The 115,343-nt window shown below is 34.3% G+C and carries 94 protein-coding genes (1 of these 94 running past the window's edge); 67 read left to right on the top strand and 27 right to left on the bottom strand.

Annotated elements, in window-relative coordinates:
* Positions 1 to 2,154, top strand: partial view of a translation initiation factor IF-2 gene (gene infB / locus Q1A01_RS14910; protein ID WP_299682501.1) — the 3' portion only. Its footprint begins 633 nt before the window's first position; only the last 2,154 of its 2,787 coding nucleotides appear in the window; the start codon falls outside the window, past its left edge; its stop codon occupies positions 2,152 to 2,154.
* A gap of 102 nt (positions 2,155 to 2,256) precedes the next feature.
* Here infB and Q1A01_RS14905 read toward each other — a convergent pair whose 3' ends face one another.
* Entirely contained in the window at positions 2,257 to 2,649 is a 393-nt protein-coding gene (locus tag Q1A01_RS14905) for an SPOR domain-containing protein (RefSeq protein WP_299682498.1), read from the bottom strand.
* A gap of 225 nt (positions 2,650 to 2,874) precedes the next feature.
* On the opposite strand from Q1A01_RS14905, the gene Q1A01_RS14900 reads away from it, so the two are divergent.
* The 28 genes from Q1A01_RS14900 (at position 2,875) to Q1A01_RS14765 (ending at position 47,147) form a co-directional block, all read left to right on the top strand.
* Complete coding sequence (locus Q1A01_RS14900; protein WP_299682495.1) at positions 2,875 to 4,170, top strand: c-type cytochrome; 1,296 nt, start codon at positions 2,875 to 2,877, stop codon at positions 4,168 to 4,170.
* A gap of 76 nt (positions 4,171 to 4,246) precedes the next feature.
* Entirely contained in the window at positions 4,247 to 7,327 is a 3,081-nt protein-coding gene (locus Q1A01_RS14895) for a TAT-variant-translocated molybdopterin oxidoreductase (protein WP_299682492.1), read from the top strand.
* A gap of 32 nt (positions 7,328 to 7,359) precedes the next feature.
* The gene (gene nrfD, locus Q1A01_RS14890) at positions 7,360 to 9,132 is read left to right on the top strand and encodes an NrfD/PsrC family molybdoenzyme membrane anchor subunit (protein ID WP_299682528.1); all 1,773 of its coding nucleotides are present in this window, start codon (positions 7,360 to 7,362) and stop codon (positions 9,130 to 9,132) included.
* A gap of 1 nt (position 9,133) precedes the next feature.
* On the top strand, positions 9,134 to 9,670 hold the full coding sequence (locus tag Q1A01_RS14885; protein WP_299682490.1) for a DUF3341 domain-containing protein: 537 nt from the start codon (positions 9,134 to 9,136) through the stop codon (positions 9,668 to 9,670).
* 9 nt (positions 9,671 to 9,679) lie between these two features.
* Positions 9,680 to 10,375: a cytochrome c gene (locus Q1A01_RS14880; RefSeq protein ID WP_299682487.1), complete on the top strand. Its 696-nt coding sequence runs from the start codon at positions 9,680 to 9,682 to the stop codon at positions 10,373 to 10,375.
* 33 nt (positions 10,376 to 10,408) lie between these two features.
* Positions 10,409 to 11,785, top strand: coding sequence for a quinol:cytochrome C oxidoreductase (locus Q1A01_RS14875; RefSeq protein WP_299682485.1), 1,377 nt, complete (start codon positions 10,409 to 10,411; stop codon positions 11,783 to 11,785).
* A gap of 27 nt (positions 11,786 to 11,812) precedes the next feature.
* Positions 11,813 to 12,883, top strand: coding sequence for a cytochrome c oxidase subunit II (locus Q1A01_RS14870; RefSeq protein ID WP_299682483.1), 1,071 nt, complete (start codon positions 11,813 to 11,815; stop codon positions 12,881 to 12,883).
* Between the two features lie 38 nt (positions 12,884 to 12,921).
* Positions 12,922 to 14,745 (top strand): cbb3-type cytochrome c oxidase subunit I, encoded by a 1,824-nt coding sequence (locus Q1A01_RS14865; RefSeq protein WP_299682480.1) that lies wholly within the window; start codon positions 12,922 to 12,924, stop codon positions 14,743 to 14,745.
* Positions 14,746 to 14,909: 164 nt separating this feature from the next.
* Positions 14,910 to 17,618, top strand: a complete 2,709-nt coding sequence (locus tag Q1A01_RS14860) for a pitrilysin family protein (protein ID WP_299682478.1) — start codon at positions 14,910 to 14,912, stop codon at positions 17,616 to 17,618.
* Positions 17,619 to 17,748: 130 nt separating this feature from the next.
* Complete coding sequence (gene ruvB, locus Q1A01_RS14855) at positions 17,749 to 18,771, top strand: Holliday junction branch migration DNA helicase RuvB (RefSeq protein ID WP_299682475.1); 1,023 nt, start codon at positions 17,749 to 17,751, stop codon at positions 18,769 to 18,771.
* A gap of 19 nt (positions 18,772 to 18,790) precedes the next feature.
* Positions 18,791 to 20,140, top strand: a complete 1,350-nt coding sequence (locus Q1A01_RS14850) for a cytochrome P450 (protein ID WP_299682472.1) — start codon at positions 18,791 to 18,793, stop codon at positions 20,138 to 20,140.
* Positions 20,141 to 20,150: 10 nt separating this feature from the next.
* A complete protein-coding gene (locus Q1A01_RS14845; protein ID WP_299682469.1) occupies positions 20,151 to 23,060 on the top strand; it encodes a hypothetical protein in 2,910 nt (969 codons plus the stop codon).
* The gene (queG, locus tag Q1A01_RS14840) at positions 23,057 to 23,983 is read left to right on the top strand and encodes a tRNA epoxyqueuosine(34) reductase QueG (protein WP_299682466.1); all 927 of its coding nucleotides are present in this window, start codon (positions 23,057 to 23,059) and stop codon (positions 23,981 to 23,983) included. Before Q1A01_RS14845 ends, queG begins: the two co-directional genes overlap by 4 nt.
* Positions 23,984 to 24,145: 162 nt before the next feature.
* A complete protein-coding gene (locus tag Q1A01_RS14835) occupies positions 24,146 to 25,468 on the top strand; it encodes an MFS transporter (RefSeq protein WP_299682463.1) in 1,323 nt (440 codons plus the stop codon).
* A gap of 12 nt (positions 25,469 to 25,480) precedes the next feature.
* The gene (locus Q1A01_RS14830; RefSeq protein ID WP_299682460.1) at positions 25,481 to 26,710 is read left to right on the top strand and encodes an MFS transporter; all 1,230 of its coding nucleotides are present in this window, start codon (positions 25,481 to 25,483) and stop codon (positions 26,708 to 26,710) included.
* Complete coding sequence (locus tag Q1A01_RS14825; RefSeq protein WP_299682457.1) at positions 26,694 to 28,604, top strand: trehalase family glycosidase; 1,911 nt, start codon at positions 26,694 to 26,696, stop codon at positions 28,602 to 28,604. The genes Q1A01_RS14830 and Q1A01_RS14825 overlap by 17 nt, the downstream gene beginning before the upstream one ends.
* A 2-nt stretch (positions 28,605 to 28,606) precedes the next feature.
* A complete protein-coding gene (locus Q1A01_RS14820; protein ID WP_299682454.1) occupies positions 28,607 to 29,143 on the top strand; it encodes a hypothetical protein in 537 nt (178 codons plus the stop codon).
* Entirely contained in the window at positions 29,140 to 30,309 is a 1,170-nt protein-coding gene (locus tag Q1A01_RS14815; protein WP_299682451.1) for a glycoside hydrolase 100 family protein, read from the top strand. The genes Q1A01_RS14820 and Q1A01_RS14815 overlap by 4 nt, the downstream gene beginning before the upstream one ends.
* A 3-nt stretch (positions 30,310 to 30,312) precedes the next feature.
* Positions 30,313 to 31,260: a carbohydrate kinase gene (locus tag Q1A01_RS14810; protein WP_366520106.1), complete on the top strand. Its 948-nt coding sequence runs from the start codon at positions 30,313 to 30,315 to the stop codon at positions 31,258 to 31,260.
* Positions 31,261 to 31,329: 69 nt separating this feature from the next.
* Positions 31,330 to 33,612, top strand: a complete 2,283-nt coding sequence (locus Q1A01_RS14805; RefSeq protein WP_299682448.1) for an NADP-dependent malic enzyme — start codon at positions 31,330 to 31,332, stop codon at positions 33,610 to 33,612.
* Between the two features lie 115 nt (positions 33,613 to 33,727).
* Positions 33,728 to 34,309: a Holliday junction branch migration protein RuvA gene (gene ruvA / locus Q1A01_RS14800; protein WP_299682445.1), complete on the top strand. Its 582-nt coding sequence runs from the start codon at positions 33,728 to 33,730 to the stop codon at positions 34,307 to 34,309.
* A gap of 88 nt (positions 34,310 to 34,397) precedes the next feature.
* A complete protein-coding gene (sprA, locus tag Q1A01_RS14795) occupies positions 34,398 to 41,816 on the top strand; it encodes a cell surface protein SprA (protein WP_299682522.1) in 7,419 nt (2,472 codons plus the stop codon).
* Positions 41,817 to 41,890: 74 nt separating this feature from the next.
* Positions 41,891 to 42,271 (top strand): glycine cleavage system protein GcvH, encoded by a 381-nt coding sequence (gene gcvH / locus Q1A01_RS14790; RefSeq protein ID WP_299682443.1) that lies wholly within the window; start codon positions 41,891 to 41,893, stop codon positions 42,269 to 42,271.
* Positions 42,249 to 42,668 (top strand): VanZ family protein, encoded by a 420-nt coding sequence (locus tag Q1A01_RS14785; protein WP_299682440.1) that lies wholly within the window; start codon positions 42,249 to 42,251, stop codon positions 42,666 to 42,668. The genes gcvH and Q1A01_RS14785 overlap by 23 nt, the downstream gene beginning before the upstream one ends.
* Before the next feature lie 53 nt (positions 42,669 to 42,721).
* On the top strand, positions 42,722 to 43,447 hold the full coding sequence (locus Q1A01_RS14780) for an energy transducer TonB (RefSeq protein WP_299682437.1): 726 nt from the start codon (positions 42,722 to 42,724) through the stop codon (positions 43,445 to 43,447).
* 115 nt (positions 43,448 to 43,562) lie between these two features.
* Entirely contained in the window at positions 43,563 to 44,357 is a 795-nt protein-coding gene (locus tag Q1A01_RS14775) for an energy transducer TonB (RefSeq protein WP_299682434.1), read from the top strand.
* Between the two features lie 99 nt (positions 44,358 to 44,456).
* Positions 44,457 to 46,586 carry a gliding motility protein RemB gene (locus Q1A01_RS14770; RefSeq protein ID WP_299682431.1) on the top strand — a complete coding sequence of 710 codons (2,130 nt, stop codon included), beginning with the start codon at positions 44,457 to 44,459 and terminating at the stop codon, positions 46,584 to 46,586.
* Positions 46,587 to 46,730: 144 nt separating this feature from the next.
* Positions 46,731 to 47,147, top strand: a complete 417-nt coding sequence (locus Q1A01_RS14765; protein ID WP_299682428.1) for a hypothetical protein — start codon at positions 46,731 to 46,733, stop codon at positions 47,145 to 47,147.
* A 9-nt stretch (positions 47,148 to 47,156) separates the two neighbouring features.
* On the opposite strand, the gene Q1A01_RS14760 is transcribed toward Q1A01_RS14765, so the two are convergent.
* Together Q1A01_RS14760 and Q1A01_RS14755 are read right to left on the bottom strand one after the other, a co-directional pair.
* The gene (locus Q1A01_RS14760; protein ID WP_299682425.1) at positions 47,157 to 47,582 is read right to left on the bottom strand and encodes a thioredoxin family protein; all 426 of its coding nucleotides are present in this window, start codon (positions 47,580 to 47,582) and stop codon (positions 47,157 to 47,159) included.
* A gap of 45 nt (positions 47,583 to 47,627) precedes the next feature.
* Positions 47,628 to 48,518, bottom strand: coding sequence for an MBL fold metallo-hydrolase (locus Q1A01_RS14755; protein WP_299682423.1), 891 nt, complete (start codon positions 48,516 to 48,518; stop codon positions 47,628 to 47,630).
* 158 nt (positions 48,519 to 48,676) lie between these two features.
* Here Q1A01_RS14755 and cyoE point away from each other — a divergent pair, with 158 nt between their 5' ends.
* The 15 genes from cyoE to tsaB all read left to right on the top strand — a co-directional run bounded on the left by cyoE (position 48,677) and on the right by tsaB (position 62,370).
* Positions 48,677 to 49,570 carry a heme o synthase gene (cyoE, locus tag Q1A01_RS14750; protein ID WP_366520104.1) on the top strand — a complete coding sequence of 298 codons (894 nt, stop codon included), beginning with the start codon at positions 48,677 to 48,679 and terminating at the stop codon, positions 49,568 to 49,570.
* Positions 49,570 to 50,154, top strand: coding sequence for a cytochrome c oxidase subunit 3 (locus tag Q1A01_RS14745; RefSeq protein WP_299682421.1), 585 nt, complete (start codon positions 49,570 to 49,572; stop codon positions 50,152 to 50,154). Before cyoE ends, Q1A01_RS14745 begins: the two co-directional genes overlap by 1 nt.
* Positions 50,155 to 50,313: 159 nt before the next feature.
* The gene (locus Q1A01_RS14740) at positions 50,314 to 51,291 is read left to right on the top strand and encodes a cytochrome c oxidase subunit 3 (protein ID WP_299682418.1); all 978 of its coding nucleotides are present in this window, start codon (positions 50,314 to 50,316) and stop codon (positions 51,289 to 51,291) included.
* A gap of 63 nt (positions 51,292 to 51,354) precedes the next feature.
* On the top strand, positions 51,355 to 51,738 hold the full coding sequence (locus Q1A01_RS14735; protein WP_299682416.1) for a cytochrome C oxidase subunit IV family protein: 384 nt from the start codon (positions 51,355 to 51,357) through the stop codon (positions 51,736 to 51,738).
* A 239-nt stretch (positions 51,739 to 51,977) separates the two neighbouring features.
* Complete coding sequence (locus Q1A01_RS14730) at positions 51,978 to 52,664, top strand: hypothetical protein (protein WP_299682413.1); 687 nt, start codon at positions 51,978 to 51,980, stop codon at positions 52,662 to 52,664.
* On the top strand, positions 52,664 to 53,401 hold the full coding sequence (locus tag Q1A01_RS14725; protein ID WP_299682410.1) for an SCO family protein: 738 nt from the start codon (positions 52,664 to 52,666) through the stop codon (positions 53,399 to 53,401). Before Q1A01_RS14730 ends, Q1A01_RS14725 begins: the two co-directional genes overlap by 1 nt.
* Positions 53,401 to 53,949, top strand: a complete 549-nt coding sequence (locus Q1A01_RS14720) for a DUF420 domain-containing protein (RefSeq protein ID WP_299682407.1) — start codon at positions 53,401 to 53,403, stop codon at positions 53,947 to 53,949. Before Q1A01_RS14725 ends, Q1A01_RS14720 begins: the two co-directional genes overlap by 1 nt.
* Before the next feature lie 38 nt (positions 53,950 to 53,987).
* Positions 53,988 to 54,239 (top strand): hypothetical protein, encoded by a 252-nt coding sequence (locus tag Q1A01_RS14715; protein WP_299682516.1) that lies wholly within the window; start codon positions 53,988 to 53,990, stop codon positions 54,237 to 54,239.
* A gap of 168 nt (positions 54,240 to 54,407) precedes the next feature.
* Positions 54,408 to 55,109 carry an ABC transporter ATP-binding protein gene (locus tag Q1A01_RS14710; protein ID WP_299682404.1) on the top strand — a complete coding sequence of 234 codons (702 nt, stop codon included), beginning with the start codon at positions 54,408 to 54,410 and terminating at the stop codon, positions 55,107 to 55,109.
* Entirely contained in the window at positions 55,102 to 56,352 is a 1,251-nt protein-coding gene (locus Q1A01_RS14705; protein ID WP_299682401.1) for an ABC transporter permease, read from the top strand. The genes Q1A01_RS14710 and Q1A01_RS14705 overlap by 8 nt, the downstream gene beginning before the upstream one ends.
* Before the next feature lie 54 nt (positions 56,353 to 56,406).
* Positions 56,407 to 57,666, top strand: coding sequence for an ABC transporter permease (locus Q1A01_RS14700; protein WP_299682398.1), 1,260 nt, complete (start codon positions 56,407 to 56,409; stop codon positions 57,664 to 57,666).
* Positions 57,667 to 57,695: 29 nt separating this feature from the next.
* On the top strand, positions 57,696 to 58,862 hold the full coding sequence (locus tag Q1A01_RS14695) for an efflux RND transporter periplasmic adaptor subunit (RefSeq protein WP_299682395.1): 1,167 nt from the start codon (positions 57,696 to 57,698) through the stop codon (positions 58,860 to 58,862).
* A gap of 111 nt (positions 58,863 to 58,973) precedes the next feature.
* Positions 58,974 to 60,407, top strand: a complete 1,434-nt coding sequence (locus Q1A01_RS14690; RefSeq protein WP_299682392.1) for a TolC family protein — start codon at positions 58,974 to 58,976, stop codon at positions 60,405 to 60,407.
* 5 nt (positions 60,408 to 60,412) lie between these two features.
* Entirely contained in the window at positions 60,413 to 61,690 is a 1,278-nt protein-coding gene (locus tag Q1A01_RS14685; RefSeq protein WP_299682389.1) for an efflux RND transporter periplasmic adaptor subunit, read from the top strand.
* 2 nt (positions 61,691 to 61,692) lie between these two features.
* On the top strand, positions 61,693 to 62,370 hold the full coding sequence (gene tsaB / locus Q1A01_RS14680; protein ID WP_299682513.1) for a tRNA (adenosine(37)-N6)-threonylcarbamoyltransferase complex dimerization subunit type 1 TsaB: 678 nt from the start codon (positions 61,693 to 61,695) through the stop codon (positions 62,368 to 62,370).
* Positions 62,371 to 62,451: 81 nt separating this feature from the next.
* On the opposite strand, the gene Q1A01_RS14675 is transcribed toward tsaB, so the two are convergent.
* The 4 genes from Q1A01_RS14675 to Q1A01_RS14660 all read right to left on the bottom strand — a co-directional run bounded on the left by Q1A01_RS14675 (position 62,452) and on the right by Q1A01_RS14660 (position 66,835).
* A complete protein-coding gene (locus Q1A01_RS14675; RefSeq protein ID WP_299682386.1) occupies positions 62,452 to 63,288 on the bottom strand; it encodes a mechanosensitive ion channel domain-containing protein in 837 nt (278 codons plus the stop codon).
* A gap of 151 nt (positions 63,289 to 63,439) precedes the next feature.
* On the bottom strand, positions 63,440 to 65,479 hold the full coding sequence (locus tag Q1A01_RS14670; RefSeq protein WP_299682383.1) for a thioredoxin domain-containing protein: 2,040 nt from the start codon (positions 65,477 to 65,479) through the stop codon (positions 63,440 to 63,442).
* 148 nt (positions 65,480 to 65,627) lie between these two features.
* On the bottom strand, positions 65,628 to 65,828 hold the full coding sequence (locus tag Q1A01_RS14665; protein WP_299682380.1) for a dodecin family protein: 201 nt from the start codon (positions 65,826 to 65,828) through the stop codon (positions 65,628 to 65,630).
* Positions 65,829 to 65,932: 104 nt separating this feature from the next.
* On the bottom strand, positions 65,933 to 66,835 hold the full coding sequence (locus Q1A01_RS14660; protein WP_299682377.1) for a NifU family protein: 903 nt from the start codon (positions 66,833 to 66,835) through the stop codon (positions 65,933 to 65,935).
* A gap of 491 nt (positions 66,836 to 67,326) precedes the next feature.
* Here Q1A01_RS14660 and Q1A01_RS14655 point away from each other — a divergent pair, with 491 nt between their 5' ends.
* The gene (locus Q1A01_RS14655) at positions 67,327 to 68,328 is read left to right on the top strand and encodes a type IX secretion system membrane protein PorP/SprF (protein ID WP_299682374.1); all 1,002 of its coding nucleotides are present in this window, start codon (positions 67,327 to 67,329) and stop codon (positions 68,326 to 68,328) included.
* A 78-nt stretch (positions 68,329 to 68,406) separates the two neighbouring features.
* Here the strand turns inward: Q1A01_RS14655 and Q1A01_RS14650 are convergent, their stop codons facing one another.
* Together Q1A01_RS14650 and Q1A01_RS14645 are read right to left on the bottom strand one after the other, a co-directional pair.
* On the bottom strand, positions 68,407 to 69,273 hold the full coding sequence (locus Q1A01_RS14650; RefSeq protein ID WP_299682371.1) for a flagellar motor protein MotB: 867 nt from the start codon (positions 69,271 to 69,273) through the stop codon (positions 68,407 to 68,409).
* Positions 69,274 to 69,442: 169 nt separating this feature from the next.
* Complete coding sequence (locus Q1A01_RS14645) at positions 69,443 to 70,609, bottom strand: VWA domain-containing protein (protein WP_299682368.1); 1,167 nt, start codon at positions 70,607 to 70,609, stop codon at positions 69,443 to 69,445.
* 211 nt (positions 70,610 to 70,820) lie between these two features.
* Between Q1A01_RS14645 and Q1A01_RS14640 the strand changes: the two genes are divergently transcribed.
* Together Q1A01_RS14640 and Q1A01_RS14635 are read left to right on the top strand one after the other, a co-directional pair.
* On the top strand, positions 70,821 to 73,031 hold the full coding sequence (locus Q1A01_RS14640) for a histidine kinase (RefSeq protein WP_299682365.1): 2,211 nt from the start codon (positions 70,821 to 70,823) through the stop codon (positions 73,029 to 73,031).
* A gap of 2 nt (positions 73,032 to 73,033) precedes the next feature.
* The gene (locus Q1A01_RS14635; protein ID WP_299682363.1) at positions 73,034 to 73,771 is read left to right on the top strand and encodes a LytTR family DNA-binding domain-containing protein; all 738 of its coding nucleotides are present in this window, start codon (positions 73,034 to 73,036) and stop codon (positions 73,769 to 73,771) included.
* A 27-nt stretch (positions 73,772 to 73,798) separates the two neighbouring features.
* Here Q1A01_RS14635 and murI read toward each other — a convergent pair whose 3' ends face one another.
* From murI to Q1A01_RS14595, 8 genes are all read right to left on the bottom strand, one after another.
* On the bottom strand, positions 73,799 to 74,617 hold the full coding sequence (gene murI / locus Q1A01_RS14630; RefSeq protein ID WP_299682510.1) for a glutamate racemase: 819 nt from the start codon (positions 74,615 to 74,617) through the stop codon (positions 73,799 to 73,801).
* 81 nt (positions 74,618 to 74,698) lie between these two features.
* Positions 74,699 to 75,205 (bottom strand): OmpH family outer membrane protein, encoded by a 507-nt coding sequence (locus Q1A01_RS14625; RefSeq protein ID WP_366520102.1) that lies wholly within the window; start codon positions 75,203 to 75,205, stop codon positions 74,699 to 74,701.
* A gap of 47 nt (positions 75,206 to 75,252) precedes the next feature.
* Positions 75,253 to 76,251, bottom strand: a complete 999-nt coding sequence (locus Q1A01_RS14620; RefSeq protein WP_299682357.1) for an OmpH family outer membrane protein — start codon at positions 76,249 to 76,251, stop codon at positions 75,253 to 75,255.
* 37 nt (positions 76,252 to 76,288) lie between these two features.
* On the bottom strand, positions 76,289 to 78,955 hold the full coding sequence (locus tag Q1A01_RS14615) for a POTRA domain-containing protein (protein WP_299682354.1): 2,667 nt from the start codon (positions 78,953 to 78,955) through the stop codon (positions 76,289 to 76,291).
* Positions 78,888 to 79,628: an isoprenyl transferase gene (locus Q1A01_RS14610; protein ID WP_299682351.1), complete on the bottom strand. Its 741-nt coding sequence runs from the start codon at positions 79,626 to 79,628 to the stop codon at positions 78,888 to 78,890. The genes Q1A01_RS14615 and Q1A01_RS14610 overlap by 68 nt, the downstream gene beginning before the upstream one ends.
* 8 nt (positions 79,629 to 79,636) lie before the next feature.
* Positions 79,637 to 80,320 carry a DUF6089 family protein gene (locus tag Q1A01_RS14605; RefSeq protein ID WP_299682348.1) on the bottom strand — a complete coding sequence of 228 codons (684 nt, stop codon included), beginning with the start codon at positions 80,318 to 80,320 and terminating at the stop codon, positions 79,637 to 79,639.
* A gap of 156 nt (positions 80,321 to 80,476) precedes the next feature.
* Entirely contained in the window at positions 80,477 to 81,361 is an 885-nt protein-coding gene (locus Q1A01_RS14600) for an NAD kinase (protein ID WP_299682345.1), read from the bottom strand.
* Between the two features lie 2 nt (positions 81,362 to 81,363).
* The gene (locus Q1A01_RS14595; RefSeq protein WP_299682343.1) at positions 81,364 to 82,020 is read right to left on the bottom strand and encodes a CBS domain-containing protein; all 657 of its coding nucleotides are present in this window, start codon (positions 82,018 to 82,020) and stop codon (positions 81,364 to 81,366) included.
* Positions 82,021 to 82,099: 79 nt separating this feature from the next.
* On the opposite strand from Q1A01_RS14595, the gene Q1A01_RS14590 reads away from it, so the two are divergent.
* From Q1A01_RS14590 to clpX, 8 genes are all read left to right on the top strand, one after another.
* Positions 82,100 to 82,813 carry a pyridoxine 5'-phosphate synthase gene (locus Q1A01_RS14590; protein WP_299682340.1) on the top strand — a complete coding sequence of 238 codons (714 nt, stop codon included), beginning with the start codon at positions 82,100 to 82,102 and terminating at the stop codon, positions 82,811 to 82,813.
* A complete protein-coding gene (locus Q1A01_RS14585) occupies positions 82,813 to 83,580 on the top strand; it encodes an alpha/beta fold hydrolase (protein ID WP_299682337.1) in 768 nt (255 codons plus the stop codon). The genes Q1A01_RS14590 and Q1A01_RS14585 overlap by 1 nt, the downstream gene beginning before the upstream one ends.
* A gap of 130 nt (positions 83,581 to 83,710) precedes the next feature.
* A complete protein-coding gene (locus Q1A01_RS14580; protein WP_299682335.1) occupies positions 83,711 to 84,994 on the top strand; it encodes an outer membrane protein transport protein in 1,284 nt (427 codons plus the stop codon).
* A gap of 11 nt (positions 84,995 to 85,005) precedes the next feature.
* Positions 85,006 to 86,550: a G-D-S-L family lipolytic protein gene (locus tag Q1A01_RS14575; protein WP_299682332.1), complete on the top strand. Its 1,545-nt coding sequence runs from the start codon at positions 85,006 to 85,008 to the stop codon at positions 86,548 to 86,550.
* A gap of 90 nt (positions 86,551 to 86,640) precedes the next feature.
* Positions 86,641 to 87,009 carry a phage holin family protein gene (locus Q1A01_RS14570; protein WP_299682329.1) on the top strand — a complete coding sequence of 123 codons (369 nt, stop codon included), beginning with the start codon at positions 86,641 to 86,643 and terminating at the stop codon, positions 87,007 to 87,009.
* 56 nt (positions 87,010 to 87,065) lie between these two features.
* Positions 87,066 to 88,388, top strand: coding sequence for a trigger factor (tig, locus tag Q1A01_RS14565; RefSeq protein ID WP_299682326.1), 1,323 nt, complete (start codon positions 87,066 to 87,068; stop codon positions 88,386 to 88,388).
* An 89-nt stretch (positions 88,389 to 88,477) separates the two neighbouring features.
* On the top strand, positions 88,478 to 89,152 hold the full coding sequence (clpP, locus tag Q1A01_RS14560; protein ID WP_299682323.1) for an ATP-dependent Clp endopeptidase proteolytic subunit ClpP: 675 nt from the start codon (positions 88,478 to 88,480) through the stop codon (positions 89,150 to 89,152).
* 55 nt (positions 89,153 to 89,207) lie between these two features.
* Positions 89,208 to 90,440 (top strand): ATP-dependent Clp protease ATP-binding subunit ClpX, encoded by a 1,233-nt coding sequence (gene clpX / locus Q1A01_RS14555; protein ID WP_299682320.1) that lies wholly within the window; start codon positions 89,208 to 89,210, stop codon positions 90,438 to 90,440.
* A gap of 83 nt (positions 90,441 to 90,523) precedes the next feature.
* Here clpX and Q1A01_RS14550 read toward each other — a convergent pair whose 3' ends face one another.
* A complete protein-coding gene (locus tag Q1A01_RS14550) occupies positions 90,524 to 92,134 on the bottom strand; it encodes an OmpA family protein (protein WP_299682317.1) in 1,611 nt (536 codons plus the stop codon).
* Between the two features lie 208 nt (positions 92,135 to 92,342).
* Positions 92,343 to 93,857 (bottom strand): GH3 auxin-responsive promoter family protein, encoded by a 1,515-nt coding sequence (locus Q1A01_RS14545; protein ID WP_299682314.1) that lies wholly within the window; start codon positions 93,855 to 93,857, stop codon positions 92,343 to 92,345.
* A 97-nt stretch (positions 93,858 to 93,954) separates the two neighbouring features.
* Here Q1A01_RS14545 and Q1A01_RS14540 point away from each other — a divergent pair, with 97 nt between their 5' ends.
* Complete coding sequence (locus Q1A01_RS14540) at positions 93,955 to 94,749, top strand: DUF2797 domain-containing protein (RefSeq protein ID WP_299682312.1); 795 nt, start codon at positions 93,955 to 93,957, stop codon at positions 94,747 to 94,749.
* A gap of 29 nt (positions 94,750 to 94,778) precedes the next feature.
* On the opposite strand, the gene Q1A01_RS14535 is transcribed toward Q1A01_RS14540, so the two are convergent.
* From Q1A01_RS14535 to Q1A01_RS14525, 3 genes are all read right to left on the bottom strand, one after another.
* Positions 94,779 to 95,345: a TetR/AcrR family transcriptional regulator gene (locus Q1A01_RS14535; protein ID WP_299682309.1), complete on the bottom strand. Its 567-nt coding sequence runs from the start codon at positions 95,343 to 95,345 to the stop codon at positions 94,779 to 94,781.
* Positions 95,346 to 95,534: 189 nt separating this feature from the next.
* Positions 95,535 to 96,152 (bottom strand): LysE family transporter, encoded by a 618-nt coding sequence (locus tag Q1A01_RS14530; protein ID WP_299682306.1) that lies wholly within the window; start codon positions 96,150 to 96,152, stop codon positions 95,535 to 95,537.
* 106 nt (positions 96,153 to 96,258) lie between these two features.
* Positions 96,259 to 96,462 (bottom strand): hypothetical protein, encoded by a 204-nt coding sequence (locus Q1A01_RS14525; RefSeq protein WP_299682303.1) that lies wholly within the window; start codon positions 96,460 to 96,462, stop codon positions 96,259 to 96,261.
* A gap of 122 nt (positions 96,463 to 96,584) precedes the next feature.
* Here Q1A01_RS14525 and der point away from each other — a divergent pair, with 122 nt between their 5' ends.
* The 6 genes from der (at position 96,585) to Q1A01_RS14495 (ending at position 103,636) form a co-directional block, all read left to right on the top strand.
* Positions 96,585 to 97,889, top strand: a complete 1,305-nt coding sequence (gene der / locus Q1A01_RS14520) for a ribosome biogenesis GTPase Der (protein ID WP_299682300.1) — start codon at positions 96,585 to 96,587, stop codon at positions 97,887 to 97,889.
* A 3-nt stretch (positions 97,890 to 97,892) separates the two neighbouring features.
* Positions 97,893 to 98,519 (top strand): hypothetical protein, encoded by a 627-nt coding sequence (locus tag Q1A01_RS14515; RefSeq protein WP_299682297.1) that lies wholly within the window; start codon positions 97,893 to 97,895, stop codon positions 98,517 to 98,519.
* A 116-nt stretch (positions 98,520 to 98,635) separates the two neighbouring features.
* The gene (locus Q1A01_RS14510; protein ID WP_299682294.1) at positions 98,636 to 101,416 is read left to right on the top strand and encodes an outer membrane beta-barrel protein; all 2,781 of its coding nucleotides are present in this window, start codon (positions 98,636 to 98,638) and stop codon (positions 101,414 to 101,416) included.
* A 111-nt stretch (positions 101,417 to 101,527) separates the two neighbouring features.
* Complete coding sequence (locus Q1A01_RS14505; RefSeq protein ID WP_299682291.1) at positions 101,528 to 102,151, top strand: hypothetical protein; 624 nt, start codon at positions 101,528 to 101,530, stop codon at positions 102,149 to 102,151.
* 42 nt (positions 102,152 to 102,193) lie between these two features.
* Positions 102,194 to 102,646, top strand: coding sequence for a hypothetical protein (locus Q1A01_RS14500; protein ID WP_299682288.1), 453 nt, complete (start codon positions 102,194 to 102,196; stop codon positions 102,644 to 102,646).
* 84 nt (positions 102,647 to 102,730) lie between these two features.
* Positions 102,731 to 103,636 carry a patatin-like phospholipase family protein gene (locus Q1A01_RS14495; RefSeq protein ID WP_299682285.1) on the top strand — a complete coding sequence of 302 codons (906 nt, stop codon included), beginning with the start codon at positions 102,731 to 102,733 and terminating at the stop codon, positions 103,634 to 103,636.
* Positions 103,637 to 103,773: 137 nt separating this feature from the next.
* On the opposite strand, the gene Q1A01_RS14490 is transcribed toward Q1A01_RS14495, so the two are convergent.
* Together Q1A01_RS14490 and Q1A01_RS14485 are read right to left on the bottom strand one after the other, a co-directional pair.
* Positions 103,774 to 106,455 carry an AsmA-like C-terminal region-containing protein gene (locus Q1A01_RS14490; protein ID WP_299682283.1) on the bottom strand — a complete coding sequence of 894 codons (2,682 nt, stop codon included), beginning with the start codon at positions 106,453 to 106,455 and terminating at the stop codon, positions 103,774 to 103,776.
* Positions 106,456 to 106,521: 66 nt separating this feature from the next.
* On the bottom strand, positions 106,522 to 107,235 hold the full coding sequence (locus tag Q1A01_RS14485; RefSeq protein WP_299682280.1) for a queuosine precursor transporter: 714 nt from the start codon (positions 107,233 to 107,235) through the stop codon (positions 106,522 to 106,524).
* An 85-nt stretch (positions 107,236 to 107,320) separates the two neighbouring features.
* Here Q1A01_RS14485 and folK point away from each other — a divergent pair, with 85 nt between their 5' ends.
* The 3 genes from folK to Q1A01_RS14470 all read left to right on the top strand — a co-directional run bounded on the left by folK (position 107,321) and on the right by Q1A01_RS14470 (position 109,768).
* Positions 107,321 to 108,439: a 2-amino-4-hydroxy-6-hydroxymethyldihydropteridine diphosphokinase gene (folK, locus tag Q1A01_RS14480; protein WP_299682278.1), complete on the top strand. Its 1,119-nt coding sequence runs from the start codon at positions 107,321 to 107,323 to the stop codon at positions 108,437 to 108,439.
* 285 nt (positions 108,440 to 108,724) lie between these two features.
* Positions 108,725 to 109,228, top strand: a complete 504-nt coding sequence (locus tag Q1A01_RS14475; protein WP_299682275.1) for a hypothetical protein — start codon at positions 108,725 to 108,727, stop codon at positions 109,226 to 109,228.
* Between the two features lie 60 nt (positions 109,229 to 109,288).
* Positions 109,289 to 109,768 carry a hypothetical protein gene (locus Q1A01_RS14470; RefSeq protein ID WP_299682272.1) on the top strand — a complete coding sequence of 160 codons (480 nt, stop codon included), beginning with the start codon at positions 109,289 to 109,291 and terminating at the stop codon, positions 109,766 to 109,768.
* 4 nt (positions 109,769 to 109,772) lie between these two features.
* On the opposite strand, the gene Q1A01_RS14465 is transcribed toward Q1A01_RS14470, so the two are convergent.
* Complete coding sequence (locus Q1A01_RS14465; protein ID WP_299682269.1) at positions 109,773 to 110,720, bottom strand: peptidase; 948 nt, start codon at positions 110,718 to 110,720, stop codon at positions 109,773 to 109,775.
* Between the two features lie 177 nt (positions 110,721 to 110,897).
* On the bottom strand, positions 110,898 to 112,373 hold the full coding sequence (locus Q1A01_RS14460; RefSeq protein ID WP_299682266.1) for an alpha/beta hydrolase: 1,476 nt from the start codon (positions 112,371 to 112,373) through the stop codon (positions 110,898 to 110,900).
* 205 nt (positions 112,374 to 112,578) lie between these two features.
* Here Q1A01_RS14460 and Q1A01_RS14455 point away from each other — a divergent pair, with 205 nt between their 5' ends.
* Entirely contained in the window at positions 112,579 to 113,649 is a 1,071-nt protein-coding gene (locus tag Q1A01_RS14455; protein ID WP_299682263.1) for a histidine kinase, read from the top strand.
* Positions 113,646 to 114,359 carry a LytTR family DNA-binding domain-containing protein gene (locus tag Q1A01_RS14450; RefSeq protein WP_299682260.1) on the top strand — a complete coding sequence of 238 codons (714 nt, stop codon included), beginning with the start codon at positions 113,646 to 113,648 and terminating at the stop codon, positions 114,357 to 114,359. Before Q1A01_RS14455 ends, Q1A01_RS14450 begins: the two co-directional genes overlap by 4 nt.
* A gap of 108 nt (positions 114,360 to 114,467) precedes the next feature.
* On the opposite strand, the gene Q1A01_RS14445 is transcribed toward Q1A01_RS14450, so the two are convergent.
* Positions 114,468 to 114,956, bottom strand: a complete 489-nt coding sequence (locus Q1A01_RS14445) for a hypothetical protein (protein ID WP_299682257.1) — start codon at positions 114,954 to 114,956, stop codon at positions 114,468 to 114,470.
* Positions 114,957 to 115,343 lie beyond the last annotated feature (387 nt).

The raw sequence follows: 115,343 nt of genomic DNA, 5'->3' as shown, positions 1-115,343 counted from the left end.
GTAATTAAGACAGACTATAAAAAATTAGACGGACCTAACTTTACAGGGCAAAAAATTGATCTTACTCAATTCAAGAAACCTGAAAAGAAGAAAAAAGAAAGTGCTGACGATGCTAAGAAAAAACGTCGTAAGCGAATTACAAAACCAGGAGGTGGTAATAATTCCAACTCTGGAGGAGGTTCTAGAAATGGTGGAAACCGTGGTCGCGGAAATAATAAGCGTAAACCAGCAGTAGCTAAAGTAGAGCCTACTGAAGAAGAAGTGCAAAAGCAAATTAGAGAAACTCTTGAGAAACTTCAAGGGAAATCTAATAAAGGAAAAGGTGCAAAATATCGTAGAGATAAGAGAGATCAACACCGTCAAAAAACAGAAGGAGAACTTGCTGCTCAGGAAATAGAAAGTAAAATCCTTAAAGTAACAGAATTTGTTACGGTAAGTGAAGTTGCGATCATGATGGATGTGCCTGTGACAGGTATTATTTCGGCATGTATGTCTTTGGGAATGATGGTAACGATGAATCAGCGTTTGGATGCAGAGACACTTACTATTGTTGCAGATGAGTTTGGATATACAGTAGAGTTTGTTACTGCAGATCTGGAAGAGGCTATTGTTGAAGTAGAGGATGCTCCTGAAGATTTATTAGAAAGAGCGCCTATTGTAACTGTTATGGGTCACGTAGATCATGGTAAAACATCTTTCCTTGATTATGTGCGTAGTGAAAACGTAATAGCAGGTGAGAGTGGAGGAATTACGCAGCATATTGGTGCGTATGGAGTGACATTAGAAAGCGGTCAAAAAATGGCTTTCTTAGATACACCGGGTCACGAAGCCTTTACGGCGATGCGTGCACGTGGTGCTCAAGTAACAGATATAGCAGTTATTGTTGTCGCTGCAGATGATGATATCATGCCGCAAACAAAGGAGGCAATAGCCCATGCGCAAGCAGCGGGAGTGCCTATCGTGTTTGCTATAAATAAAGTAGACTTGCCTACAGCAAATCCTGAAAAAATTAAAGAAGGATTGGCGGCTATGAACTTATTAGTAGAAGATTGGGGAGGTAAAATTCAATCTCATGATATCTCTGCTAAAACTGGATTAGGGGTTAATGAACTTTTAGAAAAAGTATTGCTTGAAGCAGAATTATTAGAGTTGAAAGCAAACCCTCAGAAAAATGCTGTTGGTACAGTAGTGGAGGCATTCTTGGATAAAGGACGTGGATATGTATCTACTGTTCTTGTACAAGGAGGAACACTTCGTGTTGGAGATTACCTATTGGCTGGAACATGTTCTGGTAAGGTAAAAGCAATGCACGATGAACGTGGTAAGAAAATTAAAGAGGCTGGACCGTCAACTCCAGTGTCTGTACTTGGTCTTGATGGTGCGCCACAAGCGGGAGATAAATTTAATGTAATGGATGATGAGCGTGAAGCGAAAGATATCGCTTCTAAACGTACACAGCTACAACGTGAGCAAAGTGTTCGTACGCAACGTCATATTACACTTGATGAGATTGGAAGACGTATTGCATTAGGAGACTTTAAAGAGCTTAATATTATCCTTAAGGGAGATGTGGATGGTTCTGTAGAGGCACTTACAGATAGTTTCCAAAAACTATCTACCGAAGAGATTGCGGTAAATATCATTCATAAAGGAGTAGGGGCTATTACAGAAAGTGATGTGTTGCTAGCTTCAGCGTCTGATGCGATTATTATTGGATTTAACGTAAGACCAGCAGGTAATGCTAGGCAAGTGGCAGACAAGGAGGAAATCGATATCCGTATGTACTCAATTATATACGATGCGATTAATGATCTTAAAGATGCAATGGAGGGAATGTTGTCTCCAGAAATGCGTGAAGAAATCACAGGAACTGCAGAGATACGTGAAACTTTCAAAATCTCTAAAGTTGGGACGATCGCAGGTTGTATGGTAACTAATGGTAAAATCTTTAGAAACTCTAGTATACGTATTATACGTGATGCTGTAGTTGTTTATACAGGTGAGTTATCAACCCTTAAGCGTTTTAAAGATGATGTAAAAGAGGTGAGTAAAGGATATGATTGTGGTATGCAAATTAAAAACTATAATGATATCAAGATCGATGATGTAATCGAAGCTTTCCAAGAAGTGGCCGTTAAGAAGAAGCTTAAGTAAGATCATAACAGCATAACTATAATAAATGAAAAAGCCTTTCTAGAATTCTAGAAAGGCTTTTTTAATGATGAGATGGTAATCTCTATGTGTTTTTGTCTTTTTTTATCTCTTAGGGTCAGGCTTAAAAATTAAAGCGTTAGGAAACTCTTTTTTGATTTGTATAAGAGCTCTGTCTGCTTCAAGTCTGTTTCTAAAACTGCCTACCCACACTTTGTAATTTGGGGTTTCATATTCTATATCTGATTTCCAAGTGCCTACCTTATTTTTAAAACGTTTTAAGATAGTTCCTGCTTGTGTGGCATTTCCAGAATAAATTTGAATTTTATAGTGATCTCCAAGTTCGTTATCGTTACTTAATTCATTCTTTAATTCAAGTAATTGAGGGATTTTGGCATCTTGTGTAATGTTTACTTGTGCTGTTTGCGCTTTCGCGAAAGCGTAAAAAGAAAGAAAAATAGTGAATGTAAGTGCTTTAATGTTAGGGTGTATTCTCATATTAAAAATATAATTTGCATGGCAAAGGTAAATGAATAAACGAAAAATAGAATAATTTGTTATTTAGAATTATTATAAATTAAAAACTAGCGCTTTTGCATTCTTCAAAAATGAGTTCTAAGTATTATTTTTGCATACGATTTGAAGTGCTCGGTTAACAGTTTATTAACAGCAGTTATATTGTAATAATCGTGCCAAATTTTTGAAGCTAATTCAATACCAATTATGATACAGGTGAATCGCCGTAACTCATTTTCGAGAATTATCACACTATGCGCAGCATTTTTGCTCGCTTTTTCTTCTTCCCTTTTTGCTCAGATAGATGCCACTACTGGTGATGCAGATGCTGGGAAAGCATTATTTAAAACCAATTGTGCTGCTTGTCATAAGCTATATAAGCCTATGACGGGACCTGCGCTTTTTGGAGTAGTCGAAAAATATGAAGAAGATTACGAATGGTTAGGAAAATGGATCAGAAACTCGCAAGGACTTATCAATGCAGGAGATGCTAGGGCTGTAAAAGTGTATGAAGAGAATGGACAGAAAGTAATGAATGCTTTCCCTGCTCTTACCGATGCAGATATTAGTAATATACTTGCGTATACAAATACTCCTGTGCCAGAACCGCCAGTTATTGTTGATGATGAATCAAGTTCTACTAAAGGTGGAGGCGGTGTCTCAAATGAAATTATTCTTTCTATTTTAGGATTAATGCTATTGCTTCTTGTAGGAGTGTTATTTATTGTAAAAAATACACTTAAGAAATTTGCAGAAGCACAAGGTATCGAGGTAGAGAAAGAAGGGGTTCGTAAACCACTTTGGGAATCGTTTGTTGAGAATCAATTCTTAGTATTGGTGTCTGTGATTTTCCTTCTTTTAGGAAGTGCTTATTTTGCATATGGGTGGATGTCTCAAGTAGGTGTTGACCAAGGATACGCTCCTGTACAACCAATTCATTACTCACATAGAATTCACGCTGGAGATAATGCGATAGATTGTAAATATTGTCACTCTTCTGCAAGAGTAAGTAAGCATTCTGGTATCCCTTCATTAAATGTATGTATGAACTGTCATAAGTCTATAGGTGAAGTGGCAGCTGATACGCAAGCTGAAGGTAAGAGTGAATATGGAGTAGATTATAATAAAGAGATTCAGAAGTTATATGCAGCTGTAGGTTGGGATGAGGCTTCACAATCATATACGGGAGAGACAAAACCTGTAGAGTGGGTGCGTATTCATAATCTTCCTGATTTCGCATACTTTAATCACTCACAACACGTAAGTGTGGCAGGTGTAGAGTGTCAGAAATGTCACGGTCCTGTAGAGGAAATGGAGATTATGGAGCAATTTGCACCACTTACAATGGGCTGGTGTATTAATTGTCACCGTGAAACAAACGTAAAAGTAGAAGGAAACGCGTATTACGAAAAAATACATGAGCAACTTTCTAAAAAGTACGGGGTTGATAAACTTACGGCAGCTCAAATGGGAGGTCTTGAGTGTGGTAAATGTCATTATTAATTAAGACACCACTTTAAATAAGTATAATATAAGGTCACTGAGCATAGCGAAGTGCAAATAGTATAAAATCAATTATATGTCATCAAACAAGAAATACTGGAAAAGTGTCGATGAGCTTAACGGAAACCCGTTAGTTGAAACACTAAGACAGAATGAGTTTGTAGAAGAAATTCCGACAGATGAGTTTTTAGGTGATAAAGATACCTTAGAGGCTTCTCAGACAACACGTCGTGACTTCTTAAAGTACGTAGGTTTCACTACAGCAGCAGCATCACTTGCGGCTTGTGAAGGTCCTGTTAAGAAATCCATTCCTTATGTAGTGCAACCAGAACAAATCGTTCCTGGAGTTGCAGATTATTATGCATCTACGATTGCAGATGGATTTGATTTTGCAAGTGTGCTTGTGAAAACTCGTGAAGGAAGGCCTATAAAGATTGAAAATAATAAACTAGCAAAAGCTGGATATGGAGCAAATGCTCGTGTGCATGCTTCTGTGCTATCTATGTATGATCAAAATCGTGCACAAGGACCTACTGCTTCAGGTGAAGCTGTTTCTTGGGGAGATATTGATGCAGGTGTAATGGCGCAGTTAAGTAGTGGGAAGCAAGTGGTGTTATTAACACAAACATTTGCAAGCCCTTCTACTGATAAACTTATTGCTGAGTTTAAAGAAAAATATCCTAATGTTTCTCATATTGCTTACGATGCAGTAGGGGAGCAATTTGCATTAGATGCTTTCGAAGCAAAGTATGGAGTGCGTGCCCTTGCGGATTATGACTTCTCAAAAGCAACAGTAATTGTTTCTGTAGGAGCAGATTTCTTGGGGGATTGGAATGGTGGAGGCTATGATGCTGGATATGCAAAAGGACGTATCCCTACAGATGGGAAGATGTCTAAGCACTTCCAGTTTGAAGCAAATATGTCTCTTTCTGGTGCTAATGCAGATGTGCGTGTGCCAGTAAAGCCATCTGAACAGAAGGCGATTTTAAAAGCATTAGCTGGAGGGTCTATGTCTGGTGTTCCAGAGCATGCGAAGGCAAAAGTGAGTGAAGCATTAAGTGAATTAAGAGCAGCAGGTAGTAAAGGTATTGTTGTGACTGGTTTGCAAGATATGGCTTCACAAGCAGAGGCTTTAAGAATAAATGAAAGTAGTGAGGTGATTGACGTTACTGCACCAAGAATGACACGTTCTGGTGATGTGCGTAAAGTGAATCAGCTTGTTAAAGATATGAATGCTGGTAAGATAGGAATGTTAGTAATGGCGGGTGTAAATCCTTCTTATACACTTCCTAATGCTGCTGAGTTTGACGCAGGTCTTGCTAAAGTAGCGGTTTCTGTAGCGTGTTCTATGCGTGCAGATGAATCAGCTTCAAAAGCAACACATATTGCACCAGTACCTCATTACCTTGAGGCGTGGGGTGATGTTCAAATAAAGCAAGGGGAGGTAAGCATTACGCAACCTACGATACGCCCTTTATTTGATACAAGACAATTTCAAGATAGTTTGTTGAAATGGATGGGATACGATCAGTCGTATTATACATACATAAAAAACACAATGACTGATGCGGGTATCTCTTTTAATAAAGCGGTACACGATGGGGTTGTGATGACTAACGCTTTCGCGAAAGCGGTTACAACAAATACAGATGTTTCAATAACTGAAGATGCAGGTGCTTCAACAAGCTTCCAAGATGGTGGAGGTTTTGAATTAACCTTATATACTAAAACATCAATGGGAGATGGTAGCCAGGCAAATAACCCTTGGTTACAAGAGATGCCAGATCCTATTACAAGAGCTACTTGGGATAACTACTTAACCATGTCTGAAGCTGATGCTAAAAAACTTGGTTTATGGTTTGATCGTAGTACGTTCTTTACAGAAGCCCGTCACGATGCTAATGGAGGTCTTAATGGTCATCTTGCAAATGTGACTATAAATGGAGTGACTCTTGAAAATGTGCCAGTAATGGTGCAGCCAGGTCAAGCAAACGGATCGATAGGTCTTGCTGTTGGGTATGGAAGAACAACGTCTATTCAAGAAGAAATGCAAACGGGTGTAAATGCATATGCATTAATGCTCAATGGTAGTATGACGCAAGGAAATGTTTCTATTTCTAAAGCAAATGGTGTTCATGAGTTTGCAGTAATACAATTACACAATACCTTAATGGGGCGTGGTGATATTGTAAGGGAAACTAGGCTTGAAATTTTTAGTTCTAAAGATTTTACTAAAAAAGATTGGAATCCAATTCCTGAAGTTTCTAAAGATCACCAAGAGTATGCAGTGACTTCACCTGAAGTAGATCTTTGGGATGAGTTTGATCGTTCTGTTGGTCATCATTTTAACCTTGGAATTGATTTAAATGCGTGTACAGGATGTGGGGCTTGTGTGATTGCATGTCACGCAGAAAACAATGTTCCTGTAGTTGGAAAATCAGAAGTACGTCGTAGCCGTGATATGCACTGGTTACGTATAGATAGATATTATTCTTCTCAAGATACTTTTAAAGAAGATAATGAAAAGAAAGATGGCTTTAGCGGTCTTGGAGGTGATAATGGATCTCTAGGAGGATTTGGAGAAATGGAAGATCCAGCTGCAAATCCACAAGTGGCTTTCCAGCCAGTAATGTGTCAGCACTGTAATCATGCTCCTTGTGAGACTGTGTGTCCAGTAGCTGCAACATCACACGGTCGTCAAGGTCAAAACCATATGGCATATAACCGTTGTGTAGGTACACGTTATTGTGCAAACAACTGTCCATATAAAGTGCGTCGTTTCAACTGGTTCTTATATAATGGTAATGATGAGTTTGATTACCATATGAATAATGACCTTGGACGTATGGTGATTAATCCAGATGTAACAGTACGTTCTCGTGGGGTTATGGAAAAATGTTCTATGTGTATGCAAATGACACAAAAAACAATTTTGGATGCCAAGCGTGATGGACGTGTAATTAAGGATGGAGAATTTGCAACAGCATGTTCAAATGCATGTACAAGCGGAGCATTAACGTTTGGAGATGTAAATGATAAGGATAGTGATGTATATCACCAGTCACAAGACGACAGAATGTATCACTTACTGGAAAGTGTAGGAACAAAACCAAATGTATTCTACCAGACGAAAGTGAGAAATACAAAAGAAGCATAAAAATAACTAATCAAAAGAACTAATTATATAGGATTATGGCGCATTACGAAGCACCTATAAGAAGACCACTAGTTACCGGCGATAAAACATATCACGATGTAACTTTAGATGTTGTAGCTCCTGTAGAAGGACGTGCAAATAAGTCTTGGTGGATAGTATTTACTATTGCTTTAGCTGCATTTCTGTGGGGAATAGGCTGTATTATTTATACCATATCTAATGGTATTGGTAGTTGGGGTCTTAATAAAACTGTAGGATGGGCTTGGGATATTACCAACTTTGTATGGTGGGTAGGTATCGGTCACGCAGGGACACTGATTTCTGCTGTACTTTTACTATTCCGTCAAAAATGGCGTATGGCGATTAACCGTTCTGCAGAGGCAATGACCATTTTCTCTGTAGTTCAAGCAGGATTATTCCCGATCATTCACATGGGGCGTCCTTGGTTAGCATACTGGGTATTACCTATTCCAAATCAATTTGGTTCTTTATGGGTAAACTTTAACTCACCACTTCTTTGGGATGTATTTGCGATATCAACATATTTATCGGTTTCTTTAGTATTCTGGTGGACAGGATTACTTCCTGATTTTGCAATGATTCGTGATCGTGCAGTGAAGCCTTTCCAAAAGAAGATTTATAGTTTATTATCTTTTGGATGGTCAGGTCGTGCAAAAGATTGGCAACGTTTTGAAGAGGTGTCATTGGTACTTGCAGGTCTTGCAACACCACTTGTACTTTCTGTACATACAATTGTATCGTTTGACTTCGCAACTTCAGTGATTCCTGGATGGCATACTACTATTTTTCCTCCTTACTTTGTTGCAGGAGCGGTATTCTCAGGTTTTGCAATGGTAAACACATTACTTATTGTAATGCGTAAAGTATCAAACTTAGAAAATTATATTACGTTACAACATATTGAGTTGATGAACATAGTCATTATGATTACTGGTTCTATTGTTGGAGTGGCTTATATTACTGAGTTATTTATGTCTTGGTATTCTGGAGTAGAATATGAGCAGTATGCATTCTTAAATCGTGCAACAGGACCTTATGCTTGGTCTTATTGGGCAATGATGACATGTAATGTATTCTCTCCGCAATTTATGTGGTTCCCTAAGTTAAGAAGAAGTATCATGTTCTCTTTTGTGATATCAATTGTAGTAAATATAGGGATGTGGTTTGAGCGTTTTGTAATTATTGTTACTTCATTACATCGTGATTACCTTCCTTCTTCTTGGACAATGTTCTCTCCTACTTTTGTAGATATAGGAATATTTATTGGAACAATAGGTTTCTTCTTTGTACTCTTCTTATTATATGCACGTACATTTCCAGTGATTGCACAAGCAGAGGTGAAGACAATTATGAAATCATCTGGGGAGCGTTATAAGAAATTAAGAGAGTCAGGACAGTCATTATTAGGTACAGGAGCAGATTCTCGTACTTCTGGAGGTCCAGTGAAAATAAATCTTGGAGATCATACCGTAACAGCAGATACTCAAAAACTTGATGATGGACAGCCATTAGTAGAAGTTCCTTCAGGAAGTGTAGAAGATCTTGTAGGTTCACTTGGGGTATTTGATGCAAATACGCAACAAGCAGATGATCTTAAAAAAATAAATGGTATTGGTCCAAAAATGGAAGAGAAGCTTAATGAGCTTGGTATCTTTACATTTGCTCAAGTGGCAAAAATGACACAAAGAGAGTACGACCTTTTAGATAGTATTACAGGTTCATTCCCAGGAAGAGCAGAGCGCGATGATTGGGCAGGACAGGCAGCAAAACTTAATAACAACTAGTATGAGTACGGGATCACACGTTATACACGCACTTTATACAGATGACGACGTTTTAATGAACGCCGTTAAGGAAGCAAAGAAAAAACACTTGCATATCAATGAGGTGTACACACCGTTTCCTGTGCATGGACTTGATAAAGCAATGGGATTAGCCCCAACAAGATTAGCCATTACTGCATTTATGTATGGTTGTGTTGGACTTACAGTTGCTATTACCATGATGAATTTTATTATGATTGAAGATTGGCCTCAAAATATTGGAGGTAAACCAAGCTTTAGTTATATAGAAAATATGCCTGCATTTGTTCCAATTATGTTTGAACTTACAGTGTTTTTTGCAGCACACTTAATGGTTATTACCTTTTATATGCGTAGTAGACTTTGGCCATTTAAAAAAGCAGAAAATCCTGATGTACGCACAACAGATGATCATTTCTTAATGGAAATAGATGCTTCAGGACACAATGCACAAGAACTTGCAGACTTTTTAGTAGGTACTGGTGCAACAGAAATTAATTTAGTAGCAAACGAAGAATAAGGATACGCAATGAAGAATATATTCAAAATAGCGATCGTACTTATTGCCATTGTAAGTTTAGGTTCTTGTAAAGAAGATAATAAGCCTAACTATCAATACATGCCTAATATGTATGAATCAGCAGGATATGAAACCTATGGTGATTATGAAGTGTTTGAAGCTGTAACTGGAGGGTCATCAGCCATGATACCTGCAGAGGGATCAATAGCACGTGGGTGGATGCCTTATGAGATAGAAAATACAAATGAAGGGAAAGAGTTTGCAAAGGCAAATCTTAAAAACAAACTTCCTTTTACCGAAGAAACTGAAGCTAAAGGAAAAGAGCTTTATGATATATATTGTGGTATTTGCCATGGTAAAAAAGGTGATGGTAAAGGAAAGCTAGTAGAGCGTGAAAAAATATTAGGTGTGCCAGCATATAATGATGCAGGTAGAGCAATAACTGAAGGAAGTGTTTACCATGTTATGTATTATGGTATTAATTCTATGGGATCTTATGCTTCTCAAATGACAGAAGAAGAAATGTGGATGGTAGATCATTATGTAATGTCTCTAAAAGATAAATTAGATAAGAAAGAACCTCGTGCATATGATGTAGTAGAAGCTGTTGAAGAAATTCATGTAGAAAATACTCATGCAGACGAAGGAGGACACGAGACTGAAGAACACCCTACTACCGAAGGAGATCACGGTACAGAGCATTAAACACACTAACTGAAAAAGCGATAACAAAAAGATATGTATACATTATCTAAAAACTTAAGACTTACAGCATTTATATTTATGGCTGTTGGTTTCGTATTGTTTGCAGTAGATTATGTTAATTTACCTAAAACTACAGAAGATGTGATAGCTATGGAAGCAGCACATGGTGATGGTCACGGAGGTGGTCATGCATCAGAAGCAGTTACTCATGATAGTGGTCATGCAGAAGCTAATGCACATCATGGAGAAGAATCTTCTCATAGCGAAGGAGGACACGAAATGACTCAAGAAGAACATAATAAACATGTATTAGCACAATACCAAAATAAGCCTTGGTCTGCTATTTATATTGCTGCATTTTTCTTCTTTATGATAGCTCTTGCTTGTCTTGCATTCTATGCAATTCAATATGTAGCTCAGGCTGGTTGGTCACCATTACTTCTTAAAGTAATGGAAGGTATCACTGGTTATTTGCCAGTGGGAAGTGTGATTATGCTTGTGTTACTAATATTAGGAGTATTTCAATTTAACCATATGTTTCATTGGGCAGATCCTTCATTAGTAGAAGAAGGTAATGCGCATTATGATAAAATTATTGCAGGGAAATCCGGTTGGTTAAATCCATATAGATTTATAATCTTTTCGGTATTATATCTTTTAGGTTGGAATATCTATAGATATTTTGCTTTGAAATTTAGTAAAAATCAAGAAGAGGCTTCTGATAATAAATGGCATAAAAAATCATTTAAGGCTGCAGCAGGGTTTTTAGTATTCTTTATTTATACAGAATCTATGATGTCTTGGGACTGGATTATGTCTTTAGATCCACATTGGTTTAGTACGCTATTTGGATGGTATGTATTTGCAGGAATGATGGTATGCGCAATTACAACAATTGCATTGGTTACAATTTATCTGAAATCAAAAGGATATTTAGAAAAAGTAAATGATAGTCATATTCATGATTTAGCTAAGTTTATGTTCGCCTTTAGTATTTTTTGGACATACCTTTGGTTCTCTCAATTTATGTTGATCTGGTATTCAAATATTCCAGAAGAAGTAACCTACTTTATTACAAGAATAGACGATTATAAGTTGCCATTCTTTGCAATGTTAGGTATGAACTTTATCTTCCCATTGTTGTTACTAATGAATAGCGATTTCAAAAGAGTTAATTGGTTTGTAGTAATGGCAGGTATAGTGATTCTATTAGGACATTATGTAGATATCTTTAATATGGTTATGCCAGCAACTGTAGGAAAGTCTTGGTCGTTTGGTTTTGTTGAAATAGGATCATTATTATTCTTCCTCGGATTATTCATTTTTGTAGTATTTAGATCACTTACAAAACGTCCATTAGAACCTAAGCGTAATCCGCTTATTGAAGAAAGTAAACATTTTCACTATTAGTATATAGATAAAAGAAGTTAGAAAGCAATGACAGGTTTATTAGCACTCATCGTAGTAATTCTATTTGTAGTTACAATTTGGCAAATGTCAAAGATCTTTAAGTTATCACAACTTAAAGGGAATAGTGAAAACGGACAAATAGCAAATGATAAGGACAACCGTGTTAACGGTAAGTTGATGATTATGTTCCTTATCTTCATGTATTTTATAACTATATATTGTTTCTGGAACTATAGTAAGTTTTACTTACCCGAAGCATCTTCAGAACATGGTTCTAGTTATGATACATTAATGTTTATATCTCTTGCTCTCATTATGGTTGTGCAAGTGATAACACAAGCTCTACTTCATTACTTTGCATACAAGTATCAAGGTAAGAAAGGAAATCGTGCATTATTTTATGCAGATAATGATAAGCTCGAGTTTATATGGACTATTATTCCAGTAATCGTTTTAGCAGGTCTTATCATCTATGGGCTATTTACTTGGTCTGACATCATGAATTTTGAAGAAGAAGAAGATGCTATTGTTGTTGAGTTGTATGCAAAACGTTTTGCATGGGAAGCTCGATATGCTGGAGATGATAATATTCTTGGAAATGCAAATGTGCGTTTTATAGAAGGTGCAAATACAGTAGGGGTAGACTTAAGCGATCAAGATGCAATGGATGATGTGATTACTTCAGAATTACACTTGCCAGTAGGGCGTCAAGTGATCTTTAAATTAAGATCTCAAGATGTGTTACATTCAGCATATATGCCTCACTTCCGAGCACAAATGAATGTTGTGCCAGGTATGATTACACAATTTTCTTTTACACCTTCAAAAACAACTGCTGAAATTCGTGAGACGCAGTATATGAAAGATAAAATGCAGGTTATAAAAGAGATAAGAAAAGAAAAAAACAAAAAGTCTATTGCAGCAGGTAATGGTGAAATAGATGAGTATGATGAATTTGATTATTATTTGCTATGTAATAAGATTTGTGGTGCATCTCACTACAATATGCAAATGAAGATTGTTGTTGAAACCCAAGAGGAGTATGATGCTTGGATGGCTAAACAAGAAACATTTGGGAAAAAAATAGCAGGGAAATAAAATAAAAAATTAACTAAAGTTAAAGAAAATATAAGATTATGTCAGCACACGCAGCAGGATTAGATCACGCACACGACGATCACGGGCATCATCATAAAGAAACATTTGTAACGAAGTATATCTTTAGTACAGATCATAAAATGATTTCAAAGCAGTATTTGATTACTGGTTTAATCATGGGTATTATTGGTATTGCAATGTCATTGCTTTTTCGTTTACAACTAGCTTGGCCAGATCATCAATTTACAGTTTATGAAATATTTTTAGGTGATTGGGGTAAAGATGGGGTAATGGATCCTAATGTATATCTAGCTCTTATTACAATACATGGTACTATTATGGTATTCTTTGTATTAACAGCGGGTCTTAGTGGAACGTTTAGTAACTTATTAATTCCGTTACAAATTGGGGCTAGGGATATGGCGTCAGGTTTCTTAAACATGGTGTCTTATTGGTTATTTTTCCTTTCTTCTGTGATTATGGTATTGTCTCTATTTGTAGAGTCTGGGCCAGCAGCAGCAGGATGGACAATTTACCCTCCTTTAAGTGCACTACCTAATAGTATTTCTGCATCTGGTATGGGTATGACATTATGGTTAGTATCTATGGCAATATTTATTGCATCATCACTTTTAGGATCACTTAATTATATTGTAACAGTATTAAACCTTCGTACAAAAGGAATGACTATGACACGTCTTCCGCTTACAATATGGGCATTTTTTGTAACTGCAATTATTGGGGTGGTATCATTCCCAGTATTATTATCTGCAGCATTGATGCTTATTATGGATAGGAGTTTTGGTACCTCTTTCTTTCTTTCTGATATTTATATTGGAGGAGAAGTATTACATAATTCTGGAGGTTCTCCAGTATTATTTGAGCACTTATTTTGGTTCTTAGGTCATCCAGAAGTATATATTGTATTATTACCAGCATTAGGTATAACATCAGAGATTATAGCCACAAACTCCCGAAAACCAATTTTTGGATATAGGGCCATGGTCGCTTCTATTCTTGCAATTGCATTTTTATCTACAATTGTTTGGGGTCACCATATGTTTATTTCGGGAATGAACCCATTCTTAGGATCGGTATTTACATTTACAACATTATTAATTGCAATACCTTCTGCGGTTAAAGCATTTAACTATATAACTACATTGTGGAAGGGTAACTTACAGTTTAATCCAGCGATGCTCTTCTCAATTGGATTAGTATCTACATTTATATCTGGTGGATTAACTGGAATCATCCTTGGTGATAGTACGTTAGATATTAATGTACACGATACATATTTTGTAGTAGCTCACTTCCACTTAGTAATGGGTATCTCAGCATTATATGGTCTATTTGCAGGAGTATATCATTGGTTCCCTAAAATGTTTGAAGGGAAAATGATGAACAAGAATTTAGGGTATGTTCATTTCTGGGTAACAGTAATTGGGGCATATGGTATTTTCTTTCCAATGCATTTTATTGGAATGGCTGGTTTACCAAGACGTTACTATACAAATACAGCATTCCCATACTTTGATGACTTATCTGATGTAAATATTGCAATTACGATATTTGCTTTCATAACAGGAGCAGCTCAATTAGTATTCTTATATAACTTCATACATTCTATGTTTTATGGAAAGAAAGGACCTAAAAACCCTTGGAAATCTAATACGTTAGAATGGACTGCTGAAGTAAAGCATATTCACGGAAACTGGGATGGACCTATTCCAGAAGTACATAGATGGGCATATGATTATAGTAAGTTAAATAAGGATGAATCTGATTATGTAATTCCAGGTCAAGATTTCGTCCCACAACATATTCCATTACAGGATAATGAAGAAGAAATGCATCACTAAGAAGTGATTTTACAAATAAATTAAAAGCCTATTCTAATTAGAATAGGCTTTTTTTATATCCGTTATTCGTTTAATATTGAGAATTTAACAGATTATTAAGTGTTGTAATGTTTTAGAGTATTTATTCTTTATGTAACTTTTTAGCATTAAATACATCCATCATTATGAAATATATTAAATCAATAATCTGTTTGGCTTTAGTTTGCGTATTTACAAGCTCACTAAATGCGCAGTTTAAAAAAGGAGCAACTGTAGAAGGTATTACAGAATACTCCATGGAAAATGGTCTTAAAGTACTTTTGTTTCCAGATAATTCATCTCAAACTATTACGGTTAATATAACGTATCTCGTAGGGTCAAGACATGAAGGATATGGGGAAAAAGGAATGGCACACCTTTTAGAACATATGGTGTTTAAAGGAACGCCTAATCATAAAGATATTCCAAAGGAACTATCTTCACATGGAGCTAGACCGAATGGAACTACATACTATGATAGGACAAATTATTTTGAAACTTTTAATGCAACTACAGAAAATTTAGATTGGGCATTAGATTTAGAAGCAGACCGTATGGTGAACAGCTTTATTTCAAAAGAAGACTTAGAAAGTGAGTTTACAGTTGTTCGAAATGAATTTGAAAGCGGAGAGAATAACCCTACTAGAGTAATGATTCAAAAACTAGCCGATGCAGCTTTTATGTGGCACAATTATGGAAAAAGTACGATAGGTAATCGTAGTGATATAGAACGTGTTCCTATTGAAAATTTGCAAGCTTTTTATAAGAAGTTCTACCGTCCAGATAATGCAGTGCTTATGGTTACGGGTAAGTTTGATGAAAAGGAAACATTAGACTTAATAGGAAAGAAGTTTGGTGCGATAAAACGACCTGCTATACCAGTTCGTGATAGTTACACAGAAGAACCTGCACAAGACGGAGAGCGCTTTGTAAATGTAAGTAGAACAGGAGAATCTCAAATAGTAGCAGCTTTGTATCACACGCCGGCAGGATCACATGAAGATTATGCTGGAATATCACTTATAGAAGATATTATGACAAATGCTCCTTCTGGGAGATTGTATAAAAGTCTTGTAGATAAACAAAAAGCGTCAGATATGTTTGCTTTTTCTCCATTTACAAAGGAGCCAGGGTTTATGTATTTACAAGTAAATATACCATCAGATAAAAACGCTGATGAAGTTCAAGAAATAGTAAGAAACACCTTTGATAATTTTAAACCTATTACACAAGAAGAATTAGATCGTGCTAAAGCAAATACACTTAAAAATATTGATCAGATTAGTCGTAATTCCGGATTCTTAGGTACCTATATGAGTGAATTTATAGGAGCAGGAGATTGGAGGCTAAGTTTTATACAACGAGATCGTATTGAAGCTATGACAGTTGATAAGATTAACGCCATAGCTCAAAAGTATTTCATTCCTACAAACCGAACAGTGGGTCGTTTTATTCCTACCAAAGAACCTAAGCGAGTAACATTAGAACACACAGAAGGGCTTAGCGATCTAGTAAGTGATTACAAAGGCCGTGAAGATATGGGTACAGGAGAGGCATTTGATGTAAGCTTTGATAATATAGAAAAACGCCTTGAGCGAGGAAAACTATTAGATCACATTAACTACGGTTTGATAGACAAAGAAAATAGAGGAGATGTCGTTACTGTAAATTTTGCAATACGAAATGGAAAAGTAGATGACTTTATGAATATGGGAATGATCCCTAGCTTCACGGCATCTATGTTGAATAAAGGAACTGCCTCAAAGACTAGGCAACAAATTCAAGACGAATTAAGTAAGCTTAAAAGCTCTGTCTTTTTTAGTGCACGTGGAGGGAATGTATATGCATATGTAACATCAACCAAAAAAGATTTGATGGCAAGTTTAGCGCTTATGGAAGATATGCTTAAAAACCCGACATTTGATCAGGCAGAACTTGATAAACTAAAAACAGAACGTCTTGCAGGGATCGAACAGAATAAAACAGAACCTGGATTCTTAGCTTCTTTTCGCTTAGGGCAAATAAATAACCATTTCCCTAAAGGACACCCTAACTATGCTATGAGTATAGCAGAACAAGAAGAAGCAATTAAAGCAGTTACGGTTTCGGATATGAAGAACTTTCATAAGAAATACTACGGTTTAGGGTATGCTACACTTGTGGGTATAGGAACTATGGATAAGTCAGCGGTAGTAAAGTATTTTGAAACTGGTTTTAAAGACATGAAAGGGGGTAAATATGAAGAGATTAAAAGCCCATATAGCCCTACAAAAGCTGTTTCTGAAGAGATCATAACACCAGATAAGAAAAATGCAACTACATATGGTACACTTGGAATAAAAGTGAGTCAGTATGATGAAGACTATGCAGCACTTAATATCGCAGGAACTATTTTAGGGGGAGGATTTTTAAATTCCCGTATAGCAAATCGATTACGTCAACAAGATGGGGTGAGTTATGGAGCAGGTGCAAGCGTAAATGTAGATAGCGATAAAATAGATGGAGATTCTTCCTTCTTCGTATATGCTATTTATAATCCTTCAAATCTTGCTAAAATAAAACAAGGCTTTAGCGAAGAAATTGATCGCTTTATAAAAGATGGAATTACACAAGAAGAGCTTGAAAATGCGGTAAACGGATGGGTACAAGCACAAAATGTATCTAGAGCAAAAGATAATGAACTAGCTTCTGTTATTAATAATAATCTGTATTACGATCGCGATATGGATTTTCATAAAAAAATTGAGGCAAATGTAAAATCATTAACAGTTCAAGATGTAAATGCTGCGATTAAAAAGTATTTAAAATCCTTTGATCAGTGGACAGTAGTGCATGCAGGAGATTTTAAAGAATAATAATAGCATTCTCTAAAACTTTAAAAACCTCGTTATCATTAAAATAACGAGGTTTTTTTTGGGTACGCTTTCGCGAAAGCGTACTAAGACAATCCTTATATTTGTGTAACACGTATTATGTAAACAGACTATGAATGAAAACTTAGATCCAACAAGCAATAAGTATACGCATGAAGAGATGGATGTAGAACGTGCTTTACGTCCCTTGTCTTTTGAAGATTTTACAGGACAAGATCAAGTGTTGGAAAACCTTCAAGTCTTTGTGCAAGCAGCAAACTTACGTGGTGAAGCATTAGATCATACCCTCTTTCATGGACCTCCAGGACTTGGGAAAACAACCTTGGCAAATATTCTAGCAAATGAATTAGATGTAAACATAAAAATTACATCAGGTCCTGTGCTAGATAAACCAGGTGATCTTGCAGGCTTACTAACCAATCTAGAAGAAAGAGATGTATTATTTATAGATGAGATCCATCGTTTAAGTCCTATTGTAGAAGAGTACTTATATTCAGCTATGGAAGATTATCGTATCGATATCATGATCGAAACAGGACCAAATGCGCGTACGGTGCAAATTGATTTAAGTCCGTTTACATTAGTAGGCGCAACCACTCGATCAGGATTGCTAACTGCACCGATGAGAGCTCGTTTTGGAATCTCTTCTCGATTACAATATTACAGTACAGAATTACTCACTTCTATTGTACAGAGAAGTGCTCATATTTTAGGAGTGCCTATCTCCATGGAAGCAGCCATAGAAATAGCAGGAAGAAGTAGAGGGACCCCTCGTATTGCAAACTCATTATTACGCCGTGTTCGCGATTTTGCACAAATAAAAGGTGACGGAACTATAGATATTGGTATTGCTAGATTTAGTTTAAAAGCACTGAATGTAGATGCACACGGATTAGACGAAATGGATAATAAGATACTCGCTACGATTATTGATAAATTCAAAGGAGGACCTGTTGGTATTACAACACTTGCAACAGCCGTATCTGAAAGTGCAGAAACCATAGAAGAAGTATATGAACCTTTTTTAATACAACAAGGCTTTATTATGCGTACGCCAAGAGGAAGAGAAGTGACAGAAGAAGCATATCGTCATTTAGGAAGAACTAAAGGACCTGTGCAAGGCGGGTTGTTCTAAAGTTAAAAGGTCTTATTAGATGAAAGAAAAAATAATCCCCACAGTTCCATTTTTTGCATTTTTAAAAAATGCAAATAAGATTGTTAAGAACCCATTGCCCTTTCATCATAAAAACTTTGAGGAAAAAGGAGATACATTCCGGTTGAAATTAGGAGCAGGAAAATCTGTTATATTTTCTAGAAATCCTGAATTTGCAATGTATACATTGCAAAAAAATCAACGTAACTACACCAAATCTAAAATTCAAACAAAAGACCTTTCTAAATATGTTGGGAAAGGCTTACTCACATCAGAAGGAGAACTTTGGAAGAAACAACGACGTCTCATTCAGCCTGCATTTCATAAAAAACAATTAGAACAACTTTTAGATACGGTTGTAGAAGCTATTCAAAAAGAAACAAATCGTATAATTCCAAACACTTCAATAGATATATTTCCTATTTTAAACGATCTCGCCTTTCAAACGGTTGCAAAAGCACTTTTTAAATCTGAGATAGATACTGCTGTTATAGAACGGCTCCAATACATCACCGAAGAAACACAACAAATGCTTGTAAAGGAGTTAAGACAGCCTTTTAAAGCATTATACTTTAAATATGGAGGACCTGTTAAAAAACATATTAATCTTACTGTAGAAGCAAGAGGAATTCTTAAAGCCTTGGTGGATCAACGAAGGGAGAGTGGTGAACGACAAGGTGATTTGCTAGATATGTTGCTAGATGCTCGTTATGAAGACGGCACTGGTATAGAAGAATCACAATTGCTAGATGAAATATTAATTCTTTTTGTAGCTGGTCATGAGACTACATCAAACGCGCTTACATTTACATTACAATTATTAGCAAGACATCAAGATGTACAGGAAAAGGTATATACTGAGTGCGTAGGAAGTAAAGAGGATTCCGCTTTCGCGAAAGCAAATACAGCATCACTACTAGCCTATATCAAACATTGTGAATACACAAAACAGGTCATTGAAGAATCAATGAGGTTATATCCACCAGCATATTTTGTAGATCGCGTAAACTATAAAGAAGATTCTTTTGATGAGATTACGATTGAAAAGGAATCCAATTTGCTATTTTCAATTATAGAAATTCATAAACATAAAGATTTCTGGGAAGACCCAGAAGCATTTAACCCAGATCGTTTTGCAAACAATGCAGGAATGAAACACAAGGCTTATTTTCCTTTTGGAGCAGGGCCTCGTATGTGTATAGGGAATAATTTTGCGATGTATGAAATGATATTGGCTGTTACAGAAATTGTAAAACGATATAAAATAATAGCTAAGGACACCCCAATAGAAATTAAACCCCTAATTACTTTAAAACCTCAGAATGCCATGCTGGAATTTATACCTCGTTAAAAAGCTAGTTATGAGACAAATTATAATTATAGTTTTTGTCATATTAAATATATCAACTTCTTATGGGCAAGAGTATTTATTTAGAGAAGTATTAAATGATTTTGAAAAAAACTATTCTAATGGTGAGATATCTAACCTATATGATTTAGCACCATTATTAGATGTGGAAGTTAAAATATCAGATAATTTAGGATATCACTTTTTTGAATCAGAAGTTAGAAGCGTTGCTGCAAGAAAAATAAAAGAAAATTCGTGGTTTGTTGGGGTGGATATGGATTCTATTACACAGTCCAAAAACACGTTTAGAGCGTTTTTGGATACTAATAAGATTACATATAATAATTTGATAGATTCATATGTTAACTTTTCTTCAGATGATATACCTGTTTCATATTCTTTAAGAAATAAAGCATTCTCAAAAACAATAGAGTTTGCTTTTTTTTCTTATGATGAGTTAAAGCAATTTGATGTTAATGAAGATGATTATGAAAATGAGGTAGATTATTATGGAGCAATCCTTAAAAACGCTGATCGATATAAAGGGACTGATTTTTTCACAAAGATTTCATACCATCTTATATATACAAAAGACCCCAAAGCTCTTTTGTATATAGGAAGTGAACCCTATAGGCATAGGTATAAGTACAATAGCTCTTCTCGAAATGATGTTTTTTATGATATTATAAATTCTTATATAAATGTTCAGATACAAGTTGAAAATGAAGAGGGCGTATTGACGCATTTAATTTCTAATGATGATTATGCAAATATTAAATCCAAAAATTATTTAAAATATTGGATGAATCATTATAAAGATTATGCCTGGGATGATGAAAGCAATTTATTTGTTAATAGAAAGGAAAAAGGCAAAGAGTATAACGAATTAGAAATGCATTTTAATAATTTATACTCACCTGATGCTACTATTGCAATAGCTTCATTTAAATCAATTCTCGAAAATCTTGTAGATGTAGTATATGATTTACTTGAAATTCATAAGTTAGATGGATATGGTGATATTGCGCCTAATAGAAGTCTCCCCAGCTTTCTAAATAAAAGAATAGAAGCACTTACAAAATTGACAACTTATTACAATGATAATAATATTGATTATAAATTATCAGATAAGGCTCTGGGGTATATTAAGAATCTAGAGGCAATCAAAGAGTATAAGACGCTTTATAATTATGAAAATGAAATAATAAATGAAATAAATATTAAAGATGTTATTGCTTTAGAATATGCTCTCTCTTTACAAAATCATGAAAATGAAAGAGGACCTTTAACTGTAAGAAACTCGTTAAGCAGAATATTTGATGTTTATTATTCTAATAATTTTGAAGAGATTCTGAATGATAAAGAACAACTGCGTCATTATTTAAAACGTTCAAGATTGTATGATCAATTTGGGATTATTGGAAGTCAAAATAATTACCTAAGAAAATTTGATAATCTATCAAATGAAGAAAAATTAAAATTAAAAAATATTCTTTACAATGAAGAAGATTCTGATATTAAAGTACAGATATGTGATATTTTAGATTTAGTGATAATAATTGATGGGTCACATGGAGAAGTTAGTGAACTTTTTCAAAATCAAATTAATTATTTTTTTAGTGACCTTTTTGATAATAAAGGGAAAATCAGTGAAGTTATCAAGCCAGATTTGATTTACAGTTTGAGCAAAAACTATCGAAAACATAAACGTTTTGCTTTCGAGTATATAAATGGTTTACGATCTGAAAAAATAAATTTTTCAGAAAAAGAACTACAAGAATTATTTTTAGATTATGAACAAGGATTGGAAATTAACTCTTTATTTCTTTATGAATATTTTAAAAAGAAGCTTTCTTCAAAAGATAGCTTGACAGAGTTAGATTTCAATAGGGTATCTGGATATAAGTACTTTAAAAAAGCAGATGCCGATTTATTAATTAATAATATAGGAAAACTTAAAACTACAAGGAGATTAACTTATGTGAATTTTGGTGAAGGAATTAAATCAGAGGGCTTTAAAAAATTGATTCCAAAAATCAAACATTCACAGGATATGTTAGAGATATTAAATCAATCAAAAGAAATTACATCTGATATAGCAATTAGTAATATTTTGTCATTCTCTTTTGAGGTAAAAGATAAAGCAGATTATTATAAGAGAATTATTGATCAAACTAATTTTTTAGACTGGCTGGATGTCTCTAATGAAGAGTTAAATACCGATATTGAGAATCAAATAATTAAATTGCTAAAGGATGCTCTAGAAAACTCTAAAGATAATGAGTACGATTATAGGTCTTATTACACAAATTTATTTCTTTTTGAGCACAGGAAAATGAAAATATCTGATAAAATTGAGCTTATCAAAAACATTAAGGAAGAAAAAATAAAAGAAGAATTATTACAATTAGTATTTATAAAATCTCCAAAGTATAAAACAAATGAGGTTATACAGGGAATTGTAGATCACTATGATTTGTTTTCAGAAAGAGAAATTAGAAAACATATAACCTTAAATATTGGTATCCCATTATCAGAATATTCAAAGGAAACTATAGAGAAGTTATTGATTACTGTGGATACTCATACTAGGAAAGAACTTTTTGAAAAATATAGTTTACTTTATTATCCAGATGTTTATAATAATAAAAAAATAGATTTCAATAAAATTAATAGCTATCTAAGTTTTGATGTTATTATGAGTTTTATTGGAGGACATGGCGATAATAGGTTCGATGGGGTTTTGCCGCTTTTGAGATTACTGGAAGAAACCTTTAAAACGACATTGGGGTTTGATAATAATCTCAAGTATATAGATATTAGTTTTACTACATCTATAAAGAGGCGTTGTAATGCTTGGAAGAAGTTCTTGAAAGAAAAAGGCTTAATAACAAAAGAATTAAAATATCCTTCTTTTCAATGATAGAAAATCGAGCAAAACATACGGCGTTAATAAAAGCTGAAGCAAAACGTTTAGGGTTTATGTCTTGTGGTATTTCGAAAGCTGGATTTCTAGAAGAAGAAGCGCCTCGTCTTGAAAAATGGTTAGAAGAAAATAGGCATGGTCAGATGCAGTATATGGAAAACCATTTTGACAAGCGATTAGATCCTACGAAATTGGTTGAAGGATCAAAAAGCGTGATCTCATTATTGCTTAATTACTATCCAGGAGAAATTCAAAAAGAAGGGTCGTATAAGATTTCAAAATATGCTTACGGAACAGATTATCATTTTGTAATTAAGGATAAACTTAAAGAACTACTTCATTATATCCAATCTGAAATTGGAGAGGTAGGAGGTCGTGCATTTGTAGATAGCGCTCCTGTATTAGATAAAGCATGGGCAGTAAAAAGCGGATTAGGTTGGATGGGAAAACATAGTAATGTCCTCTCTAAAAAAACAGGCTCCTTTTATTTTATAGCAGAACTAATTATCGATTTGGATCTAGACTATGATACCCCAGTTACAGATCATTGTGGTAGTTGTACTGCTTGTATTGATGCGTGTCCTACTCAAGCAATTGTTGAGCCTTATAAGGTAGATGGTAGCAAATGTATTAGCTATTTTACTATAGAGTTAAAAGAAGCAATCCCAGAAGCTGTAAAAGGCACATTTGATGATTGGATGTTTGGGTGTGATGTGTGCCAAGACGTGTGCCCATGGAATCGATTTAGTACATCACATAACGAGCCTTTGTTTCAGCCCAATCCAAAATTATTAGAATACTCAAAACAAGATTGGGAAGAAATTACCCAAGAAGTATTTTCTGAGGTTTTTAAAAAATCAGCTGTAAAAAGAACAAAGTATACAGGATTACTACGTAACATTCAGTTTTTAAAAGAATAGCATTGGTTTTTACTAGATTTCAGGAGCTATTTTACGAAATCGTTTTCGTTGAGTATTTACTATAAAACCTATACAGTTTCAGAAAAAATGCAGATATTACTACTACAAAAATGCATTTATGATATATAAATAACATTTTTCCCTTTCTTAAAAATAGACAGTATGTTTAAAAACATTAAAAAGCCTAAACTTTCTTTTTGGCAAATATGGAATATGAATGTTGGATTTCTTGGAATTCAATTTAGTTTTGGTTTGCAACAAAGTGCGGTTAACCCTATTTTTTTATACCTTGGGGCTACAGAAGATCTTCTTCCAATATTGAATATTGCAGGACCAGTTACGGGGCTCATTGTACAACCTATTATTGGAGCAATAAGTGATAAGACGTGGTCACCAAAATTTGGACGTAGAAAACCTTTTTTCTTGATAGGAGCAATCATTGGGAGCTTATGTTTATTTGCTTTTCCTTTTAGCCCAGTATTGTGGGTGGCTGTTTTAATGTTATGGATTTTAGATATTGGAAACAACATGGCAATGGAACCATATAGAGCTCTTATAGGAGATAAATTGCCTAAAAAACAATTGAGTTTTGGATATCAGATGCAAAGTCTATTTGTAGGTGCAGGTACGCTAATTGCTATGATATCAATTATATATTTCCAGGATATCTTTGGTCTTGAAGAAGAAGCTGCTGGTTCTATTCCTAAGTGGCTCTATTATGCTTTCTTCGTAGGAGCTATTTTGTCTATTACGACAGTTTTATGGTCTATTAGCAGAACAAAAGAAATACCGCCTACTGAAGAGGAAATGGAAGAAATTAATCAATTTAGAAAATTATCATTAAAGGATAAATTTAAGCAGCCCTTTGTGGAAATTGCGCAGACTGTAAAAACAATGCCTAAGTTCATGTGGAAAATTGCAGGTGTGTATTTATTTCAGTGGTACGCTTTGTTTGTATACTGGCAATATATAGTGCCATTGCTAAAAAATACATTAAACTTTACTATTGGAGAGGCTACTTCTCAAGCTGCAAAGATGAGTTTAACTTACAATTCAGTGACTATGGTAGTAGCTCTTGCTTTGGTTCCTTTAACATTAAAGTTTGGTGGAAGAAAAATATATGCAGCTAGCTTAGTTGGTACGGCAGTAGCGCTTTTTATAATTCCTTTTGTAAATGATCCTATATTATTGTTAGTTCCTATGACTCTATTTGGAATAGGTTGGGCAGCAATGATGGGAATCCCTTATACAATGGTGTCTAAAATTGTTCCTCAAAACAAACGAGGAATATATATGGGAATACTTAATATGATGATCGTTATTCCAATGGGTATAGAAACAGTAACTTTTGGACCTATTTATAAATATCTATTAGGAGGTAATGCAATTAATGCAATCCTTTTTGGAGGTGTTTTCTTTGCTATAGCAGCTTTTTTGGCATTGAGATTAAAACCATCAGCATCTGAATCAGTGACTGAATTATAAATTAGTAGTACTATGAAAAATGTAGGAATAAAGATATCCCTCTATCTAAATTATTTTGTGTTCGCTATTCTATTAAATAGTGTTGGAATTGTGATTTCCAAATCTATTAATGTTTATAATGTTGGTGAAGGCGATGCTTCTGTTTTGGAGGCTTTTAAGGATATGCCTATTGCTATAGTTTCTTTTATCGTAGCATCATTTCTACCTCGTTTTGGTTATAAAAAAGCAATGCTAATTGCCTTGGTGATTGTTTTTCTGGGCTGTATAGGTATGTATTATGGAAATACATTTGATACTGCTAAGTTATTATTTATGTCTGTAGGGATCAGTTTTGCTCTTATAAAACTATCGGTATATAGTCTTATAGGAGTTATTACCAATAATTCTAGAGAACATTCTTCATTGATGAGTTCTATAGAAGGTTTCTTTATGGTAGGTATAGCTTCTGCATATTTTATTTTCCCAGCTTTTTATAGTGAAGATCCGGACTCTTGGCTCAATGTATATCCAGTATTGTGTGCGCTAATTGGGTTTTCATTTATATTGTTACTTTTTTCAAAAATTGATATTCCAATTGAAACATCGGGGAATGATTTAAAAAGCGATATTAAAAATTCAATAGGGTTATTAGTAATTCCACTTGTTTTAATATTCATTTTTTCTGCATTTTTCTTTGTTATGGTAGAACAAGGAATTATGACTTGGTTACCACGTTTTAACGAGAAAATATTTTCTTTTTCAGAAAAATTAAGTGTACAAATGGCTTCAATACTCGCATTGTCATTAGCTGTTGGTAGATTTGTAGCAGGTTGGGTATCTAAAAAAATAGCTTGGGAAAAAATAGTCATTGTTTGCTCCATTATTTCTGTGATAATATTGCTTAGTGTATTACCTCAATTGAAACCAAGTGGAGATAGTTTAATTTTAACAGCGCTAGAAGATGTACCTATGTTAGGATTTATTCTACCATTAATAGGTTTGTTCATAGCTCCAATCTATCCGCTTTTAAATTCTACAGTTTTAAGTAATTTACCTAAAAATCTTCATTCTCCTATGTCTGGATTAATTATCGTTTTTTCAGCATTAGGCGGTACTATTGGCTCTAGGATAGTCGGAGAATTGTTTGAAAGTATTGGAGGAGTAAAGGCTTTTTATTTCTTGATTATTCCAATAATATTATTAATACTATCTGTGATTTTTATTAAAAAACTAATCAAGAAAAATAATGAACTTCAAGGGTAATATAGCGCAAACACTTCAACGGTTACTATCACAAGAAGATACCGATGGAGATAAGAAAATCACGGTAGAAGACAAAGGGTCTAAATCTTTTGAGATATCACTTGATAATAATGAGGTGTATACCATAAAAGGTACCTATTATTTATCAAACTTTCTTCAAGAACTCGCTTTAGAAAAAGCGCTTGGAAAAGTCGAAGCTACAATTCCGTTATCTAAAATAGAAGAAGCACCAACGGCACGTGTTTCTAGAATGATTAAAGATTATTTTTGGGATGATCTTACACGTACATTGGATGCAGAGGGCTTACGTAAAAGTTTAGGAGATGATAAAGCGACAGATGCTACACAACGCCTATATGTTCCTGTTACAGATCCAGAAGGAATTGCCTATTATCAAAAGATACAACAGCAATTTCCAAATATGGAAATAGTGGTGCTTCCTAAAGATATTACTCCTGAATACGTAAAATCTATCAATGAAAAACCAGGTATTTTAGCATTGGCATTACAAGATGAAAAAGGCGTTCCGTTTGTCGTGCCAGGCGGTCGATTCAATGAAATGTATGGATGGGATAGTTACTTTGAAGGGATGGGGCTTATTCTTGATGGACGTATTGATCTTGCCAAAGCTATGGTCGATAATTTCTGCTATCAGATTACCCATTATGGTAAAATATTAAATGCAAACCGTTCCTATTACCTCACCCGAACACAACCTCCTTTTTTAAGTTCATTTATTCGCGAAGTCTATGAAGCAGCTCCTTCTGTAGGGAAGGAATGGTTAGCAGATGTGTTGAAGGTTGCTATTCAAGAATACGAAAATGTTTGGATGGAAGAAGGACAGCGTTTAACATCCAATGGCCTGAATCGCTATTATGCACAAGGTATCGGAATCCCTCCAGAAACTGAAGAAGGGCATTTTGATGATGTGTTATCCGCTTTCAAGGAGCAAAGTGACGCAGAAGTTTATGCTGAGCAAAGTCGAAGTGCGAAAGGAACGAGTCGTACAGACAATGAAAGGAAGCCGCTTTCAGTCAAAGCATATGCGGAACTGTACCAATCTGGAGCGCTAAAAGAACCAAAACTAGATGTATATTTCACGCACGACCGAAGCTTAAGAGAAAGTGGACATGATACTTCATGGAGGCTCGATGACGTATGTGCAGATTTAAATACAGTAGATATTAATAGCTTATTGTATAAATATGAATGCGATTTTGCATACCTGATCAACACTTTTTTTGATGGAGTGTTTGAAGGATACCAAGCAACCCATTGGGAAACACTAGCCCAACAAAGAGCTGAGCGCATGAGAACACATATGTGGAATCAAACCCGAGGACAGTACTTTGATTATAATTTTCAGACAAAAGAACAAACGCACTTTGAAAGTGCTTCTAACTATTTGCCCCTTTGGGCAGGACTTGCAAGCGTAGATGAAGCAAGACTGATGGTGCAATCCCTTATGAAGGAACTAAAAGAAAAAGGAGGCATTGCAGGAAGTTCTAAACATATGAATGACCAAGTTCCAGAAGGAGCTGTGCAACGTCAATGGGATTATCCTAATGGATGGGCGCCGCATCAAATGATGATCTGGGGAGGCCTTAAAAACTATAGCTTTGAAGAAGAAATGCAAGAACTCATCTACAGATGGTTGTGGATGATTACTCGAAATGCTGTCGATTATAATGGAACCATTCCTGAGAAGTACGATGTTGTTGGTTGTACCCATAAAGTATATGCAGAGTACGGTAATGTAGGAACCGAGTTTGATTACATCACCACCAGTGGCTTCGGATGGATGAATGCCTCATATCAATATGGATTGTCACTCTTAACATCAGAATTAAGAAATAAACTAGATGTATTAATAGATCCAGATACATTATTTTAGAGATGTTAGGTTTTTTAAAAATTAAAGAAGATCAAGAGGTCTTAGAATCTAATTGTTCTATAAATGCTATTGCAGATGTGATTAGAGAAGAAATAAATGCATTGTTTCGGGACAAGAAATTTAACTTTACCGGTGAACTTACTAATAATCTATCATATATTTTAAGAAGTAAATTTTTATTAATGATGTTTAGACCTAGAATAGGTCCTTTTGTTTATTTGGAAGTTATCCTTAAAGAAGATTTTAAGTCAGGGAATAAACAAATAAGAATAGAAGTCTTAAAAAGACTAGGTAATACATTTTATCTTCACTTTTGGTTTCCAGTTTTTTTGTCCATTATTTTGTTTTCATGGATAGGATACCATGTAATAGTCTCAAGTGTAGGAGTAGAAATGTTATTTTTTCCATTGTTAATATTAATTTATGGAGTGATTATTTATATAATAGCCTATTTTACATTAGAAAATCAATTTTCTAGATTTAAAAAACTTTTAAAAACAAATAATATTTCTTTTGCTAAAGTAAAACCCCTCTCATGACACCCTACCAACATTCTATAGAACTCCTTAAAAGAGTAGCAACACCCAGAGGCTTTTTAGCAAGCGCCAATGATATTGCTAATTATAAACGCGTATGGGCGCGTGATGGAGTTATTTGCGGACTCGCAGGAATCTTAGACGGTGATGAAGTCTTGGTTGCTACTATGAAAAATACGCTGCTTACTCTCGCAAACCATCAACATGAAAACGGAATGATCCCTTCCAATGTATATTTTGAAGGAGAACAATCTTCGGTAAGTTATGGAGGATTAGCAGGACGTGTAGATACCGTTGCATGGTTTATTATTGGGGTGTGTCAATATGTATATAAAACAAGTGATACTGCTTTTTTAAAACAACTAACACCTCATATACATAAAGGGTTTCAAATCCAACAAAGTTGGGAGTACAACGCAGGAGATTTAATGTATGTACCTCGTAGTGGTAATTGGGCTGATGAGTATCCCACACAAGGGTTTATATTATATGATCAATTATTAAGACTTTGGGCATTAAGATCTTATTTACACTTTGATAATGACGCAACTCTGAGAAAAAAAGAAAACGCCATTACAGAAAAGATTTTGGTGAATTACAAGAAAAGTGATTCCTCAGAAAATCGATACCACCCTAAAGCCTATCAAAATTTGCAGAAAACACCTTTTTGGGCAGCTTCTTTAGAACCCGCAGGATATCAAACTCAGTTTGATGCCTTTGCCGCAAGTTTGGCATTGCTATTAAACATAGGTAATCCTCAAGATCATAAAGAATTGATAAACTATACAGAAACCCTTCGGCTTTCATTAGATTTGCAATTGCTCCCAGCTTTTTGGCCAGTAATAAAAGAAGGAGATAGTGATTGGAAGTGGCTCACTAATAATTGTAAATACGAGTTTCGTAATTACCCATATGAGTTTCACAATGGCGGTACTTGGCAAATGGTAAATGGTTTTTATGGCGTGGGATTAATGACTCAAAAAGAAGAAGAAAAAGCAAAACAAGTACACGCTGAAATTGAAAAACTAAATCAAAAAGAAAATTGGAGTTTTTATGAAAACTTCAACTCTAAAACAGGAGCTCCTAATGGAGTGCCTTTTTGTACGTGGAGTGCTGCCGGAAGTGTGTTGCTAGAACAAGCATTAAATAACAATAAACTACTTGTATAATACGTGGATTATATAGAAAATATAGATGTATTTTGTGTAGGGGAAACACTGATTGATTTTATAGGACATCAAGAAGAAGCTACTATAGAAAATACAAAAGATTACCATCGTTATTTAGGAGGCTCTCCTACAAACGTGGCTATGAATATGGCACGATTGGGGGCAAAAGTACGTTTGGCAAGTACCATCGGTGAAGATGGTTTTGGGACGTATATCCTAGATAAATTAAAAGATAATAGAGTTTCAGTAACGCATGTACGTAAGGACGCTATACAGCCTACTTCGGTGATATTTGTTTCAAAAACCAAAGGAACCCCTGATTTTATTCCTTTTAGGAAAGCAGATACCATGATTACTGAAAATCAGATTCCCACAGAAGCATTGGAGAATACACGTATTTTTCACACAACAGCTTTTGCGTTGAGTAAAAATCCGTCACGTAATACCATTTTGGCAAAAGCCAAAGAAGCGCATGAGCTAGGCGTGAAACTAAGTATTGATATAAATTACTCTCCCATAATATGGCCAGATAGATTAAAGGCTATGGAGACTATAAAAACATATTGCCAATACGATCCTCTAGTGAAAATTAGTGAAGATGATATGGAACGTCTTTTTCAAGAGCGCCTTTCTCATGAAGAAATCTTTACATTTTTTCACGATCATCTTAATGTGACAACAGTATGTTTAACATTGGGGAGTCGTGGTGTTACGCTTTCGCGAAAGCATAAACAACCCATAACCCTTCCTGCTGAAAAAGTAGAAAACATCATGGATGCCACAGGAGCTGGTGACGCTTTTTGGAGTGGTTTCCTATTTGCTTATTTAAAAGAATTTCCTGTAGAACGATGCCTGAAAATTGCCTTAGCCCTAGCGGCCATTAAATTACAAAACGTCGGTAGGTTACCACAACAGATGGATATCCTATCAGAATTATTGAGAATTACATAAGCTCTTGTTTATAATTAAGCAACCTATGAGCCATTAGAATACCTTATTTTTGCAAGTCAATAACCAACTATGAAAAAGCACAATAACAAACGTAGAGAAGCGCTAGTGTATCACGCAAAACCAATGCCTGGTAAAATAGAAGTAGTTCCTACAAAAAAATATGCCACCCAAAGAGATCTTGCGTTAGCATATTCACCAGGAGTAGCAGAGCCTTGTCTAGAAATTGATAAGAATGTAGAAAACGTATATAAGTATACAGCTAAAGGAAACTTAGTTGCTGTTATATCTAACGGTACTGCTGTTTTAGGCTTAGGAGATATTGGTCCTGAAGCCTCTAAACCTGTCATGGAAGGAAAAGGATTGCTTTTTAAAATCTTTGCAGGTATTGACGTATTTGATATAGAAGTAGATACAAAAGATATTGATGCTTTTGTAGAAACTGTAAAAAATATAGCACCTACATTTGGAGGTATTAATCTAGAAGATATAGGAGCGCCAGCTGCTTTTGAAATAGAACGTAGACTTAAGGAAGAGCTCAATATTCCTGTAATGCATGATGATCAACATGGAACAGCAATTATCTCTGCTGCGGCATTACTGAATGCATTAGAACTTGCAGATAAAAAGATAGAAGAAGTACGTATTGTTATTAGTGGTGCAGGAGCTGCTGCAGTTTCTTGTACGCGCTTATATAAAGCCTTTGGAGCGCGTAGTGAAAATATAGTAATGCTTGATAGTAAGGGTGTTATTAGAAAGGATAGAGAAGTTTTAACCAAAGAAAAAGATGAATTCGCTACACACAGGAAGATAGATACACTAGACGAGGCTATGAAAGATGCCGATGTATTTGTAGGACTTTCTATAGCTGATATTGTGTCTCCTGAAATGATCCTTTCTATGGCGGGAAATCCAATTGTTTTTGCCATGGCAAACCCAGATCCCGAGATTGCATATGATCTTGCGTGCCGTACTCGAGAAGATATAATTATGGCAACAGGACGTTCAGATCATCCTAATCAAGTAAATAATGTATTAGGGTTTCCATTTATCTTCAGAGGAGCATTAGATGTAAGAGCTACAGGGATTAATGAAGCAATGAAAATGGCTGCTGTAGAAGCATTAGCACAACTAGCTAAAGAGCCAGTTCCTGAGCAAGTAAATATAGCCTATGGAGAAACACGTTTTACATTTGGAAGAGATTACATTATTCCAAAGCCTTTTGATCCTAGATTAATTACAACCGTACCTCCAGCAGTTGCAAAAGCAGCAATGGAAAGTGGTATCGCGCAGGAACCTATAAAAGATTGGGCTGATTATGAAGATGCACTATTAGAAAGATTAGGGGAGGATAATAAAATAGTAAGGCTCTTGTTGGATAGAGCACGTCGTGATCCTAAACGTATTGTTTTTGCAGAGTCAGATCAATTAGATGTGCTAAAAGCAGCGCAAATTGTGCATGATGAGGGAATTGCTATTCCTGTATTGTTAGGGAATAGAGAAGTAATTCTTGAGCTAAAAGCAGAAATAGATTTTGATGCAGATGTAGAAATTATAGATCCAAAATCTAAAGAGCAACTTACTCAAGTAAATGCATATGCAGAAATATATTGGAAAGCTCGTGAACGTAAAGGAATTACCCTTTTTGAAGCAAAAAAACTATTAAGACAGCGTGATTATTTTGCGGCAATGATGGTGAATGAAGGAGATGCTCACGGTATGCTATCGGGTCACAGTAGAAGTTATCCTTCTGTTGTAAAACCTTTATTAGAAGTAATTGGCCCTGCAAAAGGAGTAGATCGAGTAGCGGCCTGTAACTTAATGATCACATCTCGTGGACCGTTGTTTTTAGCAGATACATCTATAAATATAGATCCTACGGCAAAGGAACTTGCTAAGATCGCACAGATGACAGCTACTGCTGTAAAAATGTTTGGTCTAGAGCCAGTTGTAGCCATGACGAGCTATGCTAATTTTGGTTCTTCTAGTAATGAAAAAGCTACAAAAGTAGGGGAGGCAGTAGCGTATTTGCACAGGCACTATCCAGATCTAATTGTAGATGGGGAAGTGCAAGCAGATTTTGCCCTCAATAAAGAGATGTTGCAGAGTAAGTTTCCATTTTCAAAACTTGCAGGAAAAAAAGTAAATACACTAGTGTTCTCAAATATAGATAGTGCAAATATTACCTATAAGATGGTAAAAGAGCTTGAGAAAGCTGATAATATTGGACCTATTATGCTCGGAATGCGCAAACCTGTACACGTGTTGCAATTAGGTGCAAGTGTAGACGAAATGGTGAGTATGGCTGCGATTGCAGTGATAGATGCGCAAAAGAAAGAAAAGCACGGTATGTAATATATTATTTCTGAGTACGCTTTCGCGAAAGCGTACTCATTAAGAATCTATCCGTAATGATGACTCTCGGTAAAGATATTTTCTTACATTTACGGGCTTAACACTAGAAATAAAGATGATTACTCATTTAAGGGGTAGACTTATCGAAAAAAATCCAACCTATGTAGTTATAGACTGCAATGGGGTTGGGTACTTTGTAAATATATCCCTTCATACCTTTTCGGCTTTACCGCAAGGAGAAGCTATTACAATATATACACATCTTCAAATTAAAGAGGATAGCCATACCTTATATGGGTTCATGGATGTCATGGAGCGTGAGATATTTAGATTATTGATTTCAGTTTCTGGAATTGGGACAAGTACAGCAAGAACAATGCTATCTTCTTTGCACCCTGATCAAATAAAACAAGCAATCGCATCTAATGATGTTGCTACTATTCAGGGAATCAAGGGGATAGGAGCGAAAACTGCCCAGCGTGTTATTTTAGATTTAAAAGATAAAATATTAAAAGTGTTTGATTTGGATGTCAATTCTGCCTTGCAAAGCAATACACACAAAGAAGAAGCGTTATCAGCATTAGAAACATTAGGTTTTGCGAGAAAACAATCTGAAAAAGTTTGTATGCAAATACTTAAAGAAAAGCCCGATGCTAGTGTCGAGATGATTATAAAAGAAGCATTAAAAAAATTATAAAACCATTTTGGGGACAAAATATTACTTAAAATTAAACATACTTTTATTAGCTATTATAGGAATGTTCTTCTTAGGGACATCCTCATTAATGGCACAAGAAGGTAACGAACCAGCAGAGCAAACAACAGAACCAACTACATTTTCTTTTGGAGATTTGTCATTACCTAATCCTAATAGTATTGTTACAAAGTATACCTATGATCCAGAAACAGATAGGTATGTGTATACAGAGCAATTAGGTTCTTTTAATATTAATTACCCACTTATTCTAACGCCTGAAGAATATTTTCGTCGTCTTAGGGATGAGCAGATGAAGCAGTACTTTGATGAGAAAGTAGCTGCATTAGATGGAAGAACAGATGAAGGAAAAGATGCTCAAAAAAGTTTAATACCTACTTTATATGTAAAATCAGATCTCTTTGAAACAATTTTTGGAGGGAATGAAATAGAGTTTACACCTCAAGGATCTGTAGAAATGGATCTTGGTGTTTTATTCACCAAACAAGATAATCCTGCCTTTTCACCTAGAAATAGAAGTAACCTCACCTTTGATTTTGATCAGCGTATTAGTTTAAGTTTACTCGGTAAAGTAGGAGAGCGTTTGCAAGTAACAGCAAATTATGATACAGAATCTACTTTTGATTTTCAGAATCAAATTAAATTAGAATATACACCTACAGAAGATGATATTATCCAGAAAATTGAAGTTGGTAATGTCGCAATGCCTCTTAATAGTTCTCTGATACAAGGGTCTCAAAGTTTATTTGGAGTGAAGACACAATTGCAATTTGGGAAAACAAGCATAACTGCAGTCTTTGCAGAAAACAGATCACAAGCACGTTCAGTAACGGCAGAAGGAGGCGCAACTGTTCAAGATTTTGAAGTAGCCGCACTAGACTATGATGAAAATAGACACTTTTTCTTAGCGCATTACTTTAGAGATACTTATGACGAATCTTTAAGAAATTATCCATTTATAAATAACAATATCCAAATTACACGTATGGAAGTTTGGATAACCAATAGGCAAAACCAAACTCAAGACGCACGTAATATTGTTGCGATTCAAGATATAGGAGAAGCAGATCCTACTAATATAGGATTGGATTTTCCTCCTACAGGATTTATAAATAGTCCAGCAAGTGCTTTTCCTGACAACTCTAATAATGATTTTAATCCAAGAGGGATTACAGATGCTAGTGTGCAATCGGTACTTAGTAATGCGATTAGAGATGTGGCAACAGTACAGCAAGGGTTTGGAGGAGTGCAAGTAAGTGATGGTGTAGATTATGTCTTGTTAGAAAATGCACGTAAACTACAGCCTAATCAATATACATTATATCCTAGGTTAGGGTATGTCTCATTAAACCAACGATTAAACAATGATGAGGTTCTTGGAGTTGCTTTTCAATATACAGTAGGAGGTCAGGTATTCCAAGTAGGAGAATTTGCAAATGATGGTATTGAAGCAACAAATGGAGATCGACCTGATGCAGATGCAGATGGTATTCCAGATATTGCCGATGCAGATTTTGGACAAGGTAGACCCGATCAAGACAATGATGGTATTGCTGATGATGCAGATTCAGATGTTAATGGAGATGGCGTGCCAAATGGACAAGATGCTGATGGGAATGGTATCCTAGATAGTGTGATTCCGGCAGGTCAAGCAGGAAGTCCGCAAAACCTTGTAGTCAAAATGCTTAAAAGTAATTTGACCAATGTACAAGAACCTGTATGGGATTTAATGATGAAAAATATTTATCCTTTAGGTGCTTTTCAATTAGAGCAAGAAGGTTTTCGTATGAATATTGTGTATGCAGACCCTTCTCCTTTAAACTTTATAACACCTGTGCCAGGAGCTACATTACCTACGTTGTTTAATGGAAATACAGATCCAGGAGAATCAGGAAGTAATGCAGATCAAGGAGCATTAGAATCTAATACATTACTGAGGCTATTTAATTTAGACCGTTTGACAGCTTTTGGGGATCCTCAAGTAGGTGGAGATGGTTTCTTTGATTTTGTTCCAGGGACTACAGTTCATGTGCAAAATGGAAGTATCGTGTTTACAACCGTCGAGCCATTTGGAGAACATTTATTTAATCTTCTTCGTAGTGATAACTCTGAGGTGTACGATGACGGTATTGCAAACTCAGATAATGAATTAAATACGTTTAACCCTCATCAGGAAGAATATGTATATAGAACATTATATAAGTCTACAAAAACGATAGCAAGAGATAATGCAGAAAAGAATAAATTCTTATTAAAAGGACGTTATAAATCTACACAAGAACAAGGGATATCTTTAGGGGCATTTAATATTCCTCAAGGATCTGTAGTGGTAACTGCTGGAGGAAGACCTTTAGTTGAAGGATTGGATTATACGGTGAATTACCAATTAGGACGTGTTATTATATTAGATAAATCTTTGGAAGCTTCTGGTATTCCAATTACTGCACGAGTAGAAAATAATGCTGTTTTTGGACAACAAAACAAACGCTTTACAGGACTTAATATAGAACACAGGTTTAATGAAGATTTTATTATTGGTGGTACATTCTTGAATTTGAATGAACGCCCTTTAACACAGAAAGCGACTTATAGTTTTGAACCTATAAATAATACGATTTTTGGGATTAATGCAAGTTATTCTACAGAAGTACCTTTCTTAACGAGAATGGTAAATAAGTTACCTAATATAGATACTGATGCACCTTCTAATTTCTCTATACGAGGTGAAGCAGCATTCTTATCTCCTGGGCAACCTAAAGGAACTGATTTTAATGGGGAGGCAACATCGTATATAGAAGACTTTGAAGCATCGCAAACAGCAATTGATGTAAGTAGTCCGTTGCAATGGTTCTTATCTTCTGCCCCAGTAGGTTTTGGAGGAGAATTGCCTAATAATGATATTTCAGGAGGATTTAGAAGAGCAAAATTGGCTTGGTATACTATTGATCCTGTATTCTATAATGCTCAGCGACCTGACGGTATCTCAGATACAGATCTTTCATTACCAGAAACACGTCGTGTTTTTAGGGATGAGATCTTTCCGCAACAGGATATTGTAGCGGGTCAAACACAAGCCTTGTTTACGCTTGATTTAGCTTATTTTCCAGATGAAAGAGGGCCTTATAACTTTAGTGCAGATGCGCAGGATGAGCAATTAAGTAATCCAGAACAGAATTTTGGTGGTATTATGAGACAACTTACCTCCACAGATTTTGAACAGGCAAATGTAGAGTTTGTTGAGTTCTGGTTATTAGATCCATTTTTTGCAGATAATGATACTACGAACCCTGGAGGTAAATTAACAATCAACTTAGGTAGTATATCTGAAGATATTTTGAAAGATGGTCGTAAGCAATATGAAAACGGACTTCCAGAAGTAGCGTTCCCGCAAGATGGATTTGATGAAGCTACTACATCTACTAACTGGGGTAAAGTGCCAACAAATCAATCTTTAGTATATGCTTTTGATAGTGAAGGAGCTGCTCGTAATAACCAAGATGTTGGTTACGATGGATTAAATGATGCAGAAGAAGCAAACTTATATCCTGGGTTTGCAGCACTTCCAGATCCAGCTGGTGATAACTATGATTATTTCTTAAATGCTCAAGGAGACGTTATTGAACGTTATAAAAGCTTTAATAACTTACAAGGAAATTCACCAGTTGAAGTTACTCAGACTAACAGAGGATCTACAACATTTCCAGATATAGAAGATGTCAATCGTGATAATACAATGAACACGATAGATGCTTATTACGAATACGAGTTAGATATAAATCCGGGATCTCTTAATATTGAAACCAATGAATTTGTAACTGATGTCCGTGAATTAACAGTAACTGCACAGGATGGTTCTTCGGTACCTACGCGCTGGGTGCAATTTAGAGTTCCTATAAGTCAGTCAACAAACGTAGTAGGAGGTATTTCTGATTTTAGAGCGATACGTTTTATGCGTATGTACATGAGTGATTGGCAGAATGATGTTATCCTTCGTTTTGGAACGTTAGATTTAGTGCGAGGAGATTTTAGAAGGTACTTATTGACATTAGATCCAGATGAAACAACAGAACAAGATCAGGCAGATAATACGTTGTTTGAAGTAGCTGCAGTTAATATTGAAGCAAACGAAACGCGTTCTCCAGTACCTTATAACTTGCCTCCAGGAGTTCAAAGAGAACGATTGAATAATAACAATAATAATATTCGTCAAAACGAGCAATCACTTTCTATACGCGTCAACGGTTTAGAAGAACAAGATTCAAGAGGAGTCTATAAGTTCTATAACCTAGACATGAGGCAATATAAAAACTTGCGTATGTTTATGCACGCAGAAGCACTTAGTGAAGATGGTAGTGATGGACTAGATAGTGAAAATATTGTTGGTTTTGTGCGTATGGGTACCGACCTTAATAGTAATTTCTATCAGATAGAATTAGGGTTAGAGCCAACACCATTTAATGTTGCTCAAACAGATCGAGAAGCTATATGGCCTGCTGTAAATGAAATGAACCTTGATTTAGAGTTATTACAGACTATTAAATCAAAAGTGATTTCAGGAGATGTAGCTGATGATCCTGATGAAATCACCTACTTTGATCAAAATGGTGATCGTATATTAAATGCTGATGAAACGTGCTATATACCAGGGGAATTACGAATAGGAATAAAAGGACTTCCTAGTTTTGGAGATATCAGAACCTTATTATTAGGTGTTAAAAATGGAAATCCAAGAACAAGTATAGATATCGGATGTTCGCCTGGAGAGATAGGAGGAGAGGTGTGGTTTAATGAACTTCGTCTTTCAGACTTGAGTAACGAAGGAGGATGGGCAGCTGTTGTAAATGCAGATGGAAACATAGCAGACTTTGCAACAGTATCTGCTACAGGAAGACAGAGTACAGTTGGATTTGGTAGTATAGAACAAGGACCTGCAGAACGTAGTCTTGAAGATGTGTTCCAATATGACGTCGTTACAAATGTAAATGTGGGACAATTATTACCTAAAAAATGGGGAATCCAATTGCCTTTTAACTATGCAATAGGAGAAGAGATTATCACCCCAAAATTTGATCCTCAGTTTTTAGATCTAGAATTAGATGATAGATTAGATAATGCCGCTACGCAAGAAGAAAGAGATGAAATAGAAGGAGCTGCTATAGATTATACAAGACGAAAAAGTATCAACTTTATAGGGGTGCGTAAAGAACGTACAGGAGATAAAAAACCACAACCTTATGATGTGGAAAATTTAACATTCTCTTATTCGTATAGCCAGACAGATCATAAAGATTTTGAAATCGAACAATCAAGAGATCAAAATGTACGCTTAGGAGGAACGTATAATTTTGATTTCCAGAATAAACCTGTAGAACCATTTAAAAAGAATGATTCCTTATTTACAGGGAAGTATTGGAAATTCCTTAAGGATCTTAATTTTAATTACTTGCCGTCTAATGTCTCTGTAAGTTCTAATATTGTGAGGCAGTATAATGAGCAAAAATTTAGAGACTTACTGGGTAGTGAAAGTGATATTAGTATTCCTAGACTTTTTCAACGTAATTACCTTTTTGATTGGCAATACAGTGTAAACTTTCCAATTACAAATAGCTTGCGATTTAACTATGATGTAAGTCATAACCGTATTGTGCGTAATTATCTAGATAATGATGGAAACCCTAGTTTCTTAGACGATAATGGAGATGAAATAGAAGGATTTGGAGTCTACGATGGCTTCTTTGATATAGGGCAACCTAATACGCATTTTGGAACATTGCAGTTAAACTATGATCTTCCTTTTGATAAATTTCCATTTTTAGAATGGATTACAAATACCACATATTCTTATACCGCAAGTTATACTTGGCAACGAGGATCACAGCAATTCCAAACACTAGATGGTATTCCAGATTTAGGAAATTCTGTTGAGAATAGAAATACGCATGCTATTAATAGTACCCTAGAGATGGATAAGCTCTACAAGTATATTGGCCTTACCAAGAAAACCAAAGGAGGAAATAATATTAAGGACAGACTGAGAGGCGTTCCTTCTCCTGAAGATGAAGAAAAAGGAGGCTCGCTTACTCAAAAAGAAGGTACTACAACTACACTAGGCGCTGGAGATAAAGCGCTTAATACAGGTATTGGCTTATTGACAGCACTAAAAAGAGTACAGATAAACTATCAAGAAGATAACGGTATATTTTTACCTGGATATCTTCCTTCAATTGGTTTTTCTGGAAGTTTAAGACCTTCTGCAGGATTCATCTTCGGAAGTCAAGCAGAAGTGAGAGAATTAGCTGCTCGTAATGGATGGCTTACATTATTCCAAGATTTTAATCAGCAATATAGAGAGGTTGAAAGTAGGAACTTGGGTATACAAGCACGTATAGGTTTATTAAAAGACTTAGATATAGATCTTAACTTTAACCGTGTTTTTCAAGAGAATTATTCAGAAAATTATCGAGTAGATCCAGTAACATTACAATATGAATCTCTTACAGGAAACAACTTTGGTAATTTTAATATTTCAACATTACTTATAGGAACTGCTTTTAGTAGAAGTACTTCAGACTTTTCAGAAGCGTTTAATGCATTTAGAGATAATCGAATCCAAGTAGCTGACCGTTTAGCGACTAATTTTTATGGAACTACCGAATTTGAAAGAGATGAAAACGGATTCCCAGTAGGTTTTGGTCGTACCAATCAAGCAGTATTATTACCAGCTTTCTTGGCAGCATATACAGGGAGAGATGTTTCAAAAACAAAAACGGGACCTTTTAGAGATATTCCACTACCTAACTGGAATATCAAATATACAGGACTCATGCGTCTTAAATGGTTTAAGCAAAACTTTAAAAGATTCTCTATGCAGCATGGATACACTGCTGGGTATACAATTAATCAATTTAATACCAACTTAGCATTCAATAGAGATACAGACTTTAATCCTGAAATAGCACAAACAGATCAAGCAGGTAACTTCTTAAACCCTACATTGTACGGTAGTGTTACATTAACAGAGCAGTTTACACCATTGATGCGTTTAGATTTTGAAATGAAAAATTCTGTAAAAATACTTGCAGAAGTAAAACGCGATAGAGCATTAGGTCTCAGTTTTGATAACAATATCCTTACAGAAATAAAAGGAGATGAGTATGTGTTAGGACTTGGATATCGTATTAAAGACTTAACATTTGTTACTAATTTTGGGGGTAGAAGGAAAGTTTTAAAAAGCGATCTTAATTTTAAGGCAGATCTTTCATTGCGTCGTAATGAAACAATCATTAGATATCTTGATATAGATAACAGTCAAACAACTGCAGGACAGGACATATATGGTCTACAGTTTACGGCAGACTATGCATTAAGTAAAAATTTAACTGCCTTATTCTTTTATGATCATACATTTTCTACATTTGCAATATCAACAGCATTCCCTCAGACAACAATTAGGTCAGGGTTTACATTGAGATATAATTTCGGAAATTAATAAATGAATAGGCGTATTTTATACGCTTTCGCGAAAGCATAAACACATACACAAACACACATAATAGTAAACTAATGAGCATACCAGCAGAATTAAAGTACACAAAAGATCACGAGTGGATACGTATCGATGGAGATACTGCTACCGTAGGTATCACACATTTTGCCCAAGGAGAATTGGGAGATATTGTATATGTTGAAGTTGAAACATTAGATGAGACACTTAATAAAGATGAGGTTTTTGGAACTGTAGAAGCTGTAAAAACAGTATCTGATCTTTTTCTTCCTTTAACAGGGGAAATTGTAGCGTTTAATGAAGCACTTGAAGATGATCCAGAACTCGTAAATAAGGATCCTTATGGAGAAGGATGGATGATCAAATTAAAGATAGCCAATACAGAAGAAGTTACAGATCTTCTAGATGCTGATGGTTATGCGTCTATCATTGGGGCATAAAGCATTATTTGTAATTGCTATATCATATACAATAGCACTTACATTAGGATCGCTAATACGTCCAGTACATATTGTTGAACATCCTATATCAAATATAGATAAGCTCCTGCATGCAGGAGCTTATTTTGGTTTAACAATTTTATGGATTTTCTGGGTGTTTTTTAAAAGATCTAAGAAAACAACTATCTCATCAAAAAAACTATGGCAAATAACCCTTGGCGTTGTTGTTATGGCTGTTCTTTATGGGGTTTTAATGGAAGTATTACAAGGAACACTCACTTCTTATAGAACGCCTGATGGTTGGGATGTCTTAGCAAATACAACAGGAAGTTTACTCGCTTTAATAGCTTGTGTGCTATATATTAACAAATCTAAGATGCTAAAATCAAAGTTTTAGTTTTATTTTAGGATTTTATTTCGTTATTTTACTTTCTTTAATACTCACAATTTATGGAAAACAAGAAAAATCCAAAAGCAGATCTTAACAAACGTAGTTTGCTGTTTTTTCAATTAGGTCTTATCGCCATTCTATTTACAGTGTACTTTGTAATAGAAAAGAAGACGTACGATAAGAAAGATTTTAATCTAGCAGAATTATCTGCAGATGACGATGATGAAGATATTCCAATCGTAGAGTTAAATACACCACCACCTCCACCTCCACCTCCGCCGCCACCAGCACCGGAAATTATAGAAGTGGTAGAAGATGAAGAAGAAATTGAAGAAACTATCATAGAATCTACTGAAACTACGCAAGATGAAGAAATCGTTGAAGTAGAAGAAGTAGAGGTAGCTGATGAAGAAGAAGAAATTGCAGATGTACCATTTGCAGTTATTGAAAATGTTCCAATTTTTCCTGGTTGTGAGAGTAAAAAGAACAATGCAGAGCGTAAGAAATGCATGAGTGAAAAAGTAAGTAAACTTGTAAATAGAAAATTTAATACAGAACTTGGATCTGACTTAGGGTTAAGTGGTGTAAATAGAATTTTTGTAAGTTTTAAAATCGATAAAAGCGGAAACATTGTAAATATCCGTTCAAGAGCACCGCATCCTAAACTAGAACAGGAAGCAGCACGTGTTATCAAATTACTTCCAAAAATGACACCTGGAAAACAGAGAGGTAAGCCAGTAGGAGTATTATATTCACTTCCAATTACATTTAAAGTAGAAGATTAATTTCTTTCTTTTATAAAATTTAGAAATCCCGATGGCGTTAGCTCTCGGGATTTCTTTTTTTGGTATGCTTGTTGATTTGCTTTAAAAATTGTTTAACATTTTAAAATCAAATCTTATGAAAAATTCACAAGAAAGTAAGGATGTTCGCCAAAACATACCTTACACAAAATCACGCAAGCATGAAGCAAATTTACGAAGAAATCCAACACTTCATTTTCAAGTAGGATTGATCCTATCATTATTAGTAGCGATTCTATTTATAGAAATGCGAATGCCTACAAAAGCAGAAAAAAGACCCTATGATGGTCTAGAGCTAGAAGAGCCATTATGGGCTGAAGATTTTAAGCTAGAAAAAGTGCATGTGGAGAAGATTACTCAAAAAGAGCTACCGCCACCACAGCAACAACAACCTGATGAGTTTACTGAGGTAGATAATGAGACTACAATTATTGAAGATATTGTAGAGCCATTAGAAGGAAATCAAGATGATGCTATTCCTGATGACGTTCTCGAGACTACAGAAGTGGTAGATGATGAGCCAATAGAAACTGTTGTGCCTTTTATTAGAATAGAAGAAGTGCCTTTGTTTCCAGGATGTGAAAATCTTTCTACAAATCAAGAACGTAAAGACTGTATGAATAGTAAAATTCAAAAATTTGTAGGTCGTAAGTTTGAAACTGAAATTGGAGAAAGATTAGGGTTGCAAGGTTTGAACCGCATTTTTGTTCAATTTACTATTGATAGAAATGGTGAGGTGACAGATATTAAAGCAAGAGGTCCTAGAGAAGAGTTAGAAATTGAAGCTAGTAGGGTTGTTGACTTGCTTCCTAAAATGACACCAGGAAAACAACGAGGAGTTCCAGTAGGAGTTATTTACAATTTACCTATTGCTTTTAAAATACAAGACTAAACATATCACTACTTGTGAAATAAAACCCGTTACTATTCAGTAGCGGGTTTTGTATTTAAAATTCCTATCTTTCGCTCATTAATGCATAACACCTACCATATGCACAAATATGTTACCCTTCTTATTAGTATACTGGTGATAACGTCTTTACAGGCGCAGGTCAATCCTAATCCTAGTGAATTTGAAAAGTACCCTATATTTCCAGGCTGTGAGGCAGTAGCTGTAGCAGAAATACCAAACTGTTTTAATTCAAAACTTATTCAGTTTTTTATTGAAAAATTTGAGATGCCCTCACGTGTTAACGAAGAACAATATCAAGGACAAATGGTAATGCTCTTTGAAGTGACCGCTACAGGAGCATTTAAACTTCTTAATACAGATGCGGTTTATGTAGAGCTCAAGGACGAAGCACAAAAAGTGTTTGACCAACTTCCTAAAGTGCAACCTGCAACTTATAATGGCGAACCTACATATATTCAGTTTTCTATGCCTGTTAAAATTCCGCTTTCGCGAAATAGTATAGGCGACTTTACCGCTTCAGAAGAAAATACGACTGCAAAGACTGAAACAAATGCACTTGAAGCTCATGCAGTTTCAAAAGAACTAGAAAATATAAAAAGTAAAGCTTTCGAAAGAAAAGTGCAATATGAAAGTCAGCTTAATATTCCTTTCTCTCATGAAGTATATGCTAGGTTTGATAAAGCATTAAATCAAATAGGTGTAAATACACATACTTCTAGTCGCCCCTTTTTGTATGATGTCGTTAATAACTATCATAATTTTGATTCTATCGTAAGTACATTGCAGCTAGATAAAAAAAGTTGGTTGGGACGTAAGTTCTTTAATGAACATATGGTTCGGTTTCAAGATGATAATTATTGGTTTACAATAAATCCAGGTGCAGATCTAGCCTTAGGTACAGAAACCGACGATCGTAAGACTGAAAACCTTACTTATAATAACACAAGATCTGTTTTTATTCAAGGAGGTATCGGAAAGAAATTTAGCTTCTTTACAGCGCTTTATGAAAGCCAAGGCCGATTTGCGCAATACTATAATGATTTTGCAAGATCTCTTCGTCCTGATGGAGGTAACCCAGCGGTAATCCCAGGAAGAGGTATTGCGGCCGAAGGGAGAGGTGGTGACTTTGATTACCCAGTAGCTGAAGGATACGTGTCTTATACACCTAATAAGTATTTTAATTTTCAGGCAGGAACAGGACAGCAATTTATTGGAGATGGATATCGCTCTTTGCTGTTAAGTGATGTATCTGCAAACTACCCGTTTTTTAAGATTAATACCACTATCTGGAAACTGAAGTACACAAACACATGGTCATCTGTAAAAGATGTAAGACCTGAGGTAACAGCAGATGGGGCCTTTGTTAATAAATTTGCCGTAAATCATTACTTAAGCTATAATGTAAGTAATAAACTCAATATTGGATTATTTGAATCTGTGATATCTGCCGATTTAGAGAATGGAGGATTTGATGCAAGTTTATTAAATCCTATTATTTTTCTTAGAAATGTAGAGTTTCAAAGAGGTTCACGTGGTGGAAATGCATTAATAGGGTTAACGGGTAAATATAAGTTTTCAAATAACATAAATGCGTATGGACAACTCGTTATAGATGAGTTACGTCTTTCTGAAATTACCAGCGGAAATCAAAATTTTAGAAATAAACACGGAATTCAATTAGGGGTAAAGTACTATGATGCTTTCAAAGTACCTAATCTTACCTTACAAGCAGAGTTTAACCAAGTAAGGCCTTATACCTTCTCTAACAATGATCCGTTGTTAAGTTATACCAATACAAATCAGCCATTAGCACATCCATATGGCGCAAATTTTAGAGAGTTTATTGCGATTGCTCGTTACCGTACAGATAGATGGTATGGAAATGCTCGTATAATCTATGGGCAACGAGGCTTTGAAGGTGATATAAATGATGTGTTCTTTGGAGGGAATAATCTTTTTGGAAGTGAAGATAATAGACCTAGTGATAACGGAATTGAATTGCTGCAAGGAAACAGAGTAAACTCATTATATGCAGACTTGGAAGTGGGTTATTTGATTAATCCAGTGACTAATCTTAAGGCGTTTGTAAATCCTATTTTTAGAGATTTTAGCGCAGAGATGCAAACAGATGCGGTGTTTGATACTAGTACACTTTGGTTCAATGTAGGTTTTAGAACAGATTTGTTCAATTGGTACTTTGATAACTAATACGTTTGTACTGTATAGGAGATTGTAATGGTACGCTTTCGCGAAAGCGTATGATGAAAAATTAACACTTAAAAGTATACTATTCATTAAAATAGTTGCGTTATCATCACAAGCATACAACTACTTCAACTAAATTATCGAAAAATGTCATCAAGAATCACCTTTGTGGGGATGGTTGTTCTGTTGTTGCTATCTTCATCATGTCAAGAGTCGGGATGTTATAAGTCTCAGCGCAATCAAATCTTAGGAAAAAACGAATACAATAGTAAAGCGTATCAGGAAGAGTTATATAGGCTTATTACAGAAAATCCCGATGTAGATTATTATTTTGAAATGAGAGAAGAAATTTTTGGTCAAAGTTATTTGGTTATTAATGCCTTTGGAGATGCTTTTTGTGGGAAGTTGTGCTTAATGATTCCGGAAGAAGATACAACGAGCATTACCTTAAAGGATTCGGCGGAATTTCAAGGAGCACAATTAATAGGGCTTCGGTATCAAAAACACAAGACCGACTATGGGTCGGCCTTGGTGTATGATTCTGTAGAATATATTGTTGATTAATAAATAGGGTTAAGGAACGATCCTTCTTCCAAAATTAATCAGGATATGTGGTTTTTTGAAACCTGTTGTTTTGGTTCTTTTCTTTCCGTTATAATCTGTAATGATAAGCGTAGGATAGGCAGATACGCCATATCTGCGTGCTATTTTGATGCCCTCTCTTGATTCTGCATCAATAGATACGTTAATAAAGTTTTTATTGTAATAGTCGCCTACGTTGCGGTCTTTAAAACTTGTGCGCTTTAATTGTTTGCAAGGCGCACACCATGTAGCATAGAAATCTACAAAAATGTATTTATTTTCTTCTTTGGCTTTGGTAAGAGCTTCTTCCCAACTTCCTTTAAAAAAAGAAATTCCTTTTTTCTTATAAGGAGCATCACTATAGCTTACTAGTGTAAAAGCTAAAACAAATAGGATGTATATATGTTTTCTTTTCATAAAAAAACCTCTTGTTAATTATAAACTAAGGTAAGAAAAGAAGTTTTAGTGAGTCATTTCTTTTTCTGCAATGATACTTTTGTAAGCGGCACGGCGCATTTTTTCTCCTGTAATAAAATCTTTTGCAGTTACTTCATCAGAATAATAACCAGATGTGAGTGATTGCATTGCGACAACTTCCTCTTCTGTTTTTCCTTCTTTTATTGCTTGTGCTACATTTTTATAGATGCCTACGAGCATATCGTGGTATTTTTGATAATCTGCTTTGCTAGCTATAGGGCCATGACCAGGAATGATTTTAGTGCTATTGTTAATAATCATGAGGCCTTTTTTTGCAGCTTCTATATCGCCAGCAAGGCTTCCTCCGTTAGTAATGTCTATGTATGGAAATTTAAATCTACCATGAAAATAGGTGTCTCCTGTATGTAATACATTACTTTGAACAAAATACACTAATGCATCTCCATCTGTATGTGCATTATGAACGTGTGTGATGAAAATATCATTTTCATTCATATAAAAAGTAGCATCATCACTAAATGTAATTACAGGAAGTCCTGCATTTGCTGTTTTTTCATTTGCTTCAAGACGTTTGCGTACATTATCGTGAGCGACAATCATAGCACCAGCGGCTTCAAAATTGGCATTCCCGCCAGCATGATCTCCATGAAAATGTGTGTTTACTAAAAATTTTACAGGTTTGTCAGAAATTGTTTTGATCGCTGTGGTGATTTTTTCGCTTAATGGAGCAAACTGATCATCAATCATGAAAACACCGTCATTGCCTATAGAAATCCCTATATTTCCACCTGCTCCTTGAAGCATGTAAACGTTATCAGATACAAGTTCTATCTTGACTTTGACGTTGTCAAAACGACCTTGTGAATAGCATATAGATGAGATTGCAAAAAGAGCTATAAGTATACTTTTTTTCATAAGAATGGTTTGTGTTAAATGCTTGCAGTCGTGAATTGTTGAGAAAGCTTTCGCGAAAGCATAATTTTAACACGCATTTAAGATGCATATATAGTTGTGTAAACGACAATCAGGGAGTATCTTTGCACAACTTTTAAAATAGCTAATCTTCTGTTGACTTGAGCGAAGTTGCATCACATACAATTGCCGTATCTCCATGGCAAGATTTTAAGGAAATCACAAAAATGCGATTATCGATTAGCGTTGTCTTTTCTAGTGTCGCTGGATATTTTCTTGGAACTTCTGAAATAGACTGGACTGTTGTAGTTATGCTAGCAGTAGGAGGGTATTTTATGGTAGGTGCTTCAAATGCATATAATCAGGTGCTTGAACGTGATCTAGATGCATTGATGGATCGTACTAAAAACAGGCCTGTAGCTTCAGGGCGCATGTCTGTAAAAACTGCACTTGGAATCGCCATTTTATTTACAATATTAGGACTAGTTACATTGTTTTATATAAATCCTCAAACGGCTATGTTTGGAGGGATTTCTATATTTATGTATGTACTATTGTATACGCCTCTTAAAACAAAAACACCACTTTCTGTTTTTGTAGGAGCATTTCCAGGAGCAATTCCTTATATGTTAGGATGGGTAGCAGCAACTAATGATTTTGGAATAGAACCGGGGACATTATTTATGATTCAATTTTTCTGGCAATTCCCTCATTTTTGGGCAATAGGTTGGTTTTTATTTGATGATTATAAAAAAGGAGGATTCTTCATGCTTCCTACTGGCAAACGAGATAAAGGAACAGCAGTGCAAGTGATATTGTATACGGTGTGGACAATACTAATCTCTATAGTGCCTGCGTTTGGTGTTACAGGAGGGTTGTATTTATCACCAATAGCTGCAGTTATTGTTGGAGGTTTGGGATTATTTATGCTGTATTGGGCAATTAAATTATATCAAAAAAGAGATGCTCCTACCGCAAAAAAATTAATGTTGTCTAGTGTGACATATATAACGCTGCTTCAAATTGTATTTGTAGTAGATAAATTTCTAAGATAATGGATTACACAGCAGGAACAGAAAAGTACAAACAAGATCGTGCAAAAAAACAAATGCTTTGGTTTGGAATCATTAGTTTATGTATGACTTTTGCAGGACTTACAAGTGCTTATATTGTAAGTATGGAGCGTAAAGACTGGTTGGATAATTATGAATTTCCTCAGTCGCTTATAATTTCCACAGTGGTTATTGTATTAAGTAGTCTTGCAATACAACTAGCAAAAAACTTTATCATAAATAATAAAAAGCAAATAGGGACACTACTGCTTATTTTAACATTGGTGCTAGGTTTTGTTTTTGTAGGGTATCAATATCAAGGATTATTTACAGAGTTAACCGGTCAGGGTTATTTTATGACGGGTGAATCGAGTAATATTACAACGACATTTTTATTTTTAATTATTGCAGTGCATATCGCTCACGTTATTGCAGGAATGATTGCGCTGATTACCGTTGTTATAAATCATATAAGAGGTAAATATTCAAAAGAAAATCATTTAGGATTAACATTAGGAGTTACATTCTGGCATTTTTTAGGAGTGTTATGGATATTCTTATTTATACTTTTATATACCACAAAGTAAAAGAAGGTGTATTTATTGGTTTATAGCCAGTTAATTAAGGGCTTAAAAGAGTTCTTAAAGTAAAAGCTATATAGATCCATTATAAATCCTGATTTTATCTTTGAAATACGCATAGAAAATACCTATTTTTGCAAACGATAAATTAACCAAAATGTCACTATGGACGCTACTGTAACAAATACAACAAGCGAAGGTAAAACTTGGGGCGGTGGAAACAAGCCTCTAAAAGCAAGTTATGGAAAACTAATGATGTGGTTTTTCATCTTATCTGATGGATTATCTTTTTCTGGATTTCTTGCTGCTTACGGCTTTTCTAGATTTAAATTTATAGATGCTTGGCCTATTGCTGATGAAGTGTTTACACACGTTCCGTTTACTCATGAGAGTTATCCTATGATTTACGTAGCATTTATGACCTTTGTGCTTATTATGTCGTCTGTAACTATGGTGCTTGCCGTAGATGCTGGACATCATATGAAAAAAAATAAAGTGATTATCTATATGTTCCTTACTATTATAGGAGGAGCAGTATTTGTAGGTTCTCAAGCGTGGGAATGGGCTACTTTTATTAAAGGAGATTACGGTGCTGTAGAGACAAAAGGCGGTAAGATATTACAGTTTTTGAATACAGATGGTGAGCGTGTTGCATTAGCAGATTTTGCAGCAACATTACCGGGAGAAAGAGTGCAGCACGAGAGTAAAAACGGAATCTGGTATGATTCTGAAAAAGCATTGCCTACGTACACGATAGATGAAGTGAAAGCTGGTTTTGCAGCAAATCCTGATTTATTGATCCGAATACAAACCCTTACAGCAAAAGGTGAAAAAACAATACTTAGTAGAGAAGAGTCTTTATTGCGTTTAAATAGAGATGCGGTAGGTGTTGTAGAGGGAGCTAACCTTAAACATAATGAATATGGAACACCTTTATTTGCAGATTTCTTCTTCTTTATTACAGGTTTTCACGGTTTTCACGTATTCTCAGGAGTTTTAATTAACCTTATTATTTTCTTCAATGTAGTGCTAGGGACATATGAGCGTAGAGGTCATTACGAAATGGTAGAGAAAGTAGGACTATATTGGCACTTTGTCGATTTAGTATGGGTATTTGTATTTACCTTCTTTTACCTTGTATAATTTTATTCCTGCGAAGGCAACAGTTTCAAACTTAGAAAGAAAGTATTAAAAAGATATTTTAAAATGGCACACGAACATAAATTAGAAATATTTAGAGGACTTTTAAAGTTTAAGTCTAACATAACAAAAATATGGGGAGTACTTATTATACTATCTATTGTTACCATAATAGAAGTTTGGTTAGGTATTATAAAGCCAGAATTCTTAACAGAAGGTAGGTTTATGCGTATGAAGCTCCTTAATTGGGTTTTTATATTATTAACAATATTTAAAGCATATTACATTACTTGGGACTTTATGCACATGCGTGATGAAGTAAAAGGGCTTCGTAGAGCAGTAGTATGGACAGGAATATTCTTAATTTTATATTTAGTCTTTATTTTGCTTACAGAAGGAGACTATATCTTTGATGTATACGATACAGGATTCCAGAGTTGGGATTTTTAATATAATTTAAAAGCGGTTTTATAACCGCTTTTTTTAGCACTACACTCAATGCGTAATCCTAAATTAGGTGAACTAAAATGTGTACCTGTTACAAAAGAAAATACTGTGAAATGAACGTAAACAAAATTAATTTTTGTTTGTCAACTGTAATAATTAAATTTTCTAAGCGAAAGCAAAACGGTTGATTCAATCAATTTTTTTATTTAGTTCATTTTAATAAAATTAAAAATTTGAAATAGATGAAAAAGAAACTAGTGCTTATTGCGCTTTTTGTTTTGCCAGTTGTGGCTTATTTATTTTTCTCTTCAGGAGTATACAACTTTGCTAAACTTCCTATAATTACAGAAAAGATAGCAGATGTAACAACCGTTACTAGTAGAGAAATTAAAACTTCAGAGTATTCATCAGATACGCCTTTAACCTTAAAGGATCATGTGTCTATAGTAGGATATTTAGGAGATAATCTTACTTCTAATATAGGCTATACAGCAAATCTTAATTTGATGATCTATAAGTATTTTTTGAAATACGAAGATTTTCAAATGATACTTTTTGTGTCTCCAGGAAGTGAGCAAGCAATAAGTGATTTGAAAATAGAATTAGGTAGAATCTTTGATGTTACTAAAATACGTTTTGTACAAGCAACAAAAGAACAAGCAAAAGCACATTTTGAAAGCTTGAGAACGCCTTTAAGTTTGTCTCCAAATGGAAGTCATCCTAATGTGTTTGTTGTTGATAGGGCATTGGCATTGCGATCTGGTCATGAAGATAAAAAACCGAATGCGTACGGATATGATATGACACAAGCTGTAGAAATGGGATATATGAAAGACGATATCAAAATTCTACTAGCAGAGTATAGACTGGCACTTAAGAAAAATAATAATGCCAGTGATAAAATAGAACAACGTAGAGAAAAGAAATAATGCGTAAGAATACATATATAGGGATTGCTTTTATTGTACTTGTTTTTGGTATCATTTTTATTCCTAGAATTTTTAAAAGGTATGCAAATGGTGATGTCGTAAGAGGAGGACGTATGCATGCGGTTGGAGAAAAAGTAGCACCATCTGATGATGAACTGCTTTATGTTATGGTTAATGAAAAAGAAAAGAGAGTCCCGACTTTTGAATTTATAGATCAAAATAAAGACACCATCTCTGATCAAGATTATAGAGGTAAAGTTTTTCTAGTGGAGTTTTTCTTTACAAGATGTACAGATATCTGTATACCTATGAATCATAATTTACAAGCTATTGCAAAGATGTATGAAGGAAATCCTAATTTTGGAATTGCATCTTTTTCTATAGATCCAGAACATGATACGCCAGATGTTATGAAAAAATATGCCGAAGACTATGGCGTAACAAATCCTAATTGGCATTTTATGACAGGAGATAGATCAGATATATTAAAACTTTCTAATGAGGGCTTCTATCTTGCTACAAATACAGAAGACGATCTGGATAATGGATTGTATCACTCAGGACTTTTTGCCTTAATAGATCAAAACGGATTTATACGCTCTCGTTCTGACGGGCATGGTAATACCAAGCCATATTATAGAGGATCTGTTCCTATGGATGCTACAGTGGCAGAAGGAGGGGAAGTACCAGAAATAGATATACTTATAGAGGATATTAAAAAATTATTAAAAAAGTAATGAGTACACATCTTTCAGAAAAAGAAAAGAAATATCAAAAATGGATTATTCTATTGTCTATTGTAATTCCACTTGCGGTAGCAGCATTATTTGGTGTTAAACTTAAGGATTACGGAGTTGCTGTAGAGCCACTTACTTTTTTGCCTCCAATTTATGCTGCAATCAATGGATTAACAGCAATAGTATTAGTACTGGCAGTAGTACAAATTAAAAAAGGAAATCGTAAAGCTCACGAACGATTTATGAAATTTGCAATACTTCTTTCTGTACTATTCTTGGTGATGTATGTTGCCTATCATATGACGTCAGACTCTACACCTTATGGAGGAGAAGGAGTAATACGATACTTGTATTTCTTTATCTTAATTACACATATTGTACTGTCTATTGCGATCATTCCGTTAGTACTCTTTACGTATGTGAGGGCATTAGCAGAACGATTTGACAAACATAAAAAGCTGGCAAAGATTACATTTCCAATATGGCTATATGTAGCTGTTACTGGGGTTGTGGTGTATCTTATGATTTCACCATATTATGTACATTAAATAGTATGAAAATTAAAAAGAGTATCATTATTGTTTTTATGGTTTTTGTTTCCGCTTTCGCGAAAGCAGAAACAGTCAGACCTATTACTATATTATCTGCACAATGTGCTATGTGTCGTGCGGTTTTAGAATCTGAAGAAGACAATAGTACTGCCAAAGGAATTAATAATGGAATCAAATATCTTATGATAATTCCATATATCTTAGTAGGGGGTGTCTTTTACTTTGTATATAAGTCTAGGAAAAAAGAAAAAGAAATAACTTCTGAAGATTCTTTCTTAGATTCATAAAATCATTGCTGTAACATTATTTTGTACGTATAGTTTTTCCTAAAGGGCATGTATATTTAGTTGTTGTTTTATTTATGTAGGAGAACCCTTTATAAATAGAGGTATTAACACCAATTTCACACAATTTTATCTTTTCATTACTAATATTGTGAAATCAAAGTGTAGACTATGATTCAAATTAAAGATTTGCATAAATCATATCGAATGGGGAGTAACTCGCTTCACGTTTTAAAAGGTATTGATTTTAACGTGAAAGAAGGAGAGTTGGTTTCTATCATGGGGTCTTCTGGTTCTGGGAAATCTACGTTGCTTAATATACTTGGTATGTTAGACGAGGCAGATCAAGGATCTTATACACTGGATAATGTGCCTATAAAAAACCTTAATGAAAAAGTAGCAGCACAATACCGAAATAAATTCTTAGGCTTTATTTTTCAGTCGTTTAATCTCATTAATTATAAAAGTGCATTAGATAATGTGTCAATGCCATTGTACTATCAAGGGATTAAAAGAAAAGAACGTACTGATAAGGCGATGCACTATTTAGAAAAAGTTGGGCTTGCCGATTGGGCTACACACCTGCCTAGCGAACTTTCTGGAGGACAAAAACAACGTGTAGCCATAGCAAGAGCACTTGCAAGTGATCCTAAAGTATTACTCGCCGATGAACCTACGGGAGCTTTAGATACAAAAACGTCATATGAGGTGATGGATCTTATACAAGGGATTAATGAAGAAGGGAAAACAATCCTTGTCGTTACACATGAACCAGATATCGCAGAAATGACCAAACGTATTGTAAATCTAAAAGATGGGCGTATTATTGACGATCGACCTGTAAACCAAATACTAGCCAAAGCTCATGTTTGATATAGAACGCTGGCAAGAGATTTTTGAAACTATAGGAAAGAACAAGTTACGTACTTTCTTAACAGGACTCTCTGTTGCTTCAGGAATCTTTATTCTTGTCATCCTTCTAGGGTTTAGTTCAGGAATACAAAAAGGCGTAAAATCTCAATTCTCTCGTGATGCAGAAAGCAAAGTAAGTGTTTGGACAGGAGTTACTACAAAAGGGTATAAAGGATTAAATCCAGGCCGTCGTATTCAAATGCATAATTCAGATTATGATAATTTAAATGCAAAATTTGATGATGCGATCGAACATAAAACAGGACTCTATAATATTTGGGGGGGACTCGTAAACTATAAGAATGAATCTGGTAATTATCGTGTAGAAGGAGCGCATCCAGGGCAACAGTTTATTGAAAATGCTACGTTGGTTTCTGGAAGGTTTATCTCTGAAAAAGATCTCGATGAAGTTGAAAAAGTAGCGATTATAGGATATAAAGTAAAACAAGATTTATTTAAGCGAGAAGAAGCAATAGGTAAGACAATAAAAATTACTGGGATCAATTTTAAGGTGGTTGGAGTTTATTCCGATCCAGGAGGGCAAAGAGAAGAACAGCGAATTGTGATACCCATTACTACTGCTCAAAGAGTATTTAATGCAGGAGATAATTTACGATCTATCGCTTATACTATAAAAATGAGCGATAATTTTGACGAAGCTGTTGCGCTATCTGAAGCTGTAAGCGAAGGAATAGAACAAGAGTTAAAGTCTCGTTATAATATCGCTCCAGATGACCGAAGTGCAGTACGCGTAAATTTTAATTTAGAAGAAGCAGCTCAAATATATAGCCTTATAGATGTTATGCGAATTGTTTTTTGGGGTGTTGGTGTAGGTACTATCATTGCAGGTATTGTTGGAGTAGCTAGTATTATGCTTATCGTTGTAAAGGAGCGTACTAAAGAAATAGGAGTCCGAAAAGCACTTGGCGCATTGCCTAGTTCTATCACAGGAATGATATTGCAAGAATCTATTTTTATTACTGCAATAGCTGGTTTTCTTGGATTGTTTTTTGGAGTAGCGTTATTAGATTTTGTTATACCACTTGTGCTACCTGATAATCCATATATACAATCTCCTACAGTAGATTTTAAAACCTCAATAACGACAGTCCTGGTATTGATTAGTGCTGGAGGAATTGCAGGATATATTCCGGCGAGAAGAGCTGCTAATATTAAGCCTATAGAAGCACTTAGGGATGAATAATAATAAGAAAAATTATTTATACGCTTTCGCGAAAGCATATAAAACGATATAAAAATGTTTAATAAAGATCGTTGGAACGAAATACTGGAAGCACTCAATGCTAATCGTTTTAGAACGCTACTTACGGCGTTTGGAGTGTTTTGGGGTATACTTATTCTAGTATTGTTATTAGCGCTTACAAATGGTCTTAAAACAGGAGTTTCGGCTGGGTTTAATAATTTTGCAACCAACTCAATGTTTATGTGGTCTCAAGGAACTTCAAAGCCTTATAAAGGACTTCCAAAAGGACGCTTTTTTAGATTTAAACTCGAAGATGTGCAAGTCTTAAAAGATAGAGTGCCTGAGCTTAAATATGTTTCTCCACGCAACCAACTTGGAGGATTTAGAGGTTCTAATAATGTAACACGTAATGAAAAAACAGGTGCGTATAATGTATATGGGGATTACCCTGAATTTATAAAGCAGCAACCTATGGATATTACTGCTGGACGTTTTATTAGCTATTCAGATATTGAAGATAAACGAAAAGTAGCTGTTATTGGTGTAGATGTCGTAAAAGGACTTTATGATATAGGAGAAGATCCTATGGGTACGTATATTAAAATAAATGATATTAACTTTTTAGTGATAGGGACATTTAAAAATCCTAAGAGTAATGGAGATCAGGAAGAGGAAGCTAATACTATTTTTGTTCCTTTTACTACATTTTCACAAGCCTTTAATAGGGCAGATAATGTAGGGTGGATGGCAATAACAGCTCATGATGATACCGTAATTACAGATGTTAAAGAAGAGGTGTTTGCTATCATGCGTGAGCAACGTACCATACATCCAGATGATATACGTGCAATAGGACATGCGGATTTAGCAAAAGAATTTGGTCAGATTCAAGGTCTTTTTTCAATCTTAAGTTTTGTAAGTTATTTTGTAGGTGCCTTAATATTAATGTCTGGAGTGATTGGAATTAGTAATATTATGCTGATCGTAGTGAAAGAACGTACCAAAGAAATAGGGATACGAAGAGCATTAGGGGCAACACCTTGGGAAATACGATCGCAAGTGATGCAAGAATCATTGGTGCTCACTATTGTTTCAGGAATGGCTGGAATAGCAGTTGCTGCAGGACTTATATGGCTCATGAATTTTGGGATTTCAATTGCAGGACCATTTGATAATTTTGCAAATCCATCAGTAAATATAGGAGTCGTGCTCATAGCACTTACGATTTTATTAGTGTCAGGTGTTCTTGCTGGATTGATACCAGCAACAAGAGCAACACAAATGAAACCAGTAGATGCTTTACGAATAGAATAAAACCAAAAGGATACAATCAAATCATTATTATGAAACGAACAGGAACCGTCATCGTATTACTTTTAATTGTAATAGGATTTTTAGTGGGTATATACTATATCTGGATAAAAGATAAACAAGACCCTATCATATACAAAACAGAACAGGCGAGTACAAAAACTATTGTAAAAAAGACAGTAGCTACTGGAAGTATTGTTCCTAAAGAGGAGGTGCTTATTAAGCCAAATATCTCAGGTATTATAGATGAAATATATGTAGAGGCTGGAGATCAAATTAAGGCTGGAGATCTTATTGCAAAAATTAAGGTGGTGCCTAATGCTTCGTCATTAACCAATGCTAAAAATAATATTGCGAGTGCTCGTACAGCAGTACAAACAGCAAAACTAGCGTTTGAAAATCAAAAAAGTATCTACAACCGTCAAAAGAAATTATTTGATAATGGTGTAATTTCTGCAAATGATTTTGATGGTATTCAAAATTCGTATAACCAAGCAGATCAGCGAGTAAAACAAGAACAAGTTAACCTCACAAGTGCTTTGCAGAATTATGATATTATAAAAACAGGCACGACAAGTGGTCTTGGTGCAGCAGCTACAACACAAGTAAGATCAACTATTACAGGAATGATTTTAGATGTTCCTGTAAAAACAGGAAATCAAGTGATAGAGGCAAATAATTTTAATGATGGTACTACTATTGCAACACTAGCCGATGTAGATAAAATGATATTCGAAGGAAAAGTAGATGAGAGTGAAGTCGGGAAAATAAAAGAAGATTTACCTTTAGAGATTACTGTAGGTGCTATCGAAAATATGAAGTTTGATGCTACATTAGATTATATAGCTCCTAAAGGGGTGTCTGAAAATGGAGCAATACAATTTGAAATTAAAGGAACATTAGCTAAAATAGATTCAAGTACGTTTATAAGAGCAGGACTTAGTGCTAATGCAAGTATTATTTTAGCAAAGGCAGATTCGGTACTTGCAATCAAGGAAGCTTTAGTGCAATATGATCCCGAAACTAAAAAGCCCTTTGTCGAGATAGAGACAGGAGATCAAAAATTTGAACGCCGTGATTTAGAACTTGGAACTAGTGATGGTATCTTTGTAGAGATAAAAAGAGGGGTTTCGAAGGATGATCATATCAAAATCTGGAATCAAATCAAAGCTCCTCAAGGATTTGGAGGGCGAGGTTAGTGTTTTGTAAATGCAGTCTGTATGCGCTTTCGCGAAAGCGTGTAAAAATTAGTTAATATTTTTTGTAACATAAATACGTTTCAATAGTCATATTGGACATCAATCGATAGTATGAGAAAATTATTTATTATATGTTTTAGTCTTTTAATTTCTGCAACTGGATTTGCGCAGAATAAAAAATGGACATTACAAGAGTGCGTACAATATGCTTTAGATAATAATATTACCATAAAGCAAACGCAGTTAGATGAAGAGACAGCAGCAATCGAAAAGAAAGATGCTATCGGAAACTATCTTCCTACCTTAAATGGTAACGCTTCAAATAACTGGAATAGTGGTCTTACACAAAATATTACAACGGGTGTGTTAGAGACACAAACTTTGCGTAACTCTTCGTATAGTATTACTGCTGGAGTGCGAATTTTTAATGGTTTTAGAAATAAAAAAGCATTAGATAGAGCTGAGCTTTCAAGAATTGCAGCCGATTATAATATTGCTAAAATTAAAGATGATACGGCACTTTCTGTTGCATTAGCATACTTACAGATCTTATTAAATAAAGAGAATTTAAAAACAATAGTTGCTCAAAATGAAGTGACTAAAGAACAAATAAGAAGAACAGAAGAACTTGTAGAGGGAGGTATATCTCCTGCAGGAGACGTATTGGAGATAAAAGCAACAGATGCAAGTGAACAACAGCGTATTGTAGCAGCGCAAAATGCGGTACAGATTTCTCTTATTAATTTAGCACAATTATTAGCTTTTGATGATTATAAAAACTTTGATATTGATGATACAGAGTATACGATACTAGGTGCAGAGATTTTAAATACAACTCCTGAAGTATTAGTAGAAAAAGCAAAAGAAAGTCGATATGATCTTAAAATTGTAGAACAAAACCTTGAACTTGCTAAAAAAGACTTAGAGCTAAGTAAAACAGCATTGTATCCTACTATTAATGGTTTTTTTAACTATAATACAAGGGAGTCTGGTGCTCCTACAGTTAATATAGATGAAGATGCAGATCCATTACTTAGACCTATTGGTTTTGTAGACGGAACAAATCAAACAGTTTTTCAACCTATACCTGCTACTGAAGAAGGAAATCCAACGCCATTTGTAGAGCAATTATATTTGAATGATGGTATTTCATACGGGGTACAATTATCTGTACCTATTTTTAATGGATTCTCTACACGTAATACTATTAAAAGAAATGAAGTAAATGTAAAACGTTCTGAATTTCAAGCAGAGCAAGCACGTCTAAATTTTGAGACAGCCGTATATCAAGCATACACAGATGCCAAAGCAGCAAAAGAGAGTTATGAGGCAGCTATCGCATCTTTAGAGGCTCAAAAAACAGCTTTTGAGTTTGCATCACTTAGATATGATGTAGGGCGTATTAATGCTTTTGATTTAAGTCAAACAAAATTACGTTTTGATAATGCACAAGTTGAATTAACACGATCAAAATACGATTATATATTCCGTATTAAAGTACTGGAACTCTATTTTGGAGTACCAGCAACGGAACTTAAATTCTAACCAAAATGAGTAGAAAAACATTATTTATACTTCTAGCTTTAGTTGCAATAGTTGTTCTAGGGTTTTTTGCCCTTACTATTATTGTAAAAGGCGGAAAGAAAGGTAAACTAGTAGAAATAGAACTAGTAGAACGGGCTACTATTGTAGAGACGGTAGCTGCAACTGGAAAAATACAACCAGAAGTAGAGGTGAGTATATCTTCAGAAGTATCTGGTGAGATTATTGAATTGCCTATTAAAGAAGGTCAAGATGTAAAGAAAGGAGATTTATTAGTACGTATTAATCCAGATTTAGTTCAAAGTGCACTTAATCAAGTGCAGGCGTCTTTACAAAATTCACGTTCAGGTCTTGCGCAAGCAGAAGCAAACTTAAAAGTGGCTAAGTTAAACTTTGATCGTAACAAGCCTTTATTTGAGAAAGGAGTTATTTCAAAAGCAGATTTTGACAGAGCATTGTCTGATTATGAAGTAGCACAAGCATCAAAACAAAGTGCATATTATAATGTGCAGAGTGTTGCGGCGCAAGTAAAACAAGCAAAAGATAATTTAGGTCGTACATCTATATTTGCACCGAGAGATGGTACAATTTCAAAACTTAGTGTAGAATTAGGAGAACGTGTAGTTGGAACTGCACAAATGACAGGAACTGAAATTGTAAGAGTTGCTAACCTTACAAATATGGAGGTAGAGGTAGATGTAAATGAAAATGATATTGTAAAAATTGAAGTAGGAGATTCTGCCGTAGTTGAGGTAGATGCATACTTAAAGAAAGAATTTAAAGGTATTGTTACAGAAATAGCAAATTCTGCAGAGACAACACTTACTGCAGATCAAGTGACAAACTTTAAAGTAAAAGTGCGTATTCTTGAGGAGTCTTATAAAGATCTTTTAGTGGGTAAGTCAGAGACATATTCTCCGTTTAGGCCAGGAATGACTGCTACTGTAGATGTTATTACACAAAAGAGAGAAAAAAGTGTAGCAGCACCTATTAGTGCGATTGTAGTAAAATCAGATACGAGTTCTACAAAGAAAGGTAAGCCTAAAAAGGATATTAAAGGCGATGATAAAAAGTTTGAGTGTGTCTTTGTTAAAAATGGAGATAAAGCAACACTTAAAGTTGTTACAACAGGAATTCAAGATGATTCTAAGATTGAAATCTTATCTGGATTAAGTGAAGGAGATGAGATAATCACAGGACCTTATAATCTTGTGACTAAAAAACTTCAAACAGGAGATTTGGTAAGAGTAGAAGAAGAGGATTCTAAAAATGAAACTGACGAATAATGATGTCTAACATATTATGCATAGAGACAGCCACCACAAATTGTTCGGTGGCTTTGTCTATTTATGGAGAGCAAGTAGTATTAAAGGAAGATAATGATGTCAAATACTCGCATGCAGAACGCTTACATCTATACATAGAAAATGTGCTGGATGAAGCTAAGATTGATAAAAAAGAATTAACAGCTATCGCAGTAAGTAAAGGACCAGGAAGCTACACTGGGTTGCGTATAGGCGTATCGGCAGCAAAAGGGTTGTGTTATGCTTTAGGGATTCCTCTTATCTCTGTTCCGACCTTAAGTGCCTTGTCTCATAAAGTGAATTGTGAGGAGGGTAGTTATATTGTGCCCATGCTAGATGCTCGTAGAATGGAAGTGTATAGTGCTATTTTTGATGCTAATCATCATCAGGTAAGAGCTACTGAAGCGCAGATTCTAGAAGAGGATTCTTTTTCAGCATACCTTGAGAAAGGAAATGTATATTTTGTTGGGAATGGTGTGTCAAAATTTGAAGACATTTGTAAACATCCGAATGCAATTTTTATTAAAGATACATTGCCTTCTGCTGCAGAAATGTGTGCGCTGGCTTCAGCTAAAAATGAAATAGATGCTTATGAAGATATCGCCTATTTTGAGCCTTATTATCTTAAAGATTTTATTGCAGGCATACCTAAGAAAAAGTGACGATAGGTTACAGTACAAAAAAAGCGCTCATGTTTTATAAAACATGAGCGCTTTTTTATGTTAAATTAATACTGGTAAATATTATGCTTGTTTTTGAATTTCAACACCGTGAGGGTAAGGAATTTCAATACCAGCTTTATCTAATTCTATCTTACAGTTTTCAATAGTTTGGAAGTATACATCCCAGTAATTTGCGGGAGTAGCCCATGGGCGTACCTCGTAATTTACAGAACTATCTGCTAGTTCTCCCATATTAACTGTTGGTGCAGGGTCTTTTAGCACTTTCTCTTGAGAAGTCATGGCTCTCATAAGTGCTTCTTTTGTTTCCTTAATATCTGCGTCATAAGATACTCCTATAGTAAGATCTACACGTAATTGTCCTAATTCCGTATAGTTTTTTATGTTTCCATTAGAAAGTGCTCCATTAGGGATAATTGCTAATTTATTCCCTGGAGTAGCGAGTTTTGTAGTGAAAATTTGAATTTCAGAAACAACACCCACTTCTCCTTGTGCTTCGATTAAATCTCCTACTTTAAAAGGTCTGAATAACATGATAAGAACACCTCCTGCAAAGTTGGATAAAGAGCCTTGTAATGCAAGACCTACTGCAAGACCTGCTGCAGCAAGAATAGCGGCAAAAGAAGCTGTGTCTATACCTAACTGACCTAGGATAGCTATAATAAGTAAAACTAATAATATGGATCTGACAAGATTAGAGAGGAATTTTTCTAAGGTCTCATCCATATTTTTGTTCTTCTTGAGCATCTTCTTAAAGAGCTTCATGATGATATTAATGATCCATTTTCCAATAATCCATATGATTATGGCCATTATAATTTTGGTACCATACTCAATACCATATTCTATGGCAAGTTCAGTCCATTCTTTAGCTTTATCAGCAGTTTGTTCTATTTGCATTGTGTTGAATGTTTATTTGTGAACTTAAAAATAAGAAAAATATGGGGCTCTTTAATTGATGTTTGATTTTTAAATCGTTAGAGAATTGAAATTATAAGTATATCGATGTAAATGTGTTGTATGTCTATAATATCAATGATTCTTTTGGTTTTTATAATTTTATGAGCTCTAGTGCTTCGGAAATAGTTCTTACAGGTAATTTGCAAGCATTATTTACGCAAACATATATAAGGGTCTCATTTTCAAGATAACGACCCTCGAAAATCTCTTGAGCGCTTTCTTTTGTGCTAGTAGCAATTAGTTTATTAGGGATGTAGTGTGTGTTTAGTTCTTTAAGAACTTCTGTAGCGTTAATTCCTACAATAACAATTTCATAATAAGGTTTGGTGTAATTTAGATATAAGTCAAGCCAGTTGCTAAATGCTGTGGGGGAGTTGTCTATCTCTGGTTGCATATTATTAAGCATTGTAGCAGCTGTTTGTGTATAAGTTTTGTCTAAATAATAATGTGAAAGTGTAAATATATTTTTTGCCATCATAGAGTTTGATGCGGGAATGACTTTATCTATATAGGCTATATTTCGACTTATTAAATCAGTATCTTCATCAGAGGTAAAAAAGAACATATTATTTTCTTTATTTTGAAAATGTGTAAAGGTGTAATCTGTAAGTTGTTTTGCTTTTTCTAACCAAAACGTATCTGCAGTTACTTCAAATAGTGCAATAAATGCATCTATTGTGCTGGCGTAATCTTCGAGATATCCATTTATTGCACCTTTTCCGTTTTTATAATTTCTATAAAGACCACCATCTTTACGTATCATATGATCAACCATGAAAGAAGCATTTTTAAGAGCGATGTTTAGAAATTTCTGGTCATTAAAGACACGATATGCATCAATGTAGCCTTTTGTCATAAGACCATTCCAACTTGTTAGTATTTTGTCATCTAAGCGGGGTTTTTCTTTATTGCTTTCGCGAAAGCGTAATAATACCTCTTTCCATTGCGCTCTTTTTTGTTTGAGATCTACAAGTGAAATACCATGTTCTTTTGCAAAATCTGCATCTGCATCTGTGCGAATTAAAACATAAGTGTCATTTTCCCATTGCCCGAAATCATTGATATTATAATAAGATGCAAAAAGATCATATTCTTCTTTTAGAAGTGTTTTTAAAGTTGCTGCTGTCCAAACATAATAAGCCCCTTCTTCGAGTTCTCCTTCTGGTGTAAGACTGTCTGCATCTAAAGCACTGTAAAAGCCACCTTCTTCTGTGGTCATTTCACGAGCTATAAAGTTGAGTGTTTGATATACGGTTTCTTTATAAAGTTCTTTTTGAGTAAGAAGATATGCATCACTGTATAGGCTTACGAGTTGTGCATTGTCGTAGAGCATTTTTTCAAAATGAGGAACATGCCATTTTTTATCAGTACTGTACCTCGCAAACCCTCCTCCTATATGATCTTGTATGCCACCATATGCAATTTTATCTAAGGTAGTGTATACATAATTAAGGATGGTGCTGTCTTTTGTTTGATGACCATAACGTAGTAAGAATTGGTAGTTATTTGGCATCATGAATTTAGGTGCCCTGTCAATACCACCTTCTTGTAAATCCCAATATGTTGACCAAGTGCTTAATGAAGATATAACGAGTTCTTCTTCAAATTTCGGTTTGTTAGGGTTGGGTGTAACAATATCCCTTGTTTTTATTCCTGATGCAAGTTTGTCTGCAAATTCGACTAAAGTATTAGGGTTGTCTTTAAATGCAGTAGCAACCTGCTCTAGGGAATTCATCCAATCTTCTTTTGGAAAATAGGTACCTCCCCAAATGGGTCTTCCATCTGGTAAAGCAATAGCATTAAGAGGCCATCCGCCAGCTCTGCCTGTCATAAGCTCGACAGCGCTCATATATACATTATCTACATCTGGACGTTCTTCACGATCTACTTTAATATTAATAAAATGCTCATTCATAAAACGGGCAACCAGTGTGTCTTCAAAACTTTCATGTTCCATCACATGGCACCAGTGACAAGAAGAGTACCCAATACTTACTAAGATAGGTTTGTTTTCCTTTTTTGCAAGTGCTAATGTTTCTTTATTCCAAGGTTTCCAATCTACAGGGTTATGCGCATGTTGAAGTAAATACGGACTAGTTTCATTTATGAGATCATTAGTGTATGTATGCATAGTAGATTCATCCTGGTTTTTACAACTCCAGAGTAATGCTAGGGTCAGTAACAATAAAAATTGTCTATATATATTCATAGGAGTAAAAATACGAACAAAAAAAATCCTATCAAGAGGATAGGATTTATAATATGATATGTTTTACAACTTACTTTATTTCAAATGTAAGTCTAAGATTTACTCGGTATTCAGTTACCTTATCTCCATCTACTACAGCACTTTGTTCAGCAACATAAACAGATTTTATATTTTTTACTGTTTTTGATGCTTGAGATACTGCGTTTTGTGTTGCATCTTCCCAGCTTTCTTTAGAGCTAGATAGCACTTCTATAACTTTCATTACTGCCATAATTATTCTTTTTTGGTTTAAAAATTTATTGAAAACCCTAAGTTACAAATAATCAGTAAAATATACATTTGTCTATTTTGTCATAGAAAATTGTGCATTTTGTCTTATCCATTGATCGCTTCAACGGCATTTATGCGACCAGGTAGCATTTGTTTTAGCATGTTTTCAATGCCGTTTTTAAGTGTGAATGTAGAAGATGGACATCCACTACAAGCTCCTTGTAAAATTACAGATACATTTTTAGTTTTCTCATCATAGTTTTTAAATACAATGTTTCCTCCATCACTTGCAACAGCAGGTTTTACATATTCTTCTATGATGTTTACAATCTCTTTTGAGGTATCGTCTAGATTTTCAAAAGATGCTTCAGCCATACTCTCAACTTGTTGAGGTGTTTTTAGTTGTTCAGCAGTAACAATTTCTTTTCCATCTTGAATAAAATCTCGAATAAATTCGCGAGTTTCAGTAACTACTTCGTCCCAATTTGCCATTTCATATTTCTGGACACTTACATAATTTTCGTCCATAAAAACTTCTTTTACAAATGGGAAGTGGAATAAAGCTTTCGCAAGTGGTGAATGTGTAGTGTCATCTATTGTTTTAAACTCAAAAGGAGCTGTAACTAGTTTTTTATTTGCTACAAACTTTAATGTAGATGGATTTGGAGTACTTTCGGCATAGACAGTAACTGGTACTTTTTTTGCGGCAATATCTTCAATGATAATGACACCATTGTCATTAAGAAAATCTTCAATTTGTTTTGATACTTCATTTTGAATATCAATCCACTCTACGATATTGTATTTTTCAATGGCAACAAAGTTTTGAGCTATATATACCGTTTTAACAAAAGGAAGATAAAATAACTGTTGCGCTAATGGTGAATTTGCAGCATCATCTATATTTGTAAATTCATAGCTATTATGATTTACTAAGAATTGATCTGCTTGAAATTTTTTTATTGCTGGATTTGAAGTTCCCTCAATAGTAATATTATATGTAGACATTACAATAATTTTTATGCAAAGGTAGGTATTATACCTATTTATTACACTATAGAATATCTCCTTATAATACCGTAAATAAAGACTTAGGTGTGTCTATTAATGTTAAAAAAGTGCCTAACGATTCAATAAATAGATAAAAATGTCGTTATGCAATGCACAGGCGCCTAATATAAGTTGTAATTTCCTATATTTACGCCCCCTTGAAAACTACATGTTGATGAAAAGAATCCTACGTTTCTTACCATTGCGGATAGATTTATGTTACACATATTTATATGATGTAAGTATTTCTGTATATAATAGTATGATACGCGATTTTGTATTTGGAGTTTTCAATTACATAATGCCTGTTAAATCTGAACGCTTTAATACAAAAATTTATATATTTGAACGTTACAGAGCTTTGTGTGCTTCACATGTTGATATAAATACTTTTCAATTTATACAAAATGAGATGTTGCGTAAGCCTGTTTTAGAAAAAAAATAGTCCCATGAATCTAAAAAAATACTATATCATATTGGCATTGTTTTGCTCGCAATTTGTTGTTGCTCAGGAAGGTTTGCCAGTATTCTTAGATTATCTTCAAGATAACCTTTACTTGCTTCACCCTTCTATGGCTGGTGCTTCAAAAACAGCAAAGCTTAGAGGAACAGCACGTGGTCAATGGGCTGGTGTTGAAGATTCCCCTGCATTACAAACCATAAGTTTGAATGGTAGAATAGGAGAAAAAGTAGGTGTGGGAGGAATATTATTTAACGATAGGAATGGTTTTTTCTCTCAACAAGGTGTATATGCTACTTTTTCTTATCATCTATTGCTTTCGCGAAATTACGTAGACCTTAATCAACTTTCATTTGGAATAAGTCTTGGAGTGTTACAAGGGAAACTAGATGAAACTAATTTTGACTTAACTGATTTTGATCCTGTTATCGCAGGTATTGAGCAATCAGACTCTTATATAAATGTAGATTTTGGGATGTCTTATAACTTCCTAGACTTCTTTGCTCACTTTACAGTTAAAAATATATTACCTGCAAATAGAGATCTTTTTACAGAAGCATTTGAGCCAAACAATCAACGTAGATATATTGTTTCTATGGGATATGTTATTTCTCCTAATTTTTCTGACTGGAGTTTTGAGCCCTCTGCACTATTTCAAGCAACAGAGCGTACAGGAGAAGCAAATATTGATTTAAATGCAAAAGCATACTATAAATTAGATTGGGGTAGATTATGGGGAGGACTTTCGTACAGAAGAAGTCTTGATGGAGCAGAGTTTACACCTAATGGAGAAACAGTAGATATTCAAAAAACTCAATTTGTGAGTCCTTTTATAGGAGGATCTTATGATAGATTCTTATTTGGATATACGTACTCTAACCAAACAAATTCAGTGGTGTTAACAAATGGAGGATTTCACCAAGTTACTCTTGGATATAACTTAGGAGAAAATAAAGATCCTTACGATTGTAACTGTCCAGCTGTAAACTAATTGAAAATTAAAAACATTAAAAAGCCCGTTTGTTATACTAACAAACGGGCTTTTTAATGTTATCTGTTTTTGATGCAATTATTCATTCGAAGCTATTAGTGCTAAGAACTTATCGAGGTTTGGTAGAATAATGATTCGTGTTCTTCGGTTTATAGATCTATTCTCTTTACTATCATTTGCAACTATAGGCATATAGCTACTTCTTCCTGCCGCAATTAATTTAGAAGGATCTACTTGATGGGTGTTTTGTAATTCTCTAACGATAGCTGTAGCACGTTCTACACTAAGTTCCCAGTTATCTCTAACATAAGCACCTGGTTTTACCGTTTGGTTGTCTGTATGACCTTCTACCATTACTTCAATAGCTGGTTCAGAGTTCACAACATCTGCAATTCTTTTTAACAATGTATCTGCTTCTTTATTTACTTTATAACTGCCAGATCTAAATAGTAATTTATCAGAAATAGAAATCATTACTACCGTCTCATCGATATCTATAGAGATATCATCATTTTGAGCATTATCTATAATATCGCGGTCAAGATTGCGCTTTAAGTTATAAGAAAGTGCTAGGTTCATAGAATCTTCTAGCGTTTTTGCTTTTGACAGCTCGGTCTGATCTACATTTGCTAGTGTTGCTGTCATCTGTTTTTTAACATCATTTGATATAACAGCGCCATTACTTGTTTTGTCTAGTTTTTGATCATTAGCGACAGTAAGCTCTGTATTAATATCTTTTAAAGAATTAATTTTTGTGTTATACTCTTCTACACGAGCTTGTATAGCACCATATTTACTTTCTAGTTCTTCTTTCTCTACTTTGGTTTTGGTGAGTGTAACTTTTGTATTGTCATACTCTGATTGTAAAGCAACATACTTCTTTTTAGATACACAAGAAGTAAGAGATAGTGTGGCTATCGCAATAATTACAAACGTTTTTTTCATTTTAATTTGGGTTTTAATAGTTGTACTACTCTATACAAGTAGTGTTTTGTTTATATATGTTATACGTTCTAAATAGTAGCTTTGGTTTTTGTGAATTTGATTTATATAAAAAAAGTGTACGCAACATTGCATACACTTTTCATTTTTAAAGGAATAAACAGTCTATTAATTATTCCCAAGTATAATTTTTCTTTTTCGCTTGTGTTTTAATAGCTTCTACCATTGCATTACGTAACTGATTATCGTCTTTTTTTGTTTGTGTAGCTACATAAGAGATACGTTTCTTATTTAGTTGTGCAATTTCTTTCTGTATTTGTTCTCTTTCCTTTCTTTTTATTGCTATGTAAGCTTTTATTTCTGAAGCAGATTTTCCTTTTAATTCATTAGGAAGATCTTTATCATCTAATTCTTCATAACTAAAATCGGCTTCTTCTTCTGCATCTACTAGATCCCAGCTACTATTTTTATAAAAATGTGAACTTTTACTTACAGCTCTTTTTACAGCATTTGCTTGTCCATATTCATTTGCATTAGAATCTTGTTGTATTTGTAATGCCATTTTATCTTCGGCTAATCTGCCATAACCAATGTAAGTGTTATTTAAGGCATTGTTTTTTTCTAAAATAGCTTGATCATATGGAGATGGGATATGTACAGTACGTTTGTCATGATTTATTGCGATATAAGTGCCTTTTGCAGATTCTGCGCCATCTTTCCAGTGTGTTTGTGCACCTGTGTTGTAATTTCCGCAAAATATAGTGTTGATAGTTACGTCTTTCTCACAAGCATTTAAGGATGCATCTTGGTAACGCACAGGTCCTTGGTCAAAAGGTTCGTTGCCTGCTATAAAAATAAGATTAAGATCACTTTCATTAGTTCCCCAATTTAATTGATCTAGTGACACTTGAATGACTTTACCACAATATTCATTTCCTCCATTAGTAGTAAGTCCAAATAGGTTTTTTGAAATTTCATCAAGATCATTGCTAAATGCATTTACTTGTCTTATGTATCCTTCTTGGGCATTGAGCCTGTCATTACCATATTCATATAATGCGATCTTTAATGATGGCTTATTTTTATGTCCGCATTTTGCATAAGAAAGCTCATTTACTAATTCCCATAATTGCGATTTTGCTTGATCTATAAGTCCATCCATACTATTAGAGGTATCAAGTAAAAGCGCTACTTTAATAATGTTAGTGTCTGGTTCTAAATAGTGGGTGTTTTTTAATGATTCTACTGTTTTTGTTTCTTCTATATCAGTAGTAGGATTTATGTTGAAATAAGACCCTATGACTATTAGAGAGGTTATAAAAAATGTTACTGTCTTCATAATCGTTTGTATATTTTGATGAATATGATGTAAATCTAAAGACATTAACAGTGCTTAAAAATTCAAAATGAGGGAACAGCTTATTTGAATGAGTAAACACTGCTATTATCTTAGTATGATGACTGTTTTACGGGTAGAATAGTGCTATATTTTGGTATATCAGCTGTTAGTCATTTTTTGGTGTAGCAATTTTCCAGTATGTTTGGAACTTATGAAGAAGATTTTTAAAATATATTCTACTCTTGTCATGTTAATGACATTGCTTACATGTGTACATTCTTTTTCTCAAAACAGTAAGTCTTTTTCTAATGATAAAGGGCCTGAAGTTACTGTAAGAGGTAGTGTTATAGATATGGAAACATCAAAGCCTATTCCAAGGGTAAATATTGAAATTACGGGAGGAGATTATACAACAACTGCTGTTGATGGTGAGTTTAGAATTAGAGCAAGAATAGGAGATGAACTTGTCATAAGAAGTACAGATTTCGAAACACAATACCTTATTATAAAAGACAATCAACGTATACGAGTAGAGGTGCAACCATTACCTACTGACGACGATGAAGTATTGTTAGAAAGTGAAGCTGTAGAAGATTTACAACAAAATTTTACAGAGTATGTTCAAGAAGCGAAAACGATTTATAAAGAAGATTTCTCTAAAGGAGTAGGTTATATTGCATCTGCACTAGAAATTAAAACGATAAGTGAATTCGAAAGAGCATTGGCCTATGATGTGTTAGCTGATATAAATACGCATTGGAAACAACATGATTTAGCTATTGCAAATTATAAGTCAAGTTTAAAAAGTAAATATAGTATCGATGTAGATATAAAACTGGCAAAAGCCTATTTTAACAATAAAAACTATCAAGAAAGCATTGGCCTTTACCAAGAATTACTACAAAAATCATTGTCTTTTGATCAAAACTTAGAAGCACTAGAAGGGCTTGGCGATGCGTATAAAATGACTAAAGATTTTGAAAAATCGATTACTCAATATCAAAAAGCAGAACGCATTGCAACAGACGCTTCTATCGTATCTATAGCAACACGGTTAAATACAAAAATAGCAGAGTCTTATGATAGAGTTGGTAATAGTCAAGAAGCAGTAAATTCGTATAATAAAGCGCTAGATTTGTCTAATCAAGAAAGTTCAGAAAGTGCCGCAAGATCTAAAGTCAATGTAGCCGATTATTATAATAGAACACAACAGTTTGATGAAGAAATTAAACTTCGAAAGGAAGCTATCAAAGAATTAGATAATGTGATGGCAGATTCGATCACTAATGATGATGTGCTAACTTCTCAAAAACAAAATTATAAAATTGCAAATGCATATGCCAATCAGCGTAAATTTGAAGAAGCAATTCCTTTTTTCGAAAAAAGTATTAATGAAGCAGTAGTTAAAAATGACCTTGTCGTCGAGAAAGATGCCGCTAGGCGTCTTTCGGAATTATATAGAGACAAAGAAGACTTTGATAAAGCCGCAGAAAGTTATGAACGCTATATATCACTTGTAGAAGAAGATTATCAAAAAAAGGAACAAGAAGTATATAAAGCAACACGACTAGCCAAAGAAATTGCTGAAAAACAAGCCAGAATTCGAAGTCTAGAGAAAGATAGAGAACTTAATGAAGGTAGATACAATCTCGCCTTTAAAGAGCAAGAGTTAAGAGATGCAAATAATAGAACACAGCAATTAATTATAGGCTCTTTAATCGTAGTGGCTATCTCACTACTTATTACAGCCTTTGCGATGTATCGTAGTTCCAAAAAACAAAAGTATGCAAACAATCTGTTAGCACTTAAAGGGCTTAGGTCGCAAATGAATCCTCACTTTATATTCAATGCATTGAATTCTGTAAATAGTTTTATTGCTATAAATGATGAGCGTACAGCAAATAAATACCTATCAGATTTTTCAATTTTAATGCGTTCGGTACTTGAAAATAGTGAAGAAGATTTTATTCCGCTCTCAAGAGAAATAGAACTGATTAAAAAATACACCATGCTGGAACATTTCAGGTTTAAAGATAAATTTGATTATACACTTACAGTAGATGAAAACCTGATAATAGATGAATTTCAAATACCTCCTATGCTATTACAACCCTATGTAGAGAATGCTGTATGGCATGGAATGCGCTATAAAGAAGAGAAAGGACTCTTGCATATTAATTTCAGTCAAAAAGATAAAGATACAGCTGTCATTACGGTGACAGATGATGGAGTAGGAAGGGAGCGTAGTAAGGCCATGAAAACCGATAATCAGAGAAAACAAAAGTCAAAAGGAATGGGCAATATCAAGAAGCGTATCGCAATACTTAATGAGATGTATAGCGATCGCGTAGATGTTGTTATAACAGATGTTTTTGACAATGGAGAAGGCACAAAAGTAACACTAACACTTAAAAAAGATTAACCATGCTAAAGCTTAAAACAATCATCGTAGAAGATGAAGAAATAAGTAGAGAGATTCTACGTAATTATCTTCAAAAATATTGTCCAAAAATTGAGCTTGTTGGTGAAGCATCAAATATAGAAGAGGGGTTGGCTTTGATACGTAATCATACTTTAGATCTCGTCTTTTTGGATGTAGAGATGCCGCACGGAAATGCATTTGATCTTTTAGAACAAGTGGGAGATCGTAGTTTTGAAACAGTGTTTGTTACGGCCTATAATCAATATGCAATAGAAGCATTAAATACACATGCCTCTTATTATTTGCTAAAACCGATATCTATAGATGAACTTATTAAGGCTGTAGATTATGTTGTTCAAATTAAGGAAAAAGAAAATGCATTAGAAGACAAGGTACTTACAGCTTATAATTCTGATAAGCAAGGTAAGATTACAATCCCTGTGCAAGATGGTTTCGAGGTGTTGGAGGCAGCTTCTATTTTGTATTGTCAGGCAGATGATAATTACACGCAAATATTTCTAACAAGTGGGGGTAAAAAATTGGTAAGTAAAACACTTAAATACTTTCAAGATGCTCTAGTAGATTTTGGTTTTGTGCGTGTTCATAAATCCTACTTGATTAATATAAACGAAGTGACGGGGTATCGAAAAGGAAAAGGTGGTGCTGTGATACTGAGTACAGGAAAAGAAGTAATGGTTTCGGCTTCTCAGAAAGCTAATTTGTTAGCCTATTTCAAGTAATACTATTTTATAGCTAGCATGTAGGTACTAAAAATCTTTATACGCTACCTCTATACATGCTTTTTGAGGGGTTTGTTCGCTTTCGCGAAAGCGTATAATAATATTTTCAAGGACATCAATAGTGTCGTTAGAATAGATATGATGCATCACAGACTGCGTTGTATCAAATTGTATGTTGTTACCTTGCGCTAATATTGCTTTAGTCTGTCGTGCGACCGCTTCTCCTGAATCTATAATAGAAACTTGACTAGGTAATAATTCTTTAAGTACAGGAAGGAGAAACGGGTAATGACTACAGCCTAGTACTAGATAGTCAATATTAGCATCAATCATAGGTTGAAGATGCTCTTTAAGAAGAGTTTTCATTTCTGGAGTAGCTATCTTTCCTTGCTCAATTAATGGAACTAAACCCGAACCAATAACTTCTATAGTTTCAATTTCTTGTGTATATTTTTCAGAAGTATTAGAAAACAAACGACTGTTTAGAGTGCCTTTGGTGGCTAAAATGCCAATACTTTTATTTTTAGATTGTAATGCGGCGGGTTTTATAGCAGGTTCTATTCCAATGAAAGGAACATCGTAGTTTGCTCTTAAATAATCAATAGCATTTGTAGTCGCAGTATTACAAGCAACTACAATAATTTTAGCGCCAAGTGCGAGTAGTAGTTCTGTGTTTTTAATGCATAATTGTGTAATCTCTTCTTGAGACTTGATTCCATAAGGTGCATATTTACTGTCTGCTAGATAAATAGTAGATTCAAAGGGGAGTAGTTGAACAATTTCTTTCCAAATAGAAATACCTCCAATACCACTATCAAACACTCCGATATATTGATCTTTTTGCATAGCTCTAAAATAAAAAACTGCCTTCACAATGAAGGCAGTTTTTTATAAACTTTCGCTTAAAGCGAAATTATAGTACTGTTTTTAGATGCCTAAGTCTGCTTTTACATCTGACATAAGATCATATCCATCAGCCATTATTACACCAGCAGCACCAGGTGTAGAGTCTAAAACAAATTGGTATCCTTTTGCTCTAGCTACCTTTTGGATAGTTACACGCGCCTTTTCTAATATAGGCTTTAATAATTCTTGCTCTTGCTGACGAAGCTTTGTATACGCATTTTGCTCGTACTGATTAATTTGCTGTAATGTCTCTTGTACTTCTTTTTGACGTGCAAGATTTGTTTCGTCTGTCTGCTCGTTTACTTCACGACCATATCTTTCAGATGTTTTCTGAAGTTCAGTTTTCATTTCTGTTAACTGAGCTTGATACGATTTTTGTGCTTTTTCAAGCTCAGCATTTGCAGCTACATAGCTTGGCATTGCTTCTACTAATGCCTGTGTGTTAATGTGCGCAATTTTTGAATCTTGAGCTTGCATCACACTAGTCATTCCTATTACTAGAGCTATGGCTACGAATACTTTTTTCATGTGTTTCATTGTAATCTAATTAAGTTAAGTGTTATTATAAAGGGTTGTTAAATGCCTCCTTCTCCGTTATCATCTTCTTCAGGAGGCTTTGGAAGATTATTTGCTTTATTCTTACGAGCGTTCGTTATAGAATCCTTTCTTGCTTTACGAACTTGTAAAATAGAATCTTTTCTTTTTTGACGCTCTGCTAATATTCTTTCTTGTCTTGCTTTCTTTTCTTCTGCTGTTAAAGGAGCTGGTCTACCCGACTTTTCTCTAGCAGTCGCTTTTACTGCAGCAATAGAGTCTTTTCTTTTTTGACGTTCTTCAAGAATGCGTTGTCTGCGTTCCTCAAATGCTGCGTTACGTGCATCTTTTTCTTCTTGACGTTGTTTAGCTTTCTCTTCGATTAAAGCTTCTCTCTCAGCTTTCTTGTCGTCTATTGCTTTCTGACGTGCTTGTGTAGCCTTATCTTGCTCTACAGTTTTTGCCTCATCTATATCAAACGACTTTTCTTCTTTTTTGCTATTTATTTGTTTACGTTTTGCAGATCTAGTAATACTTCTTAATACTTGATCACTCATGTCTAAGCGATCTGCTACATATAAGACACCTGCTTCTTTTTTAGTTAATACAACGTCGTACTTTTTATTTTTAGAAATCTCTTGTACCGCATTAAAAACTTGATCCTGAATAGGCTCAATTAATTGACGTTTTTGAATAGCAAGATCTCCTTCTGGTCCAAAACGTTTTTGTTGATATTCAAAAATCTCTTCCTCTTCATATGAAATTTCTTCTTCGCGCTCCTCTATTAATTCTTTTGTAAGCAATACACGTTCATTTTGTAATTGCTTTTTCATCTCTTCGATTTCACCAATCTTTTTCTCAATTTCGCTTTTCCATTTTTTAACTTTAGAGTCTAATTGAGAAGATGCTTCTTGATATTCAGGAACATTTTCAAGTATGTAGTCCATGTTTATATAGCCTACACGGATACCACGTTGTGCTTGTGCAACGAGACTCACTAAAAGAAGTGATGCAAAAAAGAAAAAAGCTTTTGTTTTCATATTGGTTATAATAGCGTTAGAAATAATCGTGCCAAAATTAAAACTGCTGTCCTATGATAAAGTGCGTTTCCCACCCATTAGGCTGTATTAGCCCTGGTATAGGATCGAATCCATATCCAAAATCTAGCCCTAATAATCCAAAGGCAGGCATAAATATACGAATTCCTGCACCAGCAGATCTATTCAATTGAAACGGATTATAATCTCTAAAATTGTCATAAGTTGCTCCTCCTTCTATAAAAGCTAGTGTATAAATGGTCGCAGCTTGACTAAATGTTACTGGATAACGTAGTTCTAGACTGAATTTATTATAAATAGTAGCACCATCATTATTGTTTGCAGTAGTAGCAGCTCCTCTATCTAAAGGTGTTACAGATTGGTTAGGATATCCTCTTAAACGAATGATTTCACGTCCATCTAGTGCAAAACCTCCTAATCCATCTCCTCCTAAGAAAAAACGCTCAAATGGTGGAATACCTCTGTCGTTGTTATAAGCTCCTAACCATCCAAACTCAACATTAGATTGTAATACAAACTTTCCAGGCAAACTTGTGTACCATTTTCCGTCAAACTTAATTTTGTAAAATTCTAAAAAGTTAAAACGCTCCTGATCTATAGCTGCCAATGCATCTGAATCTTGATTCTCTACCGCAACTTCTCTATCTACTGCTAAGCCCTCATAATCTACATTGTTGAATAAAGAATATGGTGGTGTTAGTTTAGCGCTAATACTCCATTGAGAACCTGATACAGGGAATATTGGATTATTCGCAGTGTTATTTCTACTAAGACCAATCGTATATCCTAAATTAACAGAAGACCCGTTTCCAAATGTAAAGAGACCTGTATTAAAGTTTTTTAGATTAAAATTTTGGTAACTTATAGCATGTGATAAGGTAAAGTTACGATCAGGCCAGCTTAAACGTTTAGCAAGACCAATAGAACCTCCGGTAATAATGTTTCTGCTATCTCTATTTACACGGTCTCTAGCACTAGTTGCTAAGTTGTTAAATTGGAACTGTATAGTGTGAGATAATGATACAGATAACTGTACTGGTTTTTTACCTCCAAACCAAGGATCTGTAAGAGAAATACTATATGTTTGAAAAAACTGACTTGCTTGAGCTCTTAATGAAAATCGTTGTCCATCACCCATAGGTAAAGGCTTATATGCTTCTTTCTTAAAGATGTTTTGTATAGAGAAGTTATTAAAGGATAGTCCTAACGTTCCTACAAAACCACCACCACCAAAACCACCTTGTAGTTCTATCTGGCTAGCTCCTTGTTCTACTACATTGTATTCTAAATCTACAGTACCTCCAATTTGATCAAAGTTCTTGAATTCAGGGGTAAGTTGCTGTGGATCAAAAAATCCTAACTGTCCTAACTGTCTAATAGTAGAGACTACAGCTTGCTTACTATATTGCTGACCAGGCCTTGTAAGAAGTTCTCTGTAGATTACTTTGTCTTTTGTTTTGTCATTTCCTTTTACTTCAACTCTATTGAAGTAAGCTAATTTCCCTTCTGAAATACGAACTTCAAAATTTATAGTGTCATTTTCAACACCAGTTTCTACAGCATTAATGTTAGAGAATAAGTATCCATTGTTTTGATATAAATTAGCAAGATCATCTGCATCTGGATCTCCTTCTTTTTGAATACGTTCTTTTAGTAATACGCCGTTATAGGTGTCTCCTTTCTTTAAAACTAGTTGTCTTGCTAGTTGTGCATCAGAGAATACAGTATTACCAATAAAATCAATATCTCCTATGTAATATTTTTTTCCTTCTTCAATAGTAAGTTTTAATGTAATGCCATCATCATCATTCTTGATAATAGTATCTGAAACAATACGAGCATCACGATATCCGTTTTCTTTATATGTATCTATAATCGATTTTTTATCATCTTTATAGTCAGCTTCTATATATTTTGAGCGCTTATAAAAACGAAGGGGGTTTTTCTTCTTCGTGTTTTTCATAGAACGTCTCAATTTTTTACTCTTGATTTTATCGCTTCCATCAAAAATAATTTCGTCAACTTTTACACGAGATCCTTTGTCAATATTTACTAACATATTGACTTTATTTTTGGATACGGTATCTTCTTTAGGGATTACATTTATAAGTGTTTTGGCGTTAAAGTATCCTTTTTTCTTATACGTGTTTTCTATATAGTTTTTTGTAGTAGTAACTAAGTTTTCTGTTACTTTAGCTCCTTTATTTAAGCCGTTATCTTTTACGAAGGTAGTACCTTTCTTTTCCTTAATTCCCTTAAATTTTATTTCATTTAATTCCGGGACTTCTTGAATGTCAAGTTGAAGATCTACAACGTCGCCTCTAACGTCTGTAACATATAAATTAATGTCAGAAAATAATTCTAATTTCCATAGGTTTTTAATGACACTACTTATTTTTTCCCCAGGAAGATAAATACGTTCTCCAACACGTAAACCAGTAAAGGTGATTACTGTATTTTCATTGTATGTGGAGGTTCCGGTTACTGTAATGTTACCGATCTCATACTTAATTTCTGGATCTAGGGGTAAATCCCTCTGAGCTTGAGCAATTACGGATGTAAATAATACGAATAGTACAAAAGTAATTTTTTTTAATATCAAGCCTTGATTTATTAAGTTATTGAATTTGTTCACTTGTCTTTCCAAATCTTCGTTCTCTTTTCTGGTAATTGTAAATAGCTTCATGTAAATTCTTTTTCTTAAAATCTGGCCATAATACTTCTGTAAAGTAAAACTCTGCATATGCTATTTGCCATAATAAAAAATTACTAACACGTTGCTCTCCGCTAGTTCTTATAAGTAAATCAACATCTGGCATGTCATGGGTGTAAAGATGCTTATTAATATAAGACTCGTCAATCTCATCGGGCGAAATTATGTTATTTTTAACTTTAACGCTTATTTCTTTTACAGTTTTAAGAATTTCTTCACGAGCTCCATAGCTTAGGGCAAGTGTAACTCTTAATCTTTTGTTATCTTTAGTTTGATGTATAACTTCTTTTAGCTCTTTTTGAGCCTTTTTAGGTAACGATTCAATATTGCCAATCGTTTTTAACGAGACGTCATTTTTTTGAAGTGTTTTAATTTCTTTCTTTAAAGAAGAAACGAGTAGATTCATGAGTGTATCTACTTCTTTTTTTGGGCGATTCCAATTTTCTGTTGAGAAGGCATATAAGGTTAGATGCTCTATCCCTATTTCGGCGCATCCTTCAACAGTCTCTCGTACCGCTTGAGTGCCTCTTTTATGTCCAGCAGCTCGCAGTAGTCCTTGTTTTTTTGCCCATCGTCCATTACCGTCCATGATCACAGCGATATGGCGTGGTAATTTATCGAGATTAATTTGATCTAAAAAGTCCATCTCATTACTTAGAAGGCACAAAAACATGGTTTGCGCCCAAAGGTATAAGTTACCGTAAATCCTGTAAACATATACCAGTCATCATTGTTTATATTTCCAAAACGTAATGTTCCATTAGCATCATCGTCAGGAGCACTACCATCTAGGTTATCTGTTAGCGTATATCTTGCGCCTATTTCAAATGCAAGAATAAATTTTGTGCCAATAACAGCTTTATATCCTAGAACCATTGGAATTGCAAAATCCCAAGCAGTGCCAGTTTTCTGAACATTGTTGCCATTTAGGGCTAGCTCATCGTGATTAAAATATGTAAACCCTGTATATAAATAGGGAGTAGAAGGATTTCTATCATTAAACATATCAAAATCCCAGAATGTGTATTCTAGACCTAATGAAACTTCTTTTACACTATTTTTAAAGGAATAACCTCTAAGCTGTCTTCTTGATTCATCACTTTGTGAGTCTGAACTTTCTAACTGTGTAAAAAGCGCAGTAAATCTAAAAGCATGTCGCTTGCTACGATTCCATTTAAAAATACCACCTATAACAGGGGAGTTTGGAGCAATGTAACTTGTTGATCCAACATCTCCTATAAAATTTGACCCACCAGCAAACAAACCTACTTCATAAGTTTGTGCTTGAGAGTTAAAGCCTAAAAACATGGCGATTATTACAATCGTCAAATACCTCATATAGCTGTAAAAGTTTGCAAATATAACAATAATGTGCGTGTAGATACTATTCTATCAGAATAATGATCTATGAGAAGCCTTCTTTTTTAATAAAAGGATAATGAAAATATATCTAAACTACACACAGAGTTAACACTGTTTATTGCAAATTATTGTCTAGTTGCGTTTATCTTCTCCCCATAAAAGCTTTTCTCGTAATGTTTTTAAAAAACTTTCTCCTTCTAAATTGATAAGGCTTATGGTAAAAGGCGCTTTCTTTAAAGTGATGATTGTTTCATTTTCTAACGTAGCAATTCTTGAATCTAAAGAGATTAAATGTTGTTTCTCCCTTCCTGATACTTTTAATGTGATTGTGGTGTTATCAGGAATCACAAGAGGTCTTGCGTTTAAATTATGAGGAGCTATCGGTGTGAGTATTAAACTAGAGGTGTGTGGCGTTATAACAGGTCCTCCACAACTTAACGAATACCCTGTAGATCCAGTAGGTGTAGATACTATGAGTCCATCTGCCCAATAATTTGTTAGCGATTCACCATTTAAATGAGTAGAGATAGAAATCATGGAAGTCGTGTTTTTACGACTTACTACAATTTCGTTTAATGCAAAATTAATACCTCCAAAAATACTCGTGTCTTGACCTGTTGTGACCTGTAATAAACTTCGTTGAGATAATGTGTAATTGCCTGCAAGGATTTTTTCTATAGAAGCTGCAATTTCTTGTTTTTTGATAGTGGCTAAAAAACCTAATCGACCAGTGTTAATTCCCACAATAGGAATGTTAAGGTCTCTTATATATGTTGCGGTTTTTAGTATCGTACCATCACCTCCAATGCTGAAAAATAAATCATAACTAGTGTCTAGTTCTTCAAAAGTGCTAAAATGCCTATAGTTTTTGTCAATTGAATCTTGCTCGTGAATTAAGTCTAGAAAATTCTTTTCAATAATAACTTCAATCTTCTTTTTGTCTAGTATATCCAGTAATTGTTGCACATAATGCGCAGCTTCCTGATGATAAAATTGACCGTAAATACCTATTTTCATGATTATATGTTAAGATATTTTTCTAAATATTGAGAGCGTTCTCTTAAGTCTTTGATGAAAGTGTCCTCTTGATGACTCGAAACGACATTATAGCTATATCTTCTAAAAGCAGCAAGAATGTCATTAAAATTAGCACGTCCAATTTTTATAGAGATCTGAGCAACATCATTTTCTATTTTAGAAATAAAACCTCCCCATATTTTTCCGTCATTAGACTCTACAATTTGACTTATTTCACTGAAAGAATAGTCTTGTATGCCCTTTTCTATAATAACGACACTACCAGGTTCACTGATGAATGGAGTGTTGTTGAAAAAATTCATAACATCAGCAAGTTCATAATATCCTATGTAGTGATTGTCATCATCAAGTACAGGCATAATATTAGCGCTGTTCTGGGCAAATGTCTCAAGTATATCTAACCAATTAGTTTCATATCTCACAAAAAAATGCTCGTATGCATGCGTATAATCAGATATAATACAATTCGCATCATAGCAATGTGTGTCATTCTCAGCTAAGCAACCTACATATATGTTGTCTCTGTAAATAGGGACGTGTGAGTGTGTTGTCTGACTAAAAATAGTTTGTACTTCACCTATGGATGCTGTCTCAGAGACAGGTTTGATATCGTTAATTATAAAATCTGTAATACTCATACTGCAAAATAATGAAAAATAACTCGCCTAGCGGCAGGGTCTTTGTATTTTTGTATTCAAAATTTATACCATATTTATAATGACAAAATTAAGTGTAAACGTAAATAAAATAGCGACACTCCGTAATGCTCGTGGTGGAAATGTGCCTAATGTTGTTAATGTTTCTGTTGATCTTGAAAAATTTGGAGCGCAAGGTATTACGATACATCCAAGACCTGATGAACGACACATACGATATCAAGATGCTCGGGATTTAAAAAAAATAGTAACTACCGAATTTAATATAGAAGGAAATCCAGTTCAAAAATTTATCGATCTTGTTTTAGAGGTAAAGCCTACACAAGTAACATTAGTGCCAGATGCTATAGATGCTATTACTAGTGATGCAGGATGGGATACCGTAATAAATAAGTCATTTTTACAAGAGGTCATCGGCGAATTTAAGAGCCAAGGAATACGTACGTCTATATTTGTTGATCCTGTACAAGAAATGATCGAAGGAGCAAAAGCTACTGGTGCAGACCGTATCGAGTTATATACCGAAAGTTATGCAAAGATGTATGCTACAGATAAGGAAACTGCGATACGTCCATATATAGATAGTGCGCTGGTGGCAAATGAATTAGGATTAGGTATTAATGCAGGTCATGATCTTTCTTTAGAAAATATAGCGTATTTTAAAAATAGTATTCCAGAATTATTAGAAGTTTCGATAGGTCATGCATTAGTTTCTGAAGCGCTATATCTTGGATTTGAAACCGTGATTATACAATATCTTAAAAAATTAAGCTAATGCTATTACATTCTAATATTATAGGAGAAGGAAAGCCACTCATTATATTGCATGGTTTTCTTGGTATGGGCGACAATTGGAAAACACTTGGAAAGCAATTTGCAGAACAAGGATATGAAGTACATCTTGTAGACCAGCGTAATCATGGGCGTAGTTTTCATAACGATGCATTTAGTTATGAACTTATGGCGATAGATATAAAGAACTATTGTGAAGAAAAAAACTTGTCTTCTATAGCTTTAATTGGACATTCAATGGGTGGAAAAACAGCGATGCTTTTTGCAGTTATGTGTCCAGAACTTGTCTCAAAATTAATAGTGGCAGATATAGCACCTAAGTTTTACCCACAACATCATCAAACAATATTAGAAGGATTAGAAGCGCTTTCTAAAGATAAAGAAGCATTAACAGGTCGAAAAGAAGCAGATACATTTTTATCTCAATATATTAAAGAAGTAGGGGTGCGTCAGTTTTTATTGAAAAACCTCTATTGGGTAGCTAAAGGTGAGTTAGGTCTTAGGATGAATTTGCCTGCTTTAATACATCATGTTGATCGTATAGGAGAGGCGCTTCCAGAGAATGCTTATTTTGAAAAACCTACGTTGTTTTTAAGAGGTGGAGCATCAAATTATATACAAGAAGAAGATGAAGATGCTATTTTTTCCGCTTTCGCGAAAGCAAAATTAATAACAATCCCAAATGTAGGACATTGGTTACATGCCGAGAATCCTAGGCAATTTTATAGCGAAGTAATAGCATTTTTGTAAGATTTATCTTAAAATTTTACTATGTATGCATAATAAAGTGTGTTAATAAATTGTAAAAACTTAAAAATATCCTATTTTTGCTTGCTTTCTTTTGAGAAAACAATAATAAAATCTTAACCTAAATTAAATTATGAAAAAAGTAGTAAGTGTATTCGTACTTATGCTTGTTTGTGCTGTTACTTATGCTGGTGGATACCGTGTAAGTCTTCAGGGTAACCGAGCATTGGCTATGGGTCATACAGGAGTTGCGGTAGTAAATAATGCAGAGCTAGCGTTTTTTAACCCAGCAGGGTTAGTTCATTTGGAGAATAAAATCAATCTTTCTGTAGGAGGATTTGGTGTGTTTGCAGATGTATCATATCAAAATGCACAATTTGGAGATGCAACTTCAACAGATAGTGGAGTAGGAACACCAGTGTATTTATATGGAAGTTATAAAGTAAGTGAAAGCTTTGCTCTTGGACTTGCAGTATACACTCCTTATGGAAGTAGTGTAGAGTATCCTACTGACTGGGCAGGATCACATCTTGTTAATAATATAGAGTTGCAGTCTATTTATGTACAACCATTATTTTCTTGGGAAGTGGTGAAAGATAGATTTAGTATAGGTGGTGGACCTATTTTAGCAATAGGTGGAGTAGAATTTAACCGTAACCTATCTAGAAACTTAACAGATTTAGATGGAAATAGATCTAATGTTACATTAGATGCTAGTGGTATCTTAGAATTTGGATGGTCTGTAGGAGCGTTATTAAACCTTGATAATGAAGATAAGTGGAAGCTAGGATTCAATTACCGTTCATTAATAGATGTAGAAGTAGAAGCTGGAGACGGTGAAGCTACATTTGCAAATGTGCCTAACTCACCACTTGCGCCAGTTCCAAACGGAACATTTGATTTTACAGCATCATTGCCTTTACCAGCAGAATGGACTGTGGGATTGTCATATAGACCAAATGAAAAATGGTTATTTGCCTTTGATTATAACTATGCAGAATGGAGTGCGTATGAATCTCTTGATATTGATTTCTTAAATCCTGATGGATCTGTAGCATTACAATCATTAAATCCACGTAATTATAAAGATGCAAGCACATATCGTTTTGGAGCGCAATATTCTCCATCTGGCAAACTAGATCTTAGAGTAGGGTATTACTTTGATGAGTCTCCTGTACAACCAGGGTTCTTTGCGCCAGAGACACCTCGTAATGATTCTAACGGATTTACGGCAGGATTTACCTATAATATAAATGAGAAGTTTGCTATTGATGCATCTTTCTTATATCTACGATTTGAAGAGATAGATGCTTCTTATGATTTCTTTACTGAGACTAATGGGCAGACAGCTCCATTCAGAGGAACTTATAAATCAAGTGCATTTGCACCTGGTATTGGTTTAAGTTATAAACTTTAAAAAAAACAGCGATGAAAAATTATATAAAATATATAGCAGTTCTTGCAATAGGATTTGGGTTTGTGGCTTGTGAGCCAGAATTTGATACCCCAATTGATGAAGATGGATTTTATACAAGTGGAGAAGCAAATTTCTCTAACTATGTATCTGTAGGAAATTCTCTTACTGCAGGATTTGCAGACGGAACATTATACATTACGGGACAAGAAGATTCGTATCCGAATATTATGGCAGAGCAATTTGCGCTTGCTGGTGGAGGTGCTTTTACACAACCACTAATGAATGATAATGTAGGAGGATTACTTTTAGGAGGAAATCCTATACCAGGATTTAACCCTCGTTTTGTGTTGGCTACAGATGAGAACGGAAATCCTGGACCAGCAATTATTGGTCAAACACCTACTACAGAAGTTTCAAATATCCTTTCAGGTCCTTTTAATAATGTAGGAGTGCCAGGAGCTAGAAGTTTTGATTTGTTATTTCCAGGATATGGTAATATAGGAGGTTTAACGACAAATCCTATAAGTGCAAATCCTTATTTTGTAAGATTTGCTTCTTCTCCAGATGCAACAGTAATTGGAGATGCAGTAGCTCAAAGCCCTTCTTTCTTTTCTTTATGGATAGGAAATAATGATATTTTAGGATATGCTACTTCAGGAGGTTCTGGAGTAGATCAAACGGGTAATTTTGATCCTTCTACATATGGAGGAAGTGATATTACTGATCCAAATGTATTTGCAGGAGCTTATTCTCAAATGGTAGAAGCTTTAACGGCTAATGGAGCAGATGGTGTTCTTGTAAATATTCCAGATGTAACTTCTATTCCATTTTTTACAACAGTTCCTACACAGTCTATTCCTTTAGATGCGCCTACGGCTGCATTTTTAAATGATAATTTTGCATTGTACAATACTGTAGTACTTCCAACATTAGTAAATTTTGGAGTTATTACAGCAGAAGAGGCAGCGTCTCGTAACGTTAATTTTGTAGAAGGTGCAAACTTCCCAATCATGACGGATGATGATCTTACAGATGTAACGGCGATCCTTCAAGGACCTCCTGCATTTCTTGATGAAGCAACAGCTACTTTACTAGGTCAATTACGTCAAGCTAATGCAAATGATATCCTTCCTCTTACAGCGGCAGGAATATTAGGAACAGTAATCAATAATGATCCAACGTTAATTAATGGAGTTTCTGTACCACTAGCTGATCAGTTTGTATTAACAAGTGCAGAGCAAGCTAGAATTACAGTAGCACAAAATTCTTATAATACAACTATTCAGTCTTTAGCAAGTGCAAACGGACTTGCTTTTGCAGATGCACGTTCAGCGTTACAACAAGTAGCAAATGGAGGTGTGACATTTAATGGAGGTACGTTAACATCTACTTTCGTAACAGGAGGAGGTTTCTCTCTTGATGGAGTACATCCAACGCCTAGAGGATATGCTTTTACGGCAAATGTATTACTAGATGCTATTAATGCGAGATATGGTTCTAATATACCTGGAGTGGATATTGGTAACTTTGCAACAGTAACTATAAGTAATGACTAAATGACAGTCTTTTATCTATAAAACCTTAAAAGATGCGCCTAATTAGCGCATCTTTTTTTTTGGTATTCTATTTGCTTTATAGATATCAGTATGAAATCTATTTTTAAAATTATACTCACAACTATCGCAGTGCTTGTTATTGCAAAAATTCTTCCAGGTGTTCACCTAGAAGAAGGTTTTATGACACCACTCTGTGTCGCTATTGTGCTATCATTACTACGATTTATTGTGAGGCCTATTTTGGTGATACTTACATTGCCTATTACAATAGTTACTTTTGGGTTTTTTCTATTAGTAATCAATGCAATACTCATTTTATTAGTAGATTATTTTATAGGAGGCTTTGAAGTGAATGGTGTTTTAACAGCATTATTGTTTAGTATTTTGCTAAGTATATTTCAAAGTATTTTATTTCAATTCCTTAAGGAAGACGTGAAACAACCGAATAGAAGAAATTAAAACATTGTTGAGGTGTAAAAAAATACGTATTTTTGCGCCCTTAAATTAAGAGAAGAATGAATATTACAAAGGAGCAAATCGATGAGCTTAATGCGGTTATCAAGGTAGATATCGCTAAAGATGATTATCAGGAGAAAGTGCAGTCTATATTAAAGGATTACCGTAAAACGGCAAATATTCCTGGTTTTAGAAAAGGGCATGTGCCAATGGGGCTTGTTCAGAAGCAATATGGAATGGCAGTTCGTGTAGATGAAGTAAATAAATTACTTCAAGATGCATTAGGTAAATTCCTTTCTGAAGAGAAAATAGACGTGCTTGGAAATCCACTTCCTAAAAATCAAGAAGATTTTGATTGGAATTTAGATGATTATAGCTTCGAGTTTGAATTAGGAATGGCTCCTAAGTTTGATATAGATCTTAAACCTAAGAAAGCAATAGTTGGGTATGAGATTTATGCAGATGATAAAATGATCGAAAATCAACTTACTACGATTCAAAAGCAATATGGGAAGTTAATTTCTCAAACGGAAGTAACAAAAGATGCTGAAGTTACAGGTGCTTTTGTAAATGAAGAATTAGAACTTGATAATACAGCTACATTCGAAATTGCGCAGCTTAAAGGAAAGAAAAATACAGATGCTTTTCTTGGAGCAAAAGCAGGAGATGTAATTACTGTAAAAACTAAAAGCCTTTTTAGTGAAGGACATAGCTACCAAAATGCCTTTAAGAAAACAGAAGAGGAAGCAAAAGAATTGAATGCAGAAGTTGCTTTTACAATCTCAGAAATAAATACAAGAGAGCTTGCAGAGTTTGATCAAGAATTATTTGATAAGCTATATGGTAAAGATGCTGTAAAGACGGTAACTGAGCTTAAAGAGAAAATGAAAGAAGATGCTGCTAAGCAGTTCCAACAGCAAAGTGATCAACAGTTAATGAATGATGTGACTGAGCATCTTATAGCAGAAACAAAATTTGATTTACCTGCAGATTTCCTTCAAAAGTGGATACAGTCTACAGGAGAAAATCCAATGACTATAGAAGAAGCTATAGAAGAATATAACCGTTCTGAAAAAGGATTGCGTTACCAACTTATAGAAGGGAAACTTATTCAAGATAATAACTTGCAAGTAACCTTTGAAGAATTAAAAACATATGCTAAGGATATGATCAAAATGCAAATGATGCAGTATGGTCAGATGAATCCTGAAGATAAAGAGTTAGAAGACATTGCGGCACGTATTCTAGGTAACCAAGAAGAGGTGAAAAGACTTTCTGAGCAGCGAATGAATCAAAAAATGTTAACCTTCTTTAAGGAAAATGTAAACCTTAAGACTAAGAAGGTAACTTTTGATGAATTTGTAAAGGAAGTATACAATTAGAATACTTGTCTATAAATAAGTATCTTTAAGGCGTTTTACTTTTAGGAGTAAAGCGTTTTTTTGTAATATAAAAATCGTATTAATAATATATGGACTACGGAAAAGAGTTTAAAAATTTTGCAATTAAAGACCAAGGAATTAACTCTGCTTACTATGAAAAAATTGTAAGTAGTATGATGCCAGTTGGACTTACTCCAAATATCATAGAAGAACGCCAAATGAATATTGCCATATTTGATGTGTTTTCTCGTTTAATGATGGATCGTATTATCTTTTTAGGAACGGGAATTAATGATCAAGTGGCTAATATTGTTCAGGCACAGTTGTTATTTTTGGAAAGTACAGATGCTAATAAAGACATTCAGATATATATTAATTCCCCAGGGGGAAGTGTATATGCTGGACTAGGTATTTATGATACTATGCAGTTTATAAAGCCAGATGTTGCTACAATATGTACAGGAATGGCAGCTTCTATGGGGGCAGTATTACTATGTGCAGGAGAAAAAGGCAAGCGCAGTGGTTTACCTCATTCTAGAGTAATGATTCATCAACCTATGGGAGGTGCGCAAGGTCAGGCAACTGATATTGAAATTACCGCTAGAGAAATCTTAATCTTAAAAGAAGAGCTTTATAAAATTATAGCAAAGCATTCTGGTCAAGAGTATGATAAGGTATACGCAGATAGTGATCGTGATTACTGGATGAAGGCAGATAAGGCGCTAGAATATGGTATGATTGACGAAATATTAAAAAGAGATTAATTCTAGGTATACGCTTTCGCGAAAGCGTATAATTTATTAACAATAGTTAGTTTACATGGCAAAAGAAGATTTAGAATGTTCGTTTTGTGGTAGAAAAAAACCTGAGACAAACTTACTGGTTGCTGGATTAGATGCACATATTTGTGATCGATGTATTGAGCAAGCTCATGGTATCGTGGTTGAAGAGTCAAAAGATGTTGAAACCAACGAGCTTGACGGTGATCTTATGCTTAAAAAGCCACAAGAAATTAAAACATTTCTTGATGAGTACGTAATAGGGCAAGAGTATACCAAAAAAGTAATGGCTGTTGCCGTGTATAATCATTATAAGCGTTTATTGCAACCTAAAGATGATGACGATATCGAGATTCAGAAAAGTAATATCGTTATGGTTGGGCAAACTGGTACAGGAAAAACATTGATTGCTAAAACAGTAGCAAAAATGCTTAATGTGCCATTGGCTATTGTAGATGCTACAGTACTTACAGAGGCTGGATATGTAGGAGAAGATGTAGAGAGTATTTTAACGCGTTTATTACAAGCGGCAGATTATAACTTAGAAAAAGCACAGCGAGGTATCGTATTTATTGATGAGATAGATAAAATAGCTCGTAAAAGTGATAATCCATCTATTACAAGAGATGTGAGTGGAGAAGGTGTGCAACAAGCGTTATTAAAACTTTTGGAGGGTACTATTGTAAATGTACCACCTAAAGGAGGGCGTAAGCATCCTGATCAAAAATTTATAGAAGTAAATACAGAGCATATTCTGTTTATTGCAGGAGGAGCTTTCGATGGTATAGAAAGACATATCACAAAACGTCTTAATATGCAAGCTATGGGCTTTAGTGCTAGTAAGAATGAAGACGCGGTGGATTTGGATAATATGCTGAAGTATATTATACCTAAAGATTTAAAAGATTTTGGTCTTATTCCAGAAATTATAGGTCGTTTACCTGTTTTAACACATATGAATCCTTTAGATAAAGGAACGCTCAGAGCTATTCTTACAGAGCCTAAAAATGCTATTGTAAAACAGTATAAGAAGCTGTTTATAATGGATAATATAGAGTTTAGCATTACAGACGATGCGTTAGACTACTTAGTTGAGAAAGCTATAGAATATAAACTTGGCGCTCGTGGTTTACGATCATTGTGTGAGGCTATATTAACAGATGCTATGTTTGAAATGCCTAGTTCTTCAGAAAAAGAGCTCATCGTAACCAAAGAATATGCAGAAGGAAAACTCAATAAATCTACGCTCAAGAAACTCAAAGCAGTTTCTTAAGTTGGTTATATATATATAATGCAAAAAGACCGTTACTCAATATAGTAACGGTCTTTTTTAGTTTGAAGTTAATTGTAAATATCTTAATCTCTTACAATAATGAATTCTACACGGCGATTCATTTCGTGTTGCGTATCGTCACAAGTTATACAGTCTATTAATGGTTGAGATTCTCCATACCCTTCTGAAGTAAGACGATCTTTAGAGATTCCCTTGCTTAATAAATAATTCATTGCAGAAGCAGCTCTCTTTTTAGAGAGTTTTAAATTATAAGCGTTACTACCCTGAATATCTGTGTGTGCTTTGATATCAATTCTGATGTCAGGATTTCTTGTTAACGTTGTAACAACTGTGTTAAGTGTTATTGTAGAAATATCTTTGATTTGATCACTATTGAAGTCAAATAGAATGTTATCTATTTTTATAAATGCTTTCTCTTCTGTTTCTACAATTTCAGCAGCTTTAGCGTCAAGTGTAATATCTGTCTCAAATGTAGGGACTAGGTTTGTGTTCGTGTCAAAAGAAGTTGAGTTACGCTCAAATCCTTCTTTATAAGCTAGGATCGTATAATCCAGGAATGCATCTACAGAAAAACGATACTCTCCATCTTGATTAGAACTCATCGTAGCTACTTCTTCACCGTTAGCATCTAATAATACAATAGTAGCATCTGCTAATGGGATTTGTGTTTCTGTATCACGTACAACTCCAGCAACATTTTGATCTACAATATACTCGCGTATTTTATAGATGTCATAGCCCCCTTTACCACCTTCTCTGTCTGATGTAAAATACCCTACAGTTTCTGTAGCTGGGATATAGGCAATTTCATCTTTAGTAGAGTTGATCGTATTACCTAGGTTACGGGTTGCAACATAATTTAATTCCGTATTTCTAGACCTAAAAATATCAAATCCTCCGATACTATTATGTCCGTTAGATGAGAAGTAAAGATATTTTTTATCTAGTGAAGTGTGTGGGAATTTTTCGTCTAATACGGTATTTACAGAGCCTTCTATACGCTCTACAGGACCATACGATTTATCATCATTTACCGCTACCTTAAAAATATCATACCCACCAATTGATTCTGGCATGTTAGAAGAAAAATAAAGTGTTTTTCCATCTTTACTTAAATGCGGGTTCTCTATAGAATAAGAACTGTCATTAAAAGGTAAAGCAGTAATATTAATCCATTCTCCCTCTCTGTTAGGGTTCATGATAGCTGTATAAAGTTGAAATTTTTGAGAATCTCCTTCCATACTCTTAGAAAAATAAATTCTATCTCCCTCTTTTGAAAAAGAAATAGTTCCAAGATTTTCTCCTTTATTAAGGATATGAGAGAATAATAAAGGACGTCGTAAATCCCACTCATACGTAATGTCTGAACAATATAACTTCGTATATGGTTCTTTTGTATTAGGATCTATTTTTGCTAATGCTCCAATTTTTCTAGCAGAAAAAGAAATAAATTTTTCTTTGTAAAAACCAACTCCATAATCTGAATATTTAGAATTGATTCCTGTAGTGAATGTTTCAAATTTAAAACCATTGTTTCCTATGTTAGGATTGGAATCTGTAATGGTTATCTCTTGGTCTAAAGACGCAATCTCTTGATTAGAATTTAATGACCCTTGTGCTTGTATCTGATATACAAGGAAAAGTGCAAAAATTGTATTAACTAATAACTTCATTATAATCTAATTTTATAAATGACTTGGGGTCTTTACTTCGGCTAAAATAGAAGGGGAGTTGTTGATTAAAAAACTTTTTGACAAGTTTTAGATGAGAAGACTGTTATAATCGTTAAAATGCAGATATTATTCTTGTTAATCCGTAATAAAGTTGTGGATTTTTAGTAAAAAGTGAATATTACTTGTAAAAATAGAAGCGCTATTAAGGCTATTTGTTAAGCTTTGAAAGCTCTTCTACAAAGTCTCTTTTATTAGAAAGCCTAGGTACTTTGTGTTGTCCTCCTAATTTATTGTTTTCTTTAAGCCAATCGTAAAACAGGTGTTTTCTAGCAATATGTATTACAGGCGCATTGAGTGTAGTGTTATTAAAACGTTTAGCATCATAATCACTATTTACAGCTCGTAGGGCATTATCAAACTTTATATTAAAATCTTCAATATTCTTAGGGGCATTTTTAAATTCTATAATCCATTCATGAGCTCCTTTTTCTTTGCCTTTCATGAATATAGGCGCTGCTGTATAATCTTTAATTTCACTATAAGTTTCTTTAGCAGCAATACCTAGAGCAACATCTGCGTTTTCAATAATAAGCTCTTCTCCAAAAACATTAATATGATGTTTTGTACGTCCACTTACACGTATGCGATAAGGACTAATAGAGGTAAACCGTACAGTGTCTCCTATTTTATAACGCCATAAACCAGCATTTGTAGTAATAACAACAGCATAATTTTTGTTTACTTCAACTTCAGCTAAGGGAATAATTTTTTGTGATGCCGTACCATAAGTATTCATAGGTATAAATTCATAAAAAATACCATAGTCTAGCATTAGTAAAAGATCCTTACTGTTATTTTGGTCCTGAATAGCAAAAAAGCCTTCTGAAGCATTATAAATTTCATAATACTTAAAAGAATTTTTGGGGAGTAGTTGTTTGTATTGATCAACATATGGTTCAAAGCTTACGCCTCCATGAAAATAGACTTCAAGATTAGGCCAAACTTCAAATAGACTTTCTTTTCCTGTGGTTTCAAGTACATTATTGAGTAAGACAAGCATCCAAGAAGGGACTCCTGCTAAACTAGTGACATTTGTTTGTATGGTTTCGTCTACAATAGCTTGCATTTTTACTTCCCAGTCACTCATTAATGAGATGTCACTATTGGGTGTACTACTCAATTCTGCCCAGAAAGGCATATTATCTATTAGAATAGCAGATAAGTCACCGTATACAGTGCCATTATTTTCATAAAGTTCTTTACTTCCTCCTAAACGAAGTCCTTTACCAGAAAATAATTGTGAATCTTCATTGTTATTAAGATACATACATAGTAAATCTTTACTAGCGGCATAGTGACAATCTTCAAGAGACTCTGAACTTACGGGGATATACTTACTTCTCGCATTAGTAGTACCGCTACTTTGAGCAAACCATTTGATAGGAGTAGGCCATAAGATATTATTTTCTCCTTTTCTACTACGTTCTATAAAGGGTTGTACATTTTCGTAGGAAGATATAGGAACACGTTTAGCAAATTTGTCATAATTTTTTAATTCGTGAAATCCATATTTTTTGCCTATTTCGGTGTCTTTTGCTTTATCAATAAGTTGATGTAGTAATTCATGCTGTACTTCATTAGGGTATTTTAAAAAAAGCTCCATTTGATGAATACGCTTTTTTAAAAACCAAGAAGCAATAGAATGTACTAGAGGTATAGGCATAAAGTTGGTATATTTACGACGATCTATAGTGGAGATCTCAAAAGCTAATTTAGCTTTTTTTCCTAAATTCTATAAAGTTAAAACACTATAAAATAGCATGCAATACCAGGGAGTTCTAAAAAAAATGCAAACTGAAAATACAAACCCAGTAAATTATTATTTAATAATGGGTAGTGAGTTTTTACATGTAAATCAACTTATTGATAAAAGAATGCATATAGAATTTATTGGGTACCAATGCCTTGCTTGTGGGGAGAATAAAAAAATATATAGGCAAGGGTACTGTTATGATGATTTTTATAAAGTACCACAAGCAGCAGATTGGATTATGAAACCTGAACTATCTAAAGCACATTTGGGGATAGAAGATCGAGATCTTGATTATGAAAAGAAAGCACAATTACAACCGCATATTGTATACTTAGCAAATTCAAGTAATGTAAAAGTAGGTGTTACTAGAAAAACACAGGTTCCTACCCGATGGATTGATCAAGGTGCTCATGAGGCATTAGAAATTGTAGAGGTGCCTAATCGTTATCTTGCAGGAATTACAGAAATAGCGCTAAAAGAGTATGTTTCTGATAAGACCAACTGGCGTAAAATGCTTAAGAATGATATAGAAGATGTTAACTTAATAGAACATCGAGAAGCATTAAAAGAATATATTCCAGAAGAAGCAAAATCTTATTTTATTGCAGATAATGATGAAACACATATTCATTTTCCAGTATCAAAATATCCTGAAAAATTAAAAACATTAAATCTAGATAAAACCCCTGCGTATGAAGGTGTTTTAAAAGGAGTAAAAGGGCAGTACCTTATTTTTGAAGATGATACAGTATTTAATGTGCGTAGTTGGGAAGGATATGTTGTGCGTATCTCGCTTCTATGATTTTTAGAGAGTTTTTTGCAAAAGAGTGCCTATTTAAATAATGTATAGCACATTTCTTTTGCTAGTGTGATGGGCCACTCTTTTTTATGAAGGTTACTTTGTGCTACGGCACCTTCTAAGAGTAGATATATTTTTTGAGCTAATACTTTGTAATCTTCATCAGGATTATCAACTATAATATTTTCTGCTAAAAGCATTTCAATATAGTTAATAAGTCCATTTTTTTGAGATTGAACTTCATTTTTAATAAGTGTATTAGACATAGGAACTTCTGAAAACACTTTAATAGACCAACATCCATTAAAATCTTTCATTTGGTAAAAAAGCTCTAAATAATGAAAAATAGCCATTACTTTTTCCTTTCCTGAAGGAGCTTGCTCTACATATGCCATTACTTGTTTAGAAAACTCTTCATTACGATGTCGTAAGTGTGCAATACATATCTCTTCTTTTGTCTCAAAATGTTTGAAAAGTATTGTTTCAGATACGCCAGAAGAAGCTGCTATTTCACTAACTTCTGTATTATTATATCCATTTTTATAAAAAAGATCAGAGGCATTGTTAATGATGGCTTGACGTACAGAGTTCGTTTCCATGATCATAACTTAGGGTTGTTTAGATATCTTCAAGATAAAGAATTTTTAATGCATTATTTTTAGTTTTAGATAAAAATCTTGAAGTGTTATTTTGCTAATGACCTTTGAGGTGACGGTACATATTGGTTTTCAGTTTTTTACCAACAGGTAAAAAACTAATCTTTTTTGAAGAAAAAATCTCTTAGAAGTTTAAAATAGCAAGAGTTTTGCTGTTTGTATTAGTGATAAACTAATCAGAACAATGCCAATCATTCTATTAAGAGAGCTAGAATTTGTATTTGACTTTCTCTTTTGAATGCGAGTTCCCAATTTTCCATAACCATATAAAGTAGTCACTTTTCCTAAAAATACGCCTGTGAAAAATAATAGTAGATTAAATGAAGAACCTTCTAATCCTACGTGAAATGAAGTGCGCAACAACGAAAAAACTAAAACCCAATATATTAGTACTGGAGGGTTGATAACACTTAAAGCAAAACCAGTTAGATACTTTGAACTATACTTTCTTGAATCTCTTTTTTCGATTTGTTTTGTTTTGATAAAATAGATGCCTGCAATACCTAAAACGCCAGCAATTAGAAACTGTAACCAAACGTGCATTGCAAAAAATTCTTGAACAACCATTCCTGATGAAAAAGCAGTAAATGCGAGTAAAACTTCACCTACACCTGAGCCATAACTTATTTTTAAAGACTGGTATATATTTTCTTTTACCGTTGTTTTAATAACCGCAAGATTCGATGCTCCAGGAGGCACAGCCCCTACAATGGTAGCAAAAAAACCGATAAGAAAAATAGTTAAAATCATAAATCCTTAGTGGTACGCTTTCGCGAAAGCTTACAGAAAAAGAACCCTTAGGGAAGTATTGAAAAGAGTTTATGAAAATTGGTAATCATCTGATACATGCGAGCTATTAAAGAAATGTAAGTTTTACCGCCTGAACAACAGAAATGATAATAAGAATAACTTCTCTCATGCCAGTGTCATAACTTATTTTTAGACCTTGTTTTATATTCTCATTTATGGTGGTTTTTATAACAGCAAGATTAGAAACTTCAGGAGGAAGAGTTCCAATGATTGTAACAGTAATACCTATAAGAAAAAGCACTGGCGTCATGCGTTGGTAATGGTTTGGTTTTATCGAAGCTTACAATTATATGGTTTTGATAGTGTAGAGTGTGCTGATTTTACTTCTAGACTCATACTTTTAAACGTATCTTTGCATCCTAAATTAATACCATGAGTACCATTGTAGCTATAGTAGGACGTCCAAATGTAGGTAAATCTACTTTTTTTAATCGATTAATTCAACGTCGTGAGGCGATTGTAGATGCCGTAAGTGGTGTGACAAGAGATAGACATTATGGTAAAACAGATTGGAATGGTCGTGAATTTACTGTGATTGATACTGGTGGATATGTGATAGGTAGTGATGATGTCTTTGAAGCAGAAATCGATAAACAAGTAGAACTTGCTATTGACGAAGCTGATGCGATCATATTTATGGTAGATGTAGAAAATGGAATCACAGGAATGGATGAAGAGGTAGCGAGCTTACTTCGTAAAGTGAAAAAGCCTGTTTTTCTTACAGTAAATAAAGTAGATAATAATAAGCGTGCCGAAGATGCTGTAGAGTTTTATAACTTAGGATTAGGAGATTTCTTTACAATTGCTGCTACTAATGGTAGTGGAACGGGAGATTTGCTTGATGCTGTTGTAGAAGCACTCCCAGAAAAAGAGGAAGAAGAAGAAAATGAGCTTCCTCGTTTTGCTGTAGTAGGACGTCCAAATGCTGGAAAGTCAAGCTTTATAAATGCTCTTATAGGTGAGGATCGTTATATTGTTACAGATATTGCAGGGACTACTAGAGACTCAATAGATACAAAATACAATCGTTTTGGTTTTGAGTTTAATCTTGTAGATACAGCAGGAATACGTCGTAAATCAAAAGTAAAAGAAGATTTAGAATTTTATTCTGTAATGCGTAGTGTACGAGCTATAGAACATGCAGATGTGTGTTTGGTAGTTGTAGATGCCACTCGAGGTTTTGATGGGCAAGTTCAAAATATATTTTGGCTAGCAGAACGTAATAGAAAAGGAATTGTCATTCTTGTGAATAAATGGGATTTGATCGAGAAGGATACAAAGACAATGAAAGCTTTTGAAAAGCAAATTCGTCAAGAAATAGAACCTTTTACAGATGTACCTATTGTTTTTATTTCTGTACTTAATAAACAGCGTATTTTTAAAGCGATAGAAACTGCAGTTCAAGTCTATGAGAACAAAACACGTCGTTTAAAAACAAGTGAATTAAACGATTTCTTTTTACCGCTTATAGAAGCATTTCCCCCTCCAGCTTATAAAGGGAAGTATATTAAGATCAAGTATTGTATGCAATTGCCTACGCCACAACCACAGTTTGCATTGTTTTGTAATTTACCACAATATCTTAAAGAACCTTATCGTAGGTTTTTAGAAAATAAATTGAGAGAAACCTATGATTTTTCAGGGGTGCCTATCTCTATTTACTTTAGAAAAAAGTAGTCCATGAAAACGAATGGAAGAGTACTTGTAGTAGTCGCTATTTTAATAGCTGTTTTTATAACTATAGGTATCTATTCCAATAGAGAAGTTATAAGTGCTTTTGATAAGATAAATCAAAAGTTAGAGGTAGCTAATTCCCGATCAAGAGTCGCTAATGACAGTCTTTTGTCTTTAATTCAAGATGATTCGCCATTTAAATTTGGTGCAATGATTACAAGAGATATTGCTCAAGAGTTTTATGAGGATATAGAGCGTTATAAACTAAGTCTGTTAAAGGATGAAATTGGAGGTGATTATTCAAAAGGAGCTGTAGAAACCACGATCTTTATAAAAGATGGTGTTATAACTGAACATGGAACCTCCTTCATAGCTGCTATGAAGCAAATGAGAGAAGTTTTTATTACAAATTCTGATGAAGACACTCTTGTCTTATCTAAGATACAGGAGTTTTATGATTCAGAAGTAGCCAATTCTAAGGAAAAAAGTGAAGCTTGGTTACGATATCACTTTGAAGGATTTCCAGTAATCTCTTCGGTTGCAAAACTTTCGAGTATCCAGAATGATGTTAAAGCGATTGAAAATCAAATTTTGACCAATGTTCTAAGTCAGAAAATTCCATCAGCTCAATAAAATAGTAGCCTTGTAGTTATGTTAATTGTTTGCTAAACTATGTTAAGGCTATATGTAGTCTAATAAATGTTTCAGTAATTAGTTCATCATCATCAATCAATTAACCATCTGCTTATATGACACTACTACGTGCCGTCACAGTTCTCTTCCTCCTTCTTTCGTGTGTATGTTTACAAGCTCAAAATTTTGAGGTTACTGGGGTTTTAAAAGATAAAACAACAAAACAACCTTTAGAAGCTGCAACTGTTTTTATGGAAACAGTAAAAGATACCACCTTAATTACTTATACAATAACCAATGCGAAAGGACTATTTTCTTTAGAAGGAAGAACGAATCAAAAGAAAGTGTCTGTTAATATTTCATTTGTAGGATACGAGAATTATAGAAAGACAATAGATTTGACAAATCCTAAGATTGATTTAGGAGAGATATTCTTAGATTTTAATGTGGCTACATTAGATGAGGTGGTTGTAAAAAGTAGAGCTCCAATTACTGTAAAAAAAGATACTCTAGAATTTAATGTAAAATCTTTTAAGACAAAGAAAGATGCAAATATAGAAGACCTTCTCAAGGAACTCCCGGGAGTAGAGGTAGATGAAGATGGAAAGATCACTGTAAATGGAAAAGAGGTCAATAAGATTTTAGTAAATGGAAAGCCTTTTTTTGGTGATGACCCTACAATAGCAACACGTAATCTTACAAAAGAAATAGTAGAAAAAATTCAAGTAACAGATACAAAGACAGATGATGAGGCTTTTGCGGGAGAAGAAGGTGATAAAGAGAATAAAACCATTAATTTAACTATTGCAGAAGAAAATAATAAAGGCGTCTTTGGACGGATTGCAGGAGGTGTAGGAACCGATGAGCGGTTTGAGTTTGCAGGTATCGTCAATGTGTTTGACAATGATAGACGCATCAGTGTTTTAGGAGGAGGAAATAACCTAAACGCTGCTGGTTTTAGTTTTGGAGAAATTCGAAAGTTTTTTGGAGGTGGAAATTCTATTTCCTTTAATAGTAATGGCTCCTTTAATATTGATGGACGTGGGTTTGGAGGATCGCAAGGTATTGTAAACAGTAAAAATGTTGGAGCCAATTATGCAGATGTCATTGGAAAAAAAGTAGATATCTCTGCCGATTATTTTTATTCTGGAGCAAACTCTTTTGATGAAGTACGTACAGAACGCGAAAATATTCTTCCGGATAGGCGCTTCTTTACAAATAGCACGACACGATCTGATGGGAATATAGATAATCATAGTGCTAATATGACCTTTAATATAAAAGTAGATTCTACTTTTTTAATAAATATCAGACCTGCCTTTCGAATCAATAGAAATGAAAATCGATTTGCCTCTAATGAAGCATCTTTTGATGAAGATGGCGCACAAATTAATGCCTCTAATGCAAATAATCGTACGTTAAATACGGGTGGTAATTTTGAAAATAATATAAGCTTAACAAAACGTTTCGGGAGTAAAGGCTCTTTTTTGAAATTTAGATTGCAAAATGAAATTAATAAACAAGAGTCTGAAGACTTTATACAATCCCAAACGAATATTTTTGGCGATGACCCTTCAACTATAGATAGAAATCAATTTACAGACGGAGAAGCAGGTGTAAATGGCTATAACCTTGGTGTTACCTATAGGCAGCCTTTAATTGCAGAAAAACTGTTTTTAGATTTTGAGTTTGGATATCGAAATGATAATAGAACTCGAAAACGAAGTACATTCGATTTTAATGAAAGTACACAGCAATTTGATGCTTTTAATCTAGACTTGAGTACAGATTTTGAAGGACGTAATATCCGTACAACACCAGAGTTAAATTTACGATACAATACCGATAAATTTAATATTAGCTTTGGTGCCGGCTATGTGTTTAGAACATTAGAAAATGAAGACTTTTTAAGACCTGAATTTAATATAAGTCAAGATTTTGAAGCTGTAGAACTATCTTCTTATGTAAACTATACCTTTTCTCCAAAAATGTCTTCTTATTTTGGTTATAATCTAAGTAATAGACCTCCGCAAGTAACACAGTTAAATCCTTTTGTAGATGTTTCAGATCCTTTAAATATTATACAAGGAAATCCTGATTTAGCACCCTCTAATGATCATAGTTTTTATGGAGGTTTTAATAATTATGACTTCCAAAAGGGAGGAGGGTATTACGTAAATGTGAATGGTAATTTTGTAAATGATGCTATTATCACAAAAACAATAGTTGATGAAAACTTGGTGCGCTCTACTACCTACGAAAATGTAAATGGGAATTATCAAATATCAGTAGGTGGAGGATATAATAAATCCTCAAAAATAGATTCGATCCGTACTATTAAATATGGAGCAGGATTCAATGTAAATACAAATCGAAATATCAATTTTAATAACGATGTACAATATGCTAGTAGAACAACTTCTATTGGACCTAGAATAAATGCATCATTTACTTGGAAAGATGTATTTGAAATCAGACCTCGTTATAACTTAAGTTTTTCAAATACCGTATTTGGAATTGATGCTTTTGAAGATCAAGATTTCTTAAGACATAACTTAAACCTAAGTACAGCATTATTTGTACCTAAGCATGTAGAATGGCGTAATGAAATACAATACAGCTACAACCCTAATGTAGCTCCAGGTTTTCAGAGTAGTGCCTGGTTTTGGAATAGTACTGTAGCTTATAGTTTCTTAAAAGACAAAGCAACGGTCACACTTAAAGTATATGATGTGTTGAATCAAAATACGAATGCACGTCGTACCGCTAATGCCAACTTTATACAAGATGTCCAAAGTACCGTTCTTGAGCAGTACTTCTTACTGAGTTTTAGCTGGAAATTTAATACACTAGGTAGTAAAGGAGAGAGTGGAGGAAATGATTTCTTTTTCTTCTAATAATGACTTGTTAATTATATAGCAAATATCTTTTTTATAAAATATACTTGACAAGTTGTACATCATCTTTTAGTTATGGCTACATTGCATGATAACGACTAAATCAAAAACATGTCTACAGAAAATGCTTTTACGATTATAAATCAAACAGGAGAAAATATCCTTGTTGCTTTTATATCACGTATGACCCAATTAGAAACCTATGCATGGAAGGTAGTTGGTCCTTCTCAAGATCATCCTCATATAGAACCTTTTCCAAAACAAATGGAATTGGTGACTAATTACTATCCTAAAGGTGTATCTAGTACAGATCCATATGGAGGGAAACAAACAGATTCCGTATGGTGGGATACTATTAAAAAAACACCAACAGCTTACAAAGCAGATTGGAATGAAGCTGCCAATAAAGTAGCTATGAAACTTGAAGGAGAAAACCATAATGGAGCAGATATAAGCATAGAAAATAATAGTGGGTCTATGATATATGTTCACCCAAAGTTTGGATCCAATGAATATATTCCTCCAATATCACTTATTGCTTTTTCTACTGCAAACTATCAATTTGAATGGCCCATGTCTGTAGCAGTTGTTGATGGCTATAGTCAATACTGTCCTCCTAATGGAGAATTATATGAAGTGAAAAATAAGTTAAGTGATCTGTCAGAAATGCTTCCTGGACAAACCGTAGTTATTACAGGAAATCTATCTGAAGGATATCAATTGGAAGTTTCTTAAACGTGCATACATACACTTAATTTTTACTGATATAATAAGATCATGGAAAAGTTAAATGAAGAAGATATTAGTAAGTTGAAAAACGCAATTAAACTTCAGAAAAATGATTCTGATGAAGATGCATTATCCATTCTATGGGATTTATATAAAAGGAATTCAGAAAACGGGAAAGTGATAGGGCTTTTAGGACTGATTTTAGCTAAAACAGGACAGCGCGCAAAAGCTATCCCTTATTTAGAGAAGGCAATAACCATAAGTCCTCGTAATGAATTAGTAAGCATGTCTCTTTATAATAGTTGTGTTGAGATAGAAAAGTATGATATTGCTTTTAATGTGATTTTTGAATATCTCAAATTATATCCTGCAGATTTATATCTAACCTCTTTAGAAGAATTGTTGGAAGGGTTGTTAGAGGGATATGGGACTACATATAAGGATAAGATTATTTTTTATGCTAAAAAAAATAAAGTCCCGATACCGATTGAATTACAATAAGTAAAATTATAACTGAGATTTCGTAAACTTCGCAAGGAGTTCTATCTTCGAGCGTCTAATCGGTTTTTAAAAGAGAAACTATTTATGAGGGCTTTAGTCATTTCTGGAGGAGGTAGTAAAGGCGCTTTTGGCGGTGGTGTTGCACAATATCTTATGGAAGAGTTAGGGCATACCTATGATTTATTTATAGGTACGTCTACAGGAAGCTTATTAATTTCTCACCTTGCCTTAGGAAAGATTGATAAAATCAAAGAAGCCTATACTTCCGTAAACCAATCTGCCATCTTTAGTAACTGTCCTTTTGTGACTAAAAAAGACAAATGGGGACAAGAACAAATAAATATTAATCACTGGAGTGTAGTACGTAATTTTTTAAGAGGTGCTAAAACCTTTGGCGAAAGCCAAAACCTAAGAGAACTCATAGGTAAATTGCTTACACGTGAAGAGTTTGAAGAACTCAAACAAAGTCATAAAGATATTGTGGTGACCGTCTCAAACCTGTCTCTACACGACACAGAATATAAATCCATTAAAGAAGTGACGTATGAAGATTTTTGTGATTGGATCTGGATTTCGTGCAATTACATTCCTTTTATGAGTTTGGTAAAAAAAGATGGCTGTGAGTATGCCGATGGAGGTTTTGGAAGTATGGTACCTATTAAAGAAGCAGTAGATCGAGGCGCTACCGAAATAGATGTCATTATTCTAGAAACTGAAGTTACGTATTACAATAGCTTGCCTTCTAAAAATGTATTTTCATTATTGACCAATCTACATTCTTTTATGATAGATCGTATCGAAAAACAGAATATCACTATTGGTAAATTTGCGGCAAATAATAAAGATGCGATTATAAATCTCTATTACACCCCTGTTGTACTCACCACAAATTCGCTAGTGTTTAATAAAGAAAAAATGGCCGATTGGTGGAAGCGAGGCTTCAAGTATGCGGCTAGTAAAAATAGAGAGCTTAATGAAATTCGGGATTAATGCTTAGTACGCTTTCGCGAAAACGGATAAAGAAATATAGAGAATAAATTTTTAAAAATAACATAGTACTCTAAAATAGAACACTACGCTATTTTGTGTCTATGTTCTTTTCTCTTAGCTCTATATTATCAAAAAAACTAATTCCCAACACTATCCTTCTTTGTCTTCTTCTTTTTCTTACCAAATAAACCGTCTAGGAGACCTCCTGCTGCATTTTCAATAATGTCTTCCACTTTTGGTTTTGGGGAGCCTTGAGAGCTTGTAGACGTGCTATCTTTGGGCGTGTCTTTTCCGCCGCCTAAAACATCTCCTAGAATATCTGTAATCTGACTCGTACCTTCTTCTATCAATCTGTTTTTCTGAATCTCAATGATTTGATTGGTCAAGTCTCCAATAGCCGATTTTAAATTAAGCTGTACAGATGGCTTAGTAAAATTTCCCGAAAGGGTAATAGGTACATGTGCAGAAAGGTTTTCTTTTTCTTTTGCAGTCAATTTCGCGAGTAATTTACTTACATCACCTCCTAAGTATTTTGCAGGAATATCAAGTTTTAAGTTATATCCAATAGCATTGTCAAAACTATGTCCGCCACTTACATCTATATCAATATCATCTGCTTTGATGGTAAAAGGATTGACCACCACTTTTCCATCTTTAAATGTCAATGCTGCTTTTAGATTATCCAAATCAATACTTTCTAGATTGATAAAATCCAATTGGCTATTTAGTGCAGAGAGTAAAGGACTATTTGCGGTTTGAACATCGGCGGTGAGGATTTCTGCAAATGCATTTCCATCTATAGAACTCAGGATAGGAGCAAAATTCTCATCTAATTGTCCTTTTAAATTGATCTTAGTGTTGAGAGAACCTTGCAATGCTTTGGCAATTGGAGCTAGCTGTTTTAAAAGTTTTATATTCTTGAACGATTGATCAATATTTATTTTACTTAAATCAAGTTCCATATCAAAAATTGGAATGCCAGTTTTTGTAGAAACATTTCCAGAAACACCAGCGGTACCCCCAAATATGGAAGAATTTACATTGTTTAACAGTGCTTTTTCATCATTGATAGCCACTGTTCCTTTTACATCAGATAGCTCTAGATCATCATAGATGACTTTGGTGGCAGTAAAGTCTAAAGAAGCATCTAAGAAATCTGGGATTTGAATCGTAGCCTCTTTTGTTGTAGCAGGTGTGTTTGAAGTATTTTTGCCAGAAGGAGTATTGCTTTCGATAGTTTCAGTAACCGAAAAATCATTGAGATTGAACACCTGTGAAGTCACATTAAATCTACCTTTTAAATCTTCTTTAGACATCACAAAAGGGATGAGGTTTTCTATAGTTCCATTGGCTTTAATATCAGTATCGCCACTTTGCCCTTCAAAATTTTCAAGTTGTATGATGCCAGGTTTAAATGTGAGTGCTGCATTGTCTATAGTAATAGGTTTTGGTAATTCTTCTCCCTCATACTTAAAGTCAGTTAGTTGTGCTTGTCCGCTACTTTCAATACGCTGGTATTGCTGTTTGTTTACCGCATTCATGTCAAAAGCAGTGGTCATATCTGCAATTACTTTCCCTTGTAATGGAGCCCCTATGTCTAGCGGGTATACTTTCCCAATATTAGCGAGGTCTAGTGTTCCTTTAATGGCAAGGTTTACTAGAATATTTGTCGTGAGATTACGCAGTTTTCCATTGGCTGAAAACAGATCGTTATCTATTTTAAAATTTAGCGTATTGATACTCACATACGTGTCTTCTACAATTCCAGAATCATTTTTAATTTTTGCATCAATATTGATGTTATTCATCTGTTTTGGCAAGTCAGGATACTTAAACGAAGCATTTGTAGAGACAATAGCAATATCTAGTTTGGGTATGGTCGTTTCTGTAGCGTTTCCATTTATTTTTCCGCTTACGCGAAAATCACCACCGGTTTGAACCCCATCCAAACTTGTTGCATATGCTTTCGGAATGATGGCTAAAAAGTTTTTGAAATCAGATGAAGGGGTCTCGAACGAAATATCCATGGCAGTTCCTTTATCTTCTAATTGTACGTACCCATCAAATTGTAAAGGCAGCTCATGTACGATTACTTTATTTTCTAGAAAGGTATATTTCTGGTTTTCTAAATCAAGGGCTATATCTGCTGTGAGATCAATATTGGCATTATCTAAATAATTAATACTGTCAAATTCAAAAGAGGCAAGTGCCGTTGTTTTCGTTTCAAGCGTACTTTGACTAGCGCTAAAATCACCATTTCCTTCATGATTCATTTCAGATAATCGCAGGTAAGTTTTGGTGCTTTCATCTAGGTAATTAATGGTAGCATTGTTGAGTTCATAATGCTGAAGATCAAACGCAAATGGTTTTGAAGAAGTATCTTCTTTCGCGACAGCAGAATCAGAAGAAGAATCCTTTTTGGCAATATCGTAATTTGCATTGCCTAACGAATCTACTTTGATATTTATTATTGCGTCATCCAATCGTAGAGCATCTATTTTTATAGGGTCATCTCCAGTATCTTTTAAAAGTTGTTTTATACCCATTGCAATACGCAGTTCTTTACCTGCAGCAAGGGTGTCACCTTCAAAAGGGGCATTATTAATAACACTAAAATCATTCAGTGTTACCGTAGCATCAGGAAAGTTTTTAATTAAACTAATATCTAACGCCTCCCAAGTCACTCGTGCATTGATATTTTGATTAATTGTGTTTTTAAGTAAGTCTTCTAGTTTTCCTCTAAAAAGAAAGGGAGTAGCAACCAAAAGTATGATCAATACTAAAAGGATAATCCCTACTATTTTTAAGATACGTTTCATGTATACTGTGATTTTATGTTGTTAGAAATCAGTATAAGTACTCATTTCATACAATTGCTTTACTCTTTATACGTCAAGTTGTAGCTCTTCGCCTTCGGCGAGATTGAATTTTTTTCTAAAGATGTAAACACCTAGATATAAAAAAGGCGTATCTAAAGCAGCAATTAAGACTTTAAATAAAAATCCCCCTACTAATAATCCGCTAAAACGGTTCCATTCTATCTCTCCAAAACTACACAGTAATAAAAGTACAGCAGCAGTGTCTATAAATTGTGATAGAAATGTTGAGAAATTGTTACGAAGCCATAAATGTTTTCCATTGGTGAGCTTTTTCCAAAAATGATACAAATGGATATCCACATATTGTGCCAATAAATAAGCGGTCATACTTGCAAAGACAGCAATAGCCGTAGCTCCAAAAACTTCAGAAAATAATGCGTCATTTACAGGAGACCAACTCGTAGCTGTCGCCGCATTACTTACATAGATAATAAGTAACGAAAAGAAGGAGGCAAATATACCAGTTGTAACCATCTGATTAGCCTTCTTTTTTCCATAAATCTCACTGATAAGATCTGTGATTAAAAACGTAATAGGGTAAGGAAGTAAGCCTACTGATATTTCAAACGTATAGATTCCAAAAAAGTCCCAACTAAAAAATTTTTGAAAAATAAGATTAGATACGACTAGTGCACATATAAATAAAGCGCCAAGTGTAAAGTATATCCTATAAGCGGTTTGTAAATCTTTAAGAGAATGTCTAGATGTCGCTTGATTCATATTCTTAATAACTTCAAGTCCAAAATTAAAGTATTATGAGAATCTTTTACTTAATTTGTTCATAAATGTTAATGTACTAACCATCTTGCATACGATCTATTTATCATTAGGAAGTAATCAGGGGAATACCTATGAAAACCTTACGAAAGCAATACAACTCTTGTTTGCTCAAGTAGGGCGTGTTCATAAAATATCTCCTGTATATCTGAGTCCAGCATTAGGTTTTGAAGGTCCAGATTTTCATAATTGTGTGGTGCGTATGCATACCAATCTTACAGCATCCAAACTTTTAAAACATATACTTGCTATAGAGACTTCTATGGGGCGTGTGCGAGAAGAAGGTGTTGGATATCAATCTCGACCTATAGATATTGATGTGCTATTATATGATGATGCTAGTATCAATACAAATACACTTCAAGTGCCACATCCTCGAATGTGTGATCGTAGATTTGTGTTACAACCACTTGCAGATATTGCAGGAAATGAAGAGCATCCTGTTTCTAAAGAGACATTTGCTTCTTTATTGAAACAATGTCCCGATGAAAGTGAGGTCACTAAACAACCTAAATGGCTTAAAAATCCTAAAGACTCTATGCTTTTAGGGGATTATAATTATATAGTGGTAGAGGGAAATATAGGAGCAGGAAAAACGAGTCTTGTAGAGATGATATCAGAAGAGTTTAATGCAAAGCCTATTCTTGAACGCTTTAAAGACAATCCTTTTTTGCCTAAATTTTATAAAGAACCAGAGCGATATGCATTTCCTTTAGAAATGTCTTTTCTAGCAGATAGATACCAGCAATTGCTCGATGATATAGGGCAATATGATCTTTTTAAAGATTTTATGATTGCTGATTATGATCGTTATAAATCACTTATATTCTCACAGGTAACCTTACAAGAAGAAGAGTATGTCTTGTATAAGCGTTTACACGAAATGATGTATCGTGATATGCCGCAACCCGATTTGTATGTGTATTTGTATCAAAACACAGAGCGCCTTTTGCAAAATATTAAGAAGCGTGGTCGTAGTTATGAAAAAGAGATCGATGCAGGTTATCTCGAAAAAATAAATCAAGGTTATCTTGATTTTATAAAAGCACAACATCAGCTTAATGTGAAAATTATAGATATTTCCGATCTTGATTTTGTGAAGAATCGCGAAGATTATCTAAAAGTGGTGAATGAGTTTTATGTCTAATACCATTTTAAAACTAACTAGGTGTCATACTAGAGATGATATAAATTCCAGTAGCTTCAGTACGTAATACAATATTGCATTAAGATTTCAGTTATATTTGAAGAGCATTGATAAACAGCGGTCTACTTATCTGTCATGATGCTTTAGAAGTCAATCTTGACTTTGTTATTTCCAAATATCCCAATCAAAAAGATTAAAGAAAATCTTTAGTCTATATCATGTGGTTACAAATTGCCTTTGAATGCATCAACTCAGTACTATGTAACCGATTAATTGTTATGTGTTATGAAGAAGATAGTTCTATTGGGGGTTTTAATGGGTTCTTTTATTTCAGTTTCTGCTCAAAATGTGAGTATTGATGGGCGTTTGCAACCGTTGCTTAATGAATTTTTTGAAATTTGTAAAACCTATAATATCGATTATTACGATAAGTTATTCCAATTAGAAAGTATAGATGTTGTAAATACACTTACCGTCTCTGAAGACGGATCTACATTAGGAATGTTACGTAGAAATGAACAAGGTAAGGTGGTCGCTATTGATATTAATTGGATGGCACAATTAGATCCAGAAATTTTAAAAGTAGTCGCCTTTCATGAGTTTGCGCATTATTTTTTAGAATACTCAAGGCATGTGTGTGATGACTGTGGTCGTATTATGTCTGTTGTAAACTCAAGTTATTTTGAGATTGTACGAGATTGGGACAATCGTGTTAAAACATTGTTTGAAAACGCTCCAGTCTATCTTAATAAACAACAAATTGCTAAAATAGGATCTACTCAATTATAGGTTTTGTAAGGTAGACTCGTTGCCATAAAGTAAGAATGATAAAATAGTTATATTACAGATATGAAGTCAGTTATATTTTTAATATCATTTCTATTTAGTTTTATTACTGTTACTCAGAATTACAATCTACCACCCAATCCAGAAAATGGCAAATGTTATGTAAAGTGTTTTAATAAAAAGAAAACAAAACTTAAATGGGAAGAAGTACATTGTTCATTGATGACTTTTCAAGAATTAGAAGTTGCTAAAGATGATCTAAGTCAAGGACTTTCAAAGGAAGATATAGCTATTATAGACAACATACTTGTTCCTCATATTAAGCAAGGCTATAAATTGGATATTCAAAGTCATTATGTTTCCGAGAAATCCAGTACTAGTAATATGGAGAACGCTACACAAAGAGTTGTTTTAATAGGCAACTACCTTATTGAAAAAGGATTGGATCCAGCATTATTAGTAGCTAGATCATATGGAGATACAAAATCAGAGACTACTAGTATAGAATATCGTATTATTAATACTTCTAAAGTAACAGAATAAATATTTACCCCCTATAAGCACTCTCAAACTCTTGTAACAGCTCATTGATGTCTGTTTCATTGTATTTTCTTGAAAAATGAACAGGAGTAGCATCCTGAACATTACATGCCCTCATGATCCTTCCAGATTCAGAAGAATAACTATGATAGTTGGCCATAGCTCCTTCTTTATCTTCTACTTTATAGAAGCTTTCTATAAAGACCTGATCAGCATTTGTAAATGTTTCTAAGATATTTTTATGATTTGCTACAGATGCAGCATGATCCATAATAACACCTAATTTTTGTCCTTTTTTTACATTGATTAAATGAAATAAATCGGCAGCTTTGTAGATAGTGTCTTCAATGATTATTTCACAAGTAGGATCATTTGTTTCAAAGGCAGTTTTTAAATCTCTCACCCATTTACCTCCTTTAAAATCACCTTTTTGTAAATCTATTTTGGTAGTGTCCTTTCCTTTAAATAGATACGCAATTGTATCGGTTTTATGGTCTAGAATGGTGTAGCTTACTTCAAATAAATCATTTTCAAATACACTTGAACCTGCCATATCCTCTATAGGTGTGATTTCCCAGAGAGGTGGTTTTAATTCAGCTCTTTTGATGGTTCCATTAGATTGGATTTCTCTTATTTCATAGGTGATTGCGTCTTTTGTAATGAGATTCCAACGATAACTTTGTATCCTGCTTTGTACCTGTTTTGTGATATCGGTTGGTCCACAAATAATAACTCGCTGATTGCCTCCTATTTGATGACGTAATATGGTATCAAAATTCACAAAATGGTCTATATGTGTATGGCTAATAAAAATAGCCTTTGTATTCTGACATTCTTTTACCGTAAGCGATTTTGCCTCACCACATTCACAGATATAGTTATGAGAGTGATTCTCAACCCGAATTAGAATACATATATCTTCGTCTTTTTGACTTTTTACTTCTGGAATAAACATATCCGATTATTATTTAAATGATCATTTAGAAGTGCAATGATAACTATTTTTAATAAGTAGGAGGTTGTATACGCTTTCGCGAAAGCGTACCCAGTAACATTTCAATTAATTTTAAAAACAGAAAGGCATAGATACACTGCACTATGCCTTTTAAGATTTAAGGTGTGATTTAGCCTTTTATTCATCTCCTAACGAAGGATGCCAGAGATCTTCCGAAGTCCCTGTAAGCGGAATAAACCGTATAGGCGGATATGACATGGTAATATCATCTATAGTTTCTCCTTTTAGAAATCGTAAAATAGTTGCTTGCGCTTTAGGGTGATATACTATTTGTTCATGTCCTGCATTTTTCACAATAATATGCTGGCTATTTGAATAGCCCCATCTCACTTGCTCAGCTTGATAAGGCGGTGTGTTGAAATCTAAGGTGCCACTTAAGAATAAGGTTCGTATATCTGTTGCCAAAGGAGCTCTAAAATCTTCTCCTAAATCGGGTATTGGCCAGTTTTTTACATTAGAAGGATTGATTACGTTTTTAAAAAGGCTCTTTTTATTTTCAGTCTCAATACGTGCTAATTTACTTGGAGATGCTCCAGAAGCTGCATCCATAGTAATAGCCATTCCGTGTATGCCATATACTCGCTGATGTCTTTTTTGAACAAACCATTGTAATAAAGAGTAATCTCCTTGATCTATATTATATAGAAGTCTAGGAAGTACTGGGATGTCACTAGCATCACCTATATCTATACGTAATATAACATTCAATCCATAAGGCCCTACTTTCACCTTTAAAGGAGTTCCTGTAAGTGCTGAGGTTATTTCTACTTCGACAGGTTTTTCTTTGATCTTTCGGACGACTTTCTTGTATAATGCCACAAGATCTGGTACTTGTGTATTTATGGTAGGGTCATTATCAGAAAGTAAAGCAATTTTATGTAATTGCATATCCATCGTTAAGGGTAGTTTAAAAGTGTCATTAAATCCTTCTACTCCTACGAGTACGGCATTTTCTACATAATCAGGATAGTATTTCATATAGGTTTGTCCTAGATGTGTACCATAGCTAAAACCAAATAATGAGATTTTCGTATACCCTAACGCCTGTCTCAATACATCTAGATCGTTTGCATTTTCAATAGTTGTATATCCTTGTAAGTCTACGTCTCTATCTTTATAGGTTTTTAAAGCCTCTTGCGACATTGTGTTGAAATGCTTTTGAGCGGCTTCTGCGTTTACAAAAAGATTTTCAGGAAGTTCTTTTTGCCATATAAATAACGTACGTTCGGTTTCTGCGCCTGTCCCTCTTTGGTCTACTAATACAACATCGCCTACCTCTAAATATGGTAACCAGTTTTCTAAATACCTTGGATTACTAGCTTGCCATGTGCAACTAGAACCAGGACCTCCTTCCAGGTAAAAAGTAGGTGTTTTGGCGTTAGGATTTGTGCTTTTTAATTTTATAAAATGAATAGGAATTAATGCCGAATTTGAGTTTTTACGGTTTTCAGGTACTTGAATAGTTCCGACTTCAGCAGAAACTTCTTTTCCAGATTCGCTGGTAAATGTAGCCGGTGTACTATCTAGTTTTTGTGCAAATAGCTGTTGTATTGCAATACTAAAACATAAAAGAAAGATGAGTTGTGATTTCATGATGTATTTAATTTTTGAGCAATGTACTTGCTATATGAATTCTCTTTTTTAAAAGAAGACAGATACCCTGAGTATGCCTTCATACACTAGATAGAAGAAGTTAAATGCAATTCATGGGGTGATATCTAGTATTGAGGGGTTGTTATTACGTATTAAGAGACCTGAGTTATAATTGATCTGATTTTTTTCTATTTTTCAATTAATTATGGGAAAATCAATTCAATTTTTAGATAAGTTATTGCAAAATAGAATTGCATTACACGTGCTTTTTTGGATGTGTGTATTGTTTCTAGCTCCTATTATTGCTGACAGGAGTATTTCGGAAGCTATGAACTCTTTAATCTATAGAGCCGTAGGTTTGCCTACTAAAATGCTAGCAACCTATTTTCTAGCCTATTATTTGATTCCAAAGTATTTTCAAAAAGAAAAGTATTTTCAATTTGTTCTTTATTTTTTATTAAGTACAGTGGTTTTTTGTGTGCTGTACCGTTTTAATAACGTTCAGATTGCAGAACGAATAGCAGGAGAGGAAGGATACAAAGAACCTATATGGGAAATTATTCAATATTATGATGAAACTATCTTAGGGTATGTAGGAAGGGTATATTCTGTTACCATTCCTTTTATATTCATTAAAATGATGCGTTCGCGAAGTGCTGAAAAAAGAAAGGTATCGCGTTTAGAAAAAGAAAAAATAGATGCAGAACTCAATTTTTTAAAAGCACAAATACACCCGCATTTCTTATTTAACACACTAAATAATCTGTATGCATTGACGCTAAAGAAGTCTGATCATGCTCCAGATGTGGTCGCTAAACTTTCAGAAATGCTAGATTATATGCTGTACCAATGTAAAGATGATAGCGTATTGGTAAGTAAAGAAATAACACTCTTACAGCATTACCTAGATTTAGAACAACTACGATATGGTAAACGTTTGCAATTAAAATTTGACCATAGCCTTGATAATGAGATGGCACAAATGGCTCCTTTGGTTTTAATTTCTATTGTAGAAAATGCATTCAAACATGGGGTAAGTGGAGCGATACAACAACCTGAAGTTGAAATCTCTATAGAAGTAAAAGAAAACGTATCGTATATTAGAGTGTATAATACAAAACCTGAAATCCCTCAAACAGACGAAATGGGATATAAAAAAGGAATAGGAGAGAGCAATGTAAAAAGACAATTGGAACTCATTTACCCTAACCGATATGAATGGAATTGTATAGAAACCCCAAAATCCTATGAGGTCAATTTGACGATTCAATTATGAGTAAAAAAGTAAGGTGTATTGTGGTAGATGATGAGCCATTGGCCATTGAATTATTGGAAGGACATATTCAGCAGTTTGCACAATTAGAATTAGTGGCTACCTGTTGGAATGCAATAGATGCGTTTGAGATTGTAAAAAACACAACCGTTGATATTATCTTTCTAGATATCCAGATGCCAGGACTCTCAGGAATTCAATTTGTAAAATCCCTCCAAAATCCACCCGCTATTATCTTTACAACGGCCTACAGAGAGTATGCTGTAGAAAGCTATGAATTGGATGTGATTGATTATTTATTAAAACCTATCACTATGGATCGTTTTTTTAAATCAATTACAAAATACTTTGATACAGTAAGAAGTCCTATCATTCAGAAAGAAGTGTCTTTAACGAGCGTAGAAGAAGACGAACATATGTATGTGAATACGAATAGGAAATACGTTAAAATTGTTTTTAAAGACGTATTGTATGTAGAAAGTATTAAAGATTATGTGCGTATTCATCTTGAAAACGGAACTATTTCAACCAAAGATAAAATCAGTGTTTTTGAACAGAAGGTGCCTTCCTATTTTATGCGAACTCATCGTTCTTATATGGTAAATAGGAATAAGATAACAAGTTATACGATGCAAGATATTGAGATTGGAGCGGTAGAAATTCCAATAGGTATTTCATATAAGAAAGAAGTCATTAAAAAGCTACAATCATAATAGATGTGTGGTTGAGTACGCTTTAACGCTTCGTTCTTCCTTTGGTCGTGAAACTGCCTGCCGGCAGGCAAGTCTCGCTAGCTCGATTTCGCGAAAGCGTGTAATGACCTAATCAAAATAGGTTTCTATAGTTTGTATTCCAGCAATGTCTTTATTAAGGTATTTAAGGCTCACTTTAGGGGGAATAGAAATTTCAATACAAATTTCATTAAAAACAAGCTGCTCTGTAGAAATTTTACTTTGAAACTCATTAGACATTAATAATGATCTAAGAATCATTTTAAACATTTTTCTGTCTTTGTATTCTTCAAGAAGTTGATCTATTGCTTTTTGGTCTACTTCTTTAAATCTACTTACATGAATCTCTACGGAAGGAGGAACAGATATCCCTACGATAAGTCTATTTGTGCGAAAGCCAGCTTTTTCAATAAGTGGTAATATGTCAAATACTTCCTTGACATAATTAATAAATTTATTTTTTGCTGTAGTTCCAATGTCACTTAGTTTAGAAAAACCATTTTTTAACTGATTTAATAATTGATCAGTACTATCAGAAATACTTTGAGTTGTTTTCTTTACTAATGATTTTTCTTTCATAAATATGTGTTTTGTGAATTCTTAATCTAGTAGGTGAGAACTCATTAGGTTACTAAACTGTTTTTAGATATAGATCTCATACTTCCAACTTCTAACCTTGTACTTTCATTACCATTGAGGTTAGATGAGTAACGGAAAGTTTCCTTCTTTTTGTAAAATAAAAAAATACAAAAAGCTGTAAACAACCACACCAGCTGTCGGCTAGTTACATTTATGATTTTAGCCTTCGTACTTCCAACCTCTAACCTTGTACTTTCATTACCATTGAGGTTAGATGAGTAACGGAAAGTTTCCTTCTTTTTGTAAAATAAAAAAAATACAAAAAGCTGTAAACAACCACACCAGCTGTCGGCTAGTTACATTTATGATTTTAGCCTTCGTACTTCC

It is taken from the genome of uncultured Dokdonia sp., assembly GCF_947492815.1.
Classification (GTDB): Bacteria; Bacteroidota; Bacteroidia; order Flavobacteriales; family Flavobacteriaceae; genus Dokdonia.
The sequence above is the reverse complement of the archived record's forward strand: the minus strand, read 5'-3'. Positions and strand labels throughout refer to the sequence as shown.

Bases quoted from the DNA above. Each gene is read 5' to 3' on its own strand.
- Q1A01_RS14905 (WP_299682498.1), bottom strand. From the start codon at position 2,649: ATGAGAATACACCCTAACATTAAAGCACTTACATTCACTATTTTTCTT.
- Q1A01_RS14900 (WP_299682495.1), top strand. From the start codon at position 2,875: ATGATACAGGTGAATCGCCGTAACTCATTTTCGAGAATTATCACACTA.
- Q1A01_RS14895 (WP_299682492.1), top strand. From the start codon at position 4,247: ATGTCATCAAACAAGAAATACTGGAAAAGTGTCGATGAGCTTAACGGA.
- Q1A01_RS14885 (WP_299682490.1), top strand. From the start codon at position 9,134: ATGAGTACGGGATCACACGTTATACACGCACTTTATACAGATGACGAC.
- Q1A01_RS14880 (WP_299682487.1), top strand. From the start codon at position 9,680: ATGAAGAATATATTCAAAATAGCGATCGTACTTATTGCCATTGTAAGT.
- Q1A01_RS14875 (WP_299682485.1), top strand. From the start codon at position 10,409: ATGTATACATTATCTAAAAACTTAAGACTTACAGCATTTATATTTATG.
- Q1A01_RS14870 (WP_299682483.1), top strand. From the start codon at position 11,813: ATGACAGGTTTATTAGCACTCATCGTAGTAATTCTATTTGTAGTTACA.
- Q1A01_RS14865 (WP_299682480.1), top strand. From the start codon at position 12,922: ATGTCAGCACACGCAGCAGGATTAGATCACGCACACGACGATCACGGG.
- Q1A01_RS14860 (WP_299682478.1), top strand. From the start codon at position 14,910: ATGAAATATATTAAATCAATAATCTGTTTGGCTTTAGTTTGCGTATTT.
- ruvB (WP_299682475.1), top strand. From the start codon at position 17,749: ATGAATGAAAACTTAGATCCAACAAGCAATAAGTATACGCATGAAGAG.
- Q1A01_RS14850 (WP_299682472.1), top strand. From the start codon at position 18,791: ATGAAAGAAAAAATAATCCCCACAGTTCCATTTTTTGCATTTTTAAAA.
- Q1A01_RS14845 (WP_299682469.1), top strand. From the start codon at position 20,151: ATGAGACAAATTATAATTATAGTTTTTGTCATATTAAATATATCAACT.
- queG (WP_299682466.1), top strand. From the start codon at position 23,057: ATGATAGAAAATCGAGCAAAACATACGGCGTTAATAAAAGCTGAAGCA.
- Q1A01_RS14835 (WP_299682463.1), top strand. From the start codon at position 24,146: ATGTTTAAAAACATTAAAAAGCCTAAACTTTCTTTTTGGCAAATATGG.
- Q1A01_RS14830 (WP_299682460.1), top strand. From the start codon at position 25,481: ATGAAAAATGTAGGAATAAAGATATCCCTCTATCTAAATTATTTTGTG.
- Q1A01_RS14825 (WP_299682457.1), top strand. From the start codon at position 26,694: ATGAACTTCAAGGGTAATATAGCGCAAACACTTCAACGGTTACTATCA.
- Q1A01_RS14820 (WP_299682454.1), top strand. From the start codon at position 28,607: ATGTTAGGTTTTTTAAAAATTAAAGAAGATCAAGAGGTCTTAGAATCT.
- Q1A01_RS14815 (WP_299682451.1), top strand. From the start codon at position 29,140: ATGACACCCTACCAACATTCTATAGAACTCCTTAAAAGAGTAGCAACA.
- Q1A01_RS14805 (WP_299682448.1), top strand. From the start codon at position 31,330: ATGAAAAAGCACAATAACAAACGTAGAGAAGCGCTAGTGTATCACGCA.
- ruvA (WP_299682445.1), top strand. From the start codon at position 33,728: ATGATTACTCATTTAAGGGGTAGACTTATCGAAAAAAATCCAACCTAT.
- sprA (WP_299682522.1), top strand. From the start codon at position 34,398: ATGGCACAAGAAGGTAACGAACCAGCAGAGCAAACAACAGAACCAACT.
- gcvH (WP_299682443.1), top strand. From the start codon at position 41,891: ATGAGCATACCAGCAGAATTAAAGTACACAAAAGATCACGAGTGGATA.
- Q1A01_RS14785 (WP_299682440.1), top strand. From the start codon at position 42,249: ATGCGTCTATCATTGGGGCATAAAGCATTATTTGTAATTGCTATATCA.
- Q1A01_RS14780 (WP_299682437.1), top strand. From the start codon at position 42,722: ATGGAAAACAAGAAAAATCCAAAAGCAGATCTTAACAAACGTAGTTTG.
- Q1A01_RS14775 (WP_299682434.1), top strand. From the start codon at position 43,563: ATGAAAAATTCACAAGAAAGTAAGGATGTTCGCCAAAACATACCTTAC.
- Q1A01_RS14770 (WP_299682431.1), top strand. From the start codon at position 44,457: ATGCACAAATATGTTACCCTTCTTATTAGTATACTGGTGATAACGTCT.
- Q1A01_RS14765 (WP_299682428.1), top strand. From the start codon at position 46,731: ATGTCATCAAGAATCACCTTTGTGGGGATGGTTGTTCTGTTGTTGCTA.
- Q1A01_RS14760 (WP_299682425.1), bottom strand. From the start codon at position 47,582: ATGAAAAGAAAACATATATACATCCTATTTGTTTTAGCTTTTACACTA.
- Q1A01_RS14755 (WP_299682423.1), bottom strand. From the start codon at position 48,518: ATGAAAAAAAGTATACTTATAGCTCTTTTTGCAATCTCATCTATATGC.
- Q1A01_RS14745 (WP_299682421.1), top strand. From the start codon at position 49,570: ATGGATTACACAGCAGGAACAGAAAAGTACAAACAAGATCGTGCAAAA.
- Q1A01_RS14740 (WP_299682418.1), top strand. From the start codon at position 50,314: ATGGACGCTACTGTAACAAATACAACAAGCGAAGGTAAAACTTGGGGC.
- Q1A01_RS14735 (WP_299682416.1), top strand. From the start codon at position 51,355: ATGGCACACGAACATAAATTAGAAATATTTAGAGGACTTTTAAAGTTT.
- Q1A01_RS14730 (WP_299682413.1), top strand. From the start codon at position 51,978: ATGAAAAAGAAACTAGTGCTTATTGCGCTTTTTGTTTTGCCAGTTGTG.
- Q1A01_RS14725 (WP_299682410.1), top strand. From the start codon at position 52,664: ATGCGTAAGAATACATATATAGGGATTGCTTTTATTGTACTTGTTTTT.
- Q1A01_RS14720 (WP_299682407.1), top strand. From the start codon at position 53,401: ATGAGTACACATCTTTCAGAAAAAGAAAAGAAATATCAAAAATGGATT.
- Q1A01_RS14715 (WP_299682516.1), top strand. From the start codon at position 53,988: ATGGTTTTTGTTTCCGCTTTCGCGAAAGCAGAAACAGTCAGACCTATT.
- Q1A01_RS14710 (WP_299682404.1), top strand. From the start codon at position 54,408: ATGATTCAAATTAAAGATTTGCATAAATCATATCGAATGGGGAGTAAC.
- Q1A01_RS14705 (WP_299682401.1), top strand. From the start codon at position 55,102: ATGTTTGATATAGAACGCTGGCAAGAGATTTTTGAAACTATAGGAAAG.
- Q1A01_RS14700 (WP_299682398.1), top strand. From the start codon at position 56,407: ATGTTTAATAAAGATCGTTGGAACGAAATACTGGAAGCACTCAATGCT.
- Q1A01_RS14695 (WP_299682395.1), top strand. From the start codon at position 57,696: ATGAAACGAACAGGAACCGTCATCGTATTACTTTTAATTGTAATAGGA.
- Q1A01_RS14690 (WP_299682392.1), top strand. From the start codon at position 58,974: ATGAGAAAATTATTTATTATATGTTTTAGTCTTTTAATTTCTGCAACT.
- Q1A01_RS14685 (WP_299682389.1), top strand. From the start codon at position 60,413: ATGAGTAGAAAAACATTATTTATACTTCTAGCTTTAGTTGCAATAGTT.
- tsaB (WP_299682513.1), top strand. From the start codon at position 61,693: ATGTCTAACATATTATGCATAGAGACAGCCACCACAAATTGTTCGGTG.
- Q1A01_RS14675 (WP_299682386.1), bottom strand. From the start codon at position 63,288: ATGCAAATAGAACAAACTGCTGATAAAGCTAAAGAATGGACTGAACTT.
- Q1A01_RS14670 (WP_299682383.1), bottom strand. From the start codon at position 65,479: ATGCATACATACACTAATGATCTCATAAATGAAACTAGTCCGTATTTA.
- Q1A01_RS14665 (WP_299682380.1), bottom strand. From the start codon at position 65,828: ATGGCAGTAATGAAAGTTATAGAAGTGCTATCTAGCTCTAAAGAAAGC.
- Q1A01_RS14660 (WP_299682377.1), bottom strand. From the start codon at position 66,835: ATGTCTACATATAATATTACTATTGAGGGAACTTCAAATCCAGCAATA.
- Q1A01_RS14655 (WP_299682374.1), top strand. From the start codon at position 67,327: ATGAATCTAAAAAAATACTATATCATATTGGCATTGTTTTGCTCGCAA.
- Q1A01_RS14650 (WP_299682371.1), bottom strand. From the start codon at position 69,273: ATGAAAAAAACGTTTGTAATTATTGCGATAGCCACACTATCTCTTACT.
- Q1A01_RS14645 (WP_299682368.1), bottom strand. From the start codon at position 70,609: ATGAAGACAGTAACATTTTTTATAACCTCTCTAATAGTCATAGGGTCT.
- Q1A01_RS14640 (WP_299682365.1), top strand. From the start codon at position 70,821: ATGAAGAAGATTTTTAAAATATATTCTACTCTTGTCATGTTAATGACA.
- Q1A01_RS14635 (WP_299682363.1), top strand. From the start codon at position 73,034: ATGCTAAAGCTTAAAACAATCATCGTAGAAGATGAAGAAATAAGTAGA.
- murI (WP_299682510.1), bottom strand. From the start codon at position 74,617: ATGCAAAAAGATCAATATATCGGAGTGTTTGATAGTGGTATTGGAGGT.
- Q1A01_RS14625 (WP_366520102.1), bottom strand. From the start codon at position 75,205: ATGAAAAAAGTATTCGTAGCCATAGCTCTAGTAATAGGAATGACTAGT.
- Q1A01_RS14620 (WP_299682357.1), bottom strand. From the start codon at position 76,251: ATGAAAACAAAAGCTTTTTTCTTTTTTGCATCACTTCTTTTAGTGAGT.
- Q1A01_RS14615 (WP_299682354.1), bottom strand. From the start codon at position 78,955: ATGAAGCTATTTACAATTACCAGAAAAGAGAACGAAGATTTGGAAAGA.
- Q1A01_RS14610 (WP_299682351.1), bottom strand. From the start codon at position 79,628: ATGGACTTTTTAGATCAAATTAATCTCGATAAATTACCACGCCATATC.
- Q1A01_RS14605 (WP_299682348.1), bottom strand. From the start codon at position 80,320: ATGAGGTATTTGACGATTGTAATAATCGCCATGTTTTTAGGCTTTAAC.
- Q1A01_RS14600 (WP_299682345.1), bottom strand. From the start codon at position 81,361: ATGAAAATAGGTATTTACGGTCAATTTTATCATCAGGAAGCTGCGCAT.
- Q1A01_RS14595 (WP_299682343.1), bottom strand. From the start codon at position 82,020: ATGAGTATTACAGATTTTATAATTAACGATATCAAACCTGTCTCTGAG.
- Q1A01_RS14590 (WP_299682340.1), top strand. From the start codon at position 82,100: ATGACAAAATTAAGTGTAAACGTAAATAAAATAGCGACACTCCGTAAT.
- Q1A01_RS14585 (WP_299682337.1), top strand. From the start codon at position 82,813: ATGCTATTACATTCTAATATTATAGGAGAAGGAAAGCCACTCATTATA.
- Q1A01_RS14580 (WP_299682335.1), top strand. From the start codon at position 83,711: ATGAAAAAAGTAGTAAGTGTATTCGTACTTATGCTTGTTTGTGCTGTT.
- Q1A01_RS14575 (WP_299682332.1), top strand. From the start codon at position 85,006: ATGAAAAATTATATAAAATATATAGCAGTTCTTGCAATAGGATTTGGG.
- Q1A01_RS14570 (WP_299682329.1), top strand. From the start codon at position 86,641: ATGAAATCTATTTTTAAAATTATACTCACAACTATCGCAGTGCTTGTT.
- tig (WP_299682326.1), top strand. From the start codon at position 87,066: ATGAATATTACAAAGGAGCAAATCGATGAGCTTAATGCGGTTATCAAG.
- clpP (WP_299682323.1), top strand. From the start codon at position 88,478: ATGGACTACGGAAAAGAGTTTAAAAATTTTGCAATTAAAGACCAAGGA.
- clpX (WP_299682320.1), top strand. From the start codon at position 89,208: ATGGCAAAAGAAGATTTAGAATGTTCGTTTTGTGGTAGAAAAAAACCT.
- Q1A01_RS14550 (WP_299682317.1), bottom strand. From the start codon at position 92,134: ATGAAGTTATTAGTTAATACAATTTTTGCACTTTTCCTTGTATATCAG.
- Q1A01_RS14545 (WP_299682314.1), bottom strand. From the start codon at position 93,857: ATGCCTATACCTCTAGTACATTCTATTGCTTCTTGGTTTTTAAAAAAG.
- Q1A01_RS14540 (WP_299682312.1), top strand. From the start codon at position 93,955: ATGCAATACCAGGGAGTTCTAAAAAAAATGCAAACTGAAAATACAAAC.
- Q1A01_RS14535 (WP_299682309.1), bottom strand. From the start codon at position 95,345: ATGGAAACGAACTCTGTACGTCAAGCCATCATTAACAATGCCTCTGAT.
- Q1A01_RS14530 (WP_299682306.1), bottom strand. From the start codon at position 96,152: ATGATTTTAACTATTTTTCTTATCGGTTTTTTTGCTACCATTGTAGGG.
- Q1A01_RS14525 (WP_299682303.1), bottom strand. From the start codon at position 96,462: ATGACGCCAGTGCTTTTTCTTATAGGTATTACTGTTACAATCATTGGA.
- der (WP_299682300.1), top strand. From the start codon at position 96,585: ATGAGTACCATTGTAGCTATAGTAGGACGTCCAAATGTAGGTAAATCT.
- Q1A01_RS14515 (WP_299682297.1), top strand. From the start codon at position 97,893: ATGAAAACGAATGGAAGAGTACTTGTAGTAGTCGCTATTTTAATAGCT.
- Q1A01_RS14510 (WP_299682294.1), top strand. From the start codon at position 98,636: ATGACACTACTACGTGCCGTCACAGTTCTCTTCCTCCTTCTTTCGTGT.
- Q1A01_RS14505 (WP_299682291.1), top strand. From the start codon at position 101,528: ATGTCTACAGAAAATGCTTTTACGATTATAAATCAAACAGGAGAAAAT.
- Q1A01_RS14500 (WP_299682288.1), top strand. From the start codon at position 102,194: ATGGAAAAGTTAAATGAAGAAGATATTAGTAAGTTGAAAAACGCAATT.
- Q1A01_RS14495 (WP_299682285.1), top strand. From the start codon at position 102,731: ATGAGGGCTTTAGTCATTTCTGGAGGAGGTAGTAAAGGCGCTTTTGGC.
- Q1A01_RS14490 (WP_299682283.1), bottom strand. From the start codon at position 106,455: ATGAAACGTATCTTAAAAATAGTAGGGATTATCCTTTTAGTATTGATC.
- Q1A01_RS14485 (WP_299682280.1), bottom strand. From the start codon at position 107,235: ATGAATCAAGCGACATCTAGACATTCTCTTAAAGATTTACAAACCGCT.
- Q1A01_RS14475 (WP_299682275.1), top strand. From the start codon at position 108,725: ATGAAGAAGATAGTTCTATTGGGGGTTTTAATGGGTTCTTTTATTTCA.
- Q1A01_RS14470 (WP_299682272.1), top strand. From the start codon at position 109,289: ATGAAGTCAGTTATATTTTTAATATCATTTCTATTTAGTTTTATTACT.
- Q1A01_RS14465 (WP_299682269.1), bottom strand. From the start codon at position 110,720: ATGTTTATTCCAGAAGTAAAAAGTCAAAAAGACGAAGATATATGTATT.
- Q1A01_RS14460 (WP_299682266.1), bottom strand. From the start codon at position 112,373: ATGAAATCACAACTCATCTTTCTTTTATGTTTTAGTATTGCAATACAA.
- Q1A01_RS14455 (WP_299682263.1), top strand. From the start codon at position 112,579: ATGGGAAAATCAATTCAATTTTTAGATAAGTTATTGCAAAATAGAATT.
- Q1A01_RS14450 (WP_299682260.1), top strand. From the start codon at position 113,646: ATGAGTAAAAAAGTAAGGTGTATTGTGGTAGATGATGAGCCATTGGCC.
- Q1A01_RS14445 (WP_299682257.1), bottom strand. From the start codon at position 114,956: ATGAAAGAAAAATCATTAGTAAAGAAAACAACTCAAAGTATTTCTGAT.